The sequence below is a fragment of the Bradyrhizobium sp. CCGUVB1N3 genome (assembly GCF_024199925.1).
In the GTDB taxonomy this organism is placed as follows: domain Bacteria; phylum Pseudomonadota; class Alphaproteobacteria; order Rhizobiales; family Xanthobacteraceae; genus Bradyrhizobium.
Map to the genome: position 1 here is coordinate 115,062 of NZ_JANADR010000003.1, position 99,039 is coordinate 214,100.

A 99,039-nucleotide genomic window follows, 5' to 3' on the forward strand; every position below is an offset into this window, starting at 1 on the left:
TTGGCTCCACGAAGTGAAATACGACGGTTATCGCCTCCGACTGGTGCGCAGATCGTTCTTCATCGCGCCCTGCACGGATTTGGCGACCTTGTCGAGCACGTTGCTGACTTTAAGCACCGCCGGTGTCTGCGCGCTCATCGCCGTCGCATGCGCTGGGGCTGCAGTACCGAGCTCGCGCGGGCTTCGGCTTTTCTTTCTTAGTGCCGAGGCCACAGCGGCTGGAAATGCCCCGGCGTGTGCAAAATGTGCACCAGTCGACCTTCCTGACCCAGGACAGGATGCACGGTCCACCCGCCATTCGCATGTGCCTCGATGGCTTGAATGCGCAGGCCAAAACTGGTCGCCAGCACGACCCCGACACCAGCGCCGTAAAGGTCGATTTCGCCATGCGGATCGACCGTGCCGTCTTGAACCAGGCTATTCCGCAACAACTGAGCCTGTTGCTGAAGTTGCTGAGTCTGCGGCGTTTCGTCGTCCTGTCGCTCCGTGTTGCTGGCCAATTGAAGAACCGTTTCCAGCAGGCAATTCAGTCCTTGGCCACTGGCTTGTCCCACGTAGGCATTGAATCGCGCCAAAAATGCTTGGAGCGTGTCGCTCAACGGGCCGACAGACAAGGCAGGCAGCGATGCGCCCGCGAGTGCCTGTGAGGGCGCCTGGTGATGTGCCGCGGGCGGCACTCCGATGGCGGCGCTGTGCCGATCGGAGCCAGAAGTACTGGTGTGTTGCCAAGGATCGCTGACGATGTTTTCTTCGAAATGACGCCCCCAAAAGCCCGTGGGCATCTCTGATGGTCCCATGCTTTCGGCACCGCTGGTGCCACCCCAGTCCTGTGCGCCAATCGGTCGTGTGTCGCCGTGAGCAAAGTCCTGGGGAACATACTCTCCGATGTCCGGAAGGCCGTACAGTGCCTGCGAACCGCCTTGCCCGGAGGACGATGCACCGGCTGTGGACGATGCCGCGACCGCAGATGATGGAACAGTTCCGGGGCGCACCTGCACCGGTCCCTGGTGTTCAAACCCGGGTTCCGGAATCAGCATAACGTCACCGCCGAGCAAATTATTTAAGGTCGCGACCTCCCTTCTTCCTCTCCCTGCCCACTGCGCCGAATACGATCGATCAAGGATCCTCAGATGTGTCGGCCGACACGGCCCCGGCAGGAGTCCGCGTGCGTCGAGGGCGCGGATCAGCTCGGGGGGAGCCGGTTGGCTGCCGTGCTCCCAGCTCAAACCGACGATACTTCCAAAATCGGCCGCCGACAGGCGAGCGACGAAACTCGATGACGCTTCCGAAGTACCGGCAAATGAAGATCGTCCGGTGGCTTGATCCCACGGCGGCGGCCGAGCCGGTAGGGCGGCTGCCGGAGCGGATGACTGTTGCGACAGGCTTAAGGAAGACGGCATGCCTTCCCAAAAGTTCGCGAGGTCCCAACCGTCGGCGGGCAGCTGGCCAGCTTGGTCCACTTCCTGCCAGAGTTCCCCCGGATCGACAGCTTGCAATGGCGAATGGGCTGCCTGTTCCCCCATCTGCCAGGAGCCGACTGCGCCCGAAGCACCGTCCCCGAGGCTACTGTTGCCGGACTCACGTATCAGGCCGATAGGCGGCGTAGTCTCTGTTCGCTGGTTGGAACGAGCTGCATCATCGATGATATGTCCGCGTTCTGCCGTGGAACTGTGATGTGGAGGCCCGCGATCAGCTAATGTGTTTGAGTCACGATACTCACGAAGCGCTCGCAAGCCGGCTTTCAGGTCCCTCAGGTGGTGGGCACCCCGTGATACCCTACCGGCGTGGTCGACCAGCGAATCGTGATCGAGTGCAGTAATCGTTTGACTTGGCCCGAGAGAATTCGCCAAGTCACGCAAAGCGCGATTATACCGCCGGGCGGTCTTGCTGAGCCACCCTCGGTCCCCAGCAGCTGCCTGGATGGCCCGGTCGATGAGGCGCACGTCGTCCACAGAGACAACTAGACCATATGGCGTATCAGGCTCGCGATACCACCGAAGAACCATCAGCGCGGAAACCACATTCCCGTCTTTCGGAAAAAAAGCTTTGACGAGAGCGACCAAGGAAACATGATCGAGTGCATCAATGGTTAGGCCTCGCGCCCCGAGACGATCGCCCAATCGACGAAGAGCGCGACCGTAAGTGCATCTTGTTCCTTCTTTCAGACGCTCGCACGCAACCTCGGCCCCGAGAGCCGAGCTGATGAGGTTCTGGTCGTTATCGGACAGATGAGGATAGTCAGGGTTTGAGCGCGGTGGGCGGCCCCCTGCGATGGGAGCAGCACCGCCTTGGCGCTCCTCGGCCAAGTGCTGCTCAGAGTCCTCGTGTGCGACCTGGTCTACCGCTCCTGGCGCGGCCGGCTCTGCCTGTTGTTGCAACATGGCGTCGTACGCCTGCAGCCAACCTGGATCGAATGGATCGAATGGATCGAAATTGTCTGGGTCCACGCCAATCTCCCGCGTCCGAAGCTAGATCGTCGCAAGTTCTCCACTTCAGCGCCAAAAGCGGGAGGGGGGGTGAATTGATCGGGATAGGGCGACAGTCCCGCACGATCGTGGGTAACAACTTTGATCCCTGGCAGCGCGTCAGCCAGCTGCGCCGGGGTGGCTCCATTCACCGACAGGCCCATATTCGCACAGACCGTAGAATTGCGGACCTACCAAAGCTGGGCGGCGGCGATCAGGGTGAGCACACTCCGTCTCGTCTTCTTCCTTGTCTTCTTCGTTATCTATAGCGCGACAAACAGGATGAGAACGCGTATTGCCTCACATATCGATGCTCCCGAGTGCGATCGGTTGCCTCATTTAATTTGCTCCCGGCCAGGGTTGAGGAGGAGGCCGGGTGCGGAGATGGCCGGGGTTTAGTACGCGTACGACCATGACCGCTGAATTGCGCGTTGTGAATTTTGGCGAACAGGTGAGAAATCGCCTGTATGGACGTGCATACAGTCAATTCTGTCAGTCGGCTTGAGATCGTTGATAGGGGCGGTCGACGTCGGTTCAGCGACGAGGCCAAGCTGAAAATCGTCGCCGAGAGCTATTCATTGCCCCGTTTAGGGTCGGCCACGGCCCGCAAATACGGGATCACGCGCTCGCAGTTGGCTGATTGGCGTAACGCAGCCCGGGCCGGGCGTTTTGGTTCGACTTCGGTTGAAGGATTTGTGCCAGCGGTGATCGTGCCGGAGGTTCCGGCGGCGCCCGCGACGCCGATGACGAGCGCGGCCGGCAGTCGTATGGAGATTGTGGCTTCTAACGGTTGTCGGGTGATTGTGGATAGGGGCGTCGATGTTGACGTGCTGATTCGGATCATGCGTGGTCTGGAGACGCTGCGGTGATATCGCTTCCCTCTGGCCAGAACGTGCGTGTGTGGCTAGCGACGGGCTATACCGACATGCGGTGTGGATTCCCGTCTCTTGCGTTGCGGGTACAGGAGGTGCTCCGAATGAGCCCGATGGAGGGCAATCTCTTCGTCTTCCGCGGTCGCAGTGGTTCGCTTTTGAAGTGCATCTGGCACGATGGCCAGGGCGCATGCCTTTTTACAAAAAGATTGGAACGTGGGAAGTTCATCTGGCCTACCGTTGATGGAGGCGCTGTTCCAATATCGCCGGCGCAGCTGAGTTATCTTCTGTCCGGAATAGATTGGCGTCATCCGCAGGAAACATGGCGCCCGACGCGTGTCGGATAGCATTTTGCGATTGCATATTTGTGCTGATCTGATTCGATGGCTTCGTGACATCGAAAACGGACGATCTTCCCTCTGACCTTGCGAGCGCCCTGGCGGCGTTGCGGGTTGAGCGCGAGGCTCTTCGGGCCGAACGAGAAGCGCGTCAGCAAGCCGAGACGAAGGCTGCGAGTGCGCAGGCCGAAGCAGCCAACGCGCTGGCAAAGCTGTCCGGCAACGAAGCGCTGATTGCACATCTTGAGCTGCGCATCGAGACGCTGAAACGCGAGCTTTATGGGCAGCGCTCCGAGCGCGGGGCGCGACTGATCGACCAGCTGGAACTGCAGCTTGAAGATGTTGTTATGTCGGCGACCGAGGACGAGCTCGCCGCGGCCGCTGCAGCGGCGAAGACGCAGAGCGTACGCGCCTTCACGCGCAAGCGGCCGGTGCGCAAGCCCTGGCCGGACGACATCGAGCGCGAGCGCATCGTCATCGATCCTCCAACGGCCTGCCACTGTTGCGGCGGGTCGCGGCTGTCGAAGCTGGGCGAGGATGCAAACAGGACGCTGGAGGAGATCCCGCGCCGGTTCAAGTTGATCGAGACGGTCCGCGAGAAGTTCACTTGCCGCGATTGCGGGCAGGTCAGCCAGGCACCGGCGCCGTTCCATGCCACGCCGTGCGGCTTCATTGGTCCGCAGCTGCTGGCGACAATCCTGTTCGACAAGTGCGGCATGCACATCCCGCTCAACCGCCAGAGCTCCCGGTTCAAATGCGAGGGCATCGACATGCCGGTGACCACGCTGGCCGACCAGGTCGGCCACGGAACCTTCGCCCTGGCTCCGATCTCCGAGCTGATAGAGAAGCATGTCTTCGCGGCCGAGCGTCTTCACGGTGACGACACCACCATCCGCATCCTGGCGAAGGGCAAGTGCACAACTGGACGTATCTGGGTTTATGTTCGGGATGACAAGCCCTTCGCGGGCACCGCTCCGCCAGCTGCAGTCTATTACGCCTCGAGCGACCGACGGGGTGAACATCCCCAGAAACACCTGGTTGGGTACCAGGGCATCCTTCAGGCTGACTGTTACAGCGGTCTCAATCCGTTGTTCGACGAACGGCGGAAGGACCGACCGCTCACGCCCGCCTTCTGCATGGCCCATGCCCGCAGGGGGTTCTTCGAGCTAGCCGACATCGAGAAGAATGCCCGGGACGGCGGAAAGGGCAAGCCGATCTCCCCGATCGCGCTGGAGGCGGTCAAACGGCTCGACGCCTTGTTCGAGATCGAACGTGGGATCAACGGCAAGACAGCCGCCGAGCGGCGTGCCGTGCGCCAGGAAAAGAGCAAGCCGTTGTTCGACGAACTGCACGCCTGGCTGCTGCGCGAGCGGCGAAACCCTCTCGCGTTCTTCCGAGGTCCTGAAGCCAATGAACTACAGTGCGCCACGAAGGCGAAGGAACGAGGGAGAACATGAAAATGTAACCCAAACTTCGAGTAGCCTTGCTGCGCGAGAGATGGGGGTTGGCCCTCCGGACTCGGATTACAGGATCAGGGTCCAAACCACCACAAGCTGCGTCGGCACAATGGCCGAGGTGGTGAGCGTTGTTGGAAAAAGCGGGCGACATGCCCGTCAGGTAAGCCTCAGGAAGGCGAGTGGAAACGAACCGCCGATGAAGCATCGAAAATTGGATCAGATGTTGTCGAAACCAAGGGCTTGTAGTTCCCTTGGGACCAAATCTGGCAAGGGCCTGTATTTTGGCCAGGTGGCAACCGGTGTAAAGGCGGCGCGATCCTGATGGCAGGCTCTTGCGTGGAACGTGGGAACCTGCGTCGTGATGACAAGGGAGAACCTGAAGGCGGCAGCACCGCTGAGGGGAGAGTACCGATGCACGGCGCAGGGGCGGACGGGTTCGCAGTAGTGATGAAGCCCGGTAATGCGGGTAGAGCGAAGGGACCCGATCATCTGGCCAACGACGACAGCCAACCCGAAAAGGGGAGGAGCTGATGTCCGAGGCAAAGCCGTATGACATTTCCAAACACCTTGTTTGGCAAGCCTGGCAACAGGTCAAAGCAAACCAAGGAGCTGCGGGCGTGGATGGCGTCTCTATCGCGGCGTTCGAAAAGGATCTGAAGAGGAATCTCTACAAGGTCTGGAATCGCATGTCGTCGGGGACGTATTTTCCACCGCCCGTTCGTCTCGTGGAAATCCCCAAATCTGACGGCAAGAGTGTCAGGAAACTCGGCATTCCCGCCGTCGGAGACCGCGTTGCCCAGACGGTCGCAAAGATGGTCATAGAAAAGGAAGTGGAGCCAATCTTCCACCCCGACTCCTACGGCTATCGACCCCGACGGTCTGCGCTCGACGCAGTGGGGAAGGCGCGCGAGCGCTGCTGGAAATTCGATTGGGTCATAGACCTGGACATCAAGTCATTCTTCGATACGATTCCATGGGACCTGATGGAAAAAGCTGTAGCCCACCATGTGGAATTGGGCTGGGCTCGTCTCTACGTCAAGCGGTGGCTGCAAGCTCCCGTGGAACGGAAAGACGGAGCCCGTGACGAGCGAACACGGGGAACCCCTCAGGGCTCCGTTGTCTCGCCCGTGCTCTCCAATCTCTTCATGCATTACTGTTTCGATGCATGGATGCAGCGGACCTTCTCACATCTGTGTTTCGAAAGATTCGCCGATGATGCGATCGTCCATTGCAGGAGTGAGGAGGAGGCCAAAGCCGTATTGGAAGCGATCCGAGAACGTCTTGCCGAATGCGGTCTAGAACTCCACCCGGAGAAAACCCGGATCGTCTACTGCAAGGACAACAATCGGAGCGGAGGATATGAGCAAATCACGTTCGATTTCCTCGGGTATACCTTCCGGCCGCGAAAAGCCCGCAACAGGAGCGGTAAGAAGTTTGTTAGCTTCGTGCCGGCCATCAGCCGCAAGGCAGCCAAGGGAATCCGGCAGACTATCCGCGAATGGCGGATAGCATCGACACGGAATAACCAGGAGCTGAAAGACCTTGCCAAGCTGATCGATCCTGTGGCGAGGGGATGGCTGAACTACTACGGGCGATACTACCGCACGGAGTGCGTCAACGTCCTTCGCCATGTCAACGAGACGCTCACGCGATGGGTGATGCGGAAATATAAGAGGTTCAAACGCCGAAAGACCGCAGCAGTACACTGGCTCGGACGTCTCGCAAAACGAGAGCCGAAGCTGATGTACCTGTGGACGGCCGGCATTCGACCCGCGGCTGGATGATAGAAGCCGGATGAAGCGCGAGTTTCATGTCCGGATTCGTGAGGGCGGAGAGGTGAAATTCTTCTCCGCTACTCGACTGCTCAGCCGCTGGGACGACTTCGCCCGCTTCCTCGACGACGGTAGAATCTGCCTGACGAACAATGCCGCAGAAAGAGCGCTGCGCAGCGTGGCTGTGGGCAGGCGCAACTGGACCTTTGCAGGCAGCGAGCGCGGCGCTCAACGTTGCGCCGTCATGCTGACGATGATCACTACCTGCCGTTTGAACGACGTCGATCCCAAAGCATGGCTCGCCGACGTCCTGGCCCGTATCGCTGATCTGCCCGCCTCGCACCTGCACGAACTGCTGCCCTGGGAGTGGAAGCGCCTGCTCGAAGCTAAAAAACAGGCCACTGCCGATCAGCGGGCGGCCTGAACCTCACGCGCGACGATCATAGAGCGGACCGTTTACGAGCGCACGAGCCGATCACGCGGCCCTCCTCGTGTGCATACGGGGTTTCGGAGCGCCCGGCCTCCTCCTCTGGCATCTGGCACATCATTGGGTTGTTGTGCCCTCGCGCCCCAGCAGCGTTTTCTCCGCAGGAACGAACAATAACGCGTTCGCTTGCTCGCTGCGCCAGGATTTAAGCCGACGTTGAAGAGTTCGAAGAAGCTTGTTCGGATAGGCTCCAGGATATTCCACCTGCAACCGGGAGAGCAGTTCGCTACCAGTCCGCCAGGGCTCGGCTTCAAACCATTTTCGCAAATCTAGCGTTGCCCCGATGAGCGGGTCGGGACGACGCCGGCCTCTTTTCGGTTTCACGATTGGCCGATCCGTCGGCCGCATAGCTCCGTCCTTCCAGGCGGTTCGTAGGCTTGCCAGGAAGAGATCGATCGATTGCGATGCCGCAGCAGGATGGGCGATTGGCTGGGTATCCGCGAGCGCCGCGAGGCGTTCCTGCGCGCCGCGGATGTCGCGCAACAACGCGACCGGGTCGAGAGTGGCATAGATTTCTTGGAGATGGTGGCGAACCGCGTCGGGCGTGCGGGCGTCGGCGGCCAAGCGCTGGTGTGGCGTTGCCGGCGCGCTGTATGTCTTGCGCACACGAGCACCGTCGCGCTGCTTGGCTATCAATTTGAACGAGGGTTGGAAGAAGTTCACGAACAGTCGCGCCGATCGATAGAGTTCAGCCAGCAGCTTGGCCGCTTCCAGGCCCTCGAACCGACGATAGCCGACCATCCTGCGCACGACGGCGCCGTTCTTCTGCTCGACGAACGCCTGGTCGTTCTTCCGGTAGGGCCGGCAACGCGTGAAGACGATGTTGGCCGCATCGCAGTAGGCTTTCAGCGTCTCGTTCATGAACACGGTGTCATTGTCCGTATCGAGGCCGACCAGCGCAAAGGGCAATTGTTTGCGCAATTCCGTCAACACCGTGCTCAACAGCGTTTGTTCGCGCACGATCAGAGGAGCGCACTCCGTCCAGCCGGTAGCAATGTCGGTGAGCACGAGGGTCTGGATGAAGCTGCCGCGCGCCGATGAACCGCTATGCGCTACAAGGTCAGCCTCGACAAACCCCGGCGCCGGATCATTCCAATCTGCCGACGTCCGAATTGGAATACTGCGACGCAACGAGTGCGTCGCGTGCCGTCGGCGCTTGCGACCTAATCCTTCTCGGACCCGCGCCAATGCGCGGTCGATCGTCGCAGCGCTCATTGCCAAAAGTTTGTCGCGGATCTCGGGGGCAAGGCCGAGATGGCCGTGCCGTTCCATCGCCGCAATCAGCGCAGGCATTAACGCCTTCAGTCGCTTCCCGCAGATCCGGTCTGACGCCTCCCAAAGGAGCACGAGCGCGTTGTGTTCTGCCTCATTATAGACCCGGCGTCGCGCCCGCCGGCCTGGGCGTGCGTCTTCCTGACCTCGAAGAAGCCGCATCGCATGCTTGCGATGGAAGCCGGTGATGTCGACGAACTCGTCCAATATCCGCGCCTTCTTCGCGCGATCCGACGTCCGATAGCGCCCGCCTGCCGCCGCCGTCAGCTCCTTCCGCGTCGCCATGCTTAGCCACCCCATCTTCGCCCCCGCTCGTTCCCGATCCAAGGGAGCAATTTACGTGAGGCAACGGCTCAGCATCCGGCAACAATTAAGGCGAGGCAATGCGAAGTCTCACCCTGATTGCCGCCGCGCAGCTCTTATTCGGACGAAGAGGCAGAACTTGTCACTGGTCTCGCGGCGACGGTCAACGATGATCCGGCAGTGACCCGCGAGCATGAAAGCGACAACGCTGGCATACTTGCCTTCACCACCAAGGACTTCCAGACAAATGTCGAAGGCGCGGCACTGTTGAAAATCGGGTGCGGCCAAACGATGGAGGTCACGAACGGCAACGTCCAGCACAAGGTGCCAAAAGGCATCTATGAGATCTCCGCCGAGAATGGCGTGTCAATCACTGCTGGCAGCGCTGCGACGTCCGCAGACATCGCCCTGACGGCTTCCTTTGGCCGTGTTCGCAAGGCCGTTGGTAGGAATCTTATGGGAGAGCGGCGCTCTCGGCCTATCGATGGAACAGGTCGCCGCTGTGATTCCACACTCCGTCACGCCGATCAGTTTGATGAGTGGAGCGCAACGCCACGACATGAAGCGATGGCGTCACCCGATCGATGCCGGTGTGCATATCGAGCGCCCTGCGGAATTGATCGCAGCGATCGCCAATCTCGACGCCGTGGTTGGGCCCGACAGCTTCGCCGTCCATATCGCCGGAGCACTCGGAGTTCCCGGCGTGGTTTTCGTGCCATGCGGTTATCCCTGGTATTGGGCCCAGGCTGGCGGAAAGCCACTGTGGTACCCGTCGTTCGAAGTCGTCGCGCAGGAACGGTTCGGCCATTGGTCTGAGGCGATCGAGCAAGGCGGGCGTAAACTGGAGGCACTGTTGCGCGCGTCACCGAGCGAATTGGGGTAGCGTGCTCCCTCGATCACATCTGGAAGGCCATTTAAAGACAAAGCGAGATGGCCCGTTTTTTGGGGCCCAACCGCCAATAGAAACGCCCGGCATTTTGCGCGGCGTTTCTATTTGGCGGGTACTATGCTGGATAGTAACTGGGAGATGATCAAAGGGGGCCCCGGCCATCACATAGAGCAGCTAACAGCTAGATGGAGCGGATGATGAAGAAGACGAGACGGAGTGTGCTCACCCTGATCGCCGCCGCCCAGCTTTGGTAGGTCCGCAATTCTACGGTCTGTGCGAATATGGGCCTGTTTGGAGGCACCCCAGCGCAGCTGGCTGACGCGCCGCCAGGGATCAAAGTTGTTACCCACGATCGTGCGGGACTGTCGCCCTATCCCGATCAATCACCCCCTCCCGTTTTTGGCGCTGAGGTGGAGAACTTGCGACGATCTAGCTTCGGACGCGGGAGATTGGCGTGGACCCAGACAATTTCGATCCATTCGATCCAGGTTGGCTGCAGGCGTACGACGCCATGTTGCAACAACAGGCAGAGCCGGCCGCGCCAGGAGCGGTAGACCAGGTCGCGCACGAGGACTCTGAGCAGCACTTGGCCGAGGAGCACCAAGGCGGTGCTGCTCCCATCGCAGGGGGCCGCCCACCGCGCTCAAACCCTAACTATCCTCATCTGTCCGATAACGACGAGAACCTCATCAACTCGGCTCTTGAGGCCAAGGTTGGGCACAGGAAGCTGACAGAAGGAACAAAATACGTTTACGCTAACGCTCTTCGTAAATTGGGGAATCGCCTCGGGGAGCGGGGCCAAACGATTGGTGCACTCGATCATGATTCCCTGCTCGCTCACGCTAAAAATGTCTTTTCGAATGTCGGGCATTTTGCTTCCGCGTTGACGGTCCTTCGGAGGTATCGCGAGCCTGACACCCCACATAACAAACGTCGACGAATTGATGTCTCTGTGGGGGCTGCTCCCGTCGCAGGGGGGCCACCGCGTTCAAACCCTAACCATCCTCATCTGTCCGATAACGACCGGAACCTCATCCGCTTGGCTGTCGAGGCCGATGTTGCGTGCAAGCGTCTAACAGAAGGAACAGCACGCACTTACGCTAACGCTCTTCGTCAATTGGGCAATCATCTCGGGAAGCGAGGGCAAACTATTGATGCACTCGATCACAATTCCTTGGTCGCCTACGCAAACGAGTTTTTTCAGGATAACCCGTATGTGGTTCCCGGGTTGACGGTCCTTCGGAGGTATCGCGAGCCTGACACGCCATATGGTCCAGTTGTCTCTGTGGAAGACGAGATTCTCATCGACCGGGCCATCCAGGCAGCAGCTGCTAGGCGCCGAAAGTGGACCAGGGACACTGCCCGGCGGTATTATCGAGTTTTGCGCAACTTGGCGAAATCTCTCGGGCCAGGTCAAACGATCACTGCACTCGATCACGAATCCCTGATCGCTCACGCTAAGAAGTCAACTGAGCTGAGAGCCGCCTTGCAAGCGCTTCGTGAGTATCGCGGCTCAAACACATTAGCTGATCGCGGGCCTCCACATCACAGTTCCACGGCAGAACGCGGACATATCATCGATGATGCAACTCGTTCCAACCAGCGAACAGAGACTACGCCGCCTATCGGCCTGGATATGACGCGTGCGTCCGGCAACAGTAACCTCGGGGACGGTGTTTCGGGCGCAGTCGGCTCCTGGCAGATGGGGGAACAGGCAGCCCATTCGCCATTGCAAGTTGTCGATCCGGAGGAGCTCTGGCAGGAAGCGGACCAAGCTGGCCAGCTGCCCGCCGACAGTTGGGACCTCGCGAACTTTTGGGAAGGCATGCCGTCTTCCTTAAGCCTGTCGCAACAATCATCCGCTCCGGCAGCCGCCGTACCGGCTTGGCCGTCGCCGCGTGATTTCGGATATCTCCTTCCCCTGCAATTTGATCCCTCGCAATTCAATGGCCCGCAACCGGCCCCCGGCGTCCTGATCGAAGCACTGGACAGAGCAGGGCTCCTACCGAGGCCGTCGCAGTGGCCGACGAATTTGTCTATTAACACTCAGCCTTACACGGCATCGTTCGATAGCCGAGCGTGGGAGCCGGCCGTAAACAATCCGCTAGGCAGACAAGTTATTATTCAGCCGGTCCACGATCCTAGCGGATCCTCGGCCGGTCGAGCATCTCGTCAGCCGCTCACCGATATCGGGCCTCTCGTGCCCCCCGGAGGATGGGAGCGCCGCGAAAGCTGGCTCCCAAACTATGCCGAGCCGCAAGTGGCAAGTTGCGATCAGTCGCAGCATTGGCGCGAGGCGAACCAGATCGCGGCACAGGTACCTGCCGGCTGGAGCTCCGCGTGGCCATTGCCGTCCGCGCAGTCGGACCGCAATTTCCCTGAGCCGGCAGCTCTGCCCTCAGGAGCTACGTTGTCAGATCTCTTCCCCGGCGCTGGTTATCCGATGCCATTCACCCCGCAGCAACTGCGAGATCATGCTCATTTTGCGCCGGCGTTTCCGAGTACATCCTCCGCTGATCAGATCGGGGCGTTGGAAACCCCATCTTCCGACCCCAGCGGGCGGGTGCTCGGCGCTAGGGAGTGGCTGGGTGACCAACATATCCACCGGGACTACGAACTGCTGAGGCAGGACTTGCAGCAGAACAATCCGGACCTCGCCGCCCGGACGCGGCTCGTCGATCCCCTCATCGCCCACTATCATCTGCGGCTGGGGTCGGCGAGCGTGATGCTCGCCGCCTTCCAGCGCATTGTAAATGTCGGTGGTAACGATACAGCCGACTTCCTGTTCATGCCAGTGAGCGACGCCAGTGCTTCGGATCCTGCTCTCCGCGGCACCCACTGGTCGCTGCTGTTCGTTGATCGTCGCGATCGGACAAGTCCAGTTGCCTATCACTATGACTCTAACCAGGGACAAAACGACGGGCGTGCAGAAATGCTCGCACAACGGCTGCGTGCGCGTCGTGAGCCCGTCCGCATGACCCAGCAGGAGAACGAATTTGATTGCGGCGTCTTTGTCGTGGACGGCACGCGGGCGCTGGTTGGGCGATTGGCCCAAAGCCAGTGGCCAGCCCTGCGGCATCTCGACAACCTCGTCGTCGATCGGCCGGCATTACAGGAACGACTGAGGGGTGATGCCCCCTTGAGCCGACCGCCTCGTTGGCGGCGATGATGCACTGCTGGGAATCGATGATACCGCGGTGCCGAAGAAGGGCGAACGCTCGGTCGGTGTCGCAGCCCAATATGCATCGTCGCTTGGCAAGACGGCAAATTGCCAAACGTTGGTGTCGCTTGCGCGCGCCAATCTGGGTCGGAAGAGCGCGGCAACCTGGGTGTGAATGCTGATCGAAAAATGACCCCCATCGGCGTCATCGGGACCCCTTCAGGCCATTGATTTCATTGAATTGAAATGATGGGACCCCCACGCCGATCATGGTTGAGACCCCACGCCGAAACACAGCTATCCTCGCGTCGCGGACGACAGCGTCGCCCACCGATTGGCCCTTGGCTCAAAATCCGACGCAGAATTTGCTCCAAACGCCTGCAAACGGTGGTTGACTGATTGCGCGCTGGGTGAGTTCTGAAGGAGGGATCGACGATGACAGACAGTCCGCCGCGCAAAAAGCAAAAGCACGGCTCATCCGGTAGCTCTTCCGTCCAGCCAGAACCGGGCCCCCACGACGTTGATGCGGCACTAATTGCTCGCTTCGCGAATCAAGCCGAGGGCGGCTTCAACAGAGATTACGTGCTATGGATGAGGCGCCTCGCGCGAAACTTTAGCGAATGGCTTCGCAAGACTGAAAGGCCGCCACTGGCCGGTCGGTTGAGCCAGCTGGATGACGATTTGCGGGCCTATGCGATCAGGCTTCGCAAACCTGACCGACGACTTCTAAATTTAACGTTGGACCGCCTTCGAGCTGTCAGTGCCGGCGTGCGTCTTCCCGCCGGATTCAATGAGAGGTCTATCGCCCGCAGGAACTCTGCCCCACAGCACCAGCTCTTCGAAAGGGATGCGCAACTCAGCCGCGCTGGCCGCCACCCCATCAAAGCGATGTGTGCTGAGGATGAGAGGCTTATTTCCGGCTTTAGGATGGCACGCTTGCCCGTGCAACCAGCCACTGCCCGCAACTACGCTTCTGCTCTTTGCGGATTCAGTATTTGGCTCCAGGCGCAAAAAAAGAGGTCGATAGCTAGCCGCCTGTACGACAATACGCTGACCCAGGATGCTGAACACTATAAGAACCACGTGCTGCCGGCTGCGTTGGGGTACCTTCGAGAATTGTGCCGCAAGCAGGCGCAATCGAGCGCCGGGCCGGGCACTCAGTACATGGTTGTCGCGCCGGATGTGTCCACGAGCTATGAGCCGCGTCACGATGCTCAAGTTACCCCGGCCTCAGCTGTGCTTCGGCCATTATCGCCTGCCGGACGTGGGGAGCCATCCTCGGCGTACGGCGGCTCGGCGGCGCCTGGCGCATCGTCGGAGGCTGCGGCATCGCCAGTTGACTTCAGCTTGCTAGATGACTTCGCCTTCCGTGAGGGCGATCATGAACTGATCATGTCGTTTCTAGACGATGCGGCGGCCGAAAGCGCTCCGCAGCCCGGCGCGTCGCAGGTACCTCCCCCGTTTGTGGGCGGCATCGGCGATGCTTCGCCGCTGTGGGATCAAGCCATCGGACGATCTTCATTTGCCGGTACTTCGGAAGCGTCATCGAGTTTCGTCGCTCGCCTGTCGGCGGCCGATTTTGGAAGTATCGTCGGTTTGAGCTGGGAGCACGGCAGCCAACCGGCTCCCCCCGAGCTGATCCGCGCCCTCGACGCACGCGGACTCCTGCCGGGGCCGTGTCGGCCGACACATCTGAGGATCCTTGATCGATCGTATTCGGCGCAGTGGGCAGGGAGAGGAAGAAGGGAGGTCGCGACCTTAAATAATTTGCTCGGCGGTGACGTTATGCTGATTCCGGAACCCGGGTTTGAACACCAGGGACCGGTGCAGGTGCGCCCCGGAACTGTTCCATCATCTGCGGTCGCGGCATCGTCCACAGCCGGTGCATCGTCCTCCGGGCAAGGCGGTTCGCAGGCACTGTACGGCCTTCCGGACATCGGAGAGTATGTTCCCCAGGACTTTGCTCACGGCGACACACGACCGATTGGCGCACAGGACTGGGGTGGCACCAGCGGTGCCGAAAGCATGGGACCATCAGAGATGCCCACGGGCTTTTGGGGGCGTCATTTCGAAGAAAACATCGTCAGCGATCCTTGGCAACACACCAGTACTTCTGGCTCCGATCGGCACAGCGCCGCCATCGGAGTGCCGCCCGCGGCACATCACCAGGCGCCCTCACAGGCACTCGCGGGCGCATCGCTGCCTGCCTTGTCTGTCGGCCCGTTGAGCGACACGCTCCAAGCATTTTTGGCGCGATTCAATGCCTACGTGGGACAAGCCAGTGGCCAAGGACTGAATTGCCTGCTGGAAACGGTTCTTCAATTGGCCAGCAACACGGAGCGACAGGACGACGAAACGCCGCAGACTCAGCAACTTCAGCAACAGGCTCAGTTGTTGCGGAATAGCCTGGTTCAAGACGGCACGGTCGATCCGCATGGCGAAATCGACCTTTACGGCGCTGGTGTCGGGGTCGTGCTGGCGACCAGTTTTGGCCTGCGCATTCAAGCCATCGAGGCACATGCGAATGGCGGGTGGACCGTGCATCCTGTCCTGGGTCAGGAAGGTCGACTGGTGCACATTTTGCACACGCCGGGGCATTTCCAGCCGCTGTGGCCTCGGGACTAAGAAAGAAAAGCCGAAGCCCGCGCGAGCTCGGTACTGCAGCCCCAGCGCATGCGACGGCGGTGAGCGCGCAGACACCGGCGGTGCTGGTGGCGCGTGCCAGGGAAGACCTCGTCAAGGGCCTTCCAGAACCCCAGCGCACCGTCACCGACCGCCACTTGGGGAGCGATCCGCAGGCCGCGCTGCTTCACATCGATCAAGAGCTCACGCCAACTCTGGGCGCTCTCGCGGGCGCCGACCTGGAAGCCGACCAATTCCTTGCGGCCCTCCGGCGTCGCGCCGACCAGCACCAGGATACATTCGCTGTGATCCTCCATCCGGGCCTGCAAATAAACCCCATCGGCCCACAGATAGACGTAGCGCCGCGCCGACAGGTCACGTCGCTGCCAACGCTCGTACTCGGCCTGCCAGTCGGCCGTCAGGCGTGCAATCACCGACGGCGACAGGTTCGGCGCGTCCTTGCCGAGCAGCGCCGACAGCGCCTCCTGGAAGTCGCCGGTCGAGATGCCGCGCAGGTAAAGGATCGGCAGCAGGGCATCCAGGCTCTTCGTCCGCCGCGCCCACAGCGGCAGGATCGCCGAGCTGAAGCGGATCCGATCGGCTGAGCTGGCGCCGCGGTCTCTCACCTTGGGCCGGGCGACCTCGATTGCGCCGATCCCCGTGGCAATCTTGCGCGTAGGGCCATGGCCGTGCCGGACCACACGGGCGCGGCCACCCGGCAGCTTCAGCTCCGCCGTCGTCTCCAGAAACGCCTGCAGTTCGATTTCGACCGCCCTGGCGAGCAGATCACGGGCTCCATTGCGCAGGATTTCTGTCAGTGGATCGTCAACCGCCGACCGCTGACGGAACGGGAGAATCTTGGTAGTCTCGTTCATGGCGTATCGCTCTCCTTGAGGTTCTGGCAGGCTCGACACCCGCCTCACATGGGGGCGCGCCGTGTCAAGATCATTCATCGCAAAGCATGAGCAATTCTCCAAAACGGCATTCAAGTTCTGAGCCCGATTGCGTGACGCGGCTGGTTTGCCGAGCCTGGTCAACCTCACATTCGGTCGCCGCTCATTGCGGCCGCACCAATATCCCGCTTGCGCGCGGGCGGGGCTCAGGGTGGCGAAACCACTCTCGAAAAACGGCATTTCGCCAGAGGCGGGTACGGTTCGCCGACCTGAATCCGCCAAGACAGATCGAGTCCTGGTAGATTTCTAGAAGAAGTTGATGTTTGAGCTGCAGCCGATGTTTACTTGTTCTTCAGGACGGCGCCTTCGATAATGATGCCCGCAGTTACATACTTCCAGAGTGCAACGAGTAGCTTGCGCGCGAGCGCTACAATCGTAGACCTCTTCAAGCGACCGCCATTGCGCCGAACACGTTCGTTGAACCACTGAGCCAACGCGGAATTAGGCTGATGTCGTAGCCACAGCCAAGCCATTTGGATCATTGTCGTCCGTAGCCTTGGGTTACCCGCTTTCGATACCCCTTGCTCGTGATCAATTGATCCGCTCTGCCAGGGGCTCCGTGGGCATTTCTGCAATAATACCCGCTAAGGGAAAGCGAAGTTGTTTGGATTGAAACGGTTAGCGCGGATCGGCCTGAAGCGTTCGAGGGGTCGGTCAATTTCGTTCCAGAGATAGTCGCCGGTGAGTGCGATATGAGCCCAGGGAAGCGGTGCGACCTGGGAGAGCAGCTCGGCGGGAATATCGATGCCCTGGGTGCGGACATAATCGACAGCGCGGCTGAGATAGACGGTGTTCCACAGGATAATGGCGTTGACGACGAGGTTGAGACCTGACGCCCGATAGGCCATGGTTTCCGCCACGCGGTTGCGCAGCTCGCCAAGCTGGTGGAGGAAGACCGCCCGGGCAAGGGCGTGACGGCTTTCACCCTTGTTGAGGATGGCATGCGATCTGCGCCGGAGCTTGGTGTCGAGCAACCAGTCGCAGATGAAGATCGAGCGTTCAATCCGGCCCATTTCACGCAGCGCCTGATTGAGCCGGTTTTGCCGAGGCGATGCGGCAAGCTTCTTGAGGATGACGGACGGCGGCACCAGGCCGGCGCCGATCGATGCCTTCAGCCGCAAGACCTCATCCCAGTGCTGCTCGATGACATCCATGTTGACGGTTCCCGCGATCAGCGCCCCGAGCGGCTCGTACGCCGGGTCGGGATCGATGACGAAGAGCCTGCGATTGCCGAGATTGCGGATACGGGGAATGAGCCTATAGCCGAAGCCGTGGAACATAGCGAATGTCGTTTCGGTCGCGCCGGCGGTATCGGTTGCATGCTCATGGATTTCGACCGAGCTCTCGTTGTGAAGGAGGCCGTCGAGCACGTAGGGCGCTTCGCTCTCGGACGCCTGGATCATCCGGGAGAAAAAGGAGGCGAAACGATTGGACAGGAAGCCATAGACCGAGGCACCTGGTCTTTTGCCGTATTTTGCATTGTATTCGAGACTGGCTTCACCGCGCCCGCCTGCCGGAAAGAACTGCCCGTCCGAGGAGGAGATATGACCGTCGCCCCAGACCTCGGCGAACGGATGGGCTTGCTGCGCATCGACCAGCACGGCAGTCGCCGTGGCGTAGGTTTCTGATCGTAGATGCCGATCCACCATTAGCATCATCTGGTGGATTGTGACGCCGCGTGAGCTTTCCGCCATGCGTTCAGCACCGGCATTGGTGGCGTCGGCAAGGATAGCGGCCATCAGTGCTGCCTCATCGTTCGCCGTCTCGCCGGTGCGATAGTGTGTGAAGCTGTCAAGGAACACTTCGCAGTCTTTTCAGACATGCGCTTTCCGACAAATAGGCCGGGCAAACATGCCCGGCCCATTGTGCTGACAACGTCGAGAAGAAGATCAGTATTTCGCCGCGACCGGAACGCCATAGCCGCCGAAGCGGTAGTTAAACCGCACAGTGACCATATCAACGTCCTGGCTGATCCGGTCGTTGAGTACGGCCGCAAGGCGCGGATCTGTTACGGAGAAGGAGTTATTCGCGTGTCCCATCCACAGATGGTCGTATTCAATTCCGGCCGACCAGTTCGGTGCGAAGCCATACTCCCAGCCCACACCCAGGGCGCCGCCCCAGCGCGTGTTGTCTGCCGAGACCAGACCGACCCCGGTGGTGTTGTCGAAAATAAAGAGGCGGTTGCTGGTCACGGCCGCGCCGCCCTTCACGTAAAACAGTGAGGCGTTCCATGCCCAGCCGAGTTGGCCGGTGAAGAGACCAATGCCGTCGGTTTTCACAGTGGTTGAGAGCGTCGGGTTGAACAGGCTGACGCGCGTGTTGCTGAGATCGGCCCAATCACCTTGTGCTTCCAATCCGAACACAAACTGGTTGGTTTGCCAGCGATATCCGATTTGCCCGCCGGCAACGCCTCCTGAACGATCCCGGCAACCGCTTGCGACTGTTCCTGCGAGCGTGACGAAATCCACGCAATTGTGGCTTTGGCCCCATCCGCCGTTGGCACCGATGTAGAAGCCAGTCCAATCATAGATCGGCGCAACCACCGGGGGCGGCGCTTTGACGTAGGGTCTAGCAGACAGATCAGCCGCCGATGCAGGGGCGGCCATGCCCAGCGCGAGCACGGTGCCCAGCAAAATCTTTTTCATTATCGTTGCTCCATCTCGTCGTTTCGACTGAAACGACCGCCATACTTGCTTCGAGATCTTTCCGGCATCCCAAGTCGAGATTAATCGATTTGATGGAGATGCGATGTAGCACGGTGGCAACACTTGGATTTTCAATTTTGGATGGAAAACGGACGCAAGGTGAGCATTGATCCGTCCACGATCAAACAGATGAAAGCTGGACGGCACGGAGCCGCTAGCCATTGCCACCTTAAGATTGGTCGCGCGTCCGCTATGCGATCTTCCTAGGTCTACCGTGAAGGCTTTGCTTGTCCGAGTTCGATCCCAGCCGATTTTAACGAGATTTTTGAACTGGTATTGTTTCCAACAATATCTCCCGATAGCGACCAAATTTCACCGCGCAGCCAAAGGACAAGATGGGCCATTAAGCGACATCGCAGGTTTGGCCTGATGAGCAAGGAGCCAGCCGACTGAGGCGGCCCTAAGGCGCGCGACGCGGTCCTGCGCGACGGCATCCGGGTGCTGGTCATCGATCCCTGGAATGAGATCGAGCACGCGCGGGACCGCGAGGAGTCGACACACGAGTACATCGGCCGCGCCATCCGCATGCTGAAGCGGTTCGGTCGTCGGCACGAGGTCGCCGTGATCGTGCTCGCCCATCCAACGAAGGACGTTTACGAGCGCGGCAAGCTGCGGACGGCGACGCTGTATGACATCGACGGCTCGGCGCATCGGTTCAACAAGCCGGACCATGGGCGGCTGGTGATCGAGCGCGATCCCGTGAAGGCCGAGATCACTGTGCACATCTCGAAGGTCCGCTTCGAGCAGACCGGCTATCGGGGCGCGATCCGCATGCGGTTCGACCCCGAAACGCAGCAGTTCGATCAACTTCGGGAAATTCAGGGGCAGCTGACCTATGAGTGACATGCTGCTGATCCGGCGCGAGGCGATGAAGTTCAATCCGCTGGAAGACATGGTGATGGATGACGAGGCTCCCTCCATCTGGGACGGGCCCCACGTTGGCAAGCGCCTGTCCGAGGCGATGCAGACCCTGCGCCTGCTGCCGATGCCTGGCGTCTGTGGCTATCCATCACGTCCATTTAGGATTTTCGGCAGGCAGCACGAAGGCAGATCGTAGCCAGCTCAAGGGTCTCCTCCGCTCCAAGTTCGGACCATTGGAGCCGCATTCCTGTCCTCAATGATCTTTCCATGCCCTGAGCGGCACCACGTTGGCTGGCAAAACAGGCTGCCCGACTGAAGGCCCGGCCGGCCCCCATCCTACCAAGGCGCTGCTCATTGGGACCCATCAGACCCGGTAGTTGAGACGACGACCGCGTCGGCTCGCACGGGTGTGGCGCTACCCTGCACTGATCTCGTCCAGCGCTTCCGCGAGCGTCCTCAGAAACGGTTGATGCCAATCATATTCATCAGACAGCAGCCAAGGCGGTAGGCCGGCGACGTAGCGGCTCAGAGCGATGACGCCCGCAAGCGTGGTTGGTTTGGAGTGGATAAGCACGTCTGCGTACTCTGCGAGAGCCAACCTCCTTGCCTCGCTGATTGCGTCGGCCACATCAAATTCGGGGCCTTCGACAAGTTTCGCGGATATGGATGCCGCGGCATCGTGTTGCGCGGAAAGCGCGCGGTGATGCTCAATCACATCAAAGATCGAATCTAGTTCAGTCGCCATGGCGCATTTGCCCCAGGCCGCATGAGATCGGCACCAACCAATCCTGGTAGGCGCTTGGAGTCCTTCTCCGCGATAAAACTTGGCAGCCCCCGTGGATTACGCGCAACCCCAAGTCCCGGGGGCCAAGGTGGTCAGCTTTGCCTATTCCAGTCGGCAAGCAGGGGGGCAACGCTGGCCACCGGCGTTTGCGGCGCGTGGTAGGAACAGCGTCGGCTTTCTTTGCATGTTTCCCCGACGCCGAGTCGCGCCCGCGCTGCTTCCGGGTCGTCAAGCCACTGGCGACGACCAGTCCTGGGAGTTGTGCCAGTGAAGTGTTTCCGGACGATACATCCAGCGGTCAGCTTCTGCCGCTTGAGGCTAGGCCGTTAGAGTTAGCGGGGGCGTGATAGGGACAGCGCCGTATCTCCATCGGGCGCCGAGTCATGCCGCCGCTAACTTCTATACTGTGGGTCGAATGGACGGCGATCACCAACAGGACAAACCTTCGCGCGCCGAGCTGAGGCGTGCGGAGCGGATAAAACGCCCCGACCAGATCGACCCGCGTGGTCCCACAAAGGCCGACTGAAGTGGACCCCGGATTTTGGACCGGCGGCTTAGCATTACAGTTGGTGCGCCGGGAGACCGGCAAGGAGTAGGTGGTGGAAGTCCACTGCGATGAAGGAATAGCGATCCACATCGGCCCCGAGCCGTGCGCAGGCGTCCGCGAGGATGTCGGCGAAGCGTCAGCAGGGGAGCGCATAGGCCAGCCATGGAGCCGCGAAAGAATGCTTTCCCGAGAGCCGACGCTGTCAACTGAGCGGAAGGCAACACGAAAGGGTGCGATATCGCGAGCGCCCAGTCGCCTCGGCGTGGTCGCAGACCCTGGCATGTGCAGAAGCTTCTTGTACGGGAACCGGGAGGTCTCTTGGTCGGCCAGATGCTCATGGAAGCGGCCTGGTCCGCGGCGGGAAGGCGAGGAGCTGTAGCCGCCGATGAACGATCAGGAGAAGTCTGACTCCGCCATAGTAGCAATGAAGTCGCCGAACAAAGCCGGAGGTACGGTGGCGGAGGCGATGGAGCGAAGGGCGGGGACCAAGGGAAACGCGAGACAGCAAAGCACATTCCGGACACAGGGCCGGGATCGTGTGATCCAGGAGCTTGATCGCGTACGGCAAGCCGCAAGGCAGAGGAAGAAGGAGCGGTTCACAGCGCTTCTCCACCATATCAATACCGACACGCTCCGGATGGCTTTCTACGCGCTCAAGCGCAAAGCAGCCCCCGGCGTGGATGGTGTGACATGGCAGGACTTCGAGACAGATCTGGAGCCCCGGCTTGCGGATCTGCACCGACGGGTCCACACAGGAGCGTATCGTCCCCAACCGTCACGTCGGACGTATATTCCGAAGGCGGACGGCCGGGAGAGAGCGCTGGCGATCGCGGCTTTGGAGGACAAAATCGTCCAAGGCGCGACCGTCATGGTGCTCAACGCCATCTACGAAGGCGACTTCGTCGGTTTCTCCTACGGGTTTCGACCCGGTAGGGGCCCACATGATGGGTTGGACGCCCTGGCGGTAGCGATCACCACGCGGAAGGTGAACTGGATACTTGACGCCGACGTGCAAAACTTTTTCGGAAGTGTGAACCAAGACTGGCTGGTCCAGTTCTTGGAACACCGCATCGGCGACAAGCGCATCATCCGCCTGATCCGTAAATGGCTGAAGGCGGGCATTCTCGAAGACGGGGTCGTTACCGTGGACGACAGGGGCACGGGGCAAGGATCGGTGATTTCGCCGCTGCTCGCCAATGTCTACCTGCACTACACGTTCGATCTTTGGGCCGAACGCTGGCGACGGCAAGAGGCCCATGGCGACATGATCATCGTGCGCTATGCCGATGATCTCGTGGCTGGCTTCGAGCATGAGGACGACGCTCGCCGTTTCCTTGATGCAATGCGTGAACGGTTTGAAGCATTCGCGTTGACACTCCACCCAGACAAGACCCGCTTGATTGAGTTTGGTCGCCGTGCGGCGGTCAACCGCAAGGGGCGCGGCCTTGGCAAACCGGAGACCTTCATGTTTCTGGGCTTCACCCACATCTGCGGTAAATCACGCCGAGGAAACTTCCTGCTCGAAAGGAAGACCCGTCGCGACCGTCTGCGGAGGAAGCTTCAGGACATCAAGGAAAAGCTGCGGCGTCGGATGCACCAACCGATCCTCGTCCAGGGTGCATGGCTGAGACAGGTCGTCGCCGGCCACTTCGCCTACTACGCGGTTCCTACAAATGGGCGGACGCTCTCAGCGTTCCGCTACTATGTGACCGATCTCTGGCGTCGAACGCTTCGGCGGCGAAGCCAACGAGACCGCTTCACGTGGGACCGCATGACGAAGTTGGCGGATGAATGGCTCCCTCAACCCCGTATCCTCCATCCCTGGCCACAACAGCGCTTCGCCGTCACATACCCAAGGTAAGAGCCGGATGCCTTAATTGGGCTCGTCCGGATCCGCGCGGGGGGCGCTCAGCAATGAGCGTCCCTACCGCAAACGGTTTTGATTTGAAGTGGGCGCGTTGAGCGGCAGCTTGGTGAGCTCTGCGCCAGACAGACCATGCGATGATGTGTGCGGGTTGAATCCGCTTTCGAGCAAGTCTGATAGCAATGCGACGGATTTCCTGGATTGACCAACGGATCAGTGGTGGGGTGGTTGTGCTTTGGCTTTTGCCCGGGGGCGCCGTTTCGTTTTTTTGGGCGGTGGCGGATTAGCGCGATGTCGGATCGCGGCCATCATGGCGAAGGCGAGCATCACCAAGGACACATGACGGTGCCAGCCATGCCAGGATCTGCTCTCGTTGTGATCGAGCCCGAACTCGTTTTTCGCGGTTTCAAAGCTGTCCTCGATCGCCCATCGATGGCCTTCGACCGCGACCAGCGTTTCAATGGCTGTTCCCGCTGGGCACCAGGTGGAGAAGAAGGCGAGGTCATCATCGGCGATGCGACGACGGATCAGTAGACCGCGTGTCCACAAACCGTCATTTGCACTGTTGAACTGCTCGGCCTCGAGATCGGCCAATTCGAGATAACACCAATCGTGCAGCCGCGGTCCTTTGGTTCCGGCTCCCGCCGACAGGCGCTTCCAGTCGGATGAGTGCCGCGTCCGGGCGAGGTCTGCAGCCGTACCGGCGACCGGCGGTCGCTTGCCCCAGGATCGAAACACATGAGCGCTGCTGACCCCAAGCACGTAGCCTTTGCCTGCCCGACGTAGTTGCTGTTCGATGTTGCCAACACCGTAGACGGTATCACCGGCAACCCACTTGAATGGTACAGACGCGGCTATCGCGCGTGCGATCATTCTCGTCGCAAGCTTTGGTTTGGTCGCAAAGCCGACATCGGCAGGCACATATGTGGCTTCCAGACGATCTGGATCGTCGGTCCATTCCTTCGGAAGATACAACGCGCGATCGATGAACGCATGGCCATGACGCGAAACGTAGGCAGCGAAGACACCGATCTGGCAGTTCGTGATCTTCCCTGCCGAACCAGTGTATTGCCGCGCCACTCCGCATGAGGCTTTGCCCTGTTTGAGAAAACCGGTCTCGTCGATCACCAGCACCGCATCGTCATCCGCCAAATGCTCGATGACATAGTCGTGCACGATATCGCGCAGGGCATCAGCGTCCCAGTCTCCACGACCCAGAATCGCCTGCTGCCGCCATGGGCCGGGATCGCCAGCCGCCTCCGCGCGCATCCAACCGGTCTTGCGCTGCTCATCTCCGAGCAGACCTTCCAGGAATAGACCTGCATTCGTCGCAACACGCTCTTGCGTGAACAACGGACGTATCCGTTGCTTGATCTCTCGAAGCGACGCCGCCCACAACGCAAGCGTCTCTTCAATCGACGCTGTCCGCGCCCACGATCTTCGAATCATGGTTGCCCATGGATTCAGAAGCCCGCAAAAAAGTTTGCGGTAGGGACGCTCATTGCTGAGCGCCCCCCGCGCGGATCCGGACGAGCCCAATTAAGGCATCCGGCTCTTACCTTGGGTATGTGACGGCGAAGCGCTGTTGTGGCCAGGGATGGAGGATACGGGGTTGAGGGAGCCATTCATCCGCCAACTTCGTCATGCGGTCCCACGTGAAGCGGTCTCGTTGGCTTCGCCGCCGAAGCGTTCGACGCCAGAGATCGGTCACATAGTAGCGGAACGCTGAGAGCGTCCGCCCATTTGTAGGAACCGCGTAGTAGGCGAAGTGGCCGGCGACGACCTGTCTCAGCCATGCACCCTGGACGAGGATCGGTTGGTGCATCCGACGCCGCAGCTTTTCCTTGATGTCCTGAAGCTTCCTCCGCAGACGGTCGCGACGGGTCTTCCTTTCGAGCAGGAAGTTTCCTCGGCGTGATTTACCGCAGATGTGGGTGAAGCCCAGAAACATGAAGGTCTCCGGTTTGCCAAGGCCGCGCCCCTTGCGGTTGACCGCCGCACGGCGACCAAACTCAATCAAGCGGGTCTTGTCTGGGTGGAGTGTCAACGCGAATGCTTCAAACCGTTCACGCATTGCATCAAGGAAACGGCGAGCGTCGTCCTCATGCTCGAAGCCAGCCACGAGATCATCGGCATAGCGCACGATGATCATGTCGCCATGGGCCTCTTGCCGTCGCCAGCGTTCGGCCCAAAGATCGAACGTGTAGTGCAGGTAGACATTGGCGAGCAGCGGCGAAATCACCGATCCTTGCCCCGTGCCCCTGTCGTCCACGGTAACGACCCCGTCTTCGAGAATGCCCGCCTTCAGCCATTTACGGATCAGGCGGATGATGCGCTTGTCGCCGATGCGGTGTTCCAAGAACTGGACCAGCCAGTCTTGGTTCACACTTCCGAAAAAGTTTTGCACGTCGGCGTCAAGTATCCAGTTCACCTTCCGCGTGGTGATCGCTACCGCCAGGGCGTCCAACCCATCATGTGGGCCCCTACCGGGTCGAAACCCGTAGGAGAAACCGACGAAGTCGCCTTCGTAGATGGCGTTGAGCACCATGACGGTCGCGCCTTGGACGATTTTGTCCTCCAAAGCCGCGATCGCCAGCGCTCTCTCCCGGCCGTCCGCCTTCGGAATATACGTCCGACGTGACGGTTGGGGACGATACGCTCCTGTGTGGACCCGTCGGTGCAGATCCGCAAGCCGGGGCTCCAGATCTGTCTCGAAGTCCTGCCATGTCACACCATCCACGCCGGGGGCTGCTTTGCGCTTGAGCGCGTAGAAAGCCATCCGGAGCGTGTCGGTATTGATATGGTGGAGAAGCGCTGTGAACCGCTCCTTCTTCCTCTGCCTTGCGGCTTGCCGTACGCGATCAAGCTCCTGGATCACACGATCCCGGCCCTGTGTCCGGAATGTGCTTTGCTGTCTCGCGTTTCCCTTGGTCCCCGCCCTTCGCTCCATCGCCTCCGCCACCGTACCTCCGGCTTTGTTCGGCGACTTCATTGCTACTATGGCGGAGTCAGACTTCTCCTGATCGTTCATCGGCGGCTACAGCTCCTCGCCTTCCCGCCGCGGACCAGGCCGCTTCCATGAGCATCTGGCCGACCAAGAGACCTCCCGGTTCCCGTACAAGAAGCTTCTGCACATGCCAGGGTCTGCGACCACGCCGAGGCGACTGGGCGCTCGCGATATCGCACCCTTTCGTGTTGCCTTCCGCTCAGTTGACAGCGTCGGCTCTCGGGAAAGCATTCTTTCGCGGCTCCATGGCTGGCCTATGCGCTCCCCTGCTGACGCTTCGCCGACATCCTCGCGGACGCCTGCGCACGGCTCGGGGCCGATGTGGATCGCTATTCCTTCATCGCAGTGGACTTCCACCACCTACTCCTTGCCGGTCTCCCGGCGCACCAACTGTAATGTTAGGTGGTGCGGATGCCGTTCCGTTTTGATAAACGGAGCGGACCATGAAGAAGACGAGACGGACAATCGATGCGGCGCTGAAGGCAAAGATCGCCTTGGAGGCGCTGCGAGAACAATCAACGGTGACGGATCTGGCGCAGCGCTACCAGGTGCATGTGAACCAGATTTATGCCTGGAAGAAACAGCTTCAGGATCAAGCGGTTCGGGCGTTCGACGCGGGCGCTGGTCGGGATGGCGAGGCGGCCCACGAACTGGAGGTCGAGAAGCTCCACGCCAAGATCGGACAATTGACGGTCGAGCGGGATTTCTTAGCCAGGAGGTCCGAAAGATGAGCGCGCCGGATCGCCGAGGATTGCTTCAGCGCGATCATGCGAGTCTATCGATCCGCCGGCAATGCCAACTGCTGAGCGTTGCGCGATCGAGCGTGTATCGGCCGCCGCTGCTGGCCAATGACAACGACCTTGAGCTGATGCGGCGGATCGACGAGCTGTTCACGGCCTGGCCGTTCCTGGGCTCGCGGCGGATGACGGCGATGCTCAATAGCGAAGGCTGTCGCATCAATCGCAAGCGCGTGCAGCGGTTGATGCGCAAGATGGGCATCGCGGCGCTGGGACCAAAGCCCAGAACCACAAAGCCGGCGCCGGGACACAAGATCTTCCCGTATCTCCTGCGCCATATGGTGATCGACCGACCGAATCAAGTGTGGGCGGCCGATATCACCTATCTGCCGATCGGCCAGGGCTTTCTGTATCTGGTGGCTATCATCGATTGGGCGAGCCGTGCGGTGCTGGCCTGGCGCCTGTCGAACACGATGGACACATCGTTCTGCGTGTCTGCGCTCGAAGAGGCCTTGGCGCGCTTCGGCCGGCCTGAGATCTTCAATACCGACCAGGGCAGCCAGTTCACCAGCGCCGCCTTCACCGGCACGCTGGCCGCCACCGGCGTCAGGATCTCGATGGACGGTCGTGGGCGCTGGATGGACAACGTGTTCATCGAGCGGCTGTGGCGCTCGCTCAAATACGAGGACATCTATCTCAAGGGTTATTCGGATGGTCGCGAGGCCAAAGCCGGAATCGCCCGATGGATCGAATTTTACAATTTCCAGCGCCCTCATCAGGCGCTGGAAAACCGCGCGCCGATGGCGGTCTGGCGGGCCGGTGTCACCGGCGCATTCGGCGAACAGGCTGTGGATATGACGCTTCTCGCAAGCGAGAAGCTTGGACAACGCTGCGCGTTGCCCGCATCCCCACAGCCACAACAGCAGCAGGCAAGAGTAGCGTAAAGATATTGGGAAGAACGAACGGCAGCAGCTCCACTTAAAAAACCGGACCCAGTGGTCCTCAGCATAGGGTCCACTTCAAAAGCTCCGACGACGTAAGCATCTCGCAAATTATCGATTCCTAGCGGCTGGGAGCGGCTGGGAGCTACTGCACCTCGTGGGTTGGAAAGTGACTAGCGCAGATCCAGCGCCATGCTGATCCACATCCACAAGGCGAGAGCCGCACCGGCGGCAATGCCGAGCCACAAGGCCGCCTCGGGCAATAATTGTTTGATTCTTGTAATCAGAGTTCGCCCCCGCTCTGGCTGTACTTGGGACGCGCCTTCGATCGGGCGCGTCCCCTAGCCTTCGAACTGAACCTGGCTTGCGGGCGAGCGTGCAGGGTTGGCTCAAAATAGGTGCGCATCCGGCGATGGCCCCGGTTCGGCCGTTTGGATCGTTTTCTGACTATGCGCAGAAACTTTTTTCCGACGATCACGCCCCGAAAGACTAGCAGCGAGCCTCAATTGGGAGTAGGGCCAAAGCCGCCAGACGCGTCTGATGCGCTCCCGATAACGGCGCGGAGCGCCGAACTCGCAGGTAGACCAAGGCCGCGCACATAAAGCAGGCCGGCAGAACAGGTGCGCACGGCTCTACCGAGCTGGCGCACGCATGGACGCCGGTTGGCCCGGCAGCTTCAACCTGGACCCCGTCTCGGTCAGCTTGCCGCCAGCGAGGTCAAATACCTGCAGGTCCCTGTCGACATAGTTGGCCACATAGAGGTAGTCGCTGTTTGGGCTGTAAGCGACGCCCTCCGGCAGGCGGCCAAGCGGCGCGCGCGCTGTTACCGTCAGGCTACCGCCAGTGCCGATCGACATCAAAACGAGTTCGCCCCTCTTAGTCGAACTGCCAAGCAGCAGCGGGGTAGCTGCAGTCTTCCCATCGGGCGCTATCGCGAAACCTTCCGGTCCGACACCAGGGCTCATCAAGTCGACCACGTGGGGATGTGGGCCGGTTGCTTCGATAATCACCGCCGCATCAGCGTTGTTCTTCAGTGCGCCGGTGTTTGAGGCAATGACGTATTTTCCGTCTGGCGTGATGTCGATGTTGTAAGGATTGAATGCCGAAGGAATGTCCATCGAATTGTCGTAGGCCACGTCTTGTCCATCGATTGCCAACACGCCGATTTTGTTCGCAAGATTGAGGCAGACGAAGGCGCGCTTGCCGTCAGGCGCGATGACTACGGCCGCGGCCTGCTGCTCCAGCGGCACTTCGCGGACGGCTTTGACCGTCGTACCCTGGATCGAGACAACAGAGACACTTTTGCCCTCTCGGTTGGCAATCAACGCGAGATCGCCCCTCTTCGAAATCGACAGGCCCGACGGCTGCCGTCCGACGGTAACCGCATCGATCACCTTCGGCGGGGCCGCAGTGAGGTCAATCACGTACAATTTGTCATCCGGGACCGTTTTCCAAGCGTTGCCCTCCTGAATGTGAACCACGGAATTGGCGACTAGGCCCAACTTGCCGTCCGGTGTGATCTGCAAATTGGTGGGCGGCCCCAGCAGGGAGTTCGCCACCGGCACGCTGGCGCGAATCTTGGGTTTGGCGGGGGCGGAAACATCAATGACTAGCACGGCGTCGTTACCCGGAGCGCCCTTCGTTTGGCCCTCAGGACCATAGGTGATCTTGCTGTCAAGTCCGATCAGGATATCGTTGGTTCCGGCCTGCGCCGAGCCGCTGCCGCCGATCAGGCCAACAAGGTACATGGCACAAAGAGCATTGCGTAGGTTCATGATGCGTTTTCGTTGCGCCATTTCTAAGTGAGCCTTCACCTTTCGCGCAGCATTGATAACTGGCACCTCTTACCGCGCTCAGGCCGCGCAGCCACGTGACCACCTCGGGTCATGAACGCCAAGCATCGAGTGAGCACACTGCGTCTGCTCTCGGGCGGATAGCATTCCCCGCTCCGTCTGCGGTCCCTAGTCCTGTGAATGTACAACGAAGGCGATTGAAACAGAAAAGTCCACCCGCCAAAAATGAGGGGGAATGATAAGCCGGAGTCACCGCACATGATCTCTGGGGGATAATCAGGTGCAATATCGTCTCTGCATCGCGAAGTGGCCGAGCCGGTAGCCTTGTAACAGACTGCGCCAACGGTATCCTGGAATCGCTCGAGCGCGGAAAGTACGCCCTGCAACTAGCCTAATAACCCGTCTTATTCGCGAGAGGGCGCCTGAGAGGCTGGCGAGCGTGGTGTAAAGCGCTGATGCGGCGTAGGATTCGGTTGCGAAGCCAATCCCATCACCTCAACCGCGAACGCCACGCCCGCCATGACCGATGATACGATTTTGCCCTTCTCGTTTCCAGCCGTTCACGCCAAGAAAGTCACAGCTGCCTTCGATGGTGGACGCCTAACCTCGAATGGGGGCGTGATGCTTCTGGCGATGGCCGAGCGGCGTCTCGGTTTGGCCGACAATTTGGCCCGGGTGTTCCCGGATCGGCGCGATCCGACGCGGGTCGTGCACAGCCTTGTCGATATGTTCCGCGCGCGCATGTTCGCGATCTGCTGCGGCTACGAGGACGCCGACGACCTCGATCATCTGCGGTCCGATCCCGCATTCAAGCTGGCCTGCGGACGGCTGCCGGACAGCGGTCGCGATCTGTGTTCCCAACCGACGCTGTCGCGCCTGGAGAATGCTCCGCGCCTGCGCGACGTGATCCGACTGACCTACACTTTGGTCGACGCATGGATGGATAGCTACCCGCGCGAGCCGGCATCCGTCACGCTCGACATCGATGATACCTGCGATGTCGTCCACGGCCATCAGCAGCTCTCGCTGTTCAACGCTCATTATGACGAACGCTGCTTCCTGCCGATCCACGTCTACGACACGGAGAAGAGCCGGCCCGTGGCGGTCGTGCTGCGGCCCGGCAAGACGCCGGGCGGCGTCGAGGTGCGTGCCCATCTGCGCCGCCTGATACGGCATATCCGGACGCGGTGGCACAAGACGCGAATTACGTTCCGTGGCGACGGGCACTATGCTCGGCCGGAGGCCATGACGTGGTGCGAGAACAACGGCATCGACTACATCTTCGGTCTGTCCGGTACCAAGCCTCTCGCCAGAAAAGTCGACGAGGTCGCCGACGACGTTCGCACGCGACGCGCCATCGAGAACCTGCCTGTTCTGCGCGGCTATACCGAGACGCGCCACAAGGCAAAGTCCTGGGATCACGAACGGCGCACTGTCGCCCGTATTGAGGCGACGATGCTCGGCCTCGACATCCGCTTCGTCGTCACCAGCCTCGATGTCGGCTCGGCCGAGTGGATCTACGACAGCCTGTATTGCGCGCGCGGCCAAGCCGAAAATCTGATCAAGCTGCATAAGACGCAGCTCGCCTCCGATCGCACCAGTTGCCGTTCGGCGCTCGCCAACCAGGTCCGTCTCGTTCTCCACACCGCCGCTTATTGGTTGATGCTTACCGTGCGCGGCGCCATTCCCAAAGTCCGGGAATTGGCCACTGCCGAGTTCGCGACGCTGCGTCTTCGTCTCTTGAAAATCGCAGCCCGGGTCGTCGAAACCGCGAGCCGCATTCGCCTTGCGTTCGCCGCGGCATGCCCCGAAGCCGACCTCTTCCGCAGCTTGCCCGGCGCGCTGCTCCCGCTCGGCCCGTAACCGACCGGGCCTGCGCCCGCTCACCCGCCCCACTCCTCCAACGCGTACAAAACAGCTTGATGTAGAACCCGGTGACAAAAGGCCGGACGGTCACCCACGCCAGCCGCCAACCCCCGTCAGACGTCAAGAACGACCGTGCTCTCGTGAATAGATCGGGCTAACAAGCTTTCACCCCGCGAGACGATGTGGCCCCGCTGCCCGAGGTGCGGAGGCAAGGCGGAAGTTCTCAGGGTTGTACCGGGAAGACCGGGGTTCCAGCACCGAACCTTGAGGTGTACTAACTGCCCAACGATATACGAAGCACAAGCTCCCGCAGACCCGATTAATTCCGAAGCTATGGGCTCGCTTCACAGTGGATTGAACCCGCCTCGATAAATGCGGGTAGCGAATAACCCACCGCTTTGAGAAAGTTCGCGTTGGCGGTGATGATCATGCCATCCATGCCGAACTCGATGACGGCCTGCGACCTGCCGATCGCCTCGATCTGTCCGGACGTATCAATCGCCTCTAGCTTCTGGTTGGTCACATCGGTGGCGAATGTCACCACCGCAAAAGGCGTCCCCTTTTCGTCGAGAACGGGATTGTAGGTTGCCAGCATCCATACTTCCCGGCCGCCCTTGGCAATTCGCCGGAAATTGCCCGGCCTGGCATTCGCCGCGGTTGAGCCGTGTCCAGAATTCCTGGTAGCTGGCGCAATCGCGCTCGGCCGGATCGACGAACATGCTGTGGTGCCCGCCTTCGATTTCGGCGAGCGTGTGTCCCATGGCGCGGAGGAAGTGTTCGTTCGCGCGTACGATCGTCCCGTCGAGCTTGAAAGAGACCACGGCCTGCGAGCGGTTGATGGCGGCGACCTGGCTGGCATCCTCCATGCTGCGCATCTTCCGCGCGGTGATGTCGGTTGCGAATGCGATGACCTTCGAGGGCCGTCCCGTAGCATCGAAGATTGGATTATAGCAGGCCCGTATCCAGACCTTTGCGCCGCCTTTTGCGACGCGCTCGTATTCAGCGGCCAGGCATTCACCGCGGTTAAGCCGGGCCCAGAACTCGCGATAGCGGTTCGAGTCTCGCTCATCTGCGTCAACGAACATGCGGTGATGGTGGCCCTGGATCTCCGACTGGGCGTATCCCATCATTTTCAGGAATTTTTCGTTGGCCGCAATGACCGTCCCGTCCATCTGGAATTCGCTGACGGCCTGCGACCGGTCAATGGCGGCAGCCTTCTCCAATTCACCCTGTTTGAAAAGTCCGAACATTCCCTGATGTCTCCTTCGATTTTCTCGGGCCGCAAGAACGAAGGGCCGAGATGGCATTCGATACGTGTAGAACAGGCACTGCTTCGTAGCCGTCCCCGTGGATCTTCAGATCGAAGCGAAGGACAATGCGGCGCCGCCTGCGAGAACTAGCCCAGCGCCTTTGGAGGACAGGGGCAGGACATTGCCTTGCCGCTAAATCTGATCGCCCTGGCTCGTGGATCGGCGTAGGCCGTCGAGCTGCCTTTGCCGAGTTCGTTCTTCGCGTCTCTCTACTTTCTTCCTATTTTCCGAAGCAAGAAGAAAATCGAATCAGCAGGACAGCGGTGCCGCGGCACGCCACGCGTAGGAAAATGTTACTAACCGATTCGGATGCCGGCCATCGCGCCAGTGCGGCCACGGTATGCGGCACGCACTCGCTCGACACGCTGCATCGCGTGTTGTGTCGCCACGGTGAGCCGGTACTGAAGCGGCCGCGCCGCAAGATGAAGGGCACAAAGCGCTACGCGCGGCCAGTTCCCGGCGACCGGGTGCAGATGGACGTCTGCAAGATCGCGCCGGGCGTTTACCAGTATACGGCGATTGACGATTGCTCTCGCTACAAGGTGCTGGGCGTTTATCGCCGACGCACAGCGGCCAACGCGCTGGACTTCCTGGAGCGCCTCATTGAGGAGACGCCGTTTCCGATTCAGCGCATCCAGACCGATCGCGGCCGCGAGTTCTTTGCCGAGGCTGTGCAGCAAACGCTGATGGACTGGGCGATAAAGTTCCGTCCTATAAAGCCGCGCTCACCGCATCTGAATGGCAAAGTCGAACGAACTCAAAGGGCAGACCTCGAGGAGTTCTGGTCAACGGTCGATCCGAAAGCCGCCGATATCGAGGATCGGATTGCCGAATGGCAACATCATTGGAATTGGCGCCGCCCGCATACCGCACTCGGCGGTGGCACGCCGGTCGATCGCGTCTGCGACCTGGCGAACATCACCCCGTGTATCCTGGTGCTGGTCGGCGCGACGCCGGAGGGCCGCAAGGAATTGGTCGGCTTCCAGGTCGGCGCCCGCGAGAGCGCCCAGAGCTGGCGTGAGCTCTTGATCGATGTGAAGCAGCGCGGCCTGCGGATCGCTCCCCAAGTGGCGGTCGGTGACGGCGCGCTGGGGTTCTGGAAGGCTCTCGACGAGGTCTTCCCTGGCACGCGCCACCAGCGGTGCTGGTGCCACAAAGTCAGCAACGTGCTCGACAAGGTCGCCAAATCCGTGCAGCGCGCGATGAAGAACGATCTGCGGAACGTCTATCTGGCGCCGAGCCGGGCGAAAGCCGAAACCGCGATCGACACCTTCGTCGAGAAATACCGTGCCAAATACGGACCTGCGGTCGGGTGCTTGATCAAGGATCGTGAGGCGCTGCTCACATTCTTCGACTTCCCTGCCGAGCATTGGGTTCATCTGCGCACCTCGAATCCGATCGAGAGCGTGTTCGCCACGGTGCGGCATCGCACGGAGCGAACGAAAGGATCGCTCTCGCCGAAAACCGCCAAGCTGATGGTGTTCAAGTTGATCGACGCTGCATCGAAGACCTGGCGCCGACTGAAAGGAACAAATCAGTTGCCGAAGGTCATCGCCGGTGTAAAGTTTACTGACGGCATCGAGGTCATTCCGACCGCTGAAAGCCACGCCGCCTGATCAGGCCGCGTCACCCAGAATCAGCCATAGCTCCCCCGAAGCCGACCTCTTCCGCAGCTTGCCCGGCGCGCTGCTCCCGCTCGGCCCGTAACCGACCGGGCCTGCGCCCGCTCACCCGCCCCACTCCTCCAACGCGTACAAAACAGCTTGATGTAGAACCCGGTGACAAAAGGCCGGACGCTCACCCACGCCAGCCGCCAGCCCCCGTCAGACGTCAAGAACGACCGTGCTCTCGTGAATAGATCGGCTAAAGGGTCGAATAACACATCTCCGCTACCTGTTGGATGCAACTGATATCACAATGCATGTTGGACCCACACATTCGGCTCCACGTAAACTCCATAATTCTGCTCAACCGATACAAGTACCGGTACCAATGCGCCCTCGACCTCTGCCTGGCCTGAACGATTGAAGGCTGCCCCCGTCCATTGCGTCCACTCCGCGATGGTCCCAACGATGGTCATGGAGTAGGGAGCGATCTTCAGTATTTTGCCTCCGACGCAAACGTGAGTTCGCAACCACGAGTCCGTTGGCAAACCGTCGGCACGTTGCAATGTGACATACTCGTGCATTGCCGTCCGCGAGTCGAGGTGCTTTTGGCTGGGCCGGATAGGGACAAACATTTCTGCAAAGCCCATTTTCTTCGCGCACGCCTTCAAGGCATCCAACATCGCCAGTGCATTGCCAATGCCCCTCGCCTTGGTGACAAGGGTGATTTCGAGCGCGCTTATCGTCGTCGGCCTACGCCCAACAAGCCTGTCTTCGTGAGCCCAGCGGATAACCTGGTCCCAGCCGCCGTCAGGCAATTCGGTGCGGCCCTCGATGTTGAAGGCAAATGGAACACCAAAGGCGCGCCCGACGATCTCGCCATCGAGAAGTGCCCCAAAGGCGTAGTCGAGGTAATCGAAAAATACAGATTGCCCAAAATAGAGCTTTGCCGTCGCGTCATGTCGCATGAACTCGGGCCACACCGCCTCCAAGTCATTCGAAAAGACCAACGGGATCAAATCTGGTCGTTCCCGCAATGAGAATATCTGTATCTTCATTCTTCGTAACACCACTGCAGCCATCGCGAAAACTCTTCTTAAAGACTCTGCCACCAGATTTCTAGCGGCCTAACTTAGCCGGGCTTGGCAACTGCGGTCTAAATCGACAGTCGAATGACGTCTCGTTCGATTTCAAAACAATCGATCTTCAGAACTTGAGAGATTCGTGTGCTTTGGCCACGAGAGGGAGCATTAGACCTCCACGGACCGGCCGCAGCGATCCGGTCTAAATGTCTTTGGATAGACGACTATTGGGCGACCGACCCCGTCCGCTCCGGTATGGCGCAACTCTCACGATGAGTGCGTGTCACCCTGATCGTCGCCGCCCACAATGCGTTGATCGAGGGTATTTGCTGACCAGAAACGCTGATCTCATTCTCCACGATGAGATCCAGCTGGCGCGCTTGGGCCGTAGTGGAACGAGACCTTCACCCTGTTCCAAAGGTTTTCACATCCAAGATCACGAACACGCTCGCGGTGCCCTTGTGCCGGTACTCACAGTCGTAGTGCTCGATCTGCACCGATTCGGGCCTGATCGGCGGGTGCACTTCGCCGATCAGTAAGCATGAACTCCAATCGAGGGAGCGTCACTTCTGCAATAACCGCTACTTTCTGCCCCCGTCAGCTTCTCGAAAGCTAACCATCGTAGTTTGACAATGTTGGATCTCTCGGTGCCGATACTGCCTTGAGCATCATGCAACATCTCGAACGGATGTCATCCGAGCTACGTCAAACAGTGCGGAATAGTTTGTTTCTCGCAGGTTAGATGAGGATAGAAATGGGCGGCTGCATCTCTCGGCTGAGCGGAAGTCATGACACCTCTCAGCACGATCAATACGTTCAGGAGACCGAATTTGCCGCTCACGTCCGGTCCTTACGGCCAAGCCAATCTCGATCCATTCAACGCCAGTCGCCAGGGTCATCTCGCCCCACCGACGACGGGACTACATCGAGCGCCCACGAGGCCCCACGCATTGGCGAGAAGCTCGAATTGCTCTCCCAAACGCTGCAGCGTGCGAGGCAAGCGCAGCTTTCATCTGGCCTGATGGAATACGGTCAGCAGGTCGCTTCCTATTTGTCTGCCAACAAACAGCCCGACGACCAACTCTTGTCGTTGGACATTGACAATTTCCATCAATTGGCGGCCAGCTATAACCAGCGCTCCTCGGACCTTAACCTTAGGCACATAGAGTCGCCCGCCCAGTTTCTCGCTGCGCTGGCCCACCAGTCGTCAGATTGCGCCTGGCGCGCTGTCGTGCGACTGAAGGACGGGAAATGCACCACGTTTCCGCCGATGTTCGGATGCGCGCGGGTGGAGCTCCGACCATCATCGTGATGGAGCCTGCCAACCTTTATACGTTCATAACTTTCTATTTTGGACTGCGGCAGCAATCGATACAACAGCTTGGATCACATTGACTTGGTTGGCGGACTTCCGCAGCGCGGAGTTACCACCCGCGGCCGAGCCACTTGTGCACGAAACGGTTAGCTGAGGTGTGAAATGGCGCATTCGTCTCCTCCGACGCTCGCAGGTAGTCGCAAAACGGCAGATCAGGATAGGCAACGGCTGGCAGTCCCGTCAGTTTCCTCTGTGGTCTTTGTCGGTAGTGGTACGCTAGCTATCGGCTGCGCTCAGATAGCAATCGAGATGGGGTACGTCATCCGCGCAGTATTGTGTGCCGACCCTATATTCAGCGATTGGGCGGCGCGCACCAACGTCTTGTGCGTGGCGAGTGTTGAAGAGCTCTCCGCGTTCCTGAATACGGAATCGGTGGAGTGGATATTTTCCGTTGCAAATCCATTCATACTGCCAGCGGAAGTGTTTGGGCGAGCGCGTCAAGGCGCTTTCAATTACCACGACGGTCCCTTGCCGCGATATGCGGGAGTTCATGCGACGTCTTGGGCGCTGTTGTCTCAAGAGACTGAATACGCCATCACGTGGCATCGCCTCGACGAGGGGGTCGATACGGGTGATCTGGTCATTCAACGCCGGGTCTTGATTGCGCGCAGCGATACCGCCTTGACCCTGAATCTCAAATGTTATGAAGCAGCTGTCGAGGGCTTCCGCGAGCTCCTGACTGGGTTAACGAACGGGGGGTTCAACGCCCGTCCGCAGGTGCTAGTGGAGAGAACCTATTTTCAGAGGAATCGACGCCCGGATGCTGCGGGCTGTCTGCGATGGGATCGCTCCGCCCAAGAGCTATCAGCAGTAACACGCGCGCTAGACTTTGGGTCGTATCATACAAATCCGTTGTGCCTGCCGAAGGCTCTGCTTGGCGATGACGTTGTCGTAGTCAAATGCTTGGAAGTGCTGGCTGGACGCTCGTGCTTTCCGGCCGGCTCCCTGGTTGAAATCCACTCCAGCCATTGGCGGGTGGCGACAGGTACAGAGGATGTTGAGGTTTGCTTTAGCAGCTCAGATGGTCAGGCTTTCGACGCGCGGGCACTTGCGAGGCACTCCAATCTGAACATAGGCGATCGCCTCCCGATTTTGAGCGATGGGCAAGCGCGGAGCATAACTGTCGCCCACGAAATGTTGGCGCCTTGGGAGAAGTTTTGGCGACAGCGACTTGAGCAGTTTAAGTTATTGCAGCTTCCTTATCTGTCGTCTTCAGAAGCTGAGGCTCACCCGAGACGGCAGACGACTTCATGGCTCATTCCAAGTGCGTTGACCGAGTTGTCGCCAATGGAACGCGCGGAACACCTGTTGAGTGCTTGGCTCATCTATCTCGCCCGTATCATCGGCGAATCAGAGCTCCAATTGGGGTGGACTCCTGCAGCGAATGAAGCGCGAGCCGGGTTGAATGCGGTGGAGGCGCTTGTCGCTTCCGTCGTGCCGATGGAAATTACTATCGATCTTAGTCATGGTTTTGCAGAGGTGTGCAGGGCAGTTGCCGCCGAATGCGCTCAGCTGAAGAGGTGCGATAGCTTTGCGCGGGACCTTATCGCGCGCTGCCCAACATTGCAGAGTGCGGAGGCGCTACGATCGCGCCGCCCCTGGCCGATTGGCATTTCTGTCAGGACGGACAGCCGTTCTGCCCCTCATGATCGAGCGTCGAGGCCGAGTTCTGAGACGGCTCCAGCGGGTGATTTTCTAACATTTGAGGTTTGCGCTCTGGATGGGCGCTTTCGATGGAACTTTGATGAAAGTCGTGTGGAGCCTGAGCAGGTTGATCGCATTACGCGGCATTTGCAAACGTTATTGTGTGCTGTCGTCGTGGATGCGCAGCAGCCGGTTGGGCGGATTGAGCTGCTGTCGGCCGATGAGCGCGCGTACTTGCTGGAGGAGCTGAACCGGACGGCGGCGGCGTATCCGTCGGAGCGGTGCATCCACGAGCTGTTCGAAGCGCAGGTCGCCAAGACGCCGGATGCGGTGGCGGTGGTCCATGAGGACGAGCGCGTAAGCTATGGCGAGCTCAATGCGCGGGCCAACCGCCTGGCGCATCACCTGATCGCGCGCGGGGTGAAGCCGGACCAGCCGGTTGCGATCTGCCTGCAGCGCAGCGTGGCGATGGTGGTGGGGCTTTTGGCAATCCTCAAGGCGGGTGGTGCGTATCTGCCGCTGGACCCGACCTATCCGTCGGCGCGGCTCAAGCAGGTTCTAAACGATGCGGCGCCGCCTCTGCTGCTGGCCGATGCGGCGGGACGATCCGCGCTGGGCGCCGCGGCGCTGGCCGATGTGAACGTGGTGGCTCTCGACACGGCAATGCCGGTGTGGGCAAACCTGCCGGCCTCCGATCCGGACCCGCGCGCACTCGGCCTCACATCGCGCCACCTCGCCTATGTGATCTACACCTCCGGCTCAACAGGATCGCCCAAGGGCGTCATGATCGAGCATCGGGGGATGGTCAATTATTTGCAATGGTCAGATCACAGTTATTACAAGCGTGCTTTGAACGGATCGCTCCTGCTGCATTCGTTGAGCTTTGATGGAATCGTCACGACTCTATTTGGGCCTCTATTGGCAGGCGCTAAGCTTCATCTTGTAAAGCCGATTGCTCAGATAGATTCGCTTGCTGCTGTCGAGGATGGTCAGATCTATGATTTGATTAAGCTGACGCCGTCACATTTGAGCATGCTGAATAAGCGGCTTGATGGTTACGAAGGACCTGCTCCGACAAGAGCACTGATGGTGGGTGGCGAGGCCTTAATCCCAGCAGATATACTGTTTTGGCAAAAGCGCTTTCCGAACGTGCGCCTGATCAATCATTTTGGCCCGACAGAAGCAACGGTTGGATGTACCACTTTCGAAATATCTCAGGCTGTTGAGAGATTGAACTCGATCCCGATTGGGCGTCCGATCGCGAACGCGCAGGTGTACCTGCTGGATGGTCATGGAGCGCCTGTTCCGTTCGGGGCGGTGGGCGAACTCTACATTGGCGGAGCGGGGGTCGCGCGCGGCTACCTGAACCGTCCCGCGCTGACGGCGGAGCGGTTCATCGCCAGTCCCTTTGTGGAAGGCGACCGGCTGTACCGGACCGGCGACCTTGCGCGGTATCTGCCGGACGGCAATCTGGAGTTTTTGGGCCGCAGCGACGACCAGGTGAAGATCCGCGGCTTCCGGATCGAGCCGGGCGAGATTGCGGCGCGGCTTGTTGAGCACGCATCGGTGCGCGAGGCGGCGGTGGTGGCGCGCGAGGATCGCTCTGGCGAGAAGCGCCTGGTCGCCTATGTGGTGACGGCTGACGAGGATGCCGGCGAAGCTGAGGCGGCCGAGCTTGCCGGCACGTTGCGCACGCATCTCGGTGCGCGGCTGCCGGAGTACATGGTGCCGTCCGCGTTCGTGCGGCTTGCGGTGCTGCCGCTGACGGTGAACGGCAAGCTGGACCGCAAGGCGCTGCCGGCTCCGGAGGATGATGCGTATGCGCGTCGCACCTATGAGGCGCCGCGGGGCGAGATTGAGACGGCGCTGGCGCAGATCTGGGCGGAGCTTCTGGGGCTGGAGCGGGTCGGCCGGCACGACAACTTCTTCGAGCTGGGCGGCCACTCGCTCCTGGCCGTGCAGCTGATGGAGCGTCTGCGACGGCTGTCGCTTGGGATCGAGGTGCGGACCTTGTTTGCCAAGCCGGTGCTGGCGGATCTGGCGGTGAGCCTTGGCAGTCATCATGAGGTGACAGTCCCGGCCAACCTGATCACGGAGAGAAGCACGGCGATCACGCCGCAGATGCTGCCGCTGATTGAGCTGGCGCAGGGCGAGATCGACCGGATCGTCGCCACGGTGCCCGGTGGTCTCAGTAACGTCCAGGATATTTATGCCTTGTCGCCGCTGCAGGACGGCATCCTGTTCCATCATCTGTTGGCGAGCCGCGGCGATCCGTACCTGTTGGTCTCGCAGATGGCCTTTGCCCACCGTGGCTTGCTGGAGCGCTATCTGGCCGCAGTTCAGCGGGTTGTGGACCGGCACGACATTCTGCGCACGTCGTTTGTCTGGGAGGGCCTGTCGGGCCCGGCCCAGGTGGTGTGGCGGAACGCGCCGCTGGAGGTGACCGAGGTTGAGCTGGATGCGTCCGCTGGTCCTGGCCCCGAGCAGCTCAGGCGCCGGTTTGATCCGCGCCAGCACCGCATCGATCTAGGGCTGGCGCCCTTGTTGCGGTTTGTGATCGCGCGCGAGCCCAGCAGCGGGCGCTGGCTGCTGCTTCAGCTGCAGCATCATTTGATCGGGGATCACACGACCTCGGAAGTGATGCATGCCGAGGTGCAGGCCGCGCTTGACGGACGCGAGCATGAGCTGAGAGCACCGCAGCCGTTCCGCAACCTGGTGGCGCAGACGCGCCTGGGCGTTGATGCAAAGGCGCATGAAGAGTTCTTCCGCTCGTGGCTCGCCGACATCGACGCGCCGACCACGCCGTTCGGCTTGAGCGAGGTGCGCGGCGACGGCAGTGGGGTCGGCGAGGCGCGCCGGATGCTGCCGCAAGAGCTCAACGATCGGTTGCGGGCGCAGGCGCGGCGGCTGGGCGTGAGCCTGGCGAGCCTGTGCCATCTGGCGTGGGGCCAGGTGGTGGCGCGCAGCAGCGGGCGCGAGCAGGTGGTGTTCGGCACGGTGCTGTTCGGCCGCATGCAGGGCGGCGCCGGCGCCGACCGCGCGATGGGCCTGTTCATGAACACCCTGCCGCTGCGGTTGGACTTGGACGGGACCGGGGTCGAGGCGAGCGTTCGGACCACGCATCGCCGGCTGGCTGAACTATTGGCACACGAACATGCCTCGCTGGCGCTGGCACAGCGCTGCAGCCGCGTTGCGACACCGGCACCGCTGTTCAGCGCGCTGTTGAACTACCGCCACAATACGCCGGCGGCGATCTCCGAACCGGATGATGTGCTCTCGGGCATGGAATGGTTGAGCGGGGAGGAACGCACCAATTATCCGCTGACGTTGTCGGTGGAGGATTTTGGCGAAGCGCTGGGGCTGACGGCGGACGCGGCGGAGCCGGTATGTCCGGACCGGGTCTGCGGCTACATGCAGCGCGCGCTTGCGCAGCTGGCTGAGGCGCTGGAGCGGACGCCGAACATGCCGGTGCGGGAGCTGGACATCCTGCCGGCCGACGAACGCAGCTATTTGCTGGAGGAGCTGAACCGGACGGCGGCGGCGTATCCGTCGGAGCGGTGCATCCACGAGCTGTTCGAAGCGCAGGTCGCCAAGACGCCGGATGCGGTGGCGGTGGTCCATGAGGACGAGCGCGTAAGCTATGGCGAGCTCAATGCGCGGGCCAACCGCCTGGCGCATCACCTGATCGCGCGCGGGGTGAAGCCGGACCAGCCGGTTGCGATCTGCCTGCAGCGCAGCGTGGCGATGGTGGTGGGGCTTTTGGCAATCCTCAAGGCGGGTGGTGCGTATCTGCCGCTGGACCCGACCTATCCGTCGGCGCGGCTCAAGCAGGTTCTAAACGATGCGGCGCCGCCTCTGCTGCTGGCCGATGCGGCGGGACGATCCGCGCTGGGCGCCGCGGCGCTGGCCGATGTGAACGTGGTGGCCCTCGACACGGCAATGCCGGTGTGGGCAAACCTGCCGGCCTCCGATCCGGACCCGCGCGCACTCGGCCTCAGCTCACGCCACCTCGCCTATGTGATCTACACCTCAGGCTCAACCGGCATGCCAAAGGGCGTCATGGTCGAGCATCGGGGGATGGTCAATTACCTGTGCTGGGCCTGCCATGCTTACGCGCCCAGATCATCCTCCGTGGTCTCTTCGCCTGTCGCATTCGATGCGACAATAAACAGCCTGTTTGCACCTCTCATTCACGGCGGCTATGCAGATCTTCTAACGGAGGGCGATGAGGTTGAGGGGCTAAAAGCAAAGATCAGCTCGGAGTGCGGGCTGATCAACATCACCCCGAACCATCTGGATGCTCTTGGGCAACAGATGCTGGCGGACACCGCCGCCAGTCAAGTTGGAACGTTTATCATCGGCGGTGAAGCGCTGTCGCATTCGACAGTGGAGTTGTGGCGCCGGATCCAGCCCACCGCCAGGATGGTCAACGAATACGGCCCAACCGAAACCGTTGTCGGCTGCATCTTCCATGACATTGCGACAGAATTAACTCTCGCGACGAACGTCCCGATTGGGCGTCCGATCGCGAACACGCAGGTGTACCTGCTTGATGGTCATGGAGCGCCTGTTCCGTTCGGGGCGGTGGGCGAACTCTACATTGGCGGAGCGGGGGTCGCGCGCGGCTACCTGAACCGTCCCGCGCTGACGGCGGAGCGGTTCATCGCCAGTCCCTTTGTGGAAGGCGACCGGCTGTACCGGACCGGCGACCTTGCGCGGTATCTGCCGGACGGCAATCTGGAGTTTTTGGGCCGCAGCGACGACCAGGTGAAGATCCGCGGCTTCCGGATCGAGCCGGGCGAGATTGCGGCGCGGCTTGTTGAGCACGCATCGGTGCGCGAGGCGGCGGTGGTGGCGCGCGAGGATCGCTCTGGCGAGAAGCGCCTGGTCGCCTATGTGGTGACGGCTGACGAGGATGCCGGCGAAGCTGAGGCGGCCGAGCTTGCCGGCACGTTGCGCACGCATCTCGGTGCGCGGCTGCCGGAGTACATGGTGCCGTCCGCGTTCGTGCGGCTTGCGGTGCTGCCGCTGACGGTGAACGGCAAGCTGGACCGCAAGGCGCTGCCGGCTCCGGAGGATGATGCGTATGCGCGTCGCACCTATGAGGCGCCGCGGGGCGAGATTGAGACGGCGCTGGCGCAGATCTGGGCGGAGCTTCTGGGGCTGGAGCGGGTCGGCCGGCACGACAACTTCTTCGAGCTGGGCGGCCACTCGCTCCTGGCCGTGCGGTTGTTGAGCCGGGTCTCGCAAGCTGTTGGCCTCGCCCTGCCGCTAACGACGCTGTTTGCCAAACCGGTGCTGGCCGATCTGGCCGAGAGCATCGTGGATGAGTTGAGCCGCTCCGGTCCACAAGAGCTGCCGGCCATTGTGGCTGTGTCGCGCGAAGAGCCGCTTGTGCTGTCCTTTGCGCAGCAGCGGCTGTGGTTCTTGGCGCAGCTGGATGAGACCGGCACGCACTATCACGTTCCGCTGGCGTGGCGGCTGGAAGGTGTGCTCGACCGCAGCGCCTGGCAGCGCAGCCTTGACTGTTTGCTGGCGCGTCATGAGGCGCTGCGCAGTATTTTTGTCGCCGACGAGGGCAGGCCCAGGGTTGAGGTTTTGCCGCCGGATATGCCGCTTCCGGTGCTGCAGCACGATCTGCGCGACAGGGTAGATGCGGAGGCTGCGCTGTCTGATCTGTGCCATGAAGAGGCGCGCGCGCCGTTCGATCTGGCACGTGGCCCACTGATCCGCGGCCGGCTGATCCGGATGTCGGATGAGGAGCACGTCTTCCTGCTGACGCAGCATCATATTGTCTCGGACGGCTGGTCGCTGGGCGTGTTGGTGCGTGAGCTCAGTCAGCTGTACCGGGCGTTTGTGGCCGGAGAGGACGATCCGTTGCCGCCGCTTGCGATCCAGTATCCGGACTATGCCGCCTGGCAGCGACAGTGGCTGTCGGGCGAGCGGCTCTCGAACCAGGCGCAGTATTGGCGCAATGCCCTGTCGGGCGCACCGGCGCGTCTTGCGTTGCCGACGGACCGTCCGCGGCCGGCCGAGCAGTCGTTTGCCGGGGCCAGTGTTCCTGTTGTCATCGATGCGGATCTGACGCGGGACTTGAGGCGGCTGAGCCGGCAGCATGGCACGACGTTGTTCATGACGGTGCTGGCGGCATGGGCCGCGGTGCTGTCGCGTCTGTCGGGGCAGGACGACATCGTCATTGGCGTGCCGAGCGCCAATCGGGGCCGGGGCGAGATCGAAGAGTTGATCGGCTTCTTCGTCAACACCCTGGCGCTTCGGCTGGACCTGTCGGGCGAGCCGAGCGTGTTGCAGCTTCTGGAACGGACGCGGCGCACGGCACTGGCTGCGCAGGAGCATCAGGACCTGCCGTTCGAGCAGGTCGTCGAGATCGTCAAGCCGCCCCGGCATCTCGATCACACGCCGTTGTTCCAGGTGATGTTGGCCTGGCAGAACAACGCCGTCAGGTCGTTCGACCTTGCCGGGCTGAGCGTGGAGGCTGCCGGGGAAGGGCTCGATCAGGTCAAGTTCGATCTGGAGCTGAGTCTAGGCGAATGTGATGAGGTCATAACCGGAAGGTTTGATTATGCCACGGCGCTGTTCGATGAAGCGACGATCGAGCGGCAGCGTGGTTATCTGCTGGCGCTGCTGCGGGCGATGGTTGCCGATGCCGGGCAACCGGTCGGCCGCATCGACATCCTGCCGGCCGACGAACGCGCGTACTTGCTGGAGGAGCTGAACCGGACGGCGGCGGCGTATCCGTCGGAGCGGTGCATCCACGAGCTGTTCGAAGCGCAGGTCGCCAAGACGCCGGATGCGGTGGCGGTGGTCCATGAGGACGAGCGCGTAAGCTATGGCGAGCTCAATGCGCGGGCCAACCGCCTGGCGCATCACCTGATCGCGCGCGGGGTGAAGCCGGACCAGCCGGTTGCGATCTGCCTGCAGCGCAGCGTGGCGATGGTGGTGGGGCTTTTGGCAATCCTCAAGGCGGGTGGTGCGTATCTGCCGCTGGACCCGACCTATCCGTCGGCGCGGCTCAAGCAGGTTCTAAACGATGCGGCGCCGCCTCTGCTGCTGGCCGATGCGGCGGGACGATCCGCGCTGGGCGCCGCGGCGCTGGCCGATGTGAACGTGGTGGCCCTCGACACGGCAATGCCGGTGTGGGCAAACCTGCCGGCCTCCGATCCGGACCCGCGCGCACTCGGCCTCACATCGCGCCACCTCGCCTATGTGATCTACACCTCCGGCTCAACAGGATCGCCCAAGGGCGTCATGGTCGAGCATCGGGGGATGGTCAATTACCTGTGCTGGGCCTGCCATGCTTACGCGCCCAGATCATCCTCCGTGGTCTCTTCGCCTGTCGCATTCGATGCGACAATAAACAGCCTGTTTGCACCTCTCATTCACGGCGGCTATGCAGATCTTCTAACGGAGGGCGATGAGGTTGAGGGGCTAAAAGCAAAGATCAGCTCGGAGTGCGGGCTGATCAACATCACCCCGAACCATCTGGATGCTCTTGGGCAACAGATGCTGGCGGACACCGCCGCCAGTCAAGTTGGAACGTTTATCATCGGCGGTGAAGCGCTGTCGCATTCGACAGTGGAGTTGTGGCGCCGGATCCAGCCCACCGCCAGGATGGTCAACGAATACGGCCCAACCGAAACCGTTGTCGGCTGCATCTTCCATGACATTGCGACAGAATTAACTCTCGCGACGAACGTCCCGATTGGGCGTCCGATCGCGAACGCGCAGGTGTACCTGCTGGATGGTCATGGAGCGCCTGTTCCGTTCGGGGCGGTGGGCGAACTCTACATTGGCGGAGCGGGGGTCGCGCGCGGCTACCTGAACCGTCCCGCGCTGACGGCGGAGCGGTTCATCGCCAGTCCCTTTGTGGAAGGCGACCGGCTGTACCGGACCGGCGACCTTGCGCGGTATCTGCCGGACGGCAATCTGGAGTTTTTGGGCCGCAGCGACGACCAGGTGAAGATCCGCGGCTTCCGGATCGAGCCGGGCGAGATTGCGGCGCGGCTTGTTGAGCACGCATCGGTGCGCGAGGCGGCGGTGGTGGCGCGCGAGGATCGCTCTGGCGAGAAGCGCCTGGTCGCCTATGTGGTGACGGCTGACGAGGATGCCGGCGAAGCTGAGGCGGCCGAGCTTGCCGGCACGTTGCGCACGCATCTCGGTGCGCGGCTGCCGGAGTACATGGTGCCGTCCGCGTTCGTGCGGCTTGCGGTGCTGCCGCTGACGGTGAACGGCAAGCTGGACCGCAAGGCGCTGCCGGCTCCGGAGGATGATGCGTATGCGCGTCGCACCTATGAGGCGCCGCGGGGCGAGATTGAGACGGCGCTGGCGCAGATCTGGGCGGAGCTTCTGGGGCTGGAGCGGGTCGGCCGGCACGACAACTTCTTCGAGCTGGGCGGCCACTCGCTCCTGGCCGTGCAGCTGATGGAGCGTCTGCGACGGCTGTCGCTTGGGATCGAGGTGCGGACCTTGTTTGCCAAGCCGGTGCTGGCGGATCTGGCGGTGAGCCTTGGCAGTCATCATGAGGTGACAGTCCCGGCCAACCTGATCACGGAGAGAAGCACGGCGATCACGCCGCAGATGCTGCCGCTGATTGAGCTGGCGCAGGGCGAGATCGACCGGATCGTCGCCACGGTGCCCGGTGGTCTCAGTAACGTCCAGGATATTTATGCCTTGTCGCCGCTGCAGGACGGCATCCTGTTCCATCATCTGTTGGCGAGCCGCGGCGATCCGTACCTGTTGGTCTCGCAGATGGCCTTTGCCCACCGTGGCTTGCTGGAGCGCTATCTGGCCGCAGTTCAGCGGGTTGTGGACCGGCACGACATTCTGCGCACGTCGTTTGTCTGGGAGGGCCTGTCGGGCCCGGCCCAGGTGGTGTGGCGGAACGCGCCGCTGGAGGTGACCGAGGTTGAGCTGGATGCGTCCGCTGGTCCTGGCCCCGAGCAGCTCAGGCGCCGGTTTGATCCGCGCCAGCACCGCATCGATCTAGGGCTGGCGCCCTTGTTGCGGTTTGTGATCGCGCGCGAGCCCAGCAGCGGGCGCTGGCTGCTGCTTCAGCTGCAGCATCATTTGATCGGGGATCACACGACCTCGGAAGTGATGCATGCCGAGGTGCAGGCCGCGCTTGACGGACGCGAGCATGAGCTGAGAGCACCGCAGCCGTTCCGCAACCTGGTGGCGCAGACGCGCCTGGGCGTTGATGCAAAGGCGCATGAAGAGTTCTTCCGCTCGTGGCTCGCCGACATCGACGCGCCGACCACGCCGTTCGGCTTGAGCGAGGTGCGCGGCGACGGCAGTGGGGTCGGCGAGGCGCGCCGGATGCTGCCGCAAGAGCTCAACGATCGGTTGCGGGCGCAGGCGCGGCGGCTGGGCGTGAGCCTGGCGAGCCTGTGCCATCTGGCGTGGGGCCAGGTGGTGGCGCGCAGCAGCGGGCGCGAGCAGGTGGTGTTCGGCACGGTGCTGTTCGGCCGCATGCAGGGCGGCGCCGGCGCCGACCGCGCGATGGGCCTGTTCATGAACACCCTGCCGCTGCGGTTGGACTTGGACGGGACCGGGGTCGAGGCGAGCGTTCGGACCACGCATCGCCGGCTGGCTGAACTATTGGCACACGAACATGCCTCGCTGGCGCTGGCACAGCGCTGCAGCCGCGTTGCGACACCGGCACCGCTGTTCAGCGCGCTGTTGAACTACCGCCACAATACGCCGGCGGCGATCTCCGAACCGGATGATGTGCTCTCGGGCATGGAATGGTTGAGCGGGGAGGAACGCACCAATTATCCGCTGACGTTGTCGGTGGAGGATTTTGGCGAAGCGCTGGGGCTGACGGCGGACGCGGCGGAGCCGGTATGTCCGGACCGGGTCTGCGGCTACATGCAGCGCGCGCTTGCGCAGCTGGCTGAGGCGCTGGAGCGGACGCCGAACATGCCGGTGCGGGAGCTGGACATCCTGCCGGCCGACGAACGCAGCTATTTGCTGGAGGAGCTGAACCGGACGGCGGCGGCGTATCCGTCGGAGCGGTGCATCCACGAGCTGTTCGAAGCGCAGGTCGCCAAGACGCCGGATGCGGTGGCGGTGGTCCATGAGGACGAGCGCGTAAGCTATGGCGAGCTCAATGCGCGGGCCAACCGCCTGGCGCATCACCTGATCGCGCGCGGGGTGAAGCCGGACCAGCCGGTTGCGATCTGCCTGCAGCGCAGCGTGGCGATGGTGGTGGGGCTTTTGGCAATCCTCAAGGCGGGTGGTGCGTATCTGCCGCTGGACCCGACCTATCCGTCGGCGCGGCTCAAGCAGGTTCTAAACGATGCGGCGCCGCCTCTGCTGCTGGCCGATGCGGCGGGACGATCCGCGCTGGGCGCCGCGGCGCTGGCCGATGTGAACGTGGTGGCCCTCGACACGGCAATGCCGGTGTGGGCAAACCTGCCGGCCTCCGATCCGGACCCGCGCGCACTCGGCCTCACATCGCGCCACCTCGCCTATGTGATCTACACCTCCGGCTCAACCGGCATGCCAAAGGGCGTCATGGTCGAGCATAAGAGCGCCGTGAACCTGCTGCATTGGAGCGGCGGAGTGTTCGCCCCCTCAGAGATCAGCCGCATGCTGTTCTCCACCTCGATCAGTTTTGATCTGTCTGTCTATGAATGCTTCGTTCCGCTTTCGCAAGGAAGCACGCTCTACCTTGTCGAGAATGCACTGGCGCTGGCGGAGAGGCCTTTGGATGTCTCCATGATCAACACAGTGCCCTCGGCGATCGCCTCTCTGGTCGACAAAAAAGCAGTACCGGCTTCGACAAGCGTGGTTAATTTGGCAGGTGAGCCGCTGAAGGCTGGTCTGATCGAGAAGATATTCGAGAGCAGCCACGTCCAGAAGATTTGTAATCTGTATGCTCCTTCCGAGACGACGACGTACTCAACCTGGATCTGCATGCCAAGGGGGGACGCTGTCGTCGAGACGATCGGCCGGCCGATCGCGAACACGCAGGTGTATCTGCTGGATGGTCATGGAGCGCCTGTTCCGTTCGGGGCGGTGGGCGAACTCTACATTGGCGGAGCGGGGGTCGCGCGCGGCTACCTGAACCGTCCCGCGCTGACGGCGGAGCGGTTCATCGCCAGTCCCTTTGTGGAAGGCGACCGGCTGTACCGGACCGGCGACCTTGCGCGGTATCTGCCGGACGGCAATCTGGAGTTTTTGGGCCGCAGCGACGACCAGGTGAAGATCCGCGGCTTCCGGATCGAGCCGGGCGAGATTGCGGCGCGGCTTGTTGAGCACGCATCGGTGCGCGAGGCGGCGGTGGTGGCGCGCGAGGATCGCTCTGGCGAGAAGCGCCTGGTCGCCTATGTGGTGACGGCTGACGAGGATGCCGGCGAAGCTGAGGCGGCCGAGCTTGCCGGCACGTTGCGCACGCATCTCGGTGCGCGGCTGCCGGAGTACATGGTGCCGTCCGCGTTCGTGCGGCTTGCGGTGCTGCCGCTGACGGTGAACGGCAAGCTGGACCGCAAGGCGCTGCCGGCTCCGGAGGATGATGCGTATGCGCGTCGCACCTATGAGGCGCCGCGGGGCGAGATTGAGACGGCGCTGGCGCAGATCTGGGCGGAGCTTCTGGGGCTGGAGCGGGTCGGCCGGCACGACAACTTCTTCGAGCTGGGCGGCCACTCGCTCCTGGCCGTGCGGTTGTTGAGCCGGGTCTCGCAAGCTGTTGGCCTCGCCCTGCCGCTAACGACGCTGTTTGCCAAACCGGTGCTGGCCGATCTGGCCGAGAGCATCGTGGATGAGTTGAGCCGCTCCGGTCCACAAGAGCTGCCGGCCATTGTGGCTGTGTCGCGCGAAGAGCCGCTTGTGCTGTCCTTTGCGCAGCAGCGGCTGTGGTTCTTGGCGCAGCTGGATGAGACCGGCACGCACTATCACGTTCCGCTGGCGTGGCGGCTGGAAGGTGTGCTCGACCGCAGCGCCTGGCAGCGCAGCCTTGACTGTTTGCTGGCGCGTCATGAGGCGCTGCGCAGTATTTTTGTCGCCGACGAGGGCAGGCCCAGGGTTGAGGTTTTGCCGCCGGATATGCCGCTTCCGGTGCTGCAGCACGATCTGCGCGACAGGGTAGATGCGGAGGCTGCGCTGTCTGATCTGTGCCATGAAGAGGCGCGCGCGCCGTTCGATCTGGCACGTGGCCCACTGATCCGCGGCCGGCTGATCCGGATGTCGGATGAGGAGCACGTCTTCCTGCTGACGCAGCATCATATTGTCTCGGACGGCTGGTCGCTGGGCGTGTTGGTGCGTGAGCTCAGTCAGCTGTACCGGGCGTTTGTGGCCGGAGAGGACGATCCGTTGCCGCCGCTTGCGATCCAGTATCCGGACTATGCCGCCTGGCAGCGACAGTGGCTGTCGGGCGAGCGGCTCTCGAACCAGGCGCAGTATTGGCGCAATGCCCTGTCGGGCGCACCGGCGCGTCTTGCGTTGCCGACGGACCGTCCGCGGCCGGCCGAGCAGTCGTTTGCCGGGGCCAGTGTTCCTGTTGTCATCGATGCGGATCTGACGCGGGACTTGAGGCGGCTGAGCCGGCAGCATGGCACGACGTTGTTCATGACGGTGCTGGCGGCATGGGCCGCGGTGCTGTCGCGTCTGTCGGGGCAGGACGACATCGTCATTGGCGTGCCGAGCGCCAATCGGGGCCGGGGCGAGATCGAAGAGTTGATCGGCTTCTTCGTCAACACCCTGGCGCTTCGGCTGGACCTGTCGGGCGAGCCGAGCGTGTTGCAGCTTCTGGAACGGACGCGGCGCACGGCACTGGCTGCGCAGGAGCATCAGGACCTGCCGTTCGAGCAGGTCGTCGAGATCGTCAAGCCGCCCCGGCATCTCGATCACACGCCGTTGTTCCAGGTGATGTTGGCCTGGCAGAACAACGCCGTCAGGTCGTTCGACCTTGCCGGGCTGAGCGTGGAGGCTGCCGGGGAAGGGCTCGATCAGGTCAAGTTCGATCTGGAGCTGAGTCTAGGCGAATGTGATGAGGTCATAACCGGAAGGTTTGATTATGCCACGGCGCTGTTCGATGAAGCGACGATCGAGCGGCAGCGTGGTTATCTGCTGGCGCTGCTGCGGGCGATGGTTGCCGATGCCGGGCAACCGGTCGGCCGCATCGACATCCTGCCGGCCGACGAACGCGCGTACTTGCTGGAGGAGCTGAACCGGACGGCGGCGGCGTATCCGTCGGAGCGGTGCATCCACGAGCTGTTCGAAGCGCAGGTCGCCAAGACGCCGGATGCGGTGGCGGTGGTCCATGAGGACGAGCGCGTAAGCTATGGCGAGCTCAATGCGCGGGCCAACCGCCTGGCGCATCACCTGATCGCGCGCGGGGTGAAGCCGGACCAGCCGGTTGCGATCTGCCTGCAGCGCAGCGTGGCGATGGTGGTGGGGCTTTTGGCAATCCTCAAGGCGGGTGGTGCGTATCTGCCGCTGGACCCGACCTATCCGTCGGCGCGGCTCAAGCAGGTTCTAAACGATGCGGCGCCGCCTCTGCTGCTGGCCGATGCGGCGGGACGATCCGCGCTGGGCGCCGCGGCGCTGGCCGATGTGAACGTGGTGGCTCTCGACACGGCAATGCCGGTGTGGGCAAACCTGCCGGCCTCCGATCCGGACCCGCGCGCACTCGGCCTGAGCTCACGCCATCTCGCCTATGTGATCTACACCTCAGGCTCAACCGGCATGCCAAAGGGCGTCATGGTCGAGCATGCTCAGATTGTTCGTCTGTTCGAGACGACGCAGGATTGGTATGGCTTCACTGAACATGACGTATGGTGCTTGTTCCATTCCTTCTCGTTCGACTTCTCAGTGTGGGAGTTGTGGGGCGCACTGCGTTATGGCGGTCGCTTGATTCTCGTGCCGAGCGATACCGCTCACTCCACTCCTGACTTTCATGATCTCATCTGCAAGTCCGGCGTCACAGTTCTGAACCAAACCCCTTCGGCTTTCAAAGCTCTCGTTGATCTGGAGTGTCAGAGCAACGTTCGAAACGGCATTCGCTATGTGATTTTTGGCGGGGAGGCTCTGGAGCCATCGATTCTGAAGCCGTGGTATGCAAGGCATTCAGATCGCGCGCCACAACTGATCAACATGTATGGCATCACGGAAACGACCGTGCATGCCACCTATAGACCTCTTGATCAATCTTACACCACCGCCTCGGGCAGTCTGATCGGAAAGCGCATCCCCGATCTTCGAGTCTATCTGCTTGATGGTCATGGAGCGCCTGTTCCGTTCGGGGCGGTGGGCGAACTCTACATTGGCGGAGCGGGGGTCGCGCGCGGCTACCTGAACCGTCCCGCGCTGACGGCGGAGCGGTTCATCGCCAGTCCCTTTGTGGAAGGCGACCGGCTGTACCGGACCGGCGACCTTGCGCGGTATCTGCCGGACGGCAATCTGGAGTTTTTGGGCCGCAGCGACGACCAGGTGAAGATCCGCGGCTTCCGGATCGAGCCGGGCGAGATTGCGGCGCGGCTTGTTGAGCACGCATCGGTGCGCGAGGCGGCGGTGGTGGCGCGCGAGGATCGCTCTGGCGAGAAGCGCCTGGTCGCCTATGTGGTGACGGCTGACGAGGATGCCGGCGAAGCTGAGGCGGCCGAGCTTGCCGGCACGTTGCGCACGCATCTCGGTGCGCGGCTGCCGGAGTACATGGTGCCGTCCGCGTTCGTGCGGCTTGCAGGACTGCCGCTGACGGTGAACGGCAAGCTGGACCGCAAGGCGCTGCCGGCTCCGGAAGATGATGCGTATGCGCGTCGCACCTATGAGGCGCCGCGGGGCGAGATTGAGACGGCGCTGGCGCAGATCTGGGCGGAGCTTCTGGGGCTCGAGCGGGTCGGCCGGCACGACAACTTCTTCGAACTGGGCGGCCACTCGCTCTTGGCCGTGCGACTCTCGAACAGGGTATCGAAGGCTGTGAGTGTCGAACTGCCGTTGAGCACGCTGTTCGCCAAACCGGTGCTGGCCGAGTTCGCTCGTGAAACCTCTATTACTTTGATCGAACAAAAATTCGATCGCGACGACCGTCAGAAGCTGCTCTCCCTGGGTGCCTAGAAATGACTGACTTAGTTAGGACCGAGTTGGAAAAACTCGATGCTGAAGGCCTAAGCAAGCTTCTTTTGCTCGCTAAAAAGGGAGACGGGAGCGAGAGCCGAACAGCTACGTTGATACCAAAGGTTGGGCGCGAAGAGCCACTTGCACTGTCCTTTGCGCAGCAGCGGCTGTGGTTCTTGGCGCAGCTGGATGAGACCGGCACGCACTATCACGTTCCGCTGGCGTGGCGGCTGGAAGGTGTGCTCGACCGCAGCGCCTGGCAGCGCAGCCTTGACTGTTTGCTGGCGCGTCATGAGGCGCTGCGCAGTATTTTTGTCGCCGACGAGGGCAGGCCCAGGGTTGAGGTTTTGCCGCCGGATATGCCGCTTCCGGTGCTGCAGCACGATCTGCGCGACAGGGTAGATGCGGAGGCTGCGCTGTCTGATCTGTGCCATGAAGAGGCGCGCGCGCCGTTCGATCTGGCACGTGGCCCACTGATCCGCGGCCGGCTGATCCGGATGTCGGATGAGGAGCACGTCTTCCTGCTGACGCAGCATCATATTGTCTCGGACGGCTGGTCGCTGGGCGTGTTGGTGCGTGAGCTCAGTCAGCTGTACCGGGCGTTTGTGGCCGGAGAGGACGATCCGTTGCCGCCGCTTGCGATCCAGTATCCGGACTATGCCGCCTGGCAGCGACAGTGGCTGTCGGGCGAGCGGCTCTCGAACCAGGCGCAGTATTGGCGCAATGCCCTGTCGGGCGCACCGGCGCGTCTTGCGTTGCCGACGGACCGTCCGCGGCCGGCCGAGCAGTCGTTTGCCGGGGCCAGTGTTCCTGTTGTCATCGATGCGGATCTGACGCGGGACTTGAGGCGGCTGAGCCGGCAGCATGGCACGACGTTGTTCATGACGGTGCTGGCGGCATGGGCCGCGGTGCTGTCGCGTCTGTCGGGGCAGGACGACATCGTCATTGGCGTGCCGAGCGCCAATCGGGGCCGGGGCGAGATCGAAGAGTTGATCGGCTTCTTCGTCAACACCCTGGCGCTTCGGCTGGACCTGTCGGGCGAGCCGAGCGTGTTGCAGCTTCTGGAACGGACGCGGCGCACGGCACTGGCTGCGCAGGAGCATCAGGACCTGCCGTTCGAGCAGGTCGTCGAGATCGTCAAGCCGCCCCGGCATCTCGATCACACGCCGTTGTTCCAGGTGATGTTGGCCTGGCAGAACAACGCCGTCAGGTCGTTCGACCTTGCCGGGCTGAGCGTGGAGGCTGCCGGGGAAGGGCTCGATCAGGTCAAGTTCGATCTGGAGCTGAGTCTAGGCGAATGTGATGAGGTCATAACCGGAAGGTTTGATTATGCCACGGCGCTGTTCGATGAAGCGACGATCGAGCGGCAGCGTGGTTATCTGCTGGCGCTGCTGCGGGCGATGGTTGCCGATGCCGGGCAACCGGTCGGCCGCATCGACATCCTGCCGGCCGACGAACGCGCGTACTTGCTGGAGGAGCTGAACCGGACGGCGGCGGCGTATCCGTCGGAGCGGTGCATCCACGAGCTGTTCGAAGCGCAGGTCGCCAAGACGCCGGATGCGGTGGCGGTGGTCCATGAGGACGAGCGCGTAAGCTATGGCGAGCTCAATGCGCGGGCCAACCGCCTGGCGCATCACCTGATCGCGCGCGGGGTGAAGCCGGACCAGCCGGTTGCGATCTGCCTGCAGCGCAGCGTGGCGATGGTGGTGGGGCTTTTGGCAATCCTCAAGGCGGGTGGTGCGTATCTGCCGCTGGACCCGACCTATCCGTCGGCGCGGCTCAAGCAGGTTCTAAACGATGCGGCGCCGCCTCTGCTGCTGGCCGATGCGGCGGGACGATCCGCGCTGGGCGCCGCGGCGCTGGCCGATGTGAACGTGGTGGCCCTCGACACGGCAATGCCGGTGTGGGCAAACCTGCCGGCCTCCGATCCGGACCCGCGCGCACTCGGCCTCACATCGCGCCACCTCGCCTATGTGATCTACACCTCCGGCTCAACCGGCATGCCAAAGGGCGTCATGGTCGAGCATAAGAGCGCCGTGAACCTGCTGCATTGGAGCGGCGGAGTGTTCGCCCCCTCAGAGATCAGCCGCATGCTGTTCTCCACCTCGATCAGTTTTGATCTGTCTGTCTATGAATGCTTCGTTCCGCTTTCGCAAGGAAGCACGCTCTACCTTGTCGAGAATGCACTGGCGCTGGCGGAGAGGCCTTTGGATGTCTCCATGATCAACACAGTGCCCTCGGCGATCGCCTCTCTGGTCGACAAAAAAGCAGTACCGGCTTCGACAAGCGTGGTTAATTTGGCAGGTGAGCCGCTGAAGGCTGGTCTGATCGAGAAGATATTCGAGAGCAGCCACGTCCAGAAGATTTGTAATCTGTATGCTCCTTCCGAGACGACGACGTACTCAACCTGGATCTGCATGCCAAGGGGGGACGCTGTCGTCGAGACGATCGGCCGGCCGATCGCGAACACGCAGGTGTATCTGCTGGATGGTCATGGAGCGCCTGTTCCGTTCGGGGCGGTGGGCGAACTCTACATTGGCGGAGCGGGGGTCGCGCGCGGCTACCTGAACCGTCCCGCGCTGACGGCGGAGCGGTTCATCGCCAGTCCCTTTGTGGAAGGCGACCGGCTGTACCGGACCGGCGACCTTGCGCGGTATCTGCCGGACGGCAATCTGGAGTTTTTGGGCCGCAGCGACGACCAGGTGAAGATCCGCGGCTTCCGGATCGAGCCGGGCGAGATTGCGGCGCGGCTTGTTGAGCACGCATCGGTGCGCGAGGCGGCGGTGGTGGCGCGCGAGGATCGCTCTGGCGAGAAGCGCCTGGTCGCCTATGTGGTGACGGCTGACGAGGATGCCGGCGAAGCTGAGGCGGCCGAGCTTGCCGGCACGTTGCGCACGCATCTCGGTGCGCGGCTGCCGGAGTACATGGTGCCGTCCGCGTTCGTGCGGCTTGCGGTGCTGCCGCTGACGGTGAACGGCAAGCTGGACCGCAAGGCGCTGCCGGCTCCGGAGGATGATGCGTATGCGCGTCGCACCTATGAGGCGCCGCGGGGCGAGATTGAGACGGCGCTGGCGCAGATCTGGGCGGAGCTTCTGGGGCTGGAGCGGGTCGGCCGGCACGACAACTTCTTCGAGCTGGGCGGCCACTCGCTCCTGGCCGTGCGGTTGTTGAGCCGGGTCTCGCAAGCTGTTGGCCTCGCCCTGCCGCTAACGACGCTGTTTGCCAAACCGGTGCTGGCCGATCTGGCCGAGAGCATCGTGGATGAGTTGAGCCGCTCCGGTCCACAAGAGCTGCCGGCCATTGTGGCTGTGTCGCGCGAAGAGCCGCTTGTGCTGTCCTTTGCGCAGCAGCGGCTGTGGTTCTTGGCGCAGCTGGATGAGACCGGCACGCACTATCACGTTCCGCTGGCGTGGCGGCTGGAAGGTGTGCTCGACCGCAGCGCCTGGCAGCGCAGCCTTGACCGCTTGCTGGCGCGTCATGAGGCGCTGCGCAGTGTTTTCGTCGCGTCGGAGGAGGAGCCTTGGGTTGAGGTCTCGTCGCCGGATGCGGGGCTGCCGGTCATAGAGCATGATTTGCAGGGTAGGCCGGATGCGGAGGCTGCGCTGTCTGATCTGTGCCATGAAGAGGCGCGCGCGCCGTTCGATCTGGCACGTGGCCCGCTGATCCGCGGCCGGCTGATCCGGATGTCGGATGAGGAGCACGTCTTTCTGCTGACCCAGCATCATATTGTCTCGGACGGCTGGTCGCTGGGCGTGTTGGTGCGTGAGCTCAGTCAGCTGTACCGGGCGTTTGTGGCCGGAGAGGACGATCCGTTGCCGCCGCTTGCGATCCAGTATCCGGACTATGCCGCCTGGCAGCGACAGTGGCTGTCGGGCGAGCGGCTCTCGAACCAGGCGCAGTATTGGCGCAATGCCCTGTCGGGCGCACCGGCGCGTCTTGCGTTGCCGACGGACCGTCCGCGGCCGGCCGAGCAGTCGTTTGCCGGGGCCAGTGTTCCTGTTGTCATCGATGCGGATCTGACGCGGGACTTGAGGCGGCTGAGCCGGCAGCATGGCACGACGTTGTTCATGACGGTGCTGGCGGCATGGGCCGCGGTGCTGTCGCGTCTGTCGGGGCAGGACGACATCGTCATTGGCGTGCCGAGCGCCAATCGGGGCCGGGGCGAGATTGAAGGGTTGATCGGCTTCTTCGTCAACACCCTGGCGCTTCGCCTCGACCTGTCGGGGGAGCCGAGCGTGTTGCAGCTTCTGGAGCGGACGCGGCGCACGGCACTGGCTGCGCAGGAGCATCAGGACCTGCCATTTGAGCAGGTGGTGGAGATCGTGCAGCCGCCGCGTCGTCTGGATCACACACCATTGTTCCAGGTGGGGCTGGCCTGGCAGAACAACGCCGTCAGGTCGTTCGACCTTGCCGGGCTGAACGTGGAGGCTGCGGGGGATGGATATGATCAGGTCAAGTTCGATCTGGAGCTGAACTTAAGCGAGCGCGGCGAGGTCATCGCCGGAACGCTGGGCTATGCGACGGCGCTGTTCGATGAAGCGACGATCGAGCGGCAGCGTGGTTATCTGCTGGCGCTGCTGCGGGCGATGGTTGCCGATGCCGGGCAACCGGTCGGCCGCATCGACATCCTGCCGGCCGACGAACGCAGCTATTTGCTGGAGGAGCTGAACCGGACGGCGGCGGCGTATCCGTCGGAGCGGTGCATCCACGAGCTGTTCGAAGCGCAGGTCGCCAAGACGCCGGATGCGGTGGCGGTGGTCCATGAGGACGAGCGCGTAAGCTATGGCGAGCTCAATGCGCGGGCCAACCGCCTGGCGCATCACCTGATCGCGCGCGGGGTGAAGCCGGACCAGCCGGTTGCGATCTGCCTGCAGCGCAGCGTGGCGATGGTGGTGGGGCTTTTGGCAATCCTCAAGGCGGGTGGTGCGTATCTGCCGCTGGACCCGACCTATCCGTCGGCGCGGCTCAAGCAGGTTCTAAACGATGCGGCGCCGCCTCTGCTGCTGGCCGATGCGGCGGGACGATCCGCGCTGGGCGCCGCGGCGCTGGCCGATGTGAACGTGGTGGCCCTCGACACGGCAATGCCGGTGTGGGCAAACCTGCCGGCCTCCGATCCGGACCCGCGCGCACTCGGCCTCACATCGCGCCACCTCGCCTATGTGATCTACACCTCCGGCTCAACCGGCATGCCAAAGGGCGTCATGGTCGAGCATAAGAGCGCCGTGAACCTGCTGCATTGGAGCGGCGGAGTGTTCGCCCCCTCAGAGATCAGCCGCATGCTGTTCTCCACCTCGATCAGTTTTGATCTGTCTGTCTATGAATGCTTCGTTCCGCTTTCGCAAGGAAGCACGCTCTACCTTGTCGAGAATGCACTGGCGCTGGCGGAGAGGCCTTTGGATGTCTCCATGATCAACACAGTGCCCTCGGCGATCGCCTCTCTGGTCGACAAAAAAGCAGTACCGGCTTCGACAAGCGTGGTTAATTTGGCAGGTGAGCCGCTGAAGGCTGGTCTGATCGAGAAGATATTCGAGAGCAGCCACGTCCAGAAGATTTGTAATCTGTATGCTCCTTCCGAGACGACGACGTACTCAACCTGGATCTGCATGCCAAGGGGGGACGCTGTCGTCGAGACGATCGGCCGGCCGATCGCGAACACGCAGGTGTATCTGCTGGATGGTCATGGAGCGCCTGTTCCGTTCGGGGCGGTGGGCGAACTCTACATTGGCGGAGCGGGGGTCGCGCGCGGCTACCTGAACCGTCCCGCGCTGACGGCGGAGCGGTTCATCGCCAGTCCCTTTGTGGAAGGCGACCGGCTGTACCGGACCGGCGACCTTGCGCGGTATCTGCCGGACGGCAATCTGGAGTTTTTGGGCCGCAGCGACGACCAGGTGAAGATCCGCGGCTTCCGGATCGAGCCGGGCGAGATTGCGGCGCGGCTTGTTGAGCACGCATCGGTGCGCGAGGCGGCGGTGGTGGCGCGCGAGGATCGCTCTGGCGAGAAGCGCCTGGTCGCCTATGTGGTGACGGCTGACGAGGATGCCGGCGAAGCTGAGGCGGCCGAGCTTGCCGGCACGTTGCGCACGCATCTCGGTGCGCGGCTGCCGGAGTACATGGTGCCGTCCGCGTTCGTGCGGCTTGCGGTGCTGCCGCTGACGGTGAACGGCAAGCTGGACCGCAAGGCGCTGCCGGCTCCGGAGGATGATGCGTATGCGCGTCGCACCTATGAGGCGCCGCGGGGCGAGATTGAGACGGCGCTGGCGCAGATCTGGGCGGAGCTTCTGGGGCTGGAGCGGGTCGGCCGGCACGACAACTTCTTCGAGCTGGGCGGCCACTCGCTCCTGGCCGTGCGGTTGTTGAGCCGGGTCTCGCAAGCTGTTGGCCTCGCCCTGCCGCTAACGACGCTGTTTGCCAAACCGGTGCTGGCCGATCTGGCCGAGAGCATCGTGGATGAGTTGAGCCGCTCCGGTCCACAAGAGCTGCCGGCCATTGTGGCTGTGTCGCGCGAAGAGCCGCTTGTGCTGTCCTTTGCGCAGCAGCGGCTGTGGTTCTTGGCGCAGCTGGATGAGACCGGCACGCACTATCACGTTCCGCTGGCGTGGCGGCTGGAAGGTGTGCTCGACCGCAGCGCCTGGCAGCGCAGCCTTGACCGCTTGCTGGCGCGTCATGAGGCGCTGCGCAGTGTTTTCGTCGCGTCGGAGGAGGAGCCTTGGGTTGAGGTCTCGTCGCCGGATGCGGGGCTGCCGGTCATAGAGCATGATTTGCAGGGTAGGCCGGATGCGGAGGCTGCGCTGTCTGATCTGTGCCATGAAGAGGCGCGCGCGCCGTTCGATCTGGCACGTGGCCCGCTGATCCGCGGCCGGCTGATCCGGATGTCGGATGAGGAGCACGTCTTTCTGCTGACCCAGCATCATATTGTCTCGGACGGCTGGTCGCTGGGCGTGTTGGTGCGTGAGCTCAGTCAGCTGTACCGGGCGTTTGTGGCCGGAGAGGACGATCCGTTGCCGCCGCTTGCGATCCAGTATCCGGACTATGCCGCCTGGCAGCGACAGTGGCTGTCGGGCGAGCGGCTCTCGAACCAGGCGCAGTATTGGCGCAATGCCCTGTCGGGCGCACCGGCGCGTCTTGCGTTGCCGACGGACCGTCCGCGGCCGGCCGAGCAGTCGTTTGCCGGGGCCAGTGTTCCTGTTGTCATCGATGCGGATCTGACGCGGGACTTGAGGCGGCTGAGCCGGCAGCATGGCACGACGTTGTTCATGACGGTGCTGGCGGCATGGGCCGCGGTGCTGTCGCGTCTGTCGGGGCAGGACGACATCGTCATTGGCGTGCCGAGCGCCAATCGGGGCCGGGGCGAGATTGAAGGGTTGATCGGCTTCTTCGTCAACACCCTGGCGCTTCGCCTCGACCTGTCGGGGGAGCCGAGCGTGTTGCAGCTTCTGGAGCGGACGCGGCGCACGGCACTGGCTGCGCAGGAGCATCAGGACCTGCCATTTGAGCAGGTGGTGGAGATCGTGCAGCCGCCGCGTCGTCTGGATCACACACCATTGTTCCAGGTGGGGCTGGCCTGGCAGAACAACGCCGTCAGGTCGTTCGACCTTGCCGGGCTGAGCGTGGAGGCTGCCGGGGAAGGGCTCGATCAGGTCAAGTTCGATCTGGAGCTGAGTCTAGGCGAATGTGATGAGGTCATAACCGGAAGGTTTGATTATGCCACGGCGCTGTTCGATGAAGCGACGATCGAGCGGCAGCGTGGTTATCTGCTGGCGCTGCTGCGGGCGATGGTTGCCGATGCCGGGCAACCGGTCGGCCGCATCGACATCCTGCCGGCCGACGAACGCGCGTACTTGCTGGAGGAGCTGAACCGGACGGCGGCGGCGTATCCGTCGGAGCGGTGCATCCACGAGCTGTTCGAAGCGCAGGTCGCCAAGACGCCGGATGCGGTGGCGGTGGTCCATGAGGACGAGCGCGTAAGCTATGGCGAGCTCAATGCGCGGGCCAACCGCCTGGCGCATCACCTGATCGCGCGCGGGGTGAAGCCGGACCAGCCGGTTGCGATCTGCCTGCAGCGCAGCGTGGCGATGGTGGTGGGGCTTTTGGCAATCCTCAAGGCGGGTGGTGCGTATCTGCCGCTGGACCCGACCTATCCGTCGGCGCGGCTCAAGCAGGTTCTAAACGATGCGGCGCCGCCTCTGCTGCTGGCCGATGCGGCGGGACGATCCGCGCTGGGCGCCGCGGCGCTGGCCGATGTGAACGTGGTGGCCCTCGACACGGCAATGCCGGTGTGGGCAAACCTGCCGGCCTCCGATCCGGACCCGCGCGCACTCGGCCTCACATCGCGCCACCTCGCCTATGTGATCTACACCTCCGGCTCAACAGGATCGCCCAAGGGCGTCATGGTCGAGCATCGGGGGATGGTCAATTACCTGTGCTGGGCCTGCCATGCTTACGCGCCCAGATCATCCTCCGTGGTCTCTTCGCCTGTCGCATTCGATGCGACAATAAACAGCCTGTTTGCACCTCTCATTCACGGCGGCTATGCAGATCTTCTAACGGAGGGCGATGAGGTTGAGGGGCTAAAAGCAAAGATCAGCTCGGAGTGCGGGCTGATCAACATCACCCCGAACCATCTGGATGCTCTTGGGCAACAGATGCTGGCGGACACCGCCGCCAGTCAAGTTGGAACGTTTATCATCGGCGGTGAAGCGCTGTCGCATTCGACAGTGGAGTTGTGGCGCCGGATCCAGCCCACCGCCAGGATGGTCAACGAATACGGCCCAACCGAAACCGTTGTCGGCTGCATCTTCCATGACATTGCGACAGAATTAACTCTCGCGACGAACGTCCCGATTGGGCGTCCGATCGCGAACACGCAGGTGTACCTGCTGGATGGTCATGGAGCGCCTGTTCCGTTCGGGGCGGTGGGCGAACTCTACATTGGCGGAGCGGGGGTCGCGCGCGGCTACCTGAACCGTCCCGCGCTGACGGCGGAGCGGTTCATCGCCAGTCCCTTTGTGGAAGGCGACCGGCTGTACCGGACCGGCGACCTTGCGCGGTATCTGCCGGACGGCAATCTGGAGTTTTTGGGCCGCAGCGACGACCAGGTGAAGATCCGCGGCTTCCGGATCGAGCCGGGCGAGATTGCGGCGCGGCTTGTTGAGCACGCATCGGTGCGCGAGGCGGCGGTGGTGGCGCGCGAGGATCGCTCTGGCGAGAAGCGCCTGGTCGCCTATGTGGTGACGGCTGACGAGGATGCCGGCGAAGCTGAGGCGGCCGAGCTTGCCGGCACGTTGCGCACGCATCTCGGTGCGCGGCTGCCGGAGTACATGGTGCCGTCCGCGTTCGTGCGGCTTGCGGTGCTGCCGCTGACGGTGAACGGCAAGCTGGACCGCAAGGCGCTGCCGGCTCCGGAGGATGATGCGTATGCGCGTCGCACCTATGAGGCGCCGCGGGGCGAGATTGAGACGGCGCTGGCGCAGATCTGGGCGGAGCTTCTGGGGCTGGAGCGGGTCGGCCGGCACGACAACTTCTTCGAGCTGGGCGGCCACTCGCTCCTGGCCGTGCAGCTGATGGAGCGTCTGCGACGGCTGTCGCTTGGGATCGAGGTGCGGACCTTGTTTGCCAAGCCGGTGCTGGCGGATCTGGCGGTGAGCCTTGGCAGTCATCATGAGGTGACAGTCCCGGCCAACCTGATCACGGAGAGAAGCACGGCGATCACGCCGCAGATGCTGCCGCTGATTGAGCTGGCGCAGGGCGAGATCGACCGGATCGTCGCCACGGTGCCCGGTGGTCTCAGTAACGTCCAGGATATTTATGCCTTGTCGCCGCTGCAGGACGGCATCCTGTTCCATCATCTGTTGGCGAGCCGCGGCGATCCGTACCTGTTGGTCTCGCAGATGGCCTTTGCCCACCGTGGCTTGCTGGAGCGCTATCTGGCCGCAGTTCAGCGGGTTGTGGACCGGCACGACATTCTGCGCACGTCGTTTGTCTGGGAGGGCCTGTCGGGCCCGGCCCAGGTGGTGTGGCGGAACGCGCCGCTGGAGGTGACCGAGGTTGAGCTGGATGCGTCCGCTGGTCCTGGCCCCGAGCAGCTCAGGCGCCGGTTTGATCCGCGCCAGCACCGCATCGATCTAGGGCTGGCGCCCTTGTTGCGGTTTGTGATCGCGCGCGAGCCCAGCAGCGGGCGCTGGCTGCTGCTTCAGCTGCAGCATCATTTGATCGGGGATCACACGACCTCGGAAGTGATGCATGCCGAGGTGCAGGCCGCGCTTGACGGACGCGAGCATGAGCTGAGAGCACCGCAGCCGTTCCGCAACCTGGTGGCGCAGACGCGCCTGGGCGTTGATGCAAAGGCGCATGAAGAGTTCTTCCGCTCGTGGCTCGCCGACATCGACGCGCCGACCACGCCGTTCGGCTTGAGCGAGGTGCGCGGCGACGGCAGTGGGGTCGGCGAGGCGCGCCGGATGCTGCCGCAAGAGCTCAACGATCGGTTGCGGGCGCAGGCGCGGCGGCTGGGCGTGAGCCTGGCGAGCCTGTGCCATCTGGCGTGGGGCCAGGTGGTGGCGCGCAGCAGCGGGCGCGAGCAGGTGGTGTTCGGCACGGTGCTGTTCGGCCGCATGCAGGGCGGCGCCGGCGCCGACCGCGCGATGGGCCTGTTCATGAACACCCTGCCGCTGCGGTTGGACTTGGACGGGACCGGGGTCGAGGCGAGCGTTCGGACCACGCATCGCCGGCTGGCTGAACTATTGGCACACGAACATGCCTCGCTGGCGCTGGCACAGCGCTGCAGCCGCGTTGCGACACCGGCACCGCTGTTCAGCGCGCTGTTGAACTACCGCCACAATACGCCGGCGGCGATCTCCGAACCGGATGATGTGCTCTCGGGCATGGAATGGTTGAGCGGGGAGGAACGCACCAATTATCCGCTGACGTTGTCGGTGGAGGATTTTGGCGAAGCGCTGGGGCTGACGGCGGACGCGGCGGAGCCGGTATGTCCGGACCGGGTCTGCGGCTACATGCAGCGCGCGCTTGCGCAGCTGGCTGAGGCGCTGGAGCGGACGCCGAACATGCCGGTGCGGGAGCTGGACATCCTGCCGGCCGACGAACGCGCGTACTTGCTGGAGGAGCTGAACCGGACGGCGGCGGCGTATCCGTCGGAGCGGTGCATCCACGAGCTGTTCGAAGCGCAGGTCGCCAAGACGCCGGATGCGGTGGCGGTGGTCCATGAGGACGAGCGCGTAAGCTATGGCGAGCTCAATGCGCGGGCCAACCGCCTGGCGCATCACCTGATCGCGCGCGGGGTGAAGCCGGACCAGCCGGTTGCGATCTGCCTGCAGCGCAGCGTGGCGATGGTGGTGGGGCTTTTGGCAATCCTCAAGGCGGGTGGTGCGTATCTGCCGCTGGACCCGACCTATCCGTCGGCGCGGCTCAAGCAGGTTCTAAACGATGCGGCGCCGCCTCTGCTGCTGGCCGATGCGGCGGGACGATCCGCGCTGGGCGCCGCGGCGCTGGCCGATGTGAACGTGGTGGCCCTCGACACGGCAATGCCGGTGTGGGCAAACCTGCCGGCCTCCGATCCGGACCCGCGCGCACTCGGCCTCAGCTCACGCCACCTCGCCTATGTGATCTACACCTCAGGCTCAACCGGCATGCCAAAGGGCGTCATGGTCGAGCATCGGGGGATGGTGCGTCTGGTGGCGGGAAACGATTTCGTTGAGATCTCGCCGCAGGACGTCTTTCTCAATGCCTCCTCGCCGACATTCGACGCGACCACGTTCGAGGTTTGGGGGGGCTTAGCGAACGGCGCTAGTGTTGTGCTCTATCCTGAACGTTACCCCTCCACCGCAACGCTGGCCCAGACCATCCAAGACCAAGGTGTCACTATAGCCTGGATGACGGCACGGTTATTTGATGTCTATGTCGGGGAGGGGTGCAGCATCAATCGGCTGCAGCATCTGCTGGTCGGGGGCGAAGAGGTCTCCGTCGTTTCGATCAGAGCATGTCAGAACCGATATCCGATGCTGAGGATTTCAAATGGCTACGGCCCGACAGAGAACACCACTTTCAGTCTCTGCTATCTTGTGCCAGCTGATTTCGATAACCAGAAGCGGGTGCCGCTCGGCCGACCCATTCGGAATTCGGTAGCGTATTTGTTGGACGAGCGACTACAGCCGGTGCCGCTGGGAGCAGTTGGTGAGATCTATGTCGGCGGAGCGGGGGTCGCGCGCGGCTACCTGAACCGTCCCGCGCTGACGGCGGAGCGGTTCATCGCCAGTCCCTTTGTGGAAGGCGACCGGCTGTACCGGACCGGCGACCTTGCGCGGTATCTGCCGGACGGCAATCTGGAGTTTTTGGGCCGCAGCGACGACCAGGTGAAGATCCGCGGCTTCCGGATCGAGCCGGGCGAGATTGCGGCGCGGCTTGTTGAGCACGCATCGGTGCGCGAGGCGGCGGTGGTGGCGCGCGAGGATCGCTCTGGCGAGAAGCGCCTGGTCGCCTATGTGGTGACGGCTGACGAGGATGCCGGCGAAGCTGAGGCGGCCGAGCTTGCCGGCACGTTGCGCACGCATCTCGGTGCGCGGCTGCCGGAGTACATGGTGCCGTCCGCGTTCGTGCGGCTTGCGGTGCTGCCGCTGACGGTGAACGGCAAGCTGGACCGCAAGGCGCTGCCGGCTCCGGAGGATGATGCGTATGCGCGTCGCACCTATGAGGCGCCGCGGGGCGAGATTGAGACGGCGCTGGCGCAGATCTGGGCGGAGCTTCTGGGGCTGGAGCGGGTCGGCCGGCACGACAACTTCTTCGAGCTGGGCGGCCACTCGCTCCTGGCCGTGCAGCTGATGGAGCGTCTGCGACGGCTGTCGCTTGGGATCGAGGTGCGGACCTTGTTTGCCAAGCCGGTGCTGGCGGATCTGGCGGTGAGCCTTGGCAGTCATCATGAGGTGACAGTCCCGGCCAACCTGATCACGGAGAGAAGCACGGCGATCACGCCGCAGATGCTGCCGCTGATTGAGCTGGCGCAGGGCGAGATCGACCGGATCGTCGCCACGGTGCCCGGTGGTCTCAGTAACGTCCAGGATATTTATGCCTTGTCGCCGCTGCAGGACGGCATCCTGTTCCATCATCTGTTGGCGAGCCGCGGCGATCCGTACCTGTTGGTCTCGCAGATGGCCTTTGCCCACCGTGGCTTGCTGGAGCGCTATCTGGCCGCAGTTCAGCGGGTTGTGGACCGGCACGACATTCTGCGCACGTCGTTTGTCTGGGAGGGCCTGTCGGGCCCGGCCCAGGTGGTGTGGCGGAACGCGCCGCTGGAGGTGACCGAGGTTGAGCTGGATGCGTCCGCTGGTCCTGGCCCCGAGCAGCTCAGGCGCCGGTTTGATCCGCGCCAGCACCGCATCGATCTAGGGCTGGCGCCCTTGTTGCGGTTTGTGATCGCGCGCGAGCCCAGCAGCGGGCGCTGGCTGCTGCTTCAGCTGCAGCATCATTTGATCGGGGATCACACGACCTCGGAAGTGATGCATGCCGAGGTGCAGGCCGCGCTTGACGGACGCGAGCATGAGCTGAGAGCACCGCAGCCGTTCCGCAACCTGGTGGCGCAGACGCGCCTGGGCGTTGATGCAAAGGCGCATGAAGAGTTCTTCCGCTCGTGGCTCGCCGACATCGACGCGCCGACCACGCCGTTCGGCTTGAGCGAGGTGCGCGGCGACGGCAGTGGGGTCGGCGAGGCGCGCCGGATGCTGCCGCAAGAGCTCAACGATCGGTTGCGGGCGCAGGCGCGGCGGCTGGGCGTGAGCCTGGCGAGCCTGTGCCATCTGGCGTGGGGCCAGGTGGTGGCGCGCAGCAGCGGGCGCGAGCAGGTGGTGTTCGGCACGGTGCTGTTCGGCCGCATGCAGGGCGGCGCCGGCGCCGACCGCGCGATGGGCCTGTTCATGAACACCCTGCCGCTGCGGTTGGACTTGGACGGGACCGGGGTCGAGGCGAGCGTTCGGACCACGCATCGCCGGCTGGCTGAACTATTGGCACACGAACATGCCTCGCTGGCGCTGGCACAGCGCTGCAGCCGCGTTGCGACACCGGCACCGCTGTTCAGCGCGCTGTTGAACTACCGCCACAATACGCCGGCGGCGATCTCCGAACCGGATGATGTGCTCTCGGGCATGGAATGGTTGAGCGGGGAGGAACGCACCAATTATCCGCTGACGTTGTCGGTGGAGGATTTTGGCGAAGCGCTGGGGCTGACGGCGGACGCGGCGGAGCCGGTATGTCCGGACCGGGTCTGCGGCTACATGCAGCGCGCGCTTGCGCAGCTGGCTGAGGCGCTGGAGCGGACGCCGAACATGCCGGTGCGGGAGCTGGACATCCTGCCGGCCGACGAACGCAGCTATTTGCTGGAGGAGCTGAACCGGACGGCGGCGGCGTATCCGTCGGAGCGGTGCATCCACGAGCTGTTCGAAGCGCAGGTCGCCAAGACGCCGGATGCGGTGGCGGTGGTCCATGAGGACGAGCGCGTAAGCTATGGCGAGCTCAATGCGCGGGCCAACCGCCTGGCGCATCACCTGATCGCGCGCGGGGTGAAGCCGGACCAGCCGGTTGCGATCTGCCTGCAGCGCAGCGTGGCGATGGTGGTGGGGCTTTTGGCAATCCTCAAGGCGGGTGGTGCGTATCTGCCGCTGGACCCGACCTATCCGTCGGCGCGGCTCAAGCAGGTTCTAAACGATGCGGCGCCGCCTCTGCTGCTGGCCGATGCGGCGGGACGATCCGCGCTGGGCGCCGCGGCGCTGGCCGATGTGAACGTGGTGGCCCTCGACACGGCAATGCCGGTGTGGGCAAACCTGCCGGCCTCCGATCCGGACCCGCGCGCACTCGGCCTCACATCGCGCCACCTCGCCTATGTGATCTACACCTCCGGCTCAACCGGCATGCCAAAGGGCGTCATGGTCGAGCATAAGAGCGCCGTGAACCTGCTGCATTGGAGCGGCGGAGTGTTCGCCCCCTCAGAGATCAGCCGCATGCTGTTCTCCACCTCGATCAGTTTTGATCTGTCTGTCTATGAATGCTTCGTTCCGCTTTCGCAAGGAAGCACGCTCTACCTTGTCGAGAATGCACTGGCGCTGGCGGAGAGGCCTTTGGATGTCTCCATGATCAACACAGTGCCCTCGGCGATCGCCTCTCTGGTCGACAAAAAAGCAGTACCGGCTTCGACAAGCGTGGTTAATTTGGCAGGTGAGCCGCTGAAGGCTGGTCTGATCGAGAAGATATTCGAGAGCAGCCACGTCCAGAAGATTTGTAATCTGTATGCTCCTTCCGAGACGACGACGTACTCAACCTGGATCTGCATGCCAAGGGGGGACGCTGTCGTCGAGACGATCGGCCGGCCGATCGCGAACACGCAGGTGTATCTGCTGGATGGTCATGGAGCGCCTGTTCCGTTCGGGGCGGTGGGCGAACTCTACATTGGCGGAGCGGGGGTCGCGCGCGGCTACCTGAACCGTCCCGCGCTGACGGCGGAGCGGTTCATCGCCAGTCCCTTTGTGGAAGGCGACCGGCTGTACCGGACCGGCGACCTTGCGCGGTATCTGCCGGACGGCAATCTGGAGTTTTTGGGCCGCAGCGACGACCAGGTGAAGATCCGCGGCTTCCGGATCGAGCCGGGCGAGATTGCGGCGCGGCTTGTTGAGCACGCATCGGTGCGCGAGGCGGCGGTGGTGGCGCGCGAGGATCGCTCTGGCGAGAAGCGCCTGGTCGCCTATGTGGTGACGGCTGACGAGGATGCCGGCGAAGCTGAGGCGGCCGAGCTTGCCGGCACGTTGCGCACGCATCTCGGTGCGCGGCTGCCGGAGTACATGGTGCCGTCCGCGTTCGTGCGGCTTGCGGTGCTGCCGCTGACGGTGAACGGCAAGCTGGACCGCAAGGCGCTGCCGGCTCCGGAGGATGATGCGTATGCGCGTCGCACCTATGAGGCGCCGCGGGGCGAGATTGAGACGGCGCTGGCGCAGATCTGGGCGGAGCTTCTGGGGCTGGAGCGGGTCGGCCGGCACGACAACTTCTTCGAGCTGGGCGGCCACTCGCTCCTGGCCGTGCGGTTGTTGAGCCGAGCGCGAGATCTTGGTCTGCAGTTTAGCGCCGCGGATCTCTTCCAGACTCCTAGTCTGAAGGAACTTGCGGCGAGAGTAGAGTTAGACCCGCACCGTCACCCAGCCGGAGTGCTATCCGTTCGTGTGATGGGATCGCAACCCCCACTTTTCTTTGTTCCGACAGGTCTGGGAGATTATTCATATGTCCTTAGCTTGGCGCAAGAAATGGACATAGACTGTCCTGTTTATGCTCTGCCATGGTCGTCTTTCGACGAACTGTATCCACCAACTCTTGAAGCGATAGCCGCGCAAGTAATCTCGGTGATTAAAGAGATTCAGCCGAAAGGCCCGTATCGTTTCGCCGGGTATTCCTCGGGAGCCATCTTGGCTTACGCAATTGCCCAGCGCTTGCTAAGCATCGATGAAACCGTCTCATTCATGGCTTTCATCGATGTTACGCTACCTGCAAACCCATTGAGCATGTCGCAAGCTCAAATAGTACTGGAGATGGTGTTGGACCCTTTGGAGTCATTGGATGATGAGCGCTTTAAAGTCCTGGAGGGCTTTGCTGGAGAAGGTTCAATCGCCCAATTGCTCGAAAAAGCGCAACAAGTTGGAGCGATGCCTCTAAGTCGCGATTTCCATAGTGACTATCTCATGTACGAAAAAATTGCCCAATTCCAACGGGCGTTGCAGTTGTATCAAATGCCAGCTCTGTCAGTCAAAGTACATCAGTTTTATGCCACTGAGCCTCTCCTCAGTCGTCGGGCCCGACAAGCCGAGAGCTCAATGGATCGAGAGGCAAGTTCGCCCATGCGGGGCTGGGACCAAGTTTTGAATGCTGAAGCCATTCATGTCGTACCCATTCCAGGCAATCACATGACGATGATGAGTGTTCCGGAAAATCGCCGAGTTCTGGCACGATCCTTGTCCACGGCCTTAAATAGCTCGCCAACAACCTACCTCTGCAACAATAAACGTTCGGATATGGAATCATGACGCGGCTCTTCCACGCTGGCTCTTATCTTCCGCCAACTAACGAATTGTTGACTGAGGGGGGCGATGAGCGGATTCAACTTGACCCGAGGGGAGTGACCAATAAATACGGGTGCCAACCTAGCCCCGACAGCGGCCTGCTTGCATTTGGTTCTGCGACGGCGTCCACGATCTCTGAAGCTGGATATTTTGCGGCTGAGCAGATCCGAAGCAGGCTGTTGGCGACCTTGCATGGCGATAACGCAGCAGAAATCTATTTGGCGGAGATCTCCAGGATACGCAACGAATTCCTTGATCTCTACGGCCTAAGACAAGTTTCCAGAGTTGAGGCCATTGTGTGTCGGTCTGCGACGGACGCTCACATGCTCGCCGCGAAACTAGTGGCCGGAAGCCCTGCCGCAAAGATGTTGGCAATTATGGTTCAATCATCGGAGACCGGGAGCGGTGTCGCGGACGCTTTGACTGGAGCTATGCATCCTCAGTACGCAGCCCAGGATGCTTCGGGTGCAACAGGTAACCTCCGCAACTCCATTGATGTTGAAATGATCGCGATTCGCACCAAAGACTGCAGGCTCCGATCGATTGCGACCATTGATGATGAACTCGAAGCGATGGTATCAAGGGCTGTGACGCGGTACGATCGTATTCTAGTCGTGCTGACCGACCTTTCGAAAACTGGAGTGTTGGCTCCGAGTCCCACTCGGGTGCTAGATCTAAAGCGTCGCTGGCCTGATGCCATCGAAATTCTTGTCGATGCAGCTCAGTTCCGTTTGGCGGCAAGCACGTTACAGAGCTATCTCACCGCGGATTGTCTTGTGGTCATCACTGGGTCCAAGTTTGTGGGCGGTCCCGCATTTTCCGGGATGTTACTAATTCCAGCGGCGGCTGCGTGCCGCTTGATGAAGCACCCCGTGAATTTCTCGCTCAGTGAGACTAGCGCACGCGCGGAATGGCCACAACATTGGCCTGGCGTCCGCTCACTTGACCATGTCAGTAACTTTGGACTGCTTTTGCGCTGGGAGGCTGCCCTCGCGGAATTGCGCGCCTTCTGCGCTATTCCAGACCAGGATGTTGGAAAGGTCGTCCAATCTTTTCGCGATGCGATTGGCTCCTGGCTCGGCGAGGCCTGTCATTTTGATCTGCTAGAACAACCGGGCTTGCATCGCTTTCCCTCGGTGGCCGGAGAGCCGTGGGATCGGATGCCGACGATCTTTCCTTTCCTTTTGTTTCGAAGCGATCAGGGAGCAGGACGAAAGCCGCTGCCTGCCAAAGAGGTCAACAAAGTCTACATGCAGATGAGGGAACCCCTGGTCACGGCAGAGGGCTTGCCGGAGAAGTCCAAGACATTGGCTTCGCGCTGCGAATTGGGGCAGCCGGTTCTCTGTGGCGAGTTGGAGGGAACGGCCGTGGCTGCTCCGCGTCTATGTCTTAGCGCGAGATTAATCGTGGAAGCAGTCGCTGCCCGAGATCGAGGTCTCAACTGCCTGATCGAACGAGGACTCACTTTGCTTGAAAAGGCCGCTTTCCTCGCCAGCAACATGTCCTAGGTCTCATAACATTTGAGCCGCGGGGCATCCACTTTTCCAAGAATGCGTTGACGGTGGTGTCGAGCGCCCTGACCTTCGGCCCGCCGCGCCAGCCGGCGCAAACCGCTGCAAAATCCGTTCGAACCCGAACCGGCCGCGATCGTATGCGCTCAAGCATCGCTTGTGAAAACGAGTCTGCTCGTCAGCCGCCACAAACGCATGACAAGGAGCGCCGCGTAGACGGCCGTCCCGATTGATAAGCCAATCCAAATACCGATTGCGCCGAGGCCCATTTTCAAACCGAGCAGGTAGCTGAGGGAAAGGCCGACCAGCCAATAAGCGATGCCAGCGAACAGAAGCGGCACGCGCGTGTCCTTCAATCCGTGAAGGCTGCCCGCAGCGATGCTCTGCACGGCGTCGGTAACAAAAAAGCTTGCGCCGACCAAAAGCAGCTCTGCAGCGAGTCCAATCGTCGCGCCGGCATTTATGGACGATTCGCCCAAAAATAACTCAGCGATCTCAAAACGGGCCGCGATCACCGCAAGGGTCACAACTGCAGTGATTGCGACACCGAACAACATCGCGACCAGACCCGCGCGCTTAACGGCAGAGACGTCATTGCGGCCTGCAGCGTGTCCCACCCGCACGGTCGCCGCCATGCTGATGCCGAAGGGAATCATGAGCAAAATCGTGGCAACCTGGACGGCGATCTGGTGGGCTGCAAGCGCAGTGGTGCTGGTCGCGGCTACCAGGAAGGCCGAAGCAGAAAAAAATCCAGACTCGATCAGAATGGCCATGGAGATCGGCGTCCCGACCCCAAACAGCTGCCGCATCAGGGGCCAATCGAGGCGCCAGAGATCTGCAAGCACGTGGTAGTCATGGAAAGGTCGACGCTTGGTGACGAACCACAAGGCGGTCAAAAACGTCGCGCAGTTCACCATCGTCGTCGCAAGACCCACTCCTAACAGTCCGAGCTGTGGCAGCCCAAGCTGGCCGCAGACCAAGAGAAAGACCAACAGCGCATTGATGGGAATTGCCACCAGCGTGATCCACAAGGCTGGCTCGGGCCGGTTAATCGCAGCCATGAAACTACGGACGGCGGAGAACCACATGGCTGGCAGCGCGCCCCAGGCGAGCCCAAACAAATATTGCTGCGCAAGCCGAGCCGTTTCCGGAGGGGAGCTGAGTGCAAGCAGAAGTTCTTCGCCATACAGCGGAAAGGCCATCATTGGCATCCACAGTAGGAGCGCCGCCCAGAATCCCGTACGTAGGCAGCGTGCTACCAGAGCCGGATTGGCTGCGCCAAAAGCCTGAGCCGAAAGCGGCGCCACTGCTGACACCACGCCTGAGGCGAAGGTGAGGCTGATGGACAAGACTGTGCCCGCCAGCACTGCCGCTGCCATCGCTTCGGCGCCGATCCGTCCAATGAACGCAAGATCGGTCGTCATCATCGCGATTTGCCCGAGCTGAGTCAGCGCCATTGGGAACGCGAGTCTCGCTGTTTCGCTGAGCTCGACAGCGAGGTGATGGCAAGCCATCCATCTTGGCAGTCCATACCGCAAACGTGACGTCGCATTTGTTCCGGTTATCTTTTCCATAGAGGTTCTGCTCGGTTGGCTTCTTGTAAAGCAAACCGCTTCACTGAGAGCATCCTCCTTCCGCTCTGGTTCGCGACGGCACCCGATACGGACCCACTATCCAGCGTGGCAGCGAAGCGCAGGCGAGCTCCTGTCCTACATTGGCGCCGGTTTCTGGCGAATTTCGACAAGCACCAGGGACTATGCCGGGCCGTATTGGTTCGACTGCAATCCTATTAAGTGGAGCGTTCGCCATTTTTGTTACTCGTTGAAAGCTTCTGCGCGAGAGACGTCGTCCCGATTTCGAGATCGTACAATTCAACGCTACGTGCGATTCAAGCCCCCTCAAGAGCCCCTTGTGTGCTTGGGCCGAAACCGAAAAAGAGAGCAGACGTGCGCATTATTGATGCTGGAGTCATCGACTTTTCGAGAAGCACTAAGGCTACGAGAAGAGCTCAAAGCGAAGTTCTTTCGTGCTCAATCGGATCTGGCCAGGTACAAGGCGGAGTTGTCGAAACTCGAGCAAAGGGTGGTGAGGGATCTGGTGAACCGCCCCGGGTTTGCCGGAGGCTCCAACTCCTGAGAGGATGGAGCCATGACGAGCAAGACGACGAACAAGTTTTCACCCGAGGTCCGGGCCCGTGCGGTTCGGATGGTTCTGGACCACGCGAACGAGCATCCGTCGCGCTGGGCGGCGGTGACCTCGATTGCGGCCAAGATCGGCTGCACGCCGCAGACGCTGCATGACTGGGTCAAGAAGGCCGAGATCGACAGCGGGCAGCGGGCCGGCGTTCCGACCGACATGGCCGAGAAGCTGAAGGCGCTCGAGCGGGAGAACCGCGAGCTTCACATGCCGTGTCTCGAGCAAAACCGCATCGCGTCCGCCGGCCACAAGCCCGGCACGCAGCCACTGCGACAACGGCCCTGCTTCGAGCCCAATGCGGCTGACAGCTAATCCAGCTCGTCGAAATAGCCAATAAGCACCTCAGGCTCGCTGGCGACCTTGACCTCGCGGACGACCTTGCCAGTCCCGTCAACAACGCAGATGCTGCTCTCTTTCAAAGACACGTCGATCCCCGCATAATAGTCCATGGCTGTTCCTCACTTGATGCCTGGAGCCGATCATTCGGACTCCGTTTCAACATCATCATTCTGAGGGACAGCCACATAACCTGGCTAGCCTCGCGAAGGCCGGCCCATTACGGCATCTAGCATCCTGCCAGCGACCGCGGCGACGTTCGCGAAGACCCTCGGCAAGACCGCGACGGTCGGCGAGCCGCGTACCACGCATCGGCGAACTCGTCGGCCCTATAAGACCAGAGTTCGCATGCCGTCCAAGCTCGACCCGCATATTGCCGCGATCGAAGCGTGGCTCGCAGAGCAGCCACAGCTGACGGCGCTCGCAATTGTCGGCCGGCTGCGAGAGAAATACCCCGAGGAGTTTGGAAAGAGACAGCATTCGATTGTGCAACGTCTGCTGAGGGCACTCAGACGGAGGGCTGCCGAACGGTTGGTCGCCCAGGGCCCACTCGACGACGCCACGACCACTGCCCCATTGCCCGGGGCTGTGGACGACTCGGGCTATATAGGGCCTGACCCGCCCACAGCCCCTCTCGTCGAGCAAGTCGGGAAAGCCATCTAACGCGACCGATCAATCGACATCGGATCGCCATCGGCAATGGCGCCATCAGGGTAACATTCGCAGATGCGGCAATACGCGGGGCCCAGTCCAATGCCGATTGACAGGCTGGCGTGACGAGCGCAAAGCTCAGATATCGTCCTGGACCCCGGGAATGCTCGTGAATGCTTGTAAGCCTCGAAAGCGGCGCCGCTCGCGCCTGCGTCGACCTCCATGGTGGCGAACTGCGCAGCTGGTTCGTCGGCGGCCGCGAACTGCTCTGGAATGCAGATCCTGTCTGGTGGGATCAGTCCGCGCCGATATTGTTTCCGATTGTCGGATCGGCCAGCGGAGGTCAGATTCGGGTCGATGGCAGCGGGAGGCCGATGGCCGTCCACGGCTTCGCACGGCAGCACGAGTTCGCCGTGTCGGGCCGCGATCCCGCCAGCATAACAGTCACGCTAACAAGCAATCAGGAGATCCGAAAGGTCTATCCGTTCTGGTTCCAGCTCTCGGTCACCTATGCACTCGCCGGCTCGTCATTGACGGCCAGCTTTTCTATTGCGAATCTGGATCGCCGGAGCATTCCTTATGCGCTCGGCTTTCATCCGGCTTTCCGCTGGCCGTTCGACGATGTTCCCAGGCACGAATACAAGATCCGGTTCGAAGCAGAAGAGAGCCCGCTGGTTCCCGAGGTCACGTCCGACGGACTTATATCGGCACGGAGAAGACTCCTGCCGATCAAAAGACGGATTCTCGATCTCGCGGACGAACTCTTCACGTCCGATGCGATGTGCTTTCTGAATGCCAGGAGCGGCTGGTTCAGTCTTGACGCCGGTGGCAGCGGCTCCTGCATCACGCTTGAAGCCACCGGCTTCCCGCATCTGGCGCTGTGGTCACGGCCCGGTGCGCCCTTTGTCTCGATGGAAACGTGGACGGGCCATAGTGACCCCGAAGGGTTCACCGGGGACTCGTTCGAAAAGCCGTCGATGCGCATCCTCGCTCCGGGCGAGACTGCAGATCATTGCGTTCGATTGTCGTTTCGCACGGCCGATTGATCGCGGGCCTCTCGGCGTTAGGCATTCATGTCCAGCCGAACGGCAAGGCCTGTACTTCGGCTTCTGCCAGACCCCCGTGGTGCTCACGAACCTGGAAGCATGGATCCGCCGAAGATTACGCATGTATCTTTGGCGGCAGTGGCGGAACGGGTACAATCGCTTCAAGGAACTGCGCCGTCGTGGCGTCTCAAATATCCAAGCAGCGACTACCGCCAGTTCAGCATCGACGGGGCCCTGGCGCATGTCAGGACATCCGGTAATCCAGAAAGCCCTGCGCAACCACGCGTTCGATCAACTCGGGCTTCCCCGACTCTACGTGCCCGCCGAAGCATAACTCGGTCGAACCGCCATGGTACGGACCCGTATGCCTGGTGGTGTGAGAGTTGCGCCGTGCATGTGCAAGTGCGTTGAACTCTGTCGCCTGAGATGGCGGCCGCGGTAAAGCCTAGCGAGCAGCCGCGAACCGAGTCTTACGTGGTGTCCGGTAACGGCCACTGCGAAGCGTAGACAGGGAGGTTGTAGGCCGGAATAAAGTGAACGGGAAAATAGCCCCGAAATCGAACGTGATCGGAGTGGCTGTGAATGCTGATCGAAAAATGACCCCCATCGGCGTCGTCGGGACCCCTTCAGGCCATTGATTTCATTGAATTGAAATGATGGGACCCCCACGCCGATCATGGTTGAGACCCCACGCCGAAAAACAGAGCTTGGCCGGGTTCTCGACGCGCGTGCGGCAAGCCGTCCGCAGGATACGCACGAAGCCGCTCTTGCCGCTCCCATTACGGCCATACACGATCGTTAAGGCCTTCGGGCAAAAGGTGAGGCCGGCCTTCGGAACCAGACGGTTGATGTTTTCGACGTTGGCGATGCCTTTCAGGATGATGGGCTGATGCTTCCCACCCCCGAAATGGGCCTTCGCAAACGGGACGGCGCCGGGGGGTGCGCTCGCAAGGCTGAAGCCCGCGGCGGTCTTGACCATGGCGAGCAACTCGCCAAGGTCCGTGTCCGTGAGGTCATTGCTGATCGCGAGCCGCCGCAGTGCGTCCTGTTTCCAGGATGAGAGCTTCTTGGCCCAGTCCAAGACGTCGTCGATCGGCTCTGCAGTCATCACCATCCCCCCCGGACAGATAACAAGCTATTCGTGTGATTCTTGCGGGTAACCCGGCTCCGTTGAGCTATTTCAATATCACGCTGATTGCCCAGCGCGTAAGGTCCGGCGGACGCGCAGGGGACATAAACAGGGGGTGGGAGACGGTGACGTATCGCTTTGTCCATGCTGCGGATATTCATCTTGATTCACCCCTGCGCTCGCTTGCGCTGCGCCATCCCGACCTGGCGGAGCTGATCGGCAACGCCACCCGGCGCGCCTTCGTCCAGGTGATCGACCTTTGCCTGGACGAGCAGGTCGACGCGCTCCTGATCGCCGGAGATCTCTACGACGGCGATCAGACCTCGATGAAGACGGCGCGCTTCCTCGCCGAACAGCTCCGACGGCTCAGCCAAGCCGGCATTCGAGTCTTCATCATCCGCGGCAACCACGACGCGCTGTCGAAAATCACCAAGGAATTGGTCCTGCCAGATTCCGTAAAGGTCTTCGGCGGGCGAGGGGAGGCAATCGATATTGATCGCGCGCCGGGCCATGTTCCTGTTGTCGTCCACGGCCTGAGCTTCGCGCAACCGCACGCTCCGGAGAGCCTCCTCGGACGATTTCGTCCGGCGGTCGACGGTGCGGTCAATATCGGCCTCCTGCACACGAGCCTCGCAGGAGCTCCGGGACACGATCTCTACGCGCCGTGCAGCATTGCAGATCTCCAGGCGACCGGCTTTCACTATTGGGCCCTCGGTCATGTGCACAAACGCTCGGCTATAAAGGGCGGATGCGCGATCGTAATGCCCGGCATGCCGCAAGGCCGCGACATCAATGAGGCCGGCCCGAAATCGGTGACGCTCGTGACCATCGCCAACGATCGCTCGATTCACGTCGAGGAACGGATCACCAGCGTGGCTCAGTTCGAGCGGATTTCAGTCGACGTGAGCGGCCTGGAAGATTGGCGCGACCTCGTCGCGGCAGTGACCCGGGCACTTGAGAAGGAGCGCGACGCTCTCCGGTCCGAGCACCTGGTCGCCCGCGTGCGCATAACGGGTGCGACGCCGCTGGCATGGCGCATCCGGCGCGACGCGGACTTGCTGAAGACAGAGGCCGACGACAGGGGCTCCGTCATAGGGGGATGCTGGATCGAGCAACTCGAAATCGCCTGCCGGCCGGCCGAGCAGCAGGACCAGACGTCGGGCGATCCGATCAGGGAGCTCCATCGCCTGATCGAAGACGATGTCTTCGGATCGGAGGCGTTTCGAAGCGAACTGATGGGCGTGGCCGAGGAGATCAGGGCTCAGCTTCCGCAAGAGTGTCGTGACCTCTTCGGATCGGACGAAGCCTCTTTCAAGGAGGCGATCGCACGCCTGGCGCGCGAAGGCGCCGAGGGCGTCATGGCGCGTCTCGAGGCTGTCGGCGAGGAGACTTAAGTCATGCGCCTGCGTCGCCTCGACCTTACTCGATACGGCAAGTTCACCGACTGCAGCCTCGACTTCGGCGAGCGGCGCGAAGGAGAGCCGGATCTGCACGTCATTTACGGGCCGAACGAAGCCGGCAAGTCGACCGCTTTCGCGGCCTTTCTCGATCTGCTGTTCGGGATCGGTTCGCAGAGCCCATTCGACTTCATCCATCCATACCCCACGATGCGGATCGGCGCGGCGTTGGACTTGGCTGGCGACACGCGGGAGTTCGCGCGGATCAAACGGCCGCAGAACAGTCTCCTCGACGGAGCCGATCGTGCGTTGCCCGAGGCCGCAATCCGGGCCGAGCTCGGCGGCATCGAGCGCGATGCGTACCGCACCATGTTCTCGCTCGATGATGAGACGCTCGAAAGAGGCGGCGAGAGCATTCTGGCGAGCAGGGGAGATCTCGGACAGTTGCTGTTTTCGGCAAGTGCGGGCCTCTCGCACCTCAGCGACAAGCTCGTCGGCCTCAAGGGGGAAGCGGACGGCTTCTACAAGTATCGCGCCCGCACGGGAGCACTCGCTGATCTGAAAGCGCGGCTGGCAGAACTCAAGGCTGAGCGCGAGCAATTCGACACTCTCGCCTCCGATCACGCCCGGCTCATCGACACGCGCGACCGGGCGTCCCTGCAATATGATGAGGCGGTCGAGGAACGCGGGCGTATCCATCGACGCAGTGATGAGATCGAGCGCTACCTCGCGGCGTTGCCGCGTCTCTCCGCCTTGCGTGGCATCCGCGCGCGACTTGCGCCGCTGGCTGACGTGCCTGCGGACCCGCCGGCATGGGCAGGGGAACTGCCCCAGCTTCGAAAGCAAGAGATCGAGCTCGGAGTCAAAACCAAAGCGATCGCCGAGCAGATCGATCAGCTGGCGATCGAGCTCGCCGAGGTCGTTTTTGATGAGGCCGCGTTGCGCCTCGAGGAGCATGTAGAGCGACTGGCCGACTTGCGTGCCCGCCACGTGACCGCCGACAAGGATATTCCCGAGCGGCGTTTGCAATTGCGTCAGCTCGACCTCGCGATGTCCGGGATCCTGCAGCGGATCGAGCGATCCGAAGAACCTGATCCCAAACGCCTCGTGCTGCCAGCGGCGACCATCGGCCGCTTGCGCGATCTGATCGAATCCCGCTCGGGCATCGAGGGCGCGACGCGCAACGCCGCGCGAGAATTGGACGAGGCGCGGCAACGCCTCGACGAGGCGACGTCGAGACTGCCGGAGAGCGAAGCGGATCCTCACCTGCGTGCCGAACGGGATCGCGCTTTGGCTGAGCTGGCCGTCGTGGTCGAGGCGCTACGCTCCGCCGACCACCATGTTCGGCGCCGGCTTGCAGAGCGTGCCCGCGAGGCCGCGCTCGATCTGCTAACAGATCGACTTGCCGCTTTGGGACCATGGCATGGCACCGTCGATGAGCTTGTCGCCATGCAATGCCCCGGCGCCGAGGCCCTGCAGTATTGGAAGGCAGCGCGAGGCGAGGCGGAGGTTGCAGTACTGCGTCATCAGGGGGAGGTCGAACGGCTGACCACGCTGGTCCGGCACTGTGAAGCTGAAGAAACGAGCTTCGCTTCTACGACCGGCATCGTGTCCGACCACGAAGCTGCCGACATACGGGCGCGGCGTGAGCAAACTTGGGCGGCACATCGGCGCCTGCTGGACGTCGACTCTGCCGACGCCTTCGAGGCGGCGCTGCGTCAGGACGACATCATCAATGCGAGTCGGTTTTCACACATATCAGAGTTGGCGAAGCTGCATCAAAGCGGACAGGCGCTTGCCCTCGCACGAGCGGACCATGACCGCGCTCTCGAGCTCAGCGAGCGCGCCACCGCGGTCCAGGTCGCCTCTCTGGAGGAGGTGGCGCAAAAGATTTCCGATATCGCTCGCCGCGCCGATCTCGTCGAACAGGCAGGGCAGGCGGAGCAGGACATCGTCGAGGCATTGCGCGCGACGGATCTTCAGAGCGCGGAAGCCGCGCTCGATGCAGCAGACAGATCAGCTCTGGAAACCGAACTCGCCGAGTTGACGGCCCGCGCAGACGATCAGGACAAGCGGTGTCACGAGCTGTTCGCGGCGAAGTCGGCGGCCGAAGATCGCGTAGAGGCGATCGGCGGCGATGCGAGAGTCGCCATCATCGAGGAGCGTCGGCGGACGACGCTGCTTGAGATCGAGGATCGCGCGATGCGCTATCTGCAGCTTAGAGCGGGCATCGCGGCCACCCAGCAGGCGCTCGCCACTTATCGCGAACGGCATCGTAGCTCCATGATGACGCGCGCGTCGGAGGCGTTCCGCACCATCAGCCGCGGCGCCTATACGGGGCTCGTCGCCCAGCCTGGCAGGGATGGCGATACATTGATCGCGGTCGCGGCCGAGGGAGGGTCAAAGGCCGCCGACAAACTCTCCAAGGGTACCCGCTTCCAGCTCTATCTTGCACTGCGCGTCGCGGGCTACCACGAGTTCGTGCGGGCTCGCAGCTCGGTCCCCTTCGTCGCGGACGACATCATGGAGACGTTTGATGATTTCCGCGCGGAGGAGGCGTTCCGGCTGTTCGCGGAGATGGCTCAGGTCGGGCAGGTGATCTATCTCACGCACCACCAGCATCTGTGCGAGATCGTCCAGCGTGTCTGTCCGGCAGCGCGCGTCCATCACCTCGATGAAGCGTCGTTGAAGCGCAAAGTGGCTTGAAAGAGACGATTCCGAGCTGACGGTATTTAGGTGCCGCCCCAACGTAGCGTGGAACCGCTGAACACGCCGTTTTGACCCTCCCATCCGAATATGGTTGGGTGTCCCCTGTCCTAGGACAGAGGACAAAGGCGGCGGGGATGATGAAAAGCCAAGATCTGGTCGTTCTACTCAAGCTCGTGAGCCTGGAAGACGACGAACACAATAAGGGCCAGCACCTTGCTCGTCACCGGGGCGAGCAGGGGGACGATCCCTATTCGGTCCGAGGGTTAGAAGCAGCTCTCGGGATCAGCAAGACCGAAATCAGCGCTTCCATCAACCGCAGCTTGGCATCGGGCCTCGCGATCAAGGACCGGAAGACCGGTCGCCCCAAGCCAAATCGGCGTCACTTGCGCGAGTTCATCGTCCATGGTCTGAAGTTCGTCTTTCCCGCCAAACCCGGGTCGATGCAGCGCGGGCTGCCGACGGCGTTCGCCGCGCCCGTCCTCAAGGAATCCCTGCACAGCGCTGGCGACCTCATCAGCGTGTGGCCCTATGCGCGCGGACGAGACCTCGGCCAATCGATCGAACCGCTGTTCAAGACCGTGCCGGAAGCGGTCGAAAAGGACGACGGTCTCTACGCCTATCTCGCTCTCATCGATGCCATACGGCTTGGCAACCAGCGTGAAGCCAGCCTGGCTGCAGACGTGCTCGCAAAGAGGTTGGCATGACCATCCAAGGGCAGCTGAAAGAAATGCTCAAAACCGTCGCCGTGGCTCTCGGCGACGATCTGCGTGAGCGCCTGGTCTTCGTCGGTGGCTGCACGACGGCTCTCTATATCACCGATCCCATAACGCTCGAGGGCGTACGGGCAACGGATGATGTCGATCTCATCGTCGATCTCGCCGGCTTCGCGGCATGGGCTGAACTGATGGACCAATTGCGCCAGCGCGGTTTCGCGGAGGCGCCCGAGGACAACGTCATCTGCCGAATGAAGCTTGGCGAGCTCAAGGTCGATTTCATGCCCGACGATGAAGCGATCCTCGGCTTCAGCAATCGCTGGTACGCGAAGGGCATCGAAACGGCCGTCCCCACGGCGCTTGATGAAGCTCTCGTGATACGGCGCCTTACGCCGCCGCTGTTCGTCGCGACTAAGCTCGAAGCCTACCGCGGGCGCGGCGGCGGCGACCTTATCGGTAGTCGCGACGCCGAGGACATTCTGCTGCTCGTCGACGGACGCGAGGAACTGACTGACGAGGTGGCGGCCGCCGAGCCCGAGATTCGGGACTATATCGCCGAACAGATCACGGAGCTGTTCCTTGCCGATGAAAACTTCGATCATTTTCTCGAAGGCAATATTCGAGGGCCAGAGGGCCGTGCCGACATCGTCAACGATCGCCTCGAGGCGTTAGCTGGTACTGGCCAGCCCTAAGATGCCCTTCGACATCAAATGGCACTCTCAGCAGGGGACGAGAACACCAAGACCGCCGCCATGCTGCACTACCTCAACGACAACCCGTTCTTCCCGAACCACGGCATCCCCTACGGGGGCTGTCAGTTCGTTACCGTCAACGTCAAGGCGCCCACCACGCTCGCCCAGGTCGGCATGTCCTCGCTGCGCGCCACCCACTATCCGATCGAGCGCGAACTGCGCGAGGCCCAGGCATGGGCCCAGGTCCACGCCCAACTCAAGGGACAAGCCATCCTGTTCATGCACTTCGCCGACCGGTCACGGCGCGCTGCACGATTTCGCGTACCACATCGCCATGGCCCTCCCGCGCCTGGCCAAGCTCGCCGACGCCGAGCCGCAGGAGCCGTCCGACTTCGAGACCTACGTCGCCGCACGGCTCGACGGCCGGAAGGCCTCGCCGCTGCTCGACCCGATGCCGCTCGACCAGGCCGTGCGCCTCGTCGAGACCGCCGGCGCCGTCGAGCAATGGGGGCCGAAAATCAATCTCAACACGCTCTCCGACGCCTCGCGCCGCATCGCCGGCGCGCGCGGGTTCGAGGCCATCGCAACCGGCCCCGAGGCGTTCGCCGACCTGCTGCAGAGGCTGCAGGGCAAACGCGGCCGCCACCGCCAGGACGGCGCATGTGTTTCGGCGTGGGGTCTCAACCATGATCGGCGTGGGGGGTCCCATCATTTCAATTAAATAAAATCAATGGCCTGAAGGGGTCCCGACGACGCCGATGGGGGTCATTTTTCAATCAGCATTCACACCAAACTGCGGGCTGGCCGATACGTCTGGCTTTCGTCCGGCTCACTCGCCCGTCATCACGGGGTTCGCTGCCAACGGATGAGCGAGTTGATAAGAGCGATCAAGGCCAGATTGGCAGCATCCAACCATCCCGCGACAACCATGTCAGACCCGCAGAACAAGCCAGAGAAAAGAGGCCGCCCCAAAGCCAGGAGCGGCCGCGGGCGGCGCTGATTGATCGCAAGTAGAGGTAGGCTCCAAGCAGCTTGCCGTAGTTTCTTCTAAAATCGCCATTCAGCAGCGCGATCTTTGATAGCTCAGGCGTATCAACTTCATTCGACATGGGCTGGCTGCGTACGCCGAGACGATAAGCGGCGTGGTAGGCCTCTTCGGTCGCCCTGCGCCCAATTGATGCGTCGCGCCGCTAGGCGCCCTCAGCCATCGGTTTGCGAAGCACGATCCTGACAGTGCCAGTCCTGCGCGATGAGCATATTAAAGCCCTTGCCGCCGTCGCTCTGCCGCGCGGCACCCCGACAAACCCAGCCCCCCTAAGTGGAAGGCGAAGAGTATGGCGCATTTTGCCCGTAGAAGTGCCTTTTGGCCGAACTTCCTGGAAAGGGCCTGCCCTATGCAAGATCGGCTTGGTCCCACCGCTCATAACGGTCTGGTTGCAGGTTCGAGCCCTGCCGGGCCCACCAACGTGATCGATAGCTTACTTCGTTCTTGTTGCCTGCAGCGCGACCGCCGCACCAGAAACCGCACCAGATACGTCCACATTTCGTTCGCGCGGACGAGTCGCGCTCCATTTCCACGGCTACGACCTACCTCGCAGCTGTCACGTCCGCTAAGGGTTCAATCTCGGAAATGGACATTCGGATCTTAATGGTTCGCAAAGCGCCGCAAACAGAAGTCGGCAAAACCACGCGTCGGTGCAAGTGACACGATTTAGAGCACACGCTTGGCCGGCGGCGGCACCCATTGGCCCGTAAGGATTGGCTGGCGCGAAGAATGAAGGCGAAGAATGAAGTGTGAATGGTTGCCTCGCAGCGACGAGCGGCCAATTGGCCTGCATCACTATAACCCGACGATAGCATGACCTGTCGTGAACCCATTTCCATCCTTATTCGAACCGCAGCTGGATCAGGTTCACCCTGAAATATTTGTGATTCTACTTGTGCGTGCGGTCACTAATCGCTACCCTCACCAAATTGGATAGTAGATTTTAGGACGCGTCCTTTGGACGCCAAATGTTGCCTTCGACGCCCAAGGAGCCTAGCCGCTCGCCTCAGCTCTGTGTCGTGTCTTCGTGTAATGAAATGCGGGCAAGTCGCCAAAGCATGAGAACTCATTCTTCTGCGGACATCTCTTTGTAACAATTTTTCCTGGACCGCCACATGGATTTCCTAAAGGATTTTTTTGACGCCGTAGTCCAAGTCATCACCATTATTACGAGTTCATCGTCGACCGCGTCGCTTTCAGCGATCGGCGCTATCTTGCTTCTGCTCACCGCCGTGTTGGCTTACGTTGCCCTGAAAACGCCACCGGAGAAGATCTCTAGGTGGGTATGGGTCGCGCTATTTTTCTCGCTGGTCGGCGGCATGGGATTTTCGGCCGCCGGCCCCGGGCTCGCGCTATTCTACGTCTCGCAGAACACTATCAAGCGCATGGATAGCCAGCTCGCCATCAAGCACCTCGAAGAGAACGCCGAGGTCAACTACCTGGTGCGTCTCGTGCCTTACGACCCCGTCTCGGGGGCAGCGCTCGCTCTGGAGCGCATCGAGAACCTGGGTCCCAAGGAACAGGTCTACTCCTTCGTCGCCAGCTATGACGAGCTGGTTGGTTACACCGCGAGCGAGGCCGTCCGAAAAGTCGGGGGCCTATTTAAGCCGGGCAACCATATATCGGCGGTGATTTTTCCGCTGCTTGGCCAGCAACTATACCCGGCCAATGCGCGCGGATTGCTGCAGGTCATCAGCGACGTCGAACAGCGTAAGGACATCCCTGAAATAAAAGAGCGATTCCTGGTCGGCGGGCGTAGCCTTACGAAAGAAGACAAAGACGAGCTGAAATCGACCGACGAATACGCCTATCAGCTAAAGAATTTCGTAACCCAGTACGCTCACTACTGCGAGCTCGCTTACACCTTCAAATGCGACCAGAACAATCTATATTCCGCCCGAACCTACATCGGTGGTCTCTCGCGAGACTGGCACCCCCTCGGGTTCTCACAAATGAAGCTCGATAGCGATCCCTGCGCCAAGCCAGTGAAAGCGTACTGCGAGTTCGATGATTGGAAGAAAATGGCCTCGCTTGACAAGAAAGATTTTGGCGCGCGTGTATTCTTGATCCGGAATCTAGAGATCGCAAAAATACCGGGGCGGATCCTTCTCGATTTCGATAAACCGAGCGAGCAGCTGATTCCCGACATTGGCACGCGATAGGCGGGCGCGGCGCTCGACACGCCGGCGCATTTCAAGCTGCGGTGTCATCCTTAACCAAGACAATGGGATACAATGATGAAGCGCATTATCGTTTGCTGCGATGGTACCTGGAATGCGGACGACACCCAGACCGATGACACAAACGTCGCGCTTCTCGCGCGATCAATCCATGGCTCCCTGCAGACCGGTGGCACGCTGCAAATCGTCCTCTATTTGCGGGGCGTAGGAACGACAGGCCTAAAGCTCGAGAGCTGGATCGAAGGCGCCACCGGCATCGGCGTCGATGACAATATCCGCTCCGCTTATCAATTCATCGCGCAGAACTATCTGCCCGGCGACGAGATCTATTTGTTCGGGTTCTCGCGCGGTGCGTTTACCGCCCGCAGTCTTGCGGGCCTAATCTCGGCTTGCGGTATTCTGTTTCGCCAGTCGTTGGGCGCCCTGCCTGATGCCTGGAAATACTACCGCAGCCCGAAACCTCACTCGCCCAAGGCCTTCGCCGATGCGTACAAGGTGAAGAGCCACCTGGAGCCTAGTATAGCCTTCCTCGGGGTCTGGGACACTGTGGGAAGCCTTGGCATACCGGGCAGCCTTCTGGCAGCCAGCAACAAGGAGAAGTTCGCGTTTCACGATACGACCCCGTCGCCGTTCGTGAAGCACGCCGTGCATGCTCTCGCCATTGATGAGCACCGGCACGACTTCACGCCCACGTTCTGGACTGGCGACGTGCCCGCAGGCGTGACGATCCAACAGGTCTGGTTTGCCGGTGCTCACTCGGACGTCGGCGGCGGCTACAACACCCGAACCCTTGCCGACATCCCGCTGGTTTGGATGGTCAAGCAGGCCGAAGGGGTTGGCCTTGCCCTGGACTGGACCTGCCTTCCCGATCCCACCATGCTCGACCCGACAGCGCCCTCACATGACTCCTCTTCGGGCCTATTCGCGCTGGACCGTTACCATCCGACCATCCGGGACGTGGGAATGAAGAAGTGCATAGTGAAGCTCAACGAAAGCCTTTACTGCGCTCTCGATGAAAACGGTAAGCCGACCACCACGATCAATGAGGGCGTCCACCGCAGTGTTCTGACGCGCTACTCGGGCTCTTCACAGATCTGTTCCGACGACGCCAAAGGCGTTTGTAGTCTGGGGCCGTATAAGCCGGAAAACTTGGCGCCCTTGTTCAACGGCGGCACATTCGCCGGTCTGCCTATTGTCGACTAAAACTGGGCCGAGAGCCCCACCGCCGGGGGGCTCGGCCGGGGCACCAGCAAGGTAGGGGGCGATACGCGAGTTAACGAAGCTCAGCGCCATACGTCCCGACGCAACGATAGAATTGTGGATTTATGGTGCGCTCGGAGCGCGCACTCATTTGACGTGATTTCAATGGGTTACGGAGTCAAGCAAGGGGTATAGGTGCATTTCAAACGCAAAAGTACTTTTCGAAAAGCTCCGACGGAACGGCTTGACTGCAAGCACTCCGAAGAGATCGCTGCGAGAGGGCCGACTCCGGCGCATCGGGCGCAAGCCCGCCAGTATTTCTTCCAATTTGATCGAGTAGAATGCCTTCAACCAGACGACGCTGCGGTCAGACGTGCTCAAACATCCAGAATGCCAGCATGCGCGCACCGTAGGTAAGGGCGATACCTGTGAGCATCATCCCGATCGCGCTCCAGTCGCTGTTGAAGAGCGAGGCCAGGAGCGCCACCGGCACGACGCCGACACCAAATAAGCACATGCCGATGATAATGGATTTAAGTCCCCAGTAAAAATAAGCACTGAGCAGCCCCATCATCCAGATGGCAAGTGCCGAAAATGTAAGATGTTGAGAAAAAACCGACAGCGCTTATGATGCGGGTTCGTCGAAACACGGCGAGCGGCGCCAGGATCACGATAGAGATCACGATGGCCCATTGCGCAGCCAGGATTGCGTAACGGAGCAGATGCTCGGAGGCCCAGGTGGCGCCGTAGAAGACCATCATGGTCAATGCGACGAGCCCGATCCCGATTCCGCCGGCCAGCAGGACCCCACCGATTGCCTGTAACGTCTCCTTGGCCCGGGTTGCGGTTCTTGTCGCTGCACCGCGACTTGGCTCGTCGGCACTCAGCGGCAGAACAGGCCGGAGCTCGAGCTCCGGTGGCGGCAAAGGTACGGCAGGAGGCGGCGGGAGCAGTTCCTCGACCTGCGAGACCTTCTTCCAGGCATCAAACCCGGCCTGCCAAACGAAGACATCGCCGGGCCGAGCCATCTCTCGCAAGAGACCGATCAGACGGTCGCGCGCCAGTGGACCGATGGTCTGTCGGTTCTCATCGACATAGTACCAGGCGGACATCCAGCCCTCCTTCGTTCGCGCACGGCGCGATAAAATCAATATTCGGGCACGGGGTGCGTGCGGCAATCGAAGGGGCCATCGCGACCCGTTCCCTTGATATGCTGGTTATAAAAGCTGCCCATCGATGGCGCGTCGAGGAACGCGCTGAATGTGGCGGGCGGCAACTCGCAATAATGGTAGTAGGTCGTATTGAGACGGATGATCATATACTGCTTGGCGCGGTCGTAGCACACACGAGTGATGAAGCTGCTGCGACTTATATCGTTGCACGCAAAGGTCTTAAGATCGACCGGACCGCGATATTTAACGTCGACCGTCTCGCCATGGGACGGCAGGAGATAGAAGGCGAGCAGCAAGAGTGCGGCCAGGATGAAGCTTCGTTGTGCGCGCAACGCTGATCCTCAATAGCGGGTACCGGGGATGTATTTTTCCAGGCGCGAGGGTGTCAGCTTGCCGTCGGGATGATAGCCGACGAGATCGATCTTACCGTCGAAATCAACGTCGTGAAAAGAGATGTCCCATTTCTGGTCGCGGTTGCGGTCCTCGACGGAGATATCGGTCTTGCCATCAAAGTTCGTGTCGAGATGCGCCGAGATGGGCTTGGTACGGTCGTCGGGCGTGACAAAGGAATAGTCCGGTTTGCCATCGCAGTTCGTGTCGTACTGAACCAGTGTCGCGATCTCTTGCCGGTCCCTTCCCTCATAGAGCTTTACGGACTTGCAGGTCGCCGGCGGCTTGATCGGGATCGGCTGCCCGGCTTTTGCGAGAAAGGCCTGCACGTCGGCAATCGAGATCGCGAAGTTGAGCGCCTCGCCTTTGGCTTTGAACGCATTACCGCCGATCAGCTTGCCGTCATCGGAGAGCAACGGCCCTCCTGAGTTTCCGGGGTTGATGGGCGTCTGGGTCTGGATCACGCTAGCTTTGTGGGATCCTTCTTCGTCCCGCCATTCATAATCCTTGCGGTATTGGCTGATGAAGCCCTTGGTGTAAGTCCAGGCTTCGCCGGTGGGATGCCCGATGGCGTGCACATCGGCGCCCACCTGAATGTCGGACTCCGCCCCCAGCATGATGGGTTTAACATCGCGGGGTAAGGCTGCAACACGCAAGAGAGCCAGGTCGCGGCCAGGATCGATCTTGATCACGTCGGCGATCTCGATGTCGGCCTCGGACGGCTTGCTGCCTTCGGCCGGAGGCTTAAAGACGAGACCAACCTTTTGAAAGCCTTTCACGACGTGCCAGTTGGTCAGCACACTGTCGCCGCTCCCGATAAAGGAGCCTGAACCTATGCCGTCGTCGGTAGCGACAATGACGACGGACGGCGAGAGGGCGCGATAGATCTCGGACTCATGGCGGCCGCGTCCGCTGTAAGGCGCGTCACCCAGCTTGGTCCCCGCATATTTGGTGACGGCCTTAGCCGAGAGGCCGCCCAGGTCGTAAAGTTCGGGGCTGTTCTCGACCGAGATCATGCTAGCGTTGTCGGGGGATGCAGGAAGAGCCATGCCAATCAGGCTCTCCTGCGCCATGGCAGGATCCGCGAGAACGACGGCAATGACGGCTGACAACGCGGCGCGCTTCATACGAAAGGGCCCCCCTGCCCTGATGTCGGTGCTGGCAGCGATGCTGCTCTGCACAATCCTCCAACTCATTCCCGTCTCACGAGCATTTTCACAGCCCGCACCGGATTTGGAAAGCCGAAAACAGGCTGCCTACCAGAAATTTCATCAGGGTAAGGTGCGCGAGGCGGCGCGGGAGATTGCAGAGCTTGCCGAGCAGGAGACCGACAAGCGCGCGAAAGCCTATCTACTTCGCGATCTGACGGAGATCTGCTCGACAGCTTACGAACTCGGTTGCGCCCTAGAGTCCGAAGTCGCAGCGTATGAGATCGTCAAGGACGACAAGTCGCTCAATCCGCTCTTTTCAGATCTTTACGCCTATTTCGTGCGTGCGCAGGTTTGGGCCAACAATCCTGAAATCCTGAAAGGCATTTTCAAAGACAACAAAGTCGCGTTCAACCCGGCGGCGACACCCTACCCGGCAGCATCCGCCAATCTGGCCGCCGTCATTTATTTTCTCCGCGCGAACGATATGCGGCTTGTCGAAAAGGCCTACTCGAGCGCTGTCATCAGTCTTTTGTTGATCGATCCGAAGGACAAATACAGCATCTGCAAGATACTCGCCGAGTTGCTCGAATCTCTCGTCACGCAGCAGGACATTGCGAGCGCACAAACGCTTGCGCGTCTTATTGACCCCTACATGTCCGCCAACCTCAATCATGAAGGGCCGATCTTCGCCAACTACATGATAATCGTTACGAAGCTGTACGCTATGACTACGCGCTCGAAGCAGGTCGCGGGATTTCTCGAGGAAGGGATCCGGCTTAACGAGCGTCTCGATATTAATGAGAACGTGAAGCTGTACCGGACATCGACGAGCAACAGCCTGGCGTCCCTCTCGACCCTCTTCGAGGGTACGCCTGACGAGGCGGCGGCCATCCATGCGCGTCACCCTCTACAATCGCAGCGAGAGGCAATTCTTGCGCGCGGTCATTTTGATAACCTGCAGGAGTTTTACTTTGCGCTGTCGGACTTGCTGATCGACAGTTTCAAGGATCACGCGCGCATGCAGGTCTGGAAACCGCTCTTTGGTTCGCTCCCTGAAGCGTGGCAGCTAAAGGGGTTGATTGAAGAAGACATCGAATCTTATCGCCATTTTGCGCTTGGGCTCATTGCTGCAGAGAATTCGAAGGCCGAAGCAGCCGCTCTCGTGCAGACGGCGGCCCGGGAACGTATCGAGGTTTTCGAGACGTTTCTGAAGCAACGCTATGAAGGGTTTCAGCTTCCGACTCTCGTCGATCTGCTGATGATCGAGTCCGCCCTCACAACACTGGCCGAGTATCCACCGGCGGATGCGGCCGATCTTGCGCTGAAGGGCAGCGAGATGTTGGCACGCACGCTACGACATCAGACCAGCGACTTTGCCGTGCTGATCGGCGCGCAAAAGACTGAGCGGGCCCGCGCGGCGGTGCGTTCCTACTACCTTCTCCTTCAGCAAAAACGGCAATGGGAGTTCGATCAGATCAAGCTTCTCATGGCCGGCGGCAAGAAAGAGGCCGGGTATCTGATCACGACCTACGCACATCTGACAGAGACGGTCACGCAGCTTGGTGACGCAATCGCAAAGGGTGAGGACTACGCCAAAACAATCGGCTATCCACGTGTAGCGCAGATTCAGTCGGTCCTGCAGCCCAACGAGGTCTTCTTGACCTACTTTCTGACGCTCAAGGGCATGGGGCGGCTCTGCATCTCCGGATCGACCGTGGTCCATTCGGTATCGGATGTTGACCCGCAGCAAGCGCTCCGGGATGCCAAGCTCTTGCGTCTGGCGCTGACGCAGGAGCGCGCGGCCGACGAGGCGCTCGACAGCCAGTACCCGGTCGAGGCGGCCGTACGGCTGAAGGATCTCATGTTCAAGGGCCTTGAGGGCTGCATAAGGCCCGGCGCGTTGGTCAATGTCGCACCTCCTGATGAGCTCGCGGGCATTCCATTTGCGGCGTTGCTGGAGGAAGCGCCTCCCCAGATGGGCGATGGCTATGATCTCGCGGCGGCGCGCTGGCTCGGCAAGACATACCGCTTCGCCACGACCATTTCGGCGCGTCACTTCCTCGGTATGCGGGCGTCCGTCACCAATCAACACGCCCCGCTTCCCTATTTGGGGATTGGCAACCCCTCGCTCGCGAGCGTCGCCGCCCAGGCGAGCCTTACCCGCGGTGCCGCCACGAATAACTCCCTACGCGGCGCCCTGAGCGAACTTGGATCGCTGCCGGAGACAGAAGATGAGATCCTCAATGTCGCGAAGCTGCTGAAGGCACGGAAAGAGGATGTTCTACTCGGTGCCGGTGCGTCCGAAGAAGATGTCCGCAGCAAGGATCTCGGCAAATACGACGTCATCCATTTTGCGACCCACGGATTGTTGCGCAATGATCTGCCGGGCCTGAACGAGCCATCCCTTGTTCTGACGCCGAATGACGTTTCTGACAGTTTCGACGATGGTCTGCTGACGGCGTCCGAAATTACCCGGCTCCCGCTCGATGCGCGGCTGGTTGTGCTGTCGGCCTGCAATACAGCGCGCATCGATACCTCCGCCGCCAATCTCGGCATCACCGATCTTGCGGCAGCCTTCTCGGTGGCGGGTACGCCAACCTTGCTCGCCTCCCTCTGGACGGTTGAAACCAACGCGACCCATGATCTGATGCTCGAATTCTTTCAGTCCTGGAATGCGCAGCAGCACAAGAGCGCGTCCTTTGCGCTTTTTGAGGGCATCGAGCACTATCTCGCCAAGGCCGATAGAGCTCATCACCATCCTCGGTTCTGGGCGCCCTTCATCGTATTCGGCTATGGGGCAAGCCTGACCGAACAGGGTGATCCTCCCGCCGCGCTGACCTTCGATTATACGCACTTAAATAGCGACGATGTCGGTGAGGTTTTCGATGCGAAGCCGCTTGCCGGTCGGCTGCTGCTCTCAGTCATGGGCGACTGGGACGGAAAGTCGATGGCAAGCGTCATCAGGGAGGCGGGACCGAAGTCGTCGTCGTCCTTTCCTACGTCCCATGAAATCGCCGCCGGCAACCTCCTTATCGATCAATCGCAGGTCTATGCCTTTGGCTACAAGACATCAGAACACCCTTACCCGATCGTCAGACGATTTACCCCGGATGGAGTGGAGGTCTGGAAGAAGGAATGGCCTGATCTTGCGAATAATATGTCCTTCGGTTCAGTAACGTCCGGCAACCACATCGTGATGCTGTCGGGATCCAGCCTGTCGTCGACGGACGAGCGCATTGCGCACATCGTCCGCTTCGATCGCGACGGCAACGAGATGGCGCGCAGGGACATCGAGGTTGGGCAGTCTGCGTTCATCATCGGCCGATGGGCGCTCTTGTCGAAGATCGGTCCGGATCTCGCACTGATCATCAATTCACGACAGTTTGGCAATTTCGGCTCAAGCGAGGCTTTATTCGGTCTGCCGACATTGTGCCAAGGCCCGCAACAAGCAACAATCTATCGGCTGGATGCTGCAACCTTGGATGTGAAGAGCACATCCACACTTCCGGATTTTCAAGTCTTTGCCGCGGAGGCCGGCGAGAGCCAACTCAGGATCGCAGGTCAAGTGCACGGACCATGCGAGGAAGGCGGCAAAGGGCTTCTTCTCAGCGTGACCCCGGAACTGACATCGACGACGCTCTGGAAAGATGACGATGCATTCCCATCGAGTGTTCAGTCACTGGCAACATCCGGTGACCAAACCGTATTCACGGTCAAACGGCAACGGCCGATTGGCGTGCGACGCCTCAATACGGCCGCGCCTGAGATCACAACCAAGCGATGGGGCGATGCCGGTGATGAATTGCTTGAATTCTCTGTTCTCAACCTTGGCACTGACGGGAGTGCCACCTCGCTCTTTAACTCTGCCTTCGGCCTAAGCGCTTTCGCTCAGGGTATTGTGCTCAACGCAGGCAAGCCCGTGATCTTTGGCAGTCTCGGCGGGCGGGCAGCGATTTCCGCAGTTCCTTAGGGCCCCGTTGCAAGCATTCACGCCAGTCCGATGGCAGGCAGCTTCGATCACCGGCAATTCAGCACAACCTTTGAGACGGCAATGCCCTGCTGCATCGCCGCTTCTCGGCATCTGTTTTCCATTCAACGGTGATTGTCCTGTAGGCCAGGGTTTATCTGCGAGTGATCCACTTGGTCGGCTTGAGGTGATCAACGGCAGCTCGCAAGGCCGTCCGTACGCGCTCACCAACGCTGCGCCGCGCCGTCGGCGGCTCGTCGATGCGCTCGACCGTCGCGTCTCTGCCTGGCGGCTTGGGACCGGTGACGTCGATCTTGGAGTGGTCGCCCTGCGCGATGAGGGTCGGGAACAGGCACTCTGGCTGGCAGGTACCCCACTTCGGCGGCTCCATGTGCGCGCCGACGAAGTGGTAGAGTTGCTCGCCGGGATTGGCGCGTCCGAGAGGGGCAACGACCATCGCAAGCATCTGCAGCATTTGCTGGGCGGCACACGCCATCGAGAACGCAAACACGTTCTCGCTCACGCGCAACGGATGGTCCTTGGCCAGGTTCTGGATGTAAGTCGGATCGTCCAGGCGGCCCTCGCGTTCAAGCTGAACGAGGCCGGTGTCGTATTGGCCGATGCACTCCATACACCGGTGGTCGGCCGTGACGGTGTGCGCCCGCCAGTCGGCCGCCGTGAGCTCGTCTTTGCGGTTCTTCCGGACAGAGATTCCGCCGTCGATAACTGGGATCAAGTGCGCGTAGGCGATGAAGTTGAGGACGTGGCGCCCCCAGGGACGGTCGACGCACGAGAACAGCACGTCGCAATCGAGCGCGGCGCGGAATCCCTCCTCCTCGTAGACCGCGAAGGGCACGGGAATCGCCTCGAACCGGCGCGCGGTCGCGACCTCGCGCAGGCGATCACCCAGCGCGACGGCCTTGAGCTGGTGGATAATCCGCCGAGTCGCGTAGAGGAGGCGGTCGAGGTTTTTGCGCTCAATGCGGTCGTAGTCGATGACGATCACGTCCTCGCAGCCGGTGCGCGCCAAGCCTTCGGCAATGAAGCTGCCGACGCTACCAGCACCGATGACTCCGACGCGCAGCCGAGCAAGGTGCTGTTGCGCCCGCTCGCCCCATGCCGAGACGGTCCGAATCTGCTCGCCGGTCGTGGCTGGTGGCGGCGCGAGCTTGTTCATGTAGGTGACCTGAAGGCGGTCGCCGACCACGCGAACCGTAGCGCAATCGCGGCGGGCGTATCGACGGGGGCCGACACGCTCCCAGAACCTGGCACTCCACGCGCCATCAGCGGCCACGGTCAAGCCGACGAATGACAAGCGTGTCGCGCCGTAGACAGCGGCCGCGTTGCCCTGCTCGGCGGCAATGTCGTCGGAACTCATGTCTTGCCATTGCCGGCCGAGCGGATGGCTGTGGAGCAACGCAAGCCCGGCGCCGGCCTTCGCCGCCTCGGTCATTGCACGCTGCAAGTAAGTGGCGTGAAAGCTCACGTTGCCGTGGACGGTGCGGTCACCTTCGCGCGGCAGGATCAAGGTCTCGATCAACGCGGTCATGCGCGTGCAGCCCCGGCTCGGGCGCCAGAGCGCGAAGGTGAGGTCCTCCTGGCCGTCAGCGCGCAGGAGATGCCGACGCGCTGACTCGTGGACCGTTGTCGTCATGGCGACGCTGTGCGTGGCCTGGCTCACTGCGTGTCCCACAGGCGCCAGATGTGACTCATGTAGACCGCGACGGTCTTCTTGGTCTTGGCCCAGTCCTTGAACGGCCGCGACCAGTACTCCCACGCGCCGCCTGTGGCCTTGAACGGGACCGGGCTGTCGCTGATCGCGCCGGTCGGGTGCTGCTGCCCAGTCGGGTTCGGGTGGAAGCGGGGCGACACGTTCGGGCCGCCAGGAGGTGTCAGCGGGAAGTCGGCCGGGATGACGAGCCCGATGCGCACCTTAGTGCCGGCGTACTTGCCGGTCTCGATCCTGTAGTCGAAGGCCACATGGTCGGTCGTGCCCGCCACGACCGTCGGCGCGCAGCCGAGCTTGGTGAGCTCGGCGACGAACCGCTCGGTGCCGACCAGAGTGCGGCCGTCCGAGACCGGCGTCGGGCCGACGGTCACGATCTGGAACCGCTCGCAGTCGTGCAGCCTGATCGGTTCGTTGCCCTTGCCCTCGAAGCTGACCGACTTGTTACCGACGATCTCGACCAGGTAGCTGTCGGCCGGGTCGCGACCGCCGAACTCCTTGATGATCTCGTTCGGCGTCCATTCGACCCGCTTGGTGCTGAACTCCTCACCGTCCACCTCGAAGTGGATAACGTGGTCGTGGCGCGTCCTCTCGAGATCGGTCTCGGCCTCCTCGAGCTTGTGGGTCGCCTCCTCTAAGTCAGCGAGGCCGTGTTTGACCTCTTGCTCGGACTCGGTGACCTTCTCCTTGGCAGCCTTGACGGCCGCCAAAGCGGCCTGCTCGGCGTCGTCGCCACAGCCCTCGCGGCCGTGGCCCGGCAGATCGGGCGGAGAGGTATCCTGTGATTCTGGAGGGGTATTCATGGTTGTTTCTTTCGTAGTTTCAGATTGATAGGTCGTCCGGCTAGGAAGACCCTGTCCGTATAGATATATCGAACGTTGCCGTTTGTCAATCGACGTGGTACGACTGCGTTCGCCATTGAAAACGCGCCGCCGCGCGGTCGTGAGCAAATCCCGATTCAATAGAAAGTCTAACGAATGAGCTTGGGCGCACGCCTCAAGGAGCTGCGAGTCCAGCGGAACCAGTCGCTGCAGGATGTCGCCGACGCCGTTGGAGCGTCGAAGGCGCACATCTGGGAAATCGAGCGCGGTGGGAGCAAGAACCCGACGATGGACCTTCTCACCAAGTTGGCATCGCACCTCGGCGTCTCGGTTGCCTATCTCGTCGGCGAGCAAGCAAACCAGAAGGACGCCGAGGCTGTGGCCATGTTCCACAAATTCAGGAGTCTGGACGACAGCGACCGCGAGGCCATCAACCGGCTCATGGAGCATTTGAAGAAGAAGGAAGGCGGTGGCTGATGCCCATCTCGCGAATGGACATTGACGGAAGGGGGTCGGGCTCGCCGATGGGTATCGTGGGGTTGATCTTAAAGCATGAGCCCGACATGCGCCCGCCGATCCCGATTGAACGATTGTGCGCGCAACTCGACATCGTGGCGATCGAGGAGCACGACAGCGACAACTTTGAGGGCGTCCTCGTCACCGATGTCAACAAGCACTCAGGCTCAATTGGTCATAAGCGCGGACGTCCGCGTCAGCGAAGCCGGTTCACGATTGCACATGAGCTCGGGCACTTCTTAATAGCGACGCACAAGCCGCTGTCGCCCGACGGTTTCCGGTGCACGCGCGCCGACATGTACATACGCGACGCCGCCGAGGCGGACCGGCGCGGACGCATGGAGGTCGAGGCGAACCAGTTCGCGTCCCTCATGCTGATGCCGCCCCCCTTCCTCCGCCAGGCGTTCAAGACCCAGGGCGAGCCAAACCTCCGGCACGTTCCGGCAATGGCGGTCGATTTCGACGTGAGCAAGGAGGCGATGGCCCGCGCCTATGCCGAGAACCATCCTGAGCCGCTCGCCATCGTGATCACTCAAAATGGACGCATCCTGCGCTCATATCGGAATCGCATCCGGTTTCCGTTTATCCAGCCGCGTAGTGGCGATGCGGTCCCGCGAGGATCACTATTCCATCGCGGCAACCATCAGCGCGGTGCGGCTTCGGCCACTGAGGAGTGCGTGCCCGACCTGTGGATCGAGGTCAAACGCGGGGAGCGGGCGCCGACAGTGTACGAGCAGGTCCTTCTCCAACAGGAGGGGTTCGCGATGATCATGCTTCATCTTGAACAGGCCGAAGAAGGGGACGAGGAAGAGGAGCGCGATCTAGAACGCAGTTGGCAACCGAGATTTCGCCGCTAGCCCCGCTTGCCTCACTCCACCAGAGGACGCACCCTGACAAGGACTTCGCACAGTCCGAGCGACGCCGTGACGCAGTCGGTCAAACGCGAGGGCTGCCGGCGGAGCCCACTGATCCTTGATCGAAGAGCGCGACCTGATCGCCCCAACAGTGCCCGCCCGCCAGCAGCCTCTCGATCCGCTCTCTCACACAGTCTGGCTTGCGGCTGTGCTCGCGTCGCTCGCCCCCCGGACAGGTAAGTTGTTCGTCGTCACGGTCGAATCCCGATTGCCGCCGAAGATCGGTGGCCTAGACTGATAATACCTGCGGTAGATGTTGGCTGAAATGCGAACAGCTTTTCAGCGTGGGCTATCAAGGCCTGCCCGCGAACTCGGCCTCGTTATCATCCCCCTTTTCGGCTTTCAGCCTTACCGCTGCGTCGTATTCGGGGCGGTCGCGCATGGAATATGTTTCTAAAGCAAGTTCGGGCTATCTATTAGGAGAAGCCCTCCCTCCCGAAAATGTCCATGCCCATCCAGGGGGTCAGGGCCGCCCTAAGCGCCTATGAGGCAAGTGTGACTAGAAAAGCGGTCTCTGCGGGATCTCCAAATCCTGCTGCCGAGATTCAAACATCTTCGGCTCCTGAATAGCAGTGTGTTTCGGCGTGGGGTCTCAACCATGATCGGCATGGGGGTCCCATCGTTTCAATTCAATGAAATCAATGGCCTGAAGGGGTCCCGACGACGCCGATGGGGGTCATTTTTCGATCAGCATTCACA

The 99,039-nt window shown here is 61.7% G+C and carries 43 protein-coding genes, 1 tRNA gene and 13 pseudogenes; 35 read left to right on the forward strand and 22 right to left on the reverse strand.

The window, feature by feature from the left end:
- Positions 1-197 precede the first annotated feature (197 nt).
- Complete coding sequence (locus NLM33_RS48930) at positions 198-2,447, reverse strand: hypothetical protein (RefSeq protein ID WP_254106656.1); 2,250 nt, start codon at positions 2,445-2,447, stop codon at positions 198-200.
- A gap of 485 nt (positions 2,448-2,932) precedes the next feature.
- Here NLM33_RS48930 and NLM33_RS48935 point away from each other — a divergent pair, with 485 nt between their 5' ends.
- The 5 genes and pseudogenes from NLM33_RS48935 to NLM33_RS48955 form a co-directional block, all read left to right on the forward strand.
- Positions 2,933-3,334 (forward strand): transposase, encoded by a 402-nt coding sequence (locus NLM33_RS48935; RefSeq protein ID WP_254106358.1) that lies wholly within the window; start codon positions 2,933-2,935, stop codon positions 3,332-3,334.
- A 29-nt stretch (positions 3,335-3,363) separates the two neighbouring features.
- A complete protein-coding gene (tnpB, locus tag NLM33_RS48940) occupies positions 3,364-3,684 on the forward strand; it encodes an IS66 family insertion sequence element accessory protein TnpB (protein ID WP_371930196.1) in 321 nt (106 codons plus the stop codon).
- Positions 3,685-3,728: 44 nt separating this feature from the next.
- A pseudogene (locus tag NLM33_RS48945) lies at positions 3,729-5,106 on the forward strand (IS66 family transposase); the annotation flags it as partial.
- A gap of 556 nt (positions 5,107-5,662) precedes the next feature.
- Positions 5,663-6,916: a group II intron reverse transcriptase/maturase gene (ltrA, locus tag NLM33_RS48950; protein WP_254096825.1), complete on the forward strand. Its 1,254-nt coding sequence runs from the start codon at positions 5,663-5,665 to the stop codon at positions 6,914-6,916.
- A gap of 76 nt (positions 6,917-6,992) precedes the next feature.
- Positions 6,993-7,328: pseudogene (locus NLM33_RS48955) on the forward strand (transposase); the annotation flags it as partial.
- 120 nt (positions 7,329-7,448) lie between these two features.
- Here the strand turns inward: NLM33_RS48955 and NLM33_RS48960 are convergent.
- The gene (locus NLM33_RS48960; RefSeq protein ID WP_254106657.1) at positions 7,449-8,963 is read right to left on the reverse strand and encodes an ISNCY family transposase; all 1,515 of its coding nucleotides are present in this window, start codon (positions 8,961-8,963) and stop codon (positions 7,449-7,451) included.
- Positions 8,964-9,450: 487 nt separating this feature from the next.
- Here NLM33_RS48960 and NLM33_RS48965 point away from each other — a divergent pair, with 487 nt between their 5' ends.
- The 4 genes and pseudogenes from NLM33_RS48965 to NLM33_RS48980 all read left to right on the forward strand — a co-directional run bounded on the left by NLM33_RS48965 (position 9,451) and on the right by NLM33_RS48980 (position 15,640).
- Positions 9,451-9,849, forward strand: a complete 399-nt coding sequence (locus NLM33_RS48965) for a hypothetical protein (protein WP_254106659.1) — start codon at positions 9,451-9,453, stop codon at positions 9,847-9,849.
- Between the two features lie 460 nt (positions 9,850-10,309).
- A complete protein-coding gene (locus NLM33_RS48970) occupies positions 10,310-13,024 on the forward strand; it encodes a Ulp1 family isopeptidase (protein ID WP_254106660.1) in 2,715 nt (904 codons plus the stop codon).
- A pseudogene (locus NLM33_RS48975) lies at positions 12,999-13,154 on the forward strand (transposase); the annotation flags it as partial. The gene NLM33_RS48970 and the pseudogene NLM33_RS48975, both read left to right, overlap by 26 nt.
- 296 nt (positions 13,155-13,450) lie before the next feature.
- Complete coding sequence (locus NLM33_RS48980; RefSeq protein ID WP_254106662.1) at positions 13,451-15,640, forward strand: hypothetical protein; 2,190 nt, start codon at positions 13,451-13,453, stop codon at positions 15,638-15,640.
- 71 nt (positions 15,641-15,711) lie between these two features.
- Here the strand turns inward: NLM33_RS48980 and NLM33_RS48985 are convergent.
- From NLM33_RS48985 to NLM33_RS49000, 4 genes and pseudogenes are all read right to left on the reverse strand, one after another.
- Positions 15,712-16,467 (reverse strand): annotated as a pseudogene (locus tag NLM33_RS48985) (IS256 family transposase); the annotation flags it as partial.
- 404 nt (positions 16,468-16,871) lie between these two features.
- Positions 16,872-17,147: pseudogene (locus NLM33_RS48990) on the reverse strand (transposase); the annotation flags it as partial.
- Positions 17,148-17,174: 27 nt separating this feature from the next.
- Positions 17,175-18,389: pseudogene (locus NLM33_RS48995) on the reverse strand (Tn3 family transposase); the annotation flags it as partial.
- Between the two features lie 90 nt (positions 18,390-18,479).
- Positions 18,480-19,235: an outer membrane protein gene (locus tag NLM33_RS49000; RefSeq protein ID WP_254106666.1), complete on the reverse strand. Its 756-nt coding sequence runs from the start codon at positions 19,233-19,235 to the stop codon at positions 18,480-18,482.
- A gap of 498 nt (positions 19,236-19,733) precedes the next feature.
- Between NLM33_RS49000 and NLM33_RS49005 the strand changes: the two genes are divergently transcribed.
- Together NLM33_RS49005 and NLM33_RS49010 are read left to right on the forward strand one after the other, a co-directional pair.
- A complete protein-coding gene (locus tag NLM33_RS49005) occupies positions 19,734-20,138 on the forward strand; it encodes a hypothetical protein (protein WP_254106669.1) in 405 nt (134 codons plus the stop codon).
- Positions 20,131-20,352: a hypothetical protein gene (locus NLM33_RS49010; protein ID WP_254106672.1), complete on the forward strand. Its 222-nt coding sequence runs from the start codon at positions 20,131-20,133 to the stop codon at positions 20,350-20,352. Before NLM33_RS49005 ends, NLM33_RS49010 begins: the two co-directional genes overlap by 8 nt.
- A gap of 219 nt (positions 20,353-20,571) precedes the next feature.
- Here the strand turns inward: NLM33_RS49010 and NLM33_RS49015 are convergent, their stop codons facing one another.
- Entirely contained in the window at positions 20,572-20,901 is a 330-nt protein-coding gene (locus tag NLM33_RS49015) for a hypothetical protein (protein WP_254106675.1), read from the reverse strand.
- 971 nt (positions 20,902-21,872) lie between these two features.
- On the opposite strand from NLM33_RS49015, the gene ltrA (NLM33_RS49020) reads away from it, so the two are divergent.
- Complete coding sequence (gene ltrA, locus NLM33_RS49020) at positions 21,873-23,348, forward strand: group II intron reverse transcriptase/maturase (RefSeq protein WP_254106362.1); 1,476 nt, start codon at positions 21,873-21,875, stop codon at positions 23,346-23,348.
- 216 nt (positions 23,349-23,564) lie between these two features.
- Here the strand turns inward: ltrA (NLM33_RS49020) and NLM33_RS49025 are convergent, their stop codons facing one another.
- Both NLM33_RS49025 and ltrA (NLM33_RS49030) read right to left on the reverse strand, forming a co-directional pair.
- Positions 23,565-24,800 carry an IS701 family transposase gene (locus tag NLM33_RS49025; protein ID WP_254106752.1) on the reverse strand — a complete coding sequence of 412 codons (1,236 nt, stop codon included), beginning with the start codon at positions 24,798-24,800 and terminating at the stop codon, positions 23,565-23,567.
- Positions 24,801-24,906: 106 nt separating this feature from the next.
- Positions 24,907-26,382, reverse strand: a complete 1,476-nt coding sequence (gene ltrA / locus NLM33_RS49030; RefSeq protein ID WP_254106362.1) for a group II intron reverse transcriptase/maturase — start codon at positions 26,380-26,382, stop codon at positions 24,907-24,909.
- 419 nt (positions 26,383-26,801) lie between these two features.
- Between ltrA (NLM33_RS49030) and NLM33_RS49035 the strand changes: the two are divergent.
- Positions 26,802-27,895 (forward strand): annotated as a pseudogene (locus tag NLM33_RS49035) (IS3 family transposase); the annotation flags it as partial.
- 773 nt (positions 27,896-28,668) lie between these two features.
- Here NLM33_RS49035 and NLM33_RS49040 read toward each other — a convergent pair.
- A complete protein-coding gene (locus NLM33_RS49040) occupies positions 28,669-29,811 on the reverse strand; it encodes a YncE family protein (RefSeq protein ID WP_254106677.1) in 1,143 nt (380 codons plus the stop codon).
- Positions 29,812-30,348: 537 nt separating this feature from the next.
- Here NLM33_RS49040 and NLM33_RS49045 point away from each other — a divergent pair.
- Entirely contained in the window at positions 30,349-31,692 is a 1,344-nt protein-coding gene (locus tag NLM33_RS49045; RefSeq protein ID WP_254106610.1) for an IS1380 family transposase, read from the forward strand.
- Positions 31,693-32,074: 382 nt separating this feature from the next.
- On the opposite strand, the pseudogene NLM33_RS49050 reads toward NLM33_RS49045, so the two are convergent.
- Positions 32,075-32,945 (reverse strand): annotated as a pseudogene (locus NLM33_RS49050) (PAS domain-containing protein); the annotation flags it as partial.
- A 533-nt stretch (positions 32,946-33,478) separates the two neighbouring features.
- Between NLM33_RS49050 and NLM33_RS49055 the strand changes: the two are divergent.
- Positions 33,479-33,883, forward strand: a pseudogene (locus NLM33_RS49055) (DDE-type integrase/transposase/recombinase); the annotation flags it as partial.
- A gap of 48 nt (positions 33,884-33,931) precedes the next feature.
- Positions 33,932-34,621 (forward strand): annotated as a pseudogene (locus NLM33_RS49060) (IS256 family transposase); the annotation flags it as partial.
- Positions 34,622-34,917: 296 nt separating this feature from the next.
- Here the strand turns inward: NLM33_RS49060 and NLM33_RS49065 are convergent.
- A complete protein-coding gene (locus tag NLM33_RS49065; RefSeq protein ID WP_254106754.1) occupies positions 34,918-35,577 on the reverse strand; it encodes a hypothetical protein in 660 nt (219 codons plus the stop codon).
- A gap of 1,738 nt (positions 35,578-37,315) precedes the next feature.
- On the opposite strand from NLM33_RS49065, the gene NLM33_RS49075 reads away from it, so the two are divergent.
- The 3 genes and pseudogenes from NLM33_RS49075 to NLM33_RS49085 all read left to right on the forward strand — a co-directional run bounded on the left by NLM33_RS49075 (position 37,316) and on the right by NLM33_RS49085 (position 72,386).
- Positions 37,316-53,782 (forward strand): non-ribosomal peptide synthetase, encoded by a 16,467-nt coding sequence (locus NLM33_RS49075; RefSeq protein ID WP_254106681.1) that lies wholly within the window; start codon positions 37,316-37,318, stop codon positions 53,780-53,782.
- 101 nt (positions 53,783-53,883) lie between these two features.
- Positions 53,884-70,842 (forward strand): annotated as a pseudogene (locus NLM33_RS49080) (non-ribosomal peptide synthase/polyketide synthase); the annotation flags it as partial.
- Positions 70,839-72,386 (forward strand): hypothetical protein, encoded by a 1,548-nt coding sequence (locus tag NLM33_RS49085; protein ID WP_254106695.1) that lies wholly within the window; start codon positions 70,839-70,841, stop codon positions 72,384-72,386. The pseudogene NLM33_RS49080 and the gene NLM33_RS49085, both read left to right, overlap by 4 nt.
- 149 nt (positions 72,387-72,535) lie before the next feature.
- Here NLM33_RS49085 and NLM33_RS49090 read toward each other — a convergent pair whose 3' ends face one another.
- Complete coding sequence (locus tag NLM33_RS49090; RefSeq protein WP_371930207.1) at positions 72,536-73,963, reverse strand: MATE family efflux transporter; 1,428 nt, start codon at positions 73,961-73,963, stop codon at positions 72,536-72,538.
- Between the two features lie 574 nt (positions 73,964-74,537).
- On the opposite strand from NLM33_RS49090, the pseudogene NLM33_RS49095 reads away from it, so the two are divergent.
- Positions 74,538-74,843: pseudogene (locus NLM33_RS49095) on the forward strand (transposase); the annotation flags it as partial.
- Here the strand turns inward: NLM33_RS49095 and NLM33_RS49100 are convergent.
- Positions 74,787-75,034, reverse strand: a pseudogene (locus NLM33_RS49100) (IS110 family transposase); the annotation flags it as partial. The pseudogenes NLM33_RS49095 and NLM33_RS49100 sit on opposite strands and share 57 nt — an antisense overlap.
- A gap of 235 nt (positions 75,035-75,269) precedes the next feature.
- Here NLM33_RS49100 and NLM33_RS49105 point away from each other — a divergent pair.
- The 3 genes from NLM33_RS49105 to NLM33_RS50205 all read left to right on the forward strand — a co-directional run bounded on the left by NLM33_RS49105 (position 75,270) and on the right by NLM33_RS50205 (position 76,952).
- A complete protein-coding gene (locus NLM33_RS49105) occupies positions 75,270-75,584 on the forward strand; it encodes a hypothetical protein (protein ID WP_254106698.1) in 315 nt (104 codons plus the stop codon).
- A gap of 161 nt (positions 75,585-75,745) precedes the next feature.
- Positions 75,746-76,618, forward strand: a complete 873-nt coding sequence (locus NLM33_RS49110; RefSeq protein ID WP_254106701.1) for an aldose 1-epimerase family protein — start codon at positions 75,746-75,748, stop codon at positions 76,616-76,618.
- 79 nt (positions 76,619-76,697) lie between these two features.
- A complete protein-coding gene (locus tag NLM33_RS50205) occupies positions 76,698-76,952 on the forward strand; it encodes a hypothetical protein (protein WP_254106758.1) in 255 nt (84 codons plus the stop codon).
- Positions 76,953-77,258: 306 nt separating this feature from the next.
- On the opposite strand, the gene NLM33_RS49120 is transcribed toward NLM33_RS50205, so the two are convergent.
- Entirely contained in the window at positions 77,259-77,699 is a 441-nt protein-coding gene (locus NLM33_RS49120) for a hypothetical protein (RefSeq protein WP_254106704.1), read from the reverse strand.
- 173 nt (positions 77,700-77,872) lie between these two features.
- On the opposite strand from NLM33_RS49120, the gene NLM33_RS49125 reads away from it, so the two are divergent.
- From NLM33_RS49125 to NLM33_RS49145, 5 genes are all read left to right on the forward strand, one after another.
- Positions 77,873-79,141 (forward strand): DNA repair exonuclease, encoded by a 1,269-nt coding sequence (locus NLM33_RS49125; protein WP_254106707.1) that lies wholly within the window; start codon positions 77,873-77,875, stop codon positions 79,139-79,141.
- Positions 79,142-79,144: 3 nt separating this feature from the next.
- Positions 79,145-81,850, forward strand: a complete 2,706-nt coding sequence (locus tag NLM33_RS49130; RefSeq protein ID WP_254106710.1) for an AAA family ATPase — start codon at positions 79,145-79,147, stop codon at positions 81,848-81,850.
- 140 nt (positions 81,851-81,990) lie between these two features.
- Positions 81,991-82,557 carry a hypothetical protein gene (locus NLM33_RS49135; RefSeq protein WP_254106759.1) on the forward strand — a complete coding sequence of 189 codons (567 nt, stop codon included), beginning with the start codon at positions 81,991-81,993 and terminating at the stop codon, positions 82,555-82,557.
- Positions 82,554-83,258, forward strand: a complete 705-nt coding sequence (locus tag NLM33_RS49140) for a hypothetical protein (protein WP_254106713.1) — start codon at positions 82,554-82,556, stop codon at positions 83,256-83,258. Before NLM33_RS49135 ends, NLM33_RS49140 begins: the two co-directional genes overlap by 4 nt.
- A 334-nt stretch (positions 83,259-83,592) precedes the next feature.
- Positions 83,593-83,979 carry a hypothetical protein gene (locus NLM33_RS49145; RefSeq protein ID WP_254106717.1) on the forward strand — a complete coding sequence of 129 codons (387 nt, stop codon included), beginning with the start codon at positions 83,593-83,595 and terminating at the stop codon, positions 83,977-83,979.
- Positions 83,980-84,145: 166 nt separating this feature from the next.
- On the opposite strand, the gene NLM33_RS49150 is transcribed toward NLM33_RS49145, so the two are convergent.
- Positions 84,146-84,367: a hypothetical protein gene (locus NLM33_RS49150; RefSeq protein WP_254106719.1), complete on the reverse strand. Its 222-nt coding sequence runs from the start codon at positions 84,365-84,367 to the stop codon at positions 84,146-84,148.
- 274 nt (positions 84,368-84,641) lie between these two features.
- Here NLM33_RS49150 and NLM33_RS49155 point away from each other — a divergent pair.
- The 3 genes from NLM33_RS49155 to NLM33_RS49165 all read left to right on the forward strand — a co-directional run bounded on the left by NLM33_RS49155 (position 84,642) and on the right by NLM33_RS49165 (position 87,686).
- Positions 84,642-84,722 (forward strand) — tRNA-Ile (locus tag NLM33_RS49155).
- A 696-nt stretch (positions 84,723-85,418) separates the two neighbouring features.
- Positions 85,419-86,465: a hypothetical protein gene (locus NLM33_RS49160; RefSeq protein ID WP_254106721.1), complete on the forward strand. Its 1,047-nt coding sequence runs from the start codon at positions 85,419-85,421 to the stop codon at positions 86,463-86,465.
- A 75-nt stretch (positions 86,466-86,540) separates the two neighbouring features.
- Positions 86,541-87,686: a DUF2235 domain-containing protein gene (locus NLM33_RS49165; protein WP_254106723.1), complete on the forward strand. Its 1,146-nt coding sequence runs from the start codon at positions 86,541-86,543 to the stop codon at positions 87,684-87,686.
- Positions 87,687-88,050: 364 nt separating this feature from the next.
- Here NLM33_RS49165 and NLM33_RS49170 read toward each other — a convergent pair whose 3' ends face one another.
- The 4 genes from NLM33_RS49170 to NLM33_RS49185 are packed head-to-tail and all read right to left on the reverse strand — an operon-like array spanning position 88,051 to position 90,372.
- Positions 88,051-88,254 carry a hypothetical protein gene (locus NLM33_RS49170; protein ID WP_254106725.1) on the reverse strand — a complete coding sequence of 68 codons (204 nt, stop codon included), beginning with the start codon at positions 88,252-88,254 and terminating at the stop codon, positions 88,051-88,053.
- Entirely contained in the window at positions 88,217-88,795 is a 579-nt protein-coding gene (locus tag NLM33_RS49175; RefSeq protein ID WP_254106726.1) for a DUF4339 domain-containing protein, read from the reverse strand. The genes NLM33_RS49170 and NLM33_RS49175 overlap by 38 nt, the downstream gene beginning before the upstream one ends.
- Before the next feature lie 35 nt (positions 88,796-88,830).
- On the reverse strand, positions 88,831-89,187 hold the full coding sequence (locus NLM33_RS49180; RefSeq protein WP_254106728.1) for a KTSC domain-containing protein: 357 nt from the start codon (positions 89,185-89,187) through the stop codon (positions 88,831-88,833).
- 9 nt (positions 89,188-89,196) lie between these two features.
- On the reverse strand, positions 89,197-90,372 hold the full coding sequence (locus NLM33_RS49185) for a S1C family serine protease (protein ID WP_254106731.1): 1,176 nt from the start codon (positions 90,370-90,372) through the stop codon (positions 89,197-89,199).
- Between NLM33_RS49185 and NLM33_RS49190 the strand changes: the two genes are divergently transcribed.
- Entirely contained in the window at positions 90,344-94,366 is a 4,023-nt protein-coding gene (locus tag NLM33_RS49190; protein ID WP_254106734.1) for a CHAT domain-containing protein, read from the forward strand. The two genes, NLM33_RS49185 and NLM33_RS49190, sit on opposite strands and share 29 nt — an antisense overlap.
- A gap of 151 nt (positions 94,367-94,517) precedes the next feature.
- Here the strand turns inward: NLM33_RS49190 and NLM33_RS49195 are convergent, their stop codons facing one another.
- Positions 94,518-96,044, reverse strand: coding sequence for a ThiF family adenylyltransferase (locus NLM33_RS49195; protein WP_254106736.1), 1,527 nt, complete (start codon positions 96,042-96,044; stop codon positions 94,518-94,520).
- Positions 96,041-96,892, reverse strand: a complete 852-nt coding sequence (locus tag NLM33_RS49200) for a hypothetical protein (RefSeq protein ID WP_254106737.1) — start codon at positions 96,890-96,892, stop codon at positions 96,041-96,043. Before NLM33_RS49200 ends, NLM33_RS49195 begins: the two co-directional genes overlap by 4 nt.
- Before the next feature lie 174 nt (positions 96,893-97,066).
- On the opposite strand from NLM33_RS49200, the gene NLM33_RS49205 reads away from it, so the two are divergent.
- From NLM33_RS49205 to NLM33_RS49215, 3 genes are all read left to right on the forward strand, one after another.
- The gene (locus NLM33_RS49205) at positions 97,067-97,387 is read left to right on the forward strand and encodes a helix-turn-helix domain-containing protein (RefSeq protein ID WP_254106739.1); all 321 of its coding nucleotides are present in this window, start codon (positions 97,067-97,069) and stop codon (positions 97,385-97,387) included.
- Between the two features lie 86 nt (positions 97,388-97,473).
- A complete protein-coding gene (locus tag NLM33_RS49210; protein WP_254106741.1) occupies positions 97,474-98,283 on the forward strand; it encodes an ImmA/IrrE family metallo-endopeptidase in 810 nt (269 codons plus the stop codon).
- Positions 98,284-98,398: 115 nt separating this feature from the next.
- A complete protein-coding gene (locus NLM33_RS49215) occupies positions 98,399-98,578 on the forward strand; it encodes a hypothetical protein (protein WP_254106742.1) in 180 nt (59 codons plus the stop codon).
- Positions 98,579-99,039 lie beyond the last annotated feature (461 nt).

Coding starts and splice junctions, on each gene's coding strand:
- NLM33_RS48935 (WP_254106358.1), top strand. CDS start 2,933: ATGGACGTGCATACAGTCAATTCTGTCAGTCGGCTTGAGATCGTTGAT.
- ltrA (WP_254096825.1), top strand. CDS start 5,663: ATGTCCGAGGCAAAGCCGTATGACATTTCCAAACACCTTGTTTGGCAA.
- NLM33_RS48960 (WP_254106657.1), bottom strand. CDS start 8,963: ATGGGGTGGCTAAGCATGGCGACGCGGAAGGAGCTGACGGCGGCGGCA.
- NLM33_RS48965 (WP_254106659.1), top strand. CDS start 9,451: ATGGAACAGGTCGCCGCTGTGATTCCACACTCCGTCACGCCGATCAGT.
- NLM33_RS48980 (WP_254106662.1), top strand. CDS start 13,451: ATGACAGACAGTCCGCCGCGCAAAAAGCAAAAGCACGGCTCATCCGGT.
- NLM33_RS49000 (WP_254106666.1), bottom strand. CDS start 19,235: ATGAAAAAGATTTTGCTGGGCACCGTGCTCGCGCTGGGCATGGCCGCC.
- NLM33_RS49010 (WP_254106672.1), top strand. CDS start 20,131: ATGAGTGACATGCTGCTGATCCGGCGCGAGGCGATGAAGTTCAATCCG.
- NLM33_RS49015 (WP_254106675.1), bottom strand. CDS start 20,901: ATGGCGACTGAACTAGATTCGATCTTTGATGTGATTGAGCATCACCGC.
- ltrA (WP_254106362.1), top strand. CDS start 21,873: ATGAACGATCAGGAGAAGTCTGACTCCGCCATAGTAGCAATGAAGTCG.
- NLM33_RS49025 (WP_254106752.1), bottom strand. CDS start 24,800: ATGATTCGAAGATCGTGGGCGCGGACAGCGTCGATTGAAGAGACGCTT.
- ltrA (WP_254106362.1), bottom strand. CDS start 26,382: ATGAACGATCAGGAGAAGTCTGACTCCGCCATAGTAGCAATGAAGTCG.
- NLM33_RS49040 (WP_254106677.1), bottom strand. CDS start 29,811: ATGAACCTACGCAATGCTCTTTGTGCCATGTACCTTGTTGGCCTGATC.
- NLM33_RS49045 (WP_254106610.1), top strand. CDS start 30,349: ATGACCGATGATACGATTTTGCCCTTCTCGTTTCCAGCCGTTCACGCC.
- NLM33_RS49065 (WP_254106754.1), bottom strand. CDS start 35,577: ATGCGACATGACGCGACGGCAAAGCTCTATTTTGGGCAATCTGTATTT.
- NLM33_RS49075 (WP_254106681.1), top strand. CDS start 37,316: ATGGGGTACGTCATCCGCGCAGTATTGTGTGCCGACCCTATATTCAGC.
- NLM33_RS49085 (WP_254106695.1), top strand. CDS start 70,839: ATGACGCGGCTCTTCCACGCTGGCTCTTATCTTCCGCCAACTAACGAA.
- NLM33_RS49090 (WP_371930207.1), bottom strand. CDS start 73,963: ATGGAAAAGATAACCGGAACAAATGCGACGTCACGTTTGCGGTATGGA.
- NLM33_RS49105 (WP_254106698.1), top strand. CDS start 75,270: ATGCCGTCCAAGCTCGACCCGCATATTGCCGCGATCGAAGCGTGGCTC.
- NLM33_RS49110 (WP_254106701.1), top strand. CDS start 75,746: ATGCTTGTAAGCCTCGAAAGCGGCGCCGCTCGCGCCTGCGTCGACCTC.
- NLM33_RS49130 (WP_254106710.1), top strand. CDS start 79,145: ATGCGCCTGCGTCGCCTCGACCTTACTCGATACGGCAAGTTCACCGAC.
- NLM33_RS49135 (WP_254106759.1), top strand. CDS start 81,991: ATGAAAAGCCAAGATCTGGTCGTTCTACTCAAGCTCGTGAGCCTGGAA.
- NLM33_RS49140 (WP_254106713.1), top strand. CDS start 82,554: ATGACCATCCAAGGGCAGCTGAAAGAAATGCTCAAAACCGTCGCCGTG.
- NLM33_RS49145 (WP_254106717.1), top strand. CDS start 83,593: ATGGCCCTCCCGCGCCTGGCCAAGCTCGCCGACGCCGAGCCGCAGGAG.
- NLM33_RS49150 (WP_254106719.1), bottom strand. CDS start 84,367: ATGTCGAATGAAGTTGATACGCCTGAGCTATCAAAGATCGCGCTGCTG.
- NLM33_RS49160 (WP_254106721.1), top strand. CDS start 85,419: ATGGATTTCCTAAAGGATTTTTTTGACGCCGTAGTCCAAGTCATCACC.
- NLM33_RS49165 (WP_254106723.1), top strand. CDS start 86,541: ATGAAGCGCATTATCGTTTGCTGCGATGGTACCTGGAATGCGGACGAC.
- NLM33_RS49170 (WP_254106725.1), bottom strand. CDS start 88,254: ATGGGGCTGCTCAGTGCTTATTTTTACTGGGGACTTAAATCCATTATC.
- NLM33_RS49175 (WP_254106726.1), bottom strand. CDS start 88,795: ATGTCCGCCTGGTACTATGTCGATGAGAACCGACAGACCATCGGTCCA.
- NLM33_RS49190 (WP_254106734.1), top strand. CDS start 90,344: ATGACGGCTGACAACGCGGCGCGCTTCATACGAAAGGGCCCCCCTGCC.
- NLM33_RS49185 (WP_254106731.1), bottom strand. CDS start 90,372: ATGAAGCGCGCCGCGTTGTCAGCCGTCATTGCCGTCGTTCTCGCGGAT.
- NLM33_RS49200 (WP_254106737.1), bottom strand. CDS start 96,892: ATGAATACCCCTCCAGAATCACAGGATACCTCTCCGCCCGATCTGCCG.
- NLM33_RS49205 (WP_254106739.1), top strand. CDS start 97,067: ATGAGCTTGGGCGCACGCCTCAAGGAGCTGCGAGTCCAGCGGAACCAG.
- NLM33_RS49210 (WP_254106741.1), top strand. CDS start 97,474: ATGCGCCCGCCGATCCCGATTGAACGATTGTGCGCGCAACTCGACATC.